This window comes from Kitasatospora sp. NPDC036934 (genome assembly GCF_055608425.1).
Genome location: NZ_JBVJQR010000007.1, coordinates 102,194 through 213,951, shown reverse-complemented (window position 1 = coordinate 213,951; position 111,758 = coordinate 102,194). Strand labels below are relative to the sequence as shown.

Sequence of the window (111,758 nt, the reverse complement as noted above, 5' to 3'; positions counted from 1 at the left end):
GCAGGAAGCGCCAGCCGCGGCCGTTCTCCACCCCGCGGGCCACCTCCAGGGTGGAGGAGTCGGCGGTCACCATCAGCTGCTGCAGGCTGCCGCGCCACCAGCGCAGCAGCAGGACCAACAGCGCGGCGGCCGCGGCCAGCTGGAGCAGTGCCACCGCGTACTCGCCCTCGCCGACGCTGCGGGGGGCGTCCGCCGCGCTGACCGGCGGGATCCAGCGCAGCACCGCGGCGATCGGCTTGAGCGGGCTGAGGTCGAGGTCCTGGCCGTGCCGGCGGCCGAAGATGCTCTGCGAGCCGATGTTGGCGGCCTGGACGAGCAGCGCGAAGGCCAGTCCGCCGAAGATCGCGAAGTCCTTGCCGCGTCGGCTGGAGAGCATCCGGGCGTTCCCGGCCGCGACCGCCCGGGACAGCGTGACCAGGCAGAGCAGCGCGAGCGGCACGGCGACCACCGCGGTGGCGGCCGCGCCGCCCCCGGCCGTGCCGGACAGCACCGCGCCGGTCACCAGCACCAGGCTGATCAGCGGACCGGGCCCGATCAGCGCGGCCAGCAGTGAGCCGCGCAACAGCGGGCCGGGCCGCAGCGGCAGCATGGTGAGCCTGGTCGGGTCGGCGCTCTCGTCGCTGGAGAACAGGAACAGCGGCAGCGCGGCCCAGCCCAGGGTGAGCACGCCGAGCAGCATCACCCCGGTGTCCCCGGAGCCGGCGTAGCGCCCGTTCAGCATCGCCATGCCGAAGGCCATGCCGCCGGCCACGACCAGGCCGAGGACGCCGCCGATGACGTACACGGCGGTCCGGCCGGGGCTGCGCCGCAGCCCGTTGCGCAGCAGCCGCAGCTTGAGGGACACCAGGCCGCGGACCACCGTCCGCCCGTCGGGCACCACCGCGGCGGCGCTCATGCCCCCACCTCGCTCGTTCACCGGGCACCGCCGGAGTGTCCGCCGCCGAGCCAGCCGAGAGACTGGCCGTCGTCCTCGCGGACGCCGACCAGCTCCAGGAAGGCCTCGTGCAGGCTGCGCGCGCCGCGGACGGAGTCCAGCGGGCCCTGGGCGATCACCCGGCCCGCGTTGACCACGGCCACCCAGTCGCAGAGCTGCTCGACCAGTTCCATCACGTGGCTGGAGAAGACCACGGTGGAGCCGGCCGCCGCGTACCGCTTGAGCACGCCGCGGATGGTCTGGGCGGAGACCGGGTCGACGCCCTCGAAGGGCTCGTCCAGGAACAGCACGTCGGGGTTGTGCAGCAGCGCGGCGGCAAGGCCGATCTTCTTGCGCATGCCGGTGGAGTAGTCGGCGACCAGCTTGTCGGCGTCCCGGCCGAGGTCCAGGACGGCCAGCAGCTCCTCGGCGCGGCGGTCCACCTCGGCGGCGGGCAGACCGCGCAGCCGGCCGGTGTACTGGAGCAGCTCGCGCCCGCTGAGCCGCTCGAACATCCGCAGGCCCTCGGGCAGGATGCCGATCCGGGCCTTGACCGTGACCGGGTCGGCCCACACGTCGGTGCCGTGCACCAGCACGGTGCCCTGGTCGGGCCGGAGCAGTCCGGTGACCATGGACAGCGTGGTGGTCTTGCCCGCGCCGTTCGGCCCGACCAGGCCGAAGAACGCCCCGGTGGGCAGCTCCAGGCTGAGTCCGGCCACGGCGGCCTGGTCACCGAAGTGCTTCCACAGTCCTCGGATGCTGACGGCGGACGGGGTGTCCGGTCCGCCGGGGCCGACGGGGGTCGATTCGGAGGGCGACGCTGACGCCATGGCGGCCTTCTGTCTGTGGTGGTGGGTGGACGCACGGATGAACGTGAGGATGGTCGGGCGATGGCTGGGGAGCCCAGCGTGGCACCGCCCGTACGGGCTGTCGCCCGCTTTGAGCATCCTCTGAGGCTGTCCGCCGAACGAGTGAGGCGCGCCGCCCGGCGGCCGGCTTCCGGGAGCCGCCGGTCCGGTTCGGCAACTACTCAGTTCCCTTGTTCGTCCTGCACTATGAGGAGCAGTGAGCGCGCGGGGGTGCCGCGGGGCCGGGAGGTGGCGGATGTCCGTTCAACCGTGGGGCCAGCCCGGTCCCGCCGATCGGTACGGCCGCGGGCCGGCGGCCGGCGGCTGGCAGCCCGCGCCGCCCCCGCAGGCGGCGATGCGGGCGAGCCACGCGGACCGGGACCGGACGGTGGACGTGCTGAAGGCCGGGTTCGCCGAGGGCCGGCTGTCCGCCGAGGAGTACGGGCAGCGCCACGAGGCCGCGGCCCGGGCGGTCACCTACGGCGAGCTGGCCGCCCTGGTGGCCGACCTGCCGTCCGGGCCGATGCCGGCGCCGCTGCAGGCCGCGCAGCCGGTCCCGGCGACCTTCCTGGTCCCGCCGCCGGTGCCGCAGGCCCGCCCCACCAGCGTGCTGGCGGTGGTCTCCCTGGTGTGCAGCCTGACCTTCGTCCTCGCGGTGCCCGCGGTGGTGACCGGCCACATCGCCCGCGCGCAGATCCGGGACCGCAACATGGACGGGGACTGGGCGGCCGTCCTCGGGCTGGTGCTCGGCTACCTGGGAAGCTCCTTCTGGTTCCTGATGATCCTGCTGGCCGTCGCTTAGGGCGTGTCTGACAGTTCGCGCCGGATCAGCACGCGGCGTCGCGCGCCCGGCGGGATTTGTGAGACACGCCCTGGGGCCCGCGCCCCCGCTGGCGGCCGTCCGCCGACTGTGGTAGAGCGGGTGGAGGGCGGCCCGACACCGGCCGGTCGCGTACGGGACACCGGGGCGACATCCGGCCGAAGGCCACGACCTGCGGCGTTGCATTTGTTTTGACCGAGCCCCATGCGCTAGGTACGCTCTGACCTTGTGCCTGGGGTGTCCCCGGGTCCTTGTGCGTGCATGCACACCGGTCGCCGCGCCGAGCCGGAGCGCTTCCCAGCGCGCCGCGCGTAGAGCGCCGTCGCTGTACAGCAGCCATGGGATTCCGTGACGGAAAAGCCCAACACACCCGACCGCGTGGGTCGACCACGGGGTCGTGTGCGAGGGAACACCGCAGGTTAGTTCCACCAAGCCTTGGCACACAGAAAACGGAGAAACGGTGCCTACGATCCAGCAGCTGGTCCGAAAGGGCCGGCAGGACAAGGTCGAGAAGAACAAGACTCCCGCGCTGAAGGGCTCCCCGCAGCGCCGTGGGGTCTGCACGCGTGTGTACACGACCACCCCGAAGAAGCCGAACTCGGCTCTCCGCAAGGTCGCCCGTGTGCGCCTCACCAGCGGGATCGAGGTCACCGCTTACATCCCGGGCGAGGGCCACAACCTGCAGGAGCACTCCATCGTGCTGGTTCGCGGTGGTCGTGTGAAGGACCTTCCTGGTGTCCGCTACAAGATCATCCGCGGTTCGCTCGACACCCAGGGTGTCAAGAACCGCAAGCAGGCTCGCAGCCGCTACGGCGCCAAGAAGGAGAAGTAAGAATGCCTCGTAAGGGCCCCGCCCCGAAGCGCCCGGTCATCATCGACCCGGTCTACGGCTCCCCGGTCGTCACCCAGCTGGTCAACAAGATCCTGCTGCACGGCAAGCGCTCCACCGCCGAGCGGATCGTCTACGGCGCCCTCGAGGGCGTCCGTGAGAAGACCGGCTCGGACCCGGTCGTCACGCTGAAGCGTGCGCTGGAGAACGTCAAGCCGGCCCTCGAGGTCAAGTCCCGCCGTGTCGGTGGCGCGACCTACCAGGTTCCGGTCGAGGTCCGTCCGGGCCGCGCCAGCACCCTGGCGCTGCGCTGGATGGTCGGTTACTCCCGCGCCCGTCGCGAGAAGACCATGACCGAGCGCCTGATGAACGAGATCCTCGACGCCAGCAACGGCCTGGGCGCTTCCGTGAAGCGTCGCGAGGACACCCACAAGATGGCCGAGTCCAACAAGGCCTTCGCGCACTACCGCTGGTAGTCCGTACCCCGTCACTAGACAGAGAGAGAACGAGCCACAATGGCTGCAACCTCCCTTGACCTCGCCAGGGTCCGCAACATCGGGATCATGGCGCACATCGACGCGGGCAAGACCACCACCACCGAGCGGATCCTGTTCTACACCGGTGTGTCGTACAAGATCGGTGAGGTCCACGATGGCGCTGCCACCATGGACTGGATGGAGCAGGAGCAGGAGCGCGGCATCACGATCACGTCGGCCGCGACGACCTGTCACTGGACGGTCGACGACGTCGACAACACCATCAACATCATCGACACCCCGGGTCACGTCGACTTCACCGTCGAGGTGGAGCGCTCGCTGCGCGTCCTCGACGGCGCCGTGACGGTGTTCGACGGTGTCGCCGGTGTCGAGCCCCAGTCCGAGACCGTGTGGCGGCAGGCTGACCGCTACGGCGTCCCGCGCATCTGCTTCATCAACAAGCTGGACCGCACGGGCGCGAACTTCTTCTTCTGCGTCGACACCATCGTGGAGCGCCTCGGCGCCACCCCGCTGGTGATGCAGCTGCCGATCGGTGCCGAGGCGGACTTCAAGGGCGTTGTCGACCTTGTCCGCATGAAGGCGCTGGTCTGGTCCGCCGAGGCCGCCAAGGGCGAGATGTACGACATCGTCGACATCCCGGCCGACCTCCAGGACCAGGCGGCCGAGTACCGCGAGACGCTGATCGACACCGTCTCGAACGTCAGCGACGAGATCATGGAGCTCGCCCTGGAGGGCGAGGAGATCCCGGTCGAGCTGCTGCAGGACGCGATCCGCAAGGGCACCCTGAACTCGGACTTCACCCCGATCTTCTGCGGTACCGCCTTCAAGAACAAGGGCGTTCAGCCCCTGCTCGACGCGGTCGTCAAGTACCTGCCGTCGCCGCTGGACATCGAGTCCGTCGAGGGCACGAAGCCGAACGACCCGGAGACCAAGATCTCCCGCAAGGCTTCGGACGACGAGCCGCTGGCCGCGCTGGCGTTCAAGATCATGTCCGACCCGCACCTGGGCAAGCTCACCTTCGTCCGGATCTACTCCGGCCGCCTGGAGTCCGGCACCTCGGTGCTGAACGCCGTCAAGGGCAAGAAGGAGCGCATCGGCAAGATCTACCGCATGCACGCGAACAAGCGTGAGGAGATCGAGTCGGTGGGCGCCGGCGACATCGTCGCCGTCATGGGCCTGAAGCAGACCACCACCGGTGAGACGCTGTCCGACGAGAAGAACCCGGTCATCCTGGAGTCCATGGACTTCCCGGCCCCGGTCATCCGCGTCGCGATCGAGCCCAAGTCCAAGGGTGACCAGGAGAAGCTGGGTGTCGCCATCCAGCGTCTCGCCGAGGAGGACCCGTCCTTCCAGGTCAACACGGACGAGGAGACCGGCCAGACCATCATCGCGGGTATGGGCGAGCTGCACCTCGAGGTGCTGGTCGACCGTATGAAGCGTGAGTTCAAGGTCGAGGCCAACGTCGGCAAGCCGCAGGTCGCGTACCGCGAGACGATCCGTCAGGCCGTCGAGCGCATCGACTACACCCACAAGAAGCAGACCGGTGGTTCCGGTCAGTTCGCCAAGGTGCAGATCGCGATCGAGCCGCTCGAGCAGGCCGAGGGCTACGAGTTCGTCAACAAGGTCACCGGTGGCCGCGTCCCGCGCGAGTACATCCCGTCGGTCGACGCCGGTTGCCAGGAGGCCATGGAGTTCGGTGTCCTCGCCGGCTACCCGCTCCAGGGCGTTCGCGTGAGCCTGCTGGACGGTCAGTCGCACGACGTCGACTCGTCCGAGCTCGCGTTCAAGATCGCCGGTTCGATGGCCTTCAAGGAAGGCGCGCGGAAGGCCAAGCCGGTCCTCCTCGAGCCGATGATGGCCGTCGAGGTCACCACGCCCGAGGACTACATGGGCGACGTGATCGGCGACATCAACTCTCGCCGTGGCCAGATCCGGTCCATGGACGAGCGTCACGGTGCCCGCGTCGTCACGGCGCTGGTGCCCCTCTCCGAGATGTTCGGCTACGTCGGTGACCTGCGCAGCAAGACCTCTGGTCGCGCGAGCTACTCGATGCAGTTCGACTCGTACGCCGAGGTCCCCAAGGCCGTGGCTGAGGAGATCATCGCCAAGTCCAAGGGCGAGTGACGTCCCGATATTCGGGATGATTCACACCCCTTAGGCTGTTAGGAGGCGACCCGGGAGGATCCGTCCGGATCCTCCCGGGCCCTCCGGCCCCCCACCCACGGGAGGGTGCGAAGTGCCTCGGGCACCCGTACCGGGCCCGTAACCAAAGACCAACTGACGTCAGCACGGCGTACAGGAACTGTCCTCAGGAGGACTCAGTGGCCAAGGCGAAGTTCGAGCGGACGAAGCCCCACGTCAACATCGGCACCATCGGTCACATCGACCACGGCAAGACCACGCTGACCGCGGCCATCACCAAGGTGCTGCACGACGCGTACCCGGAGATCAACCCCTTCACGCCGTTCGACCAGATCGACAAGGCCCCGGAGGAGCGTCAGCGCGGTATCACCATCTCGATCGCGCACGTCGAGTACCAGACCGAGGCGCGTCACTACGCCCACGTCGACTGCCCGGGTCACGCTGACTACATCAAGAACATGATCACCGGTGCGGCCCAGATGGACGGTGCGATCCTCGTCGTCGCCGCCACCGACGGCCCGATGCCGCAGACCAAGGAGCACGTCCTCCTGGCCCGCCAGGTCGGCGTCCCCTACATCGTCGTCGCCCTGAACAAGGCCGACATGGTGGACGACGAGGAGATCCTGGAGCTCGTCGAGCTCGAGGTCCGTGAGCTCCTCTCCGAGTACGAGTTCCCGGGCGACGACCTGCCGGTCGTCCGCGTCTCCGCGCTGAAGGCGCTGGAGGGCGACAAGGAGTGGGGCGAGAAGCTCCTCGGCCTGATGCACGCGGTCGACGAGGCCATCCCGACCCCGGCCCGCGCCGTGGACCAGCCGTTCCTGATGCCGATCGAGGACGTCTTCACGATCACCGGTCGTGGCACCGTCGTCACCGGCCGCATCGAGCGTGGCATCCTCAAGGTCAACGAGACTGTCGACATCATCGGCATCAAGGAGACCAAGACCACCACCACGGTCACCGGCATCGAGATGTTCCGCAAGCTGCTCGACGAGGGCCAGGCCGGTGAGAACGTCGGTCTGCTGCTCCGTGGCATCAAGCGCGAGGACGTCGAGCGCGGCCAGGTCATCATCAAGCCGGGTTCGGTCACCCCGCACACCGACTTCGAGGCCCAGGCCTACATCCTGTCGAAGGACGAGGGTGGCCGCCACACCCCGTTCTTCAACAACTACCGCCCGCAGTTCTACTTCCGTACCACGGACGTGACCGGCGTCGTGACCCTCCCCGAGGGCACCGAGATGGTCATGCCGGGCGACAACACCGGCATGACGGTCGCGCTGATCCAGCCGATCGCCATGGAGGAGGGCCTGAAGTTCGCCATCCGTGAGGGTGGCCGCACCGTCGGCGCCGGCCAGGTCACCAAGATCATCAAGTAATTGATGTTCTGACCTGCCTGCCTCGTCAGGCTTGTCCGAAGGGCCCCACGCACCCTCGCGGTGCGTGGGGCCCTTCGGCGTCTCACCCGGCGCTCACCTGGGCGCCCTTCTCTCACGGGCGGCTCATCGCCGGCTGTTATGGTCGGCTCACCAGCCAGCCCCGCCGTCGCGGAAAGTGGGACCAACGCATGTCTACGGCACCGCTGTTGTCGGTCGTGATGCCGATCTACAACGAGCAGGAGGCGCTCCCGCTGACGGTCGAGCGGCTGCGTCCGATCCTGGACGGGCTGGGAGTCGACTACGAGGTCGTCGGCGTCGACGACGGCAGCCGGGACGCCACACCCGTGCTCATGCAGAAGATCCGGCAGGACTGGCCGGAGTTCCGCATCGTCCGCTTCGCCCGCAACTCCGGGCACCAGGCCGCGCTCACCGCCGGCATCCACCGCGCGGTCGGCGACTACGTGGTGAGCATCGACGCCGACCTCCAGGACCCGCCGGAGAAGATCCCGGAGATGCTCGCCCTGGCCCGCGAGCAGAGCCTCGACGTGGTCTACGGCGTACGCGGCGACCGCGGCACCGACACCGCCTTCAAGCGGCGCACCGCCGGCGCCTACTACTGGCTGATGCGCCGGCTGGTCGGCAAGCGGATGCCCAACCAGGCCGGTGACTTCCGGCTGCTCAGCCGCGCCGCCGTGGACGCCCTCAAGCAGCTGCCCGAGCACCAGCCGGTGTACCGGCTGCTGGTGCCCTGGCTCGGCTTCCCCAGCGGCGAGGTGGTGTACGTCCGCGAGGAGCGGGTGGCCGGCGGCACCCACTACCCGCTGTCCAAGATGGTGCGGCTCGCGCTGGACAGCATCACCAACTTCTCCGCCGCCCCGCTGCGACTGGCCACCTACCTCGGCCTGGTCAGCTTCGTGGTCTGCATCGGGCTCGCGATCCACGCCACCGTCTCGTACGCGCTCGGTTCGACGGTGCCCGGCTGGTCCTCGCTGTTCATCGGGATGCTCTTCCTCGGCGGCGTGCAGCTGATCTGCGTCGGACTGCTGGGGGAGTACGTCGGCCGGATCTACTCCGCGGTGCAGAACCGCCCGACCTACTTCGTCGGCTACGACTCGGCCGAGGACGACGAGCGGGGCCGGGGCCGGTGACGCTCACCGAGGAGCCCGCCGGGCCCGCCCGGGGGACCCGCCGCCAGCTGCCGTCCTTCCTGGTCATCGGCGTCCTCAGCACCGTCTTCTACCTCGGGCTGTTCGTCCTCGCCCGCTGGTTCACCGACCCGCAGGCGGCGAACCTGATCGCGCTGGCCGTCAGCGCGGTGGCCAACACGGCGGCCAACCGCCGCTTCACCTTCGGGGTGGTCGGCTCGCGGGGGATGGTCCGCGACCAGCTGCAGGGCGCGGTGGCCTTCCTGATCGGGCTCGGCCTCAGCTCCGGGGCGCTCGCCCTGCTGGACCGGGTGGTGCCGCACGCCTCCCGGCCGGTGGAGGTGGGCGGGCTGGTCGTCGCCAACGGCCTGGCCACGGTGGCGCGGTTCGTGCTGCTGAAGGTCTGGGTCTTCCGCGGCCGGGAGTCCGGGGCCACGGACGCGTGATCCCGGGCGGCCACCCGGTCGGTTCGCGGACGGCCCGGCCGCCCCTGGGCCGACCGGCGTAGCGGCGCCCTCGGTATGCTGGGCCCTCGTAGCCTGCCCGCAGACGGTAGATGAAGTCCGGACCCGGTAGGGGAGACGGGCGGCAGGGACTTGACCGGAGGGGCACGGCACCGTGTCGACCGTACACAGCTCGCCCGACAGCGGGCTCCAGAGTCCGACCGCGCCGCCGGGGCCGCCGGGCTCGCCCGCTGACGGACGGCCGCGGCGCAACCCGTTGGTGCTGGCCGGCGGACTCGCCCTGTCCTGGCTGGTGCCGGCCGGGCTGGTCGCGGTGCACCTCGGGGTGGTGCTGCTGCCGCTGCTGCTGCTCGCGATAGCCGCAGTGATCCGGGTCGGCGGTGTGCTGCTCGACCGGCTCTTCGTCGCCGGGCTGATCCTGGCCGGGTCGGTGCTGACCTTCGGTCTGGCCTTCTCGCTCTGGCCGTGGGGCCTGTCGCCGGTCGCCACCAGCGGCCTGATGTTCACCGTGCTGACGGCGGCCGCCTGGGCCGCCCGGCGCTCCCCCCGGCTGCCGCTGCGCTTCCGCTGGTCCGACCTGCTGGTGGTGGGCACCTTCGGCGGGTTCTGGCACTACCTGTACCACCCGATCGCCGGGGCGTCGGCGGCCGAGCGGGTCGCCTACCTGGCCACGGCCGAGGACCGGCTCTCGCACTTCTCGTTCTTCTCCGGCATCGAGGGCGTCGGCGGCTTCAACTTCCTCCACCAGGGGGCGGCCAAGGCGTACCTGATCCCGCCGTCCGAGGTGACCTACCCGCAGGGCTCGCACTTCCTGCTGGCCTGGACCGACACGCTGGTGCACTCCGCCGCCAACCCCGGCGACATGCTCCAGACCATGAACCGGTACCTGCTGTACCTGCTGGTCGCGTACGCGCTGTTCTGCACGGCCCTGGTCTGGGCCGCCCGCTGGATCGGCGGGCCGCGGCTGCGCGGCTGGCAGGCCGCCGCGGTGTGCGCGAGCGTCGCGTCGATCATGTTCGCCAGCAACTACCTGGACCTCCTGGTCCACGGCTTCGACTCGACCTTCATCGGCCTGCTGCTGATCGCGCTCGCGCTGGCGGTGCTTGTCCGGCCGGCGATGGGGCGCACCGAGTTCGTGCTGGCCGCCTCGGCCGGGCTGATCACCGTCACCTACACCTACAACATCTACGGCGCGTTCGTCGGCGTGGCCCTGCTGGGCGCCCTGGTGGTGCACCGGCGCAGGTTCGCCGGGCGCTGGTGGTGGACGCTCGGCGCGCTGGCGTGCGCGCTGGGCGTGGCCGCGCTGCCGAGCGTCCTGTCGGTGTTCGGCAACCTGAACGTCGCCGACGCCTCGAACATGAGCGGCCCGAGCGTCGCCGCGGACCGCTCGGTCCTGATCGGCGGCGGGCTGCTCGGCCTGCTGGCGGCGGCCATGCCGCGCAACCGCCGGACCGCCACCGGCCAGGCCCACCTCGCGGTGCTGCTCGGCACCGGCGGCCTGCTCACCGCCTTCGCCGCGTACCAGCTGCACAGCATCGGGCGGTACTCGTACTACTTCCACAAGATGACGGCCGTGGGCGTCGTGGTCGCCCTGATCTCGCTCGGCGCCGTCGGGACCTTCCTGCGGACGGCGTCCCGGGGGAGCGGCCGCACGCTGACCCGGCGCCTGAACGAGCTGGTGCTCTCCGGGCTGGCCGTCGCCGCCGCGCTGAGCCTCTTCGCCAACGTGCAGTGGGGCTTCCTGGCCACCAAGGACAACCCGTCCGCCTGGTCCGGCAACCCGCTGGTGGCCTGGGGCCGCGGCGAGTACGAGAGCGACATGGGTCCCAAGGGCATCGAGGCGCTGGCCCCGCTGCGCGGCACCGGCGGCCCGGTGATCGCCCTCGTCTCCAACGACGACTACAAGAACCTGAAGGCCACCTGGCTCGCCTCGCTGCTGAACCGGCGCGGCGGCGACATGAAGGCGCTGTACGACATCCACTGGGTGGACATCGGCGGGCCGCAGGTGAAGGAGGAGGACTACCAGCGGTCCTTCGGCCGACTGAAGGGAGCCATCGAGCAGCTCCCCGCGCCGCACCCGCCGGTGACCATCCTGACCGCCGACCAGTCGGTGGGCGACCGGATCAAGCGGGACCTGGCCAAGCAGGGCCTGGCGGTCAAGGTGCAGAGCGATCCGGGCCTGCTCTGGACCCAGCCGTGGGGCCGCACCTTCCCCGGCGTCTGAGTCGTCGTCGGGGAAGGGGTCCGTGCGCACCGAGCGTTCACGGCCACCCGCTACTATTCACAGCAATCGCACGGCCTGGCCGGCCTCGTGCGGAGACGTGTGGCAAGGCCGGCCGGTGAATTCGGTGGTCATGTGATGAAGAACCCGATCGCCAGGCTGCTGGGGGTGCTCCCCCCGGGGGCGCGGCTCGTGGTCGGTGGCACGGTCGTGCTCGGAGCCTCGGCGTACGTCTACATGGCGCTCGTGGGCTACAGCCTGAGCACTGTGGGCGCGGCCAGGGTGACGATGCTCTGGACCATCGTGATGTCCGTGGGGTGGGGACTCTTCCAGCCCGTCGAGCTGGAGCTGACCCGGCTGGTGGCCGCCCGGAAGGTGGCCGGGCACGGATCCCTGCCCGCGGTGCGCCGGATGCTGCTGCTCGCGATGGCGATCCTGGTCGCGGTGTGCGCGGTGCTGGCGGTCGCCGCCCGCCCGATCGCCGACCAGCTGTTCAGCGGCGACCGGACCCTGGTGGTCGCGCTGGCCGGCGGCCTGGCCGGCCTCGCGGTGAGCTCGGTCGCCCGCGGCGCGCTGGCCGGCCTCGGGCTGTTCGGCCCGTACGGCACCCAGCTGGCGGTCGACGGCGGGCTGCGGATCGGGCTGGCCGCGCTGGCCGCGGCGGTCGGCCTGCACTCGGCGATGGCCTTCGGCCTGATCCTCTTCGTCTCCCCGCTGGTCGCCTCGCTGATCGGCCTGCGCGACACCCTCGCCGACCGCACCCCGGGCCCGGAGGTGTCCTGGAAGCAGCTGACCAGCGGCCTCGGCCTGCTGATCGCCTCGGTGATGCTCAGCCAGCTGGTGGTCAACGCGACCGTGGTCTGTGTGCGCCTGCTCTCGCCGAAGCACTCCGAGGCCTCCGACGCGCTGGTCTTCGCGGTCGGCCAGGCCGTGGTGATGGCCCGGGCGCCGCTGTTCGCCTACAGCGCCCTGCAGGCCTCGATGGTCTCCGCGCTCTCCGGTGCCGCCGCGGCCGGCGACCACGCCGAGTTCCGCAAGGTGCTGACCCGCACCACCGCGATCGTGGCCGCGATGTGCATCGGCGGCGGCCTGCCGGTGATCGTGCTCGGCTCCAAGCTCAACCCGCTGCTCTTCAACGCCAAGGACGTGCTCGGCCCGCTGGACTTCACCTGGCTGGTGTTCGGGACGCTCTGCTACGTCCTCGCGACGGTCTTCGGCCAGGCCCTGATGTCGAGCGCGCAGCACCGCCGCCAATTGGTGGGCTGGACGGCCGGTTCCGTAGCATTGGTGGCTGTCGCGCTCGCTCCGGGTGCCGTCGGCCTCCGCGCGGAGCTCGCGTACCTGGCCGGCTCGCTGGTCAGTGCCGTACTGATGCTGTGGTCGCTGTACCGCGCGTTCCCCTCCCGCCCCGTCGCCGACCCGGCCGACCGGACCGCAGCAGAGCCGCTGCGGACCTCCTGAGGTACGGGGGCCCGATGCGATCCATCACCGATAGACAGACCCGAGGCACGGGCTGCCGTGCCGTTCGCCAAGCATGGAGCACCTGTGTCCGAGTATGACAACGTCTGGCTGGTGATCCCGGCCTACAACGAAGGCCAGGTGATCGCCGAGGTCGTGGAGGGGGCTCGCAAGACCTTCCCGAACATCGTGGTGATCGACGACGGCTGCACCGACGACACGGCCCAGCACGTCATGACGACCGGCGCCCACCTGGTGCGGCACCCGGTCAACCTGGGGCAGGGTGCCGCGCTCCAGACCGGTCTGAAGTACGCGTTGTCACAGGAGGGCGCCGAGTACTTCGCGACCTTCGACGCGGACGGCCAGCACCAGACGGCCGACGTCGAGAAGATGGTGGCGCTGCTCCGCGAGGGCGAGGCCGACATCGTGCTCGGCTCCCGCTTCATCGAGCAGACCGGCCAGGTGCCGTGGATCAAGCGGGTGGTGCTGCGCACTGCCGCCGCGGTCAGCCCGACCGCCCGCAAGCTCAAGCTCACCGACGCGCACAACGGTCTGCGGGTGATGAACCGCGAGGCCGCCAGCCGGATCAAGATCACCATGAACGGCATGGCGCACGCCTCGGAGATCGTCTCCTTCCTCGCCGGCTCGGACCTGCGGGTCGCCGAACTCCCGGTCGACATCCTCTACACCGACTACTCGCGCGCCAAGGGCCAGTCCCTGATCAACGGCGTGAACATCCTCTTCGACATCTCGCTGCGGGAGCGTAACGGCCGATGAACCACCTCTGGATCCAGCTCATCCTCGTCGTGGCGGCCGTCGTCATGGCGCTCGTGTTCGTCTGGCGCTGGGACAAGGCGAACACCCGGGCGTGGAAGCGCATCGCCTTCACGCTCTTCGTGATCGTCAACGTCGTCGCGATCCTCTGGCCGACCGGCGTGACCAAGCTGGCCACCGCGCTGGGCGTCGGCCGCGGCACCGACCTGGTGCTCTACCTGATGGTCATCGCCATGGGCTTCCTGACCCTCAACACCTACCTGCGCTTCCGCTCGCTGGAGAAGAAGCTCACCGACCTGGCCCGCACCGTGGCCATCACCGAGGGCGTCCGCCACAACAACGACCGGCTCAACGTCCCGGTCAGCTCCGACCACTGAGACGGACCTCGCGAACGGCTGAGGGCCGGCACCCCCGACGGGGGTGCCGGCCCTCAGCCGTTCGACGGCGGGATCAGCCCTGCGGCCGGCCGACCGGCGGCTTCGGGGCCCGCGGGTAGGGGTTGTCCTTCTGGCAGCTCAGCACCTGGTACTCGGGCTTCTGCTGGTTCTCCTGGTCCTTCCGGACCTTCGCGGCCTGGTCGTAGACGGCCGGGACGCCGGGGTCGATGCAGTCCTGGGCGGAGACATAGGGCGAGCAGCTGCCGTTCTGGCCGCGCAGGACCTGGGCGGAGTACGCGAAGTTGCCGGTGGCGTCGATGCGCGCGCTGGACTCGGGCATGTACCGGCTGCCGGTGGACGAGCCGGCCATGCCGAACAGCAGGCCGAGCGCGCAGAGCGTGGCGAGGGCGTACCGGCGGGGCGCGCGGGCGGTCGGGGTGGACCGGTCGTCGGCGGTGGTCCGCTGGCGCCGCTCCAGGAAGCGCTCGGTGCCGAGGAACAGTGCCAGGCCGGTGAGCACGATGAAGCAGTACAGCAGTTGCTGGTTGGTGCGCGGGTAGAGCATCACCGCCTGGTTCTTGTACATGTGGGCGGCGTACCAGTAGCGCATCAGGAAGGCGCTGGCAGCAGCCGCGGCGGTGGCCAGCACGACCGAGTTGCGCGGGCCGACCACGATGGCGGCGGCGCCCCCGATCAGCAGCACGACGGCGAACAGGCCGACGCCGCCGATCTCGCCCGGCGGCGGCCAGGCACCCAGTCCGAGGCCGCCGGGCACGTCGCTGCCCCACATCATGAAGTAGCTGGGTTCGGTGTAGACGTCGAAGTAGCAGTACCGGTCGACGGCCCCGCCGGCCGAGGAGAGGAACTTGGTGAGGTAGAAGCCGGAGACCGCGACGAAGGTGACGACGGTCGCGCCGATCAGCAGCAGGGCGGTGACGAAGGCGCCGGTGCCGTGGGTGCGCCACTGGCGGACGAGCAGGACGACGCCCATCAGCATCAGGCCGGCCGCGGACCAGACGAACCAGCCCGAGTACAGCAGGAACAGCAGGCCGAGCACGGCCCCGACGACGGCCCCCAGGCCGACGGCGCGGGCGCGGCTGAGCAGCTGCGAGCGCTGGATCAGCTGGAGCAGCTTCGCCAGCACCGGCAGCAGCCCGACCAGGACGATCGTGGTGTAGGGCTTGTACGGGTCCGCCAGCGGCAGCGAGGCGGTGACGCCGATGCCCAGGGCCCACAGCGGGGGAAGGATCAGTCGCCAGGCGACGTAGGCCGTCGGCCCGAGCAGCGCGATGAACACCAGGCTGACCATCTTCAGCGCGTGGCCGGGGTCGCTGTCGGTGAAGTGCTGGGTGTACCAGCCGAGCAGGTGCGGGAAGAGCGGCGGGTAGGTGTCGTCGATCGGCTGGCCGTGGATGAGGTTGAAGGCCCAGCCCTGGAGCACGCCGGAGTCGCCGCCCTGGCCGCCGAGCGGCCACGGGGTGCCGCGCAGCGCGAGCGCGACGGCGCCGGCGAGCACACCGCTGGAGAGGCCGGCGAATATCGCGGCGCCGAATTGCACCGGCAGTATCGACCACCGGCGCATGATGACCATCAGTACTCCGACGGTTACGCCCATCGAGATCAGCAGAATGAGCTGCAGCCCGGCGAGGCCGCTGACCTGACCGACACGAACCATCGGATCGATGTCGATGAATCGGGTCACCCAGGTCATGAGCATGGCAGCCGTGATCCCGATGACGCCCTCGGCCACCAGCCACCACGCTGAACTCTCGCGCCGGTACATCCGTTGGGGCAGAGGGGGGAGCAACGGCTGTTCGGGCGACCGCTGAGGCCTGTCGGCACGGTGCGGAACGCTGATGGTCATCCTGGGAGGCCCTTCAGAACCCGGCTGTACGGGAGTTGGCATGTCGCACCGAAGATATCCTAGGGACCCCGGCCGGGCGCGCTCCGGTGGCGCATATTTAAATCGGCGAAAATCCGGACATTGCCAACTCCAATTCATTGCGCGGCCGTTCGGCGGATGTAATTCCGTTGCCCGGACTTTCCGGTCGGTGCCGTACGCGAACCCTGCGGAAGGCTCGACCGGTGGTTTCACGGACGGACCGGCCGACGCACCGGGGCGGCGGAACTGGTTGACTGGGCCCGTCCGGCGGCCGCAGCCGGGGCACCGAAGCATGATCCAGGACCAGGAGGTGCGGCGCCGTCATGAGCGTCGATTTCGTCATCCCGTACTACGGCGACCCGGAGTACCTGTTCGCCACCATCGACAGCATCCGGGCGCAGAACCAGCAGGACTGGCGGCTGACCGTGGTGGACGACCAGTACCCGGGCAACCGGGCGCTGGAGTACATCGAGAGCCTGGACGACGACCGGATCCGCTACGTGCGCAACGAGGAGCGGCTGGGCCCCAACGGCAACACCTACAAGGCGTCCACGCTGGCCGAGCGCGAGTTCGTCTCGATGATGGGTGCCGACGACCTGCTGGAGCCGAACTACCTGGACGTCGTGCTGGAGCGGCTGAAGGCCGACCCGGACGCGATCGCCTGCCAGCCCGGCGTGAAGGTGATGGACAGCGACGGGAACCTGGTGCCGTCGCTCGGCATCGGCGACAAGGTCAAGCGCCGGATCGCCGCCCCGGCCCGCAAGGCCGGCGTCATCAGCGGCGAGGCCGCGGTGAAGAGCCTGCTGTCCGGCAACTGGCTGTACACGCCGTCGCTCACCTACCGGCAGTCCGCGCTGTCGAAGATCCCGTACCGCCCCGACATCGACGCCGTGCACGACCTGGCGTTCATGGTCGACATGCTGATGGAGGGCGGCAACCTGCTGGTCGACGAGCGCGAGGTGTTCCGCTACCGCCGCCACCAGGCCAGTGACTCCTCGAACCGTGTCAAGGACGGCAAGCGCTTCGACGAGGAGCTGAAGTACTACACGCTGATCTCCAAGGAGCTGCGCGCCAAGGGCTGGAACGCCGCCGCCCGCTCGGCCGACCTCCACCTCTCCTCCCGGCTGCACGCCCTGATGGTGGCCGCCGGACGCCTCGGCGCGGGTGACTTCGCCCACGCCGGCGCCATGGTCGGCCGCGCCGTCCGCAGTAGCTGACCAGGCCCGGAACGGGCCGCAGCGGAATTCCGCCGGGGCCGGGGACCCCAGCGGAGTCCCTATCATGTCGGCTGATCCGTTCGCCGACCCCAACCCGCCACTCCACGCCGCTCACCGGACGTGGCGACGTACGGAAGTGACTGACATGACTGATCTGGCCACCAGCCCGGTCGGCGGCTCCGAGGCGGAGCCCCGGCAACCGGAGGGCGCGCTCGCCGCCCGCCTCGGGCGGATGGACGGCCTGCTGGCACGCCCCTGGGCGGTCCGTTCGGCCGAGGCCGTGGTCTCGGTCGTGGCGGCGTTCGCCTTCACGCTGCTCTGCACCCGCATCAACGTCAACCCGCTCAACCGGGTCGGCCAGGTCAGCGGCCTGGCCATGGTGCAGAAGTACGCCGCGGTGGTGGGCCTGCCCGTCCTGGCGGTGCTGCTGTACGCCGCCTACCGGGGAAGCCTGGCCCGCTACCAGCTGCTCCAGCGGCTGGTCTGCGCGGCCGTCGCCGGTCTGGCGACCGGCGCGGTCGCCGGCGGCATCGCGGTGGCACTGCACGGCACGAACTGGGGCCTCGGCGGCCAGGAGGGCGACCCGGGCAACCTCATCGGCATGGCCAACGACATGCTGCGCGGCGAGGGCCTGCCCGGTGTCTACCCGCCCGGCTTCCCGGCGCTGCTGGCGGTCTGGGCGAAGCTCTTCCACGGCGGGATCGGTGGCGTGGGCTACGCCATGAAGGACGTCCAGCTGATCTGCAGCGCGCTGGTCGGCCCGATGGCGTACCTGTCCTGGCGGCTGCTGCTGCGCCCGTTCTGGGCGCTGCTGATCGCGGTCCCGTCCGCGATCCTGTTCCTGGACCCGATCCGGCCGTACAGCCACGTCACCATGCTGGTGATGGTGCCGATGCTGGCCGGGGCGCTGCGCGAGCTGCGCCGGGCGCACCGGCTGACCACCCGCTCCACGGTGCTGCGCGGGGTCGGCTTCGGCGTCTCGTTCGGCCTGATGTTCCTCTGGTACTCGGGCTGGTTCGTCTGGGCCGCGCCGGGAGTCCTCGTCCTGACGCTGTTCCTGGTGCCGTGGCGCAAGGGCGCCGCCCGGATCAAGCCGGTGCTGCTGTTCCTGGCCGTCACCCTGGTGAGCGCCGGCGTGGTCGGCGCGCCGCTGCTGTACGAGCTGGTGCGGCTGGGCGCCCAGGCCAAGGACCGGTACGCCTACCTCTCGGTGTACATCGACCCGGCGTACATCATGGGCTGGGCCTCGGACCGCACCGGCGACCTCACGTACCACAACTTCCCGTGGCGCGGTGAGCTCGCCGGGCAGAGCGCCTACACCCTGCTGCTGCTGGCCGGCGTCGCGCTGGCGCTCGGCCTCGGGCTGCGCAGCATCGCCGTCCGGACCACCGCGGTCACCCTGGTGAGCGCCTGGCTGCTGCGCTACTGGTTCGCCTCGCACCTGGCCCAGGCCAAGGCCGTCCAGCTGTACCCGCGCACCACCTGGATCATCCTGTACGCGCTGATGATCCTGGCCGTGCTCGGCCTGATGTTCGCCGTCCAGCGCGGCACGGGCTGGCTGCGGACGGTGCAGCGGGTCGGCGCCGACGGCGGGCCGGTGCCGCTGACCCTGCGCCCGGCGGTCACCGGCCGGCTGGTCGCGGGCGCGGTCTGCGCGGTGGCGCTGTTCGCCACCATGTCGGCCTCCTGGTCGGTGGACCGCTACATGCCGACCACGGACCCGAAGCTCCTCCCGAGCAGCGGCACCCAGAACGTCGACATGGGCATCGACGCCTGGCGCGCGCACATCCTGGTGAACGAGAACGGCAAGTGCCCCAAGTACGACCCGGCCGGCCCGCACGACTGCGCGCCGGTGAACAAGGGCCTCCACGAGTACAACAACGACCCGGACAAGGGTCAGTTGTGGTGCGCCAACGTGAGCGGCGACGAGTGGGCGACGGTCTGCGGCACCAAGCGTCCCTGGTGATCCGGGCCGCCGGCGGAGGCCGCCGGCGCTGACGGTCACCCGATCGGGGCCGGTGAGGTACGCCTCACCGGCCCCGATTGGCATCCGGGCTGCTCCATGTGGCAGTATGTCCAAGTTGCTCGGTTGAGTGCCGATGCTGCGCGCCTCCCGCCGGGAGGACTGGAAGCGAGTCCCATGTACTCGTCGTTCCCGTGATGGCCGTCAAGCGTGACTTCTACGCCACGGCAGCTGCGGGGCGAAAGTACGGGAATCTTCCGGGAAGCGTGTGCGGGGCCTCGACCCGGCGCCTCCCACCCCGAAAGTTGAAACCGACGAGCTTCTTCGCCGGTTTTTTGCAAGCGCCAGTGCGACACGCCCGAGCGCGGGGGTCGGAGGGTGGCCGTGAAGTGACTGAAGACAAAGGACTACTGAGTAGCCATGGCGGGACAGAAGATCCGCATCCGGCTCAAGGCCTACGACCACGAGGTCATCGACTCCTCGGCGAAGAAGATCGTCGAGACGGTGATTCGTACTGGTGCGCAGGTCGCGGGCCCGGTGCCGCTGCCCACTGAGAAGAACGTGTACTGCGTCATCCGCTCGCCGCACAAGTACAAGGACTCGCGCGAGCACTTCGAGATGCGTACTCACAAGCGTCTGATCGACATCCTCGACCCCACGCCGAAGACGGTTGACTCGCTCATGCGTCTCGACCTGCCGGCTGGCGTCGACATCGAGATCAAGCTCTGAGAGGCGCACCGAAGATGGCTAAGCAGATTAAGGGCATCCTGGGCGAGAAGCTCGGCATGACCCAGGTCTGGGACGAGAACAACCGGGTCGTCCCGGTGACCGTCGTCAAGGCTGGGCCCAATGTCGTGACCCAGGTCCACACCGCAGACAGCCCGGCCGGCTACGACGCCGTCCAGATCGGCTTCGGCGAGATCGACCCCCGCAAGGTGAACAAGCCCCTCGCGGGCCACTTCGCCAAGGCCGGTGTCACCCCGCGTCGTCACCTGGTCGAGCTCCGTACCTCGGACGCGTCCGAGTACACCCTCGGCCAGGAGATCACCGCCGAGCTGTTCGAGGCGGGTGTCAAGGTCGATGTGACCGGCACCTCCAAGGGCAAGGGCTTCGCCGGTGTCATGAAGCGCCACAACTTCCGGGGCCTCGGCGCCGGTCACGGTGTGCAGCGCAAGCACCGCTCGCCCGGCTCGATCGGTGGCTGCGCCACCCCGGGCCGCGTGTTCAAGGGCGTGAGGATGGCCGGCCGGATGGGCCACGAGCGTGTGACCACCCAGAACCTGACCATCCATGCCGTTGACGCGGAGAAGGGGCTGCTCCTGATCAAGGGCGCAATCCCGGGCCCGAACGGCGGCCTCATCCTCGTCCGCACTGCGGCGAAGGGGCTGTGAGGATATGAGCACCATTGACATCCTGTCGCCCTCGGGCGACAAGACCGGCAGCCTCGAGCTGCCGGCCGAGATCTTCGACGCGAAGGTCAGCGTTCCGCTGATGCACCAGGTCGTCGTGGCGCAGCTCGCTGCGGCCCGTCAGGGCACCCACAAGACCAAGTCTCGCGGCGAGGTCCGCGGTGGCGGCAAGAAGCCGTACCGCCAGAAGGGCACCGGCCGCGCCCGTCAGGGCTCGACCCGTGCGCCGCAGTTCGCCGGCGGTGGCGTCGTGCACGGTCCCGTGCCGCGCGACTACTCGCAGCGGACCCCGAAGAAGATGATCGCCGCCGCCCTGCGCGGTGCGCTCACCGACCGGGCCCGCCACAACCGCATTCACGTCGTCACCGGCGTGACCGCGACCGAGGTGCCGTCGACCAAGGCCGCCAAGGGCCTGTTCGGCAAGATCACCGAGCGCAAGAACGTCCTGCTGGTCGTCGAGCGCGAGGACGAGCTGGGCCTGAAGTCCGCTCGCAACCTGCCGCACGTGCACATCCTGGACGCCGGTCAGCTGAACACCTACGACGTGCTCGTCTCCGACGATGTGGTCTTCACCCAGGCCGCCTTCGAGCGTTTCGTGGCGGGTCCCGCCGCGTCCGCCAAGGCCGTGGCTGCTGAGGGCGAGCTCGAAGGGAGCGCCGCCTGATGGCTGCAGAGATCACGAGCAAGACGTTCACGGACCCCCGTGACGTCCTGGTGAAGCCGGTCATCTCCGAGAAGAGCTACAGCCTTCTCGACGAGAACAAGTACACGTTCATCGTGTCGCCGGGCGCCAACAAGACCCAGATCAAGCAGGCCGTCGAGGCGGTCTTCTCGGTCAAGGTCGAGGCTGTCAACACGATCAACCGTCAGGGCAAGCGCAAGCGCTCCAAGACGGGCTTTGGCAAGCGCAAGGACACCAAGCGCGCCATCGTGACGCTGGCCGAGGGCAACCGCATCGACATCTTCGGTGGTCCGGTCTCCTAACGGAGATCGTGATCGTCGATAAGGACGAGGACGAGAGAGCCAAATGGGCATCCGCAAGTACAAGCCGACTACGCCGGGCCGTCGTGGCTCCAGCGTGGCCGACTTCGTAGAGATCACGCGGTCCACGCCGGAGAAGTCGCTGGTTCGCCCCCTGCACAGCAAGGGCGGCCGTAACAACGCCGGTCGGATCACCGTTCGCCACCAGGGTGGCGGTCACAAGCGCGCCTACCGCGTGATCGACTTCCGTCGTCACGACAAGGACGGCGTGCCGGCCAAGGTCGCGCACATCGAGTACGACCCCAACCGCACCGCGCGCATCGCGCTCCTGCACTACGCGGACGGCGAGAAGCGCTACATCATCGCGCCGCGCGGCATCACGCAGGGCGACCGGATCGAGAACGGCGCTGGCGCCGACATCAAGCCGGGCAACAACCTGCCGCTGCGCAACATCCCGGTCGGTACCACCATCCACGCGGTGGAGCTGCGTCCCGGCGGCGGTGCCAAGCTGGCCCGCTCGGCCGGCTCCGGCATCCAGCTGCTGGCGCGTGAGGGCAAGATGGCGCACCTGCGCATGCCCTCCGGCGAGATCCGCCTGGTGGACGCGCGCTGCCGCGCGACCGTCGGCGAGGTCGGCAACGCCGAGCAGTCGAACATCAACTGGGGCAAGGCCGGCCGTATGCGCTGGAAGGGCGTTCGCCCGACCGTGCGTGGTGTCGCCATGAACCCGATCGACCACCCGCACGGTGGTGGTGAGGGTAAGACCTCTGGTGGTCGCCACCCGGTCTCGCCGTGGGGCCAGAAGGAGGGTCGCACCCGTCGCCCGAAGAAGGCGTCGGACGCTCTCATCGTGCGCCGCCGCAAGACCAACAAGAAGCGCTAGGAGCAGGTCAGATGCCGCGCAGTCTCAAGAAGGGCCCCTTCATCGACGGCCACCTTCTCAAGAAGGTGGACGCGCAGAACGAGGCGGGTACCCAGAACGTCATCAAGACCTGGTCCCGTCGCTCCGTGATCTTCCCGGCCATGCTTGGCCACACGATCGCGGTTCACGATGGTCGCAAGCACGTCCCGGTGTTCGTCACCGAGTCGATGGTCGGCCACAAGCTGGGCGAGTTCGCTCCGACCCGCACCTTCCGCGGCCACGTCAAGGACGACCGCAAGTCGAAGCGTCGCTAGTCGCCTGAGCTTCAGCGCCAGAACGACTCAATGACTTACTCCATTAAGGGGACAACCATGGAAGCCAGGGCCCAGGCGCGGTACATCCGCGTCACGCCCATGAAGGCCCGCCGCGTGGTGGACCTCATCCGTGGCCTTCAGGCCACGGAGGCCCAGGCCGTCCTGCGTTTCGCTCCGCAGGCCGCCACCGTGCCGGTGGGCAAGGTGCTCGACAGCGCCATTGCCAACGCCGCGCACAACTACAACCACTCCAACGTGGACGACCTCTACATCTCCGAGGCGTACGTTGACGAGGGCCCGACCCTGAAGCGGTTCCGTCCGCGTGCTCAGGGCCGCGCCTACCGGATCCGCAAGCGGACCAGCCACATCACCGTGGTCGTCAGCAGCAAGGAAGGGACCCGGTAATGGGCCAGAAGGTTAACCCGCACGGGTTCCGCCTCGGCATCAGCACGGACTTCAAGTCCCGTTGGTACGCCGACAAGCTGTACAAGGACTACGTCAAGGAAGACGTTGCCATTCGTCGCATGATGACGAAGGGCATGGAGCGCGCCGGCATCTCCAAGGTCGAGATCGAGCGCACCCGCGACCGCGTCCGCGTCGACATCCACACCGCTCGCCCCGGCATCGTCATCGGCCGCCGTGGCACCGAGGCCGACCGCATCCGCGGCGACCTCGAGAAGCTGACCGGCAAGCAGGTCCAGCTGAACATCCTCGAGGTCAAGAACCCCGAGCTGGACGCCCAGCTCGTGGCTCAGGGCGTCGCGGAGCAGCTGTCCTCCCGCGTCTCCTTCCGTCGTGCCATGCGCAAGTCGATGCAGGGCACCATGAAGTCCGGCGCCAAGGGCATCAAGGTCCAGTGCTCCGGTCGTCTCGGCGGCGCCGAGATGAGCCGCTCGGAGTTCTACCGCGAGGGCCGTGTGCCGCTGCACACCCTGCGCGCCAACGTCGACTACGGCTTCTTCGAGGCCAAGACGACCTTCGGCCGCATCGGTGTGAAGGTCTGGATCTACAAGGGCGACGTCAAGAACATCGCCGAGGTCCGCGCTGAGAACGCCGCTGCCCGCTCGGGCAACCGCCCGGCCCGTCCCGAGGGTGGTCGTCCCGCCCGCGGTGGCGAGCGCCGTGGTGGCGAGCGCGGTGGCCGTGGCCGTCGCCCCGCCGCTGCCGAGGCCCCCGCGGCCCCGGTCGCCGAGGCTCCGGCTGCCGAGAACACCGGAACGGAGGCCTGACTCCAATGCTGATCCCCCGTCGGGTCAAGCACCGCAAGCAGCACCACCCCAAGCGCCGCGGCGCTGCCAAGGGTGGCACCGAGCTCGCCTTCGGCGAGTACGGCATCCAGGCCGTCACCCCGGCCTACGTGACGAACCGGCAGATCGAGTCCGCTCGTATCGCCGTCACCCGTCACATCAAGCGTGGCGGCAAGGTCTGGATCAACATCTACCCGGACCGTCCGCTCACCAAGAAGCCGGCCGAGACCCGCATGGGTTCCGGTAAGGGTTCGCCCGAGTGGTGGATCGCGAACGTGCACCCGGGTCGGGTCATGTTCGAGCTGTCGTACCCCAACGAGAAGGTGGCTCGTGAGGCGCTGACCCGCGCAGCTCACAAGCTCCCGATGAAGTGCCGGATCATCCGGCGCGAGGCAGGTGAGAGCTGATGTCGGCCGGCACCAAGGCTGCTGACCTCCGCGAGCTGGACAACGAGGGTCTCGTTGCCAAGCTCCGTGAGGCCAAGGAGGAGCTGTTCAACCTCCGCTTCCAGGCGGCGACCGGGCAGCTCGACAACCACGGACGGCTCAAGCTCGTCCGTAAGGACATCGCGCGGATCTACACCCTGATGCGCGAGCGCGAGCTGGGCATCGAGACGGTGGAGAGCGCCTGATGACTGAGAACACCAACGAGACGCGCGGTTTCCGCAAGACCCGTGAGGGTCTCGTCGTCAGCGACAAGATGGACAAGACCGTCGTCGTCGCCGTCGAGGACCGCGTCAAGCACGCTCTGTACGGCAAGGTCATCCGCCGTACGAACAAGCTGAAGGCGCACGACGAGCAGAACGCCTGCGGCATCGGCGACCGGGTCCTCCTCGCGGAGACCCGCCCGCTGTCCGCGACGAAGCGCTGGCGCGTCGTCGAGATCCTCGAGAAGGCCAAGTAACGAAGTTGATGCGGTACGGCCGTATGTGCACCAGGTCCCTCGCGGGCGCTGGTGTGAGCAGCGGCCGGCCCGTCAGCTCTCGTTGACGATCAGGAGAAAGCTGTGATCCAGCAGGAGTCGCGACTGCGTGTCGCCGACAACACGGGCGCGAAGGAAATCCTTTGCATCCGCGTTCTCGGTGGTTCCGGTCGCCGCTACGCCGGCATCGGGGACGTCATCGTCGCGACCGTCAAGGACGCGATCCCCGGCGGTTCGGTCAAGAAGGGTGACGTCGTCAAGTGCGTCGTCGTCCGTACCGTGAAGTCGCGCCGTCGCCCCGACGGTTCGTACATCCGGTTCGACGAGAACGCCGCCGTCGTCCTCAAGAACACCGATGGCGACCCCCGTGGTACCCGCATCTTCGGCCCGGTGGGCCGCGAGCTGCGTGACAAGAAGTTCATGAAGATCATCTCGCTTGCGCCGGAGGTGCTCTAACCCATGGCGAACAGCATGAAGATCAAGAAGGGTGACCTGGTTCAGGTCATCACCGGCAAGGACCGCGGCAAGCAGGGCAAGGTCATCCAGGCCATGCCCGCCGAGAACAAGGTCCTGGTCGAGGGTGTGAACCGGGTCAAGAAGCACACCAAGCCGGGCCCGGGCACTCAGGGTGGCATCGTCACCGTCGAGGCCCCGGTGCACGTCTCCAACGTCCAGCTGGTCGTGGAGAAGGACGGCAAGAAGGTCGTCACCCGCGTTGGCTACCGCTTCGATGACGAGGGCAACAAGATCCGCGTTGCCAAGCGAACCGGTGAGGACATCTGATGTCTGAGACGTCTGTTGAGAAGGTGACCCCCCGTCTCAAGGAGCGTTACAACTCCGAGATCAAGGGTCAGCTGCAGGAGCAGTTCTCGTACGAGAACGTCATGCTGACGCCCGGCCTGGTCAAGGTCGTCGTCAACATGGGTGTCGGCGAGGCCGCTCGTGACAGCAAGCTGATCGAGGGTGCGATCCGCGACCTGACCGCGATCACCGGTCAGAAGCCGGCCGTGACCAAGGCTCGCAAGTCCATCGCGCAGTTCAAGCTGCGTGAGGGCCAGCCGATCGGCACCCACGTCACCCTCCGTGGTGACCGCATGTGGGAGTTCCTGGACCGTCTGGTGTCGCTGGCCCTGCCGCGTATCCGTGACTTCCGTGGCCTCTCCCCGAAGCAGTTCGACGGCCGTGGCAACTACACCTTCGGTCTGACCGAGCAGGTTATGTTCCACGAGATCGACCAGGACAAGGTCGACCGTCAGCGCGGTATGGACATCACCGTCGTGACCACCGCTCAGACCGACGACGAGGGCCGGGCGCTCCTGCGTGCTCTGGGCTTCCCGTTCAAGGAGGCGTGAGCCAATGGCGAAGAAGTCCCTCATCGCGAAGTCCGAGCGCAAGCCGAAGTTCGGCGTCCGGGCCTACACCCGGTGCCAGCGCTGCGGCCGTCCGCACTCGGTGTACCGCAAGTTCGGCCTGTGCCGTGTCTGCCTCCGTGAGATGGCGCACCGCGGCGAGCTGCCGGGCGTGACCAAGAGCTCCTGGTAGTCCTCTCTCCGTAGAGGGCCAGAGCTTTTAGGTACCGCCAGCGAAGCAGAGGTGCCCGATCCCACACCGGCCCGTTTTGGGCCTGCCGTACGGATTCCCGTAAGGTAGTGGGGTCGGGCCCCCCGCCACGGCATTCCCATGGATGTCCGTGGTCCTCTTCTGAGAGGGCTCGCACCCAGTCTTACTACGTCGTAGGTCCCCTGCGCTTGTGCCCCTGACGAACTCGGAAGAGTCCGGCAGGGGGACCTGGTGCGGAGAAACCACGGCGAGAGAGGCCTGAGGCCATCATGACCATGACCGACCCCATCGCAGACATGCTCACGCGTCTGCGTAACGCGAACTCGGCGTACCACGACACCGTGGCGATGCCGGCCAGCAAGATCAAGGCGCACGTCGCCCAGATCCTGCAGCAGGAGGGGTACATCTCCTCCTACAAGGTTGAGGAGCCCACTGAGGGCGAGGTCGGCAAGAAGCTGACCATCGAGCTCAAGTTCGGCCCCAACCGTGAGCGCTCCATCGCCGGCATCAAGCGCATCAGCAAGCCGGGTCTGCGCGTTTACGCAAAGTCCACCAACCTGCCGAAGGTGCTCGGCGGCCTGGGCGTGGCGATCATCTCCACGTCCTCCGGTCTCCTCACCGACAAGCAGGCTGCCAAGAAGGGCGTAGGCGGAGAAGTTCTCGCCTACGTCTGGTAATTCGGGAAACGGAGGTACAGCAATGTCGCGCATTGGACGGCTGCCCATCCCGGTTCCCGCCGGCGTGGACGTCACCATCGATGGCCAGGCGGTCTCGGTGAAGGGCCCGAAGGGCTCCCTCACCCACGTTGTCGCCGCGCCGATCGAGATCGGCAAGGGCGAGGACGGCACTCTGCTCGTCACCCGCCCCAACGACGAGCGTCTGTCGAAGGCCCTGCACGGCCTTTCCCGCACGCTGGTGGCGAACATGATCACCGGCGTGACCGCGGGCTACCGCAAGTCGCTGGAGATCAGCGGTGTCGGCTACCGAGTTCTGGCGAAGGGCTCCGACATGGAGTTCCAGCTGGGCTACAGCCACCCGATTCTGGTCGAGGCCCCCGAGGGCATCACCTTCGTCGTCGAGTCGGCCACCAAGTTCCACGTGGACGGCATCGACAAGCAGAAGGTCGGCGAGGTCGCCGCGAAGATCCGCAAGCTGCGCAAGCCCGACCCGTACAAGGCCAAGGGTGTCAAGTACGCGGGCGAGGTCATCCGCCGCAAGGTCGGAAAGAGTGGTAAGTAAGCGATGAGCGTCTCTGTCAAGATCGGCAAGGGCAACGCCTACAAGAGCGCCGCTCGCAAGCGCCGCGCGATCCGCGTTCGCAAGCGCGTCGTCGGCACCGAGGTGCGTCCGCGCCTCGTTGTGACGCGCTCGAACCGTCACATGGTCGCCCAGGTCATCGACGACGCCAAGGGTCACACCCTGGCGTCGGCGTCCACCCTCGACGTGTCCATCAAGGGCGCCGAGGGCGACAAGACCGAGCTGGCCAAGAAGGTCGGGAGCCTGGTCGCCGAGCGCGCCAAGGCTGCCGGCATCGAGGCGGTCGTCTTCGACCGCGCGGGCAACCGGTACGCCGGCCGCATCGCCGCCCTGGCGGACGCGGCCCGTGAGGCCGGGCTCGACTTCTAAGCCGCTCGTCGACTCTGTCGACGGACGTAAACGAGAGAGGTAAATCCAATGGCTGGACCCCAGCGCCGCGGTAGCGGCGCCGGTGGCGGCACCGGTGGCGAGCGGCGCGACCGTAAGCGTGACGACCGGGGCAACGCCCCCGCCGTCGAGAAGACCGCTTACGTCGAGCGCGTCGTCGCGATCAACCGTGTCGCCAAGGTTGTCAAGGGTGGTCGTCGCTTCAGCTTCACCGCGCTGGTCGTGGTGGGCGATGGTGACGGCACCGTGGGTGTCGGTTACGGGAAGGCGAAGGAGGTTCCGGCCGCCATCGCGAAGGGTGTCGAGGAGGCCAAGAAGAACTTCTTCAAGGTTCCCCGTATCCAGGGCACCATCCCGCACCCGATCCAGGGTGAGAAGGCCGCCGGCGTCGTGCTGCTGAAGCCCGCCGCCCCCGGTACCGGTGTTATCGCCGGTGGTCCGGTGCGCGCCGTCCTGGAGTGCGCCGGCATCCACGACATCCTGTCGAAGTCGCTCGGCTCGGACAACGCGATCAACATCGTGCACGCCACGGTGGCCGCTCTGAAGGGCCTCGTGCGCCCCGAGGAGATCGCCGCCCGTCGTGGTCTGCCGCTGGAGGACGTGGCCCCCGCCGCTCTGCTGCGGGCGCGTGCTGCTGGGGTGAGCGCCTGATGGCTCGCCTGAAGATCACGCAGACCAAGTCGTACATCGGCAGCAAGCAGAACCACCGTGACACCCTGCGTTCGCTTGGTCTCAAGCGCATGCACGATGTGGTGGTCAAGGAGGACCGTCCCGAGATCCGCGGGATGGCCCACACGGTCCGTCACCTGGTGACGGTTGAGGAGGTGGACTGATCATGGGCGACAACCCGATCAAGATCCACAACCTGCGGCCCGCCCCGGGTGCCAAGACCGACAAGATCCGTGTGGGTCGTGGTGAGGGCTCCAAGGGTAAGACCGCCGGTCGTGGTACCAAGGGCACCAAGGCCCGCTACCAGGTTCCGCAGCGCTTCGAGGGTGGCCAGATGCCGCTCCACATGCGTCTGCCGAAGCTGAAGGGCTTCAAGAACCCGTTCAAGATCACGTTCCAGGTCGTCAACCTCGACAAGCTGGCCGAGCTCTACCCGCAGGGTGGCGAGGTCACGATCGAGGACCTGGTCGCCAAGGGCGCGGTTCGCAAGAACTCCCTCGTCAAGGTGCTCGGCACCGGCGAGGTCTCGGTTGCGCTGCAGGTGACGGTCGACGCCGTCTCCGGCTCGGCCGCCGAGAAGATCAAGGCCGCCGGCGGTACGGTCACCGAGCTCGTCTGAGCCCGCTGAACCCGCCGACCACCGGCTTCGAGCCCCGCACCTCCTCCGGGAGGTGCGGGGCTCGTGCTTTTACCGCGACTTTCACCCGGAGCCGAAATCCGGCGGTACCGGCGCTCGTTCTTTTGTGTGGCAAAACCGGGCATCCCGTACCCCCGTGAGTGGGGGAGGGACGGTACGCGCTTCTTTCGAGTGGCCGCGCACTGTTAGAGTCCGTGGAGTTCCCTTGTAGGCTGCGCGTAGGCTCGCCTGTGCCGTCTGTACGGGAGCCCGTACCGCAAACTCCCCATTCAGGACCGACCCTCCCGCCGACGACGCGCGGGAGGCGCAGGAGGCACCGTGCTCAGTGCGTTCGCGCGGGCGTTCCAGACGCCCGACCTGCGCAAGAAGCTGCTGTTCACGCTGGGCATCATGGTGCTGTTCCGCCTGGGCTCGCACATTCCGATCCCGGGCGTGAGCTTCACGGCCGTGAACGAGTGCGTGAAGGAGACCAAGAACAACGGCCTCTTCGGGCTCGTCAACCTGTTCAGCGGTGGCGCACTGCTCCAGTTGACGATCTTCGCGCTCGGCATCATGCCGTACATCACGGCGAGCATCATCCTCCAGCTCCTCACCGTCGTGATCCCGCGACTGGAGGCGCTGAAGAAGGAGGGCCAGGCCGGGCAGGCGAAGATCACCCAGTACACCCGCTACCTGACCATCGCGCTCGCCGTGCTCCAGGGCACCGGCATCGTCGCGACGGCCTCCAGCGGTGCGCTGTTCTCGGGCTGCGTGTACGCCAACCAGATCGTTCCGGACACCTCGGTGTTCCGGATCGCGGTCATGGTCATCACGATGACGGCCGGCACCACGGTCATCATGTGGCTCGGTGAGCTGATCACCGACCGCGGCATCGGCAACGGCATGTCGCTGCTGATCTTCACCTCGATCGCCGCGCAGTTCCCGTCCTCGATGTGGGCCATCAAGCAGTCCGGCACCATCGGCGGCGGCTGGGTCGAGTTCCTCTCCGTGGTGGCCGTCGGCGTCATCGTTGTGATGCTGGTCATCTTCGTGGAGCAGGCCCAGCGCCGGATCCCGGTCCAGTACGCAAAGCGCATGATCGGCCGCCGGGCGTTCGGCGGCACTTCGACCTACATCCCGCTCAAGGTGAACCAGGCCGGTGTCATCCCGGTCATCTTCGCCTCGTCGCTGCTGTACATCCCGGCCCTGGTGGTCCAGCTGACCAACAGCCAGGCGGGCTGGGCGGTCTGGATCAAGCAGAACTTCGTCAAGGGTGACCACCCGATCTACATGGCCACCTACTTCCTGCTGATCGTGTTCTTCGCCTTCTTCTACGTCGCCATCTCCTTCAACCCCGAAGAAGTTGCCGACAATATGAAGAAGTATGGTGGCTTCATCCCGGGCATCCGGGCCGGCCGACCGACGGCCGAGTACCTGAACTACGTGCTGACCCGTATCACGTGGCCGGGTTCGCTCTACCTGGGCCTGATCGCGTTGATCCCGATGATCGCCCTGGTCGCCTTCGGACAGCAGACCAACTTCCCGTTCGGCGGCACCAGCGTGCTCATCGTCGTCGGCGTCGGACTCGAAACTGTGAAGCAGATCGAGAGCCAGCTCCAGCAGCGCAATTACGAAGGGTTCCTCCGCTGATGCGTATCGTCCTCGTTGGTCCTCCCGGGGCCGGGAAGGGTACTCAGGCGCACCTGCTCGCCAAGACCCTGTCCATCCCCCACATCTCCACCGGCGACCTGTTCCGCGCCAACATCGGTCAGGGCACCCCGCTGGGGCTCGAGGCCAAGAGCTACATGGACGCGGGTCGCCTGGTGCCGGATGAGGTCACCATCGGGATGGCCAAGGACCGCATGCTGCAGGCCGACGCGGCCAACGGCTTCCTGCTCGACGGCTTCCCCCGCAACCTGGGGCAGGCCAAGGCGCTCGACGAGTTCCTCGCCGAGCAGGGCATCGAGCTGGACGGCGTGCTGGACCTGGAGGTCCCCGAGGACGAGGTCGTCCGCCGGATCGCCGGCCGCCGCCTGTGCCGCAACGACGGGGGCCACGTGTTCCACGTGGACTACAACCCGCCGAAGGTCGACGGCGTCTGCGACGAGTGCGGCGGCGAGCTGTACCAGCGCTCGGACGACACCGAGGAGAAGGTGCGCACGCGCCTGGAGGTCTACCACACGGAGACCGAGCCGATCATCGACTACTACGTCCAGCAGGGCCTGGTGGCGACCATCTCGGCCCTCGGCAAGGTGGACGAGGTCACCCAGCGCGCGATCGAGGCGCTGAAGCAGAACGGCTGAGTTCGCTCGGCGAGGTACGCGTGGAACGGCCGGGTCGCCCGTGGAGCGGGCGGCCCGGCCGTTTTCGACGTCGTACGGTGGTAGGCAGTGGTAATCCGGACTTGGAAGGCGTGACCTGATGGTGGAGATCAAGACCCCCGAGCAGATCGCGAAGATGCGGGCGGCCGGGCTGGTCGTCGCCGAGGCGCTCAAGGCCTGCCGCGAGGCGGTCGCTCCCGGGGTGACCACCCAGGAGCTCAACGACATCGCCGACAAGGTCATCACCGACCACGGCGCCACCTCGAACTTCCGCGCCCACCACGGCGGGTTGTGGTTCCCGGGCGTCATCTGCGCCTCGGTGAACAACGAGGTCGTGCACGGCATCCCCGGAGAGCGGGTGCTGCAGGAGGGCGACATCATCTCGATCGACTGCGGCGCCATCCTGGACGGCTGGCACGGCGACTCGGCGATCACCGTCGCGGTCGGCGAGGTCCGCCCCGAGGTCGAGATGCTCAGCCGGGTGACCGAGGGCTCGATGTGGGCCGGCATCGCCCAGATGAAGAAGAACAACCGCCTGGTGGACGTCTCCAAGGCGATCGAGGGCTTCATCCGCCGCCAGCCGCTGCCGCCCAAGGGCAAGTGGGGCATCACCGAGGGCTACGGCGGCCACGGCATCGGCACCGCGATGCACATGGAGCCGCACGTGCTGAACTACGTCGAGCGCGGCCGCGGCAAGGGCCCGAAGCTCGTCCCCGGCACCGTGCTGGCGATCGAGCCGATGGTCTCGCTGGGCACCCCGCACACCGCGGTGCTGGACGACGAGTGGACGGTCGTCACCAACGACGGCACCTGGGCCTCGCACTGGGAGCACTCGGTGGCCGTCACCGAGCAGGGTCCGCTGGTGCTGACCGCCTTCGACGGCGGCAAGGCCGAGCTCGCCAAGCTGGGCATCACCGCGGCTCCGGACCCGCTGGCGTAGTCGCCGCGGTGGCCGATCGCCGCCCCTGACAAGGGATCAGAGCCCTGGAGGTTTGGACCTCCAGGGCTTTTGTCCTATTTTTAACGGCTGGCAGTGGCAGTCGGCTTACGAGCGAGCAGGAGAGAGCACGTGCTCAAGGGATTCCGCGACTTCATGATGCGCGGCAACGTCATCGACATGGCGGTCGGTGTGGTCATCGGTGCCGCGTTCACCGCGGTGGTGACCGGCTTCGTCTCCGCCTTCCTCACCCCGCTGGTGGGCGTGGTGGTCGGTGCGGCCGGCGACTTCAGCTCGTACAAGGCCGAGATAGGCGGGGTGAAGTTCCCGTACGGCCAGTTCCTGAACGTGCTGATCGCCTTCTTCATGACCGCCGCGGTGCTGTACTTCTGCGTCGTGCTGCCGATCACCAAGGCCACCGAGCGGTACCTGCCGAAGAAGCCGAAGGCCCCCAAGCGCCCCTGCCCCGAGTGCCTGACCGAGATCCCGCAGGCCGCCCGCCGCTGCTCGGCCTGCACCGCCCACGTCGAGCCGCTGACCATCCCCACCGGGGTCTGACGCGACCGGTGTGACGGTGGACTCCTTCCGGTACCCCCGTTTTGGACCGTGGGACGCGCTGGCGTAGGATGGACCGTCGGCTCACTCGTAGCGTGCTTCAGCGCGCCCTCATCCCTCCGGGGACGGGGTGAACCCAGGTTCGCACGAGCGTTCCGCATACGGTAGCCGGTCCCGGAAGGTGGATCTCGCAGTTCATGGCTAAGAAGCAAGGCGCCATTGAGATCGAGGGCACCGTGATCGAGTCTCTTCCGAACGCGATGTTCAAGGTCGAGCTGCAGAACGGTCACAAGGTCCTCGCGCACATCAGTGGCAAGATGCGCATGCACTACATCCGCATCCTGCCGGACGACCGGGTGGTCGTGGAGCTCAGCCCCTACGACCTCACGCGCGGCCGGATCGTCTACCGCTACAAGTAAGAACGTCAGATCTAGACCCGGAGAACCTGAACCATGAAGGTCAAGCCGAGCGTCAAGAAGATCTGCGACAAGTGCAAGGTGATCCGCCGTCACGGCCGGGTCATGGTGATCTGCGACAACCTGCGCCACAAGCAGCGCCAGGGCTGATCTCCCTCCCGCATTTCTCGTAGTACTTCGCGCGACGCGAAAACGTCATACGCGGGTCACCCGATCCGTCCCGGAAGGGACGGACTGCCGCCCCCGGTCAGAGGCCGGGGCTCCCTCACCGTGAGGTGTCGGAGTAGGTGGCTCGTCAGACCTCTGAAGAACCACAGGAGCCTTGAATGGCACGCCTCGCCGGCGTTGATCTCCCCCGTGAGAAGCGGATCGAGATCGCCCTTACGTACGTGTACGGCATCGGCCGTACCCGCGCCCAGCAGACCCTCGCCGAGACCGGCGTCAACCCGGATGTCCGCGTTCGCGACATCACCGAGGACGACCTGGTCAAGCTGAGCCAGTACATCGACGCCAACTACACGGTCGAGGGTGACCTCCGCCGTGAGGTGGCCGCCGACATCCGCCGCAAGGTCGAGATCGGCTGCTACGAGGGTCTGCGTCACCGCCGTGGCCTGCCGGTCCGCGGCCAGCGCACCCACACCAACGCGCGTACCCGCAAGGGCCCGCGTCGCGCGATCGCCGGCAAGAAGAAGCCGGGCAAGAAGTAGTCCGTCCCGTAACCGGACATCCCTCCGGCCCGCGGGTCAGCGGACCGACCACCTCAGTAGGAGAACAGACTTATGCCCCCCAAGGGTCGTCAGGCTGCCGGCGCGAAGAAGATCCGCCGCAAGGAAAAGAAGAACGTCGCTCACGGCCACGCGCACATCAAGAGCACGTTCAACAACACCATCGTTTCGATCACCGACCCCGCGGGCAACGTGATCTCCTGGGCCTCCGCCGGCCACGTCGGCTTCAAGGGCTCGCGCAAGTCCACCCCGTTCGCCGCGCAGATGGCCGCCGAGGCCGCTGCCCGTCGCGCGCAGGAGCACGGCATGCGCAAGGTCGACGTCTTCGTGAAGGGTCCGGGCTCCGGCCGCGAGACCGCGATCCGTTCGCTCCAGGCCACCGGCCTGGAGGTCGGCTCGATCCAGGACGTCACCCCCACCCCGCACAACGGCTGCCGTCCGCCGAAGCGCCGCCGCGTCTGACGCAGCGCCTTCGGGCTCGCAGTCTGCTTTAAACCTCGTACGGGGTCCCGTTTTCCGCGGGACCCCGTACGCTTGGCATGAGGCCATCGCCTCATGGCCGTCCGTTCGGCGTCAAATAGTGGGCGCCGAAGACTGGAGGATCGAAACCCCATGCTTATCGCTCAGCGTCCCTCGCTGACCGAAGAGGTCGTCGACGAGTTCCGCTCCCGGTTCGTGATCGAGCCGCTGGAGCCGGGCTTCGGCTACACCCTCGGCAACTCCCTGCGCCGCACGCTCCTGTCGTCGATCCCGGGTGCCGCTGTCACCAGCATCCGCATCGACGGCGTCCTGCACGAGTTCACCACCGTGCCGGGCGTCAAGGAGGACGTGACCGACCTCATCCTCAACATCAAGCAGCTGGTCGTCTCCTCGGAGCACGACGAGCCGGTCGTGATGTACCTGCGCAAGCAGGGCCCGGGCGTCGTGACCGCCGCCGACATCGCCCCGCCGGCGGGTGTCGAGGTGCACAACCCCGAGCTGGTCCTCGCCACCCTGAACGGCAAGGGCAAGCTGGAGATGGAGCTGACCGTCGAGCGCGGTCGCGGCTACGTCTCCGCCGTCCAGAACAAGGCCTCCGGCCAGGAGATCGGCCGCATCCCGGTCGACTCGATCTACAGCCCCGTGCTGAAGGTCACCTACAAGGTCGAGGCCACCCGTGTCGAGCAGCGGACCGACTTCGACAAGCTGATCGTCGACGTCGAGACCAAGCCCGCCATGCGTCCGCGCGACGCCATGGCCTCGGCCGGCAAGACCCTGGTGGAGCTGTTCGGTCTCGCCCGCGAGCTGAACATCGACGCCGAGGGCATCGACATGGGCCCGTCCCCGACGGACGCCGCCCTGGCCGCCGACCTGGCGCTGCCGATCGAGGAGCTGGAGCTCACGGTCCGCTCCTACAACTGCCTCAAGCGCGAGGGCATCCACACGGTGGGTGAGCTCGTCGCCCGCTCGGAGGCCGACCTGCTCGACATCCGCAACTTCGGTGCGAAGTCGATCGACGAGGTCAAGGCGAAGCTGGCCGGCATGGGCCTGGCCCTCAAGGACAGCCCGCCCGGGTTCGACCCGACCGCCGCCGCCGACGCCTTCGGCGCCGACGACCTGGACGACGCGGGTTACGCGGAGACCGAGCAGTACTAAGAGATTTGGCCGCGGGGGCGGTTCTTCCGAGGACCGTCCCCGTCGTCATGAAAGCCGTGCGGGCACAGTGCCCGTACGCCCGCTGCGGTACCTGGTACGGCCGCAGTCGGAGATCCAAGGAGTAATTCCATGCCGCGTCCCACCAAGGGTGCCCGCCTCGGCGGCGGCCCGCACCACGAGCCGCTGCTGCTCGCCGGTCTGTGCCGGGAGCTGTTCCAGTACGGCCGCATCACCACGACCGAGGCCAAGGCCCGTCGGATGCGCCCGCTGGCGGAGAAGCTCATCACCAAGGCGAAGAAGGGCGACATCCACAACCGTCGCCTGGTGCGCAAGACCATCACGGACATCGCCGTGCTGCACACCCTCTTCACCGAGATCGCGCCGCGCTACGAGAACCGCCCGGGTGGTTACACCCGTATCACCAAGATCGGTCCCCGTCGTGGCGACAACGCCCCGATGGCCGTGATCGAGCTGGTCGAGGCGCTGACCGTCGCGCAGACCGCCGTCGGCGAGGCCGAGGCCGCCACCAAGCGGGCCGTCAAGGAGGCCGACGCCAAGGTCGAGGCCCCCAAGGCCGACGAGGCCGAGGTCGCCGAGCAGGCCTGACACCGCCAGGTGTGTTGCGGGCCCGCTTCCCCAGCGATGGGGGAGCGGGCCCGTTTTCTCGTCCCGGGAGAGGAACAGCAGTGGTCAACGATTGTGCCGAGCAGCCGCCGGTGAAGGACGGCCCGGCCGACGGGTACGTCCGGGTCCGGCTCGACCTCGCCTACCAGGGCGCCGAGTTCTCCGGCTGGGCCCGCCAGAAGGGCGGCCGCCGGACGGTCCAGGAGGAGATCGAGAGCGCGCTGCAGGTCGTCACCCGCAGCCGGGAGCTCTTCCCGCTGACCGTGGCCGGCCGCACCGACGCAGGCGTCCACGCCCGCGGCCAGGTCGCCCACGTCGACCTGCCGGCCGAGCTGTGGGAGGCGCACCGGGAGAAGCTGCTCCGCCGGCTGGCCGGGCGGCTGCCCGGGGACGTCCGGATCTACCGGGTCGGCGAGGCGCCGGCCGGGTTCGACGCCCGCTTCTCGGCGATCTGGCGCCGGTACGCGTACCGGGTCGCCGACCACCCCGGCGGGGTCGACCCGCTGCTGCGCGGACACGTGCTCTGGCACGACCGGCCGCTGGACGTGGACCGGATGAACGAGGCCGCGAAGCTGCTGCTCGGCGAGCACGACTTCGCCGCGTACTGCAAGAAGCGCGAGGGCGCCACCACCATCCGCACCTTGCTGGAGCTGCACTGGGACCGCGTCCCGGTGGACGCCTACGCGAGCCAGGAGGGCACCCTGGCGGTGGCCACCGTCCGGGCCGACGCCTTCTGCCACAACATGGTCAGGGCGCTGGTCGGCGCGATGCTGCTGGTCGGCGACGGGCACCGGCCGGTGGAGTTCCCCGGCGAGGTGCTGGCTGGCGGGGTCCGCAACTCGGCCGTCAACGTGATCCGCCCCTACGGGCTCACCCTGGAGGAGGTCGGCTACCCGCCGGACGACCAGCTCGCCGAGCGGAACCGGCAGGCCAGGCGGATGCGCACGCTGCCCGGGCAGCCCGTCGCCTCGTAATCGGTTTTGGTCCGGGGCGTCCGCTTGGGACAATCCCTGCTATGGGACACGTCGAGATTTCGCACCTGGAGTACTACCTGCCGGACGGGCGGGTGCTGTTCGACGACGCGTCCTTCCGGGTCGGTGAGGGCGCCGCGGTGGCCCTGGTGGGCGCCAACGGGGCCGGCAAGACCACTCTGCTGCGCATGATCGCGGGGGACATCCAGCCGCACGGCGGCACGGTGACGATCAGCGGCGGGCTCGGCGTGATGCGCCAGTTCGTCGGCACCACCGGCCGCGAGGACCAGAGCGCCACCCCGGGTGCCCTGCCCGCCGACGCGTCGGTGCGCGACCTGCTCGTCTCGGTCGCCCCGGAGCGGATCGCCAAGGCCGCCCGCGCGGTGGACGCCGCCGAGCTGGCGATGATCGCCCAGGACGACGAGAAGACGCAGATGGCTTACGCCCAGGCGCTCTCCGACTGGGCGGACGTCGGCGGCTACGACTACGAGACCGACTGGGACGTCTGCACCATGGCGGCCCTCGGGACGCCCTTCGACAAGGCCCAGTGGCGGGGCCTGAACACCCTCTCCGGCGGCGAGCAGAAGCGGCTGGTGCTGGAGGCGCTGCTGCGCGGCCCCGACGAGGTGCTGCTGCTCGACGAGCCGGACAACTACCTGGACGTCCCCGCCAAGCGCTGGCTGGAGGAGGCCATCAAGGCCACCTCGAAGACCGTCCTGTTCATCTCGCACGACCGCGAGCTGCTCTCCCGCACCGCGGACAAGATCATCAGCGTCGAGTCCGGCGGTGCCGGCAGCAGCGTCTGGGTGCACGGCGGCGGCTTCGACACCTTCCACGAGGCCCGCAAGGCCCGCTTCGAGCGGTTCGAGGAGCTGCGCCGCCGCTGGGACGAGGAGCACGCCAAGCTCAAGAAGCTGGTGGTCAACCTGCGTCAGGCCGCCGCCGTCAGCCACGAGATGGCCTCCCGCTACGCGGCCGCCCAGACCCGGCTGAAGAAGTTCGAGGACGCCGGCCCGCCGGAGGCGCCGCCGCGCGAGCAGAGCATCTCCATGCGGCTCAAGGGCGGGCGCACCGGGGTGCGGGCCTTCACCATGGAGCGGCTGGAGCTCACCGGCCTGATGCAGCCCTTCGACCTGGAGGTCTTCTACGGCGAGCGGGTCGCGGTGCTGGGCGCCAACGGGGCCGGCAAGTCGCACCTGCTGCGGCTGCTCGCGGGCGACGGCAGCGTGGCCCACACCGGCGACTGGAAGCTCGGCGCCCGGGTCGTCCCCGGCCACTTCCGGCAGACCCACGCCCACCCGGAGCTGTTCGGCCGTACCGTCCGCTCGATCATCGAGGAGGAGCACGCGCTCAGCCGCGGCGCCGCGATGGGCGCGCTGCGACGGTACGAGCTGGACCGCCAGGAGGAGCAGAAGTTCGAGTCGCTGTCCGGCGGGCAGCAGGCCCGGCTGATGATCCTCAAGCTCGAACTCTCCGGTGTGACGGCCCTGTTGCTGGACGAGCCGACCGACAACCTGGACCTGGAGAGCGCCGAGGCGCTGCAGGCGGGGCTGGAGGCCTTCGACGGCACGGTGCTGTGCGTGACCCACGACCGCTGGTTCGCCAAGACCTTCGACCGCTTCCTGGTGTTCGGGGCGGACGGCCGGGTCTTCGAATCGGCCGAACCGGTCTGGGACGTCACCCGGGTCGAGCGCGAACGCTGAGTGACGGCGGGGTGGGCGCCAGGGGTTTTTTGACCCCTTCCCGCCCGCCCGGTAACCTGGACGCTTGATGTGCGTATTGGCTCGCTCTATCTCACGTGAGAGGTCGGTACGCCGGAGACATCAGGTCGACGACCAGCGGTCCCCCTTGAATTGCGTCCAAGGGTGGCCAGGCTGCTCATCCCTCCGGGTGCTCCTGTCAGGACTCACTCACTGAAAAGCGAAGGCTACGACCGTGCGTACGTACAGCCCCAAGCCCGGCGACGTCCAGCGTCAGTGGCACGTCATCGACGCGACCGACGTCGTGCTCGGCCGCCTGGCCTCCCAGGCCGCCAACCTCCTCCGGGGCAAGCACAAGGCGATCTACGCGCCGCACGTTGACACTGGTGACTTCGTCATCATCATCAACGCCGACAAGGTGCACCTGTCCGGTAACAAGAAGACCCAGAAGCTGGCCTACCGCCACTCGGGCTTCCCGGGCGGTCTGCGCTCGGTGCGCTACGACGACCTGCTGGCGAACAACCCCGAGAAGGCCGTCGAGAAGGCCATCAAGGGCATGATCCCCAAGAACAGCCTGGGCCGCCAGATGCTCTCCAAGCTGAAGGTCTACTCGGGCGACCAGCACCCCCACGCTGCCCAGCAGCCGGTGCCGTTCGAGATCACCCAGGTCGCGCAGTAATTCGGCCACCAAGCCCCCCAACACTGAAAAGAGCTGAGGATCATCGTGGCCGAGACCACTGAAACCCTTGAGGTCGACTTCGACGAGGCCGTTGAGGCCGTCGAGGGCGAGTACACCTCCGAGGAGAGCTACACCTCCGAGTCCCTGGCCGGCCGCTTCGGCGAGGCCACCCCGGGCGCCGGCCTCGGCCGTCGCAAGGAGGCGATCGCCCGCGTGCGCATCGTCCCCGGCACCGGCCAGTGGAAGATCAACGGTCGCACCCTCGAGGGTTACTTCCCGAACAAGGTGCACCAGCAGACCGTGAACGAGCCCTTCAAGCTCCTCGAGCTTGACGGCCGTTACGACGTCGTCGCCCGCATCAGCGGTGGCGGCGTCTCCGGCCAGGCCTACGCGCTGCGCCTCGGCGTCGCCCGTGCCCTGAACGAGGCCGACGTGGACAACAACCGCGCCGCCCTCAAGAAGGCCGGCTTCCTGATGCGTGACGCCCGCGCCGTCGAGCGCAAGAAGGCCGGTCTGAAGAAGGCCCGCAAGGCGCCGCAGTACAGCAAGCGCTAATCGCGTCCCCGGGGGTGCGGCCCGCCCTGGCGGTGCACCCCCTGGTTGCGCAAACCGTCGCCCCGGAGTACCTCGTGTACTCCGGGGCGACGTGTTCCCCGGCTAACGTGCGGCGGCCGGGATCATCGGTGGGTTCCGAGCATGGTGATGGAGGACGGGACAGTGGGACGACTCTTCGGTACGGACGGCGTACGCGGTGTGGCCAACGAGGGCCTGACGGCGGAGCTGGCGCTCGGCCTGTCGGTCGCGGCGTCCCACGTGCTCGGCGAGGCCGGCGCCTTCGAGGGGCACCGGCCGGTCGCGGTCGTCGGCCGTGACCCCCGCGCCTCGGGCGAGTTCCTGGAGGCCGCGGTCATCGCGGGCCTGGCGAGCTCCGGCGTCGACGTGCTCCGGGTCGGTGTCCTCCCCACCCCCGCCGTGGCGTACCTCACCGGCGCGCTCGGCGCCGACTTCGGCGTGATGCTGTCCGCCAGCCACAACGCCATGCCGGACAACGGCATCAAGTTCCTCGCCCGCGGCGGCCACAAGCTGGACGACCGGATCGAGGACGCGATCGAGTCCCACTACCGCAAGCACACCGTCGACGGCGAGGACTGGAACCGCCCGACCGGCGCGGCGGTCGGCCGGGTCCGCGAGTACACCGAGGGCTTCGACAAGTACGTCGCCCACCTGATCGGCGTGCTGCCCAACCGCCTGGACGGGATCAAGGTCGTCATCGACGGTGCCCACGGCGCGGCCGCGTACGTCGCCCCCGAGGCCTTCGCCCGGGCCGGCGCCGAGGTCGTCCACACCCTGGGCGCCGAACCCACCGGCCTCAACATCAACGACGGCGTCGGCTCCACCCACCTGGACCGGCTGCGCGACGCGATGAAGGAGTACCGGGCCGACCTCGGCATCGCCCTGGACGGCGACGCCGACCGCTGCCTGGCCGCCGACGCCGAGGGCAACGAGGTGGACGGCGACCAGATCATCGCCATCCTCGCCGTCGCCATGAAGGAGGCCGGCACCCTGCGCCGCAACACCGCGGTCGCCACCGTGATGTCCAACCTCGGCTTCAAGCTGGCGATGGAGCGCGAGGGCATCGACCTGGTGGAGACCGCCGTCGGCGACCGCTACGTGCTGGAGGCGATGAAGGAGCACGGCTTCGCGCTGGGCGGCGAGCAGTCCGGCCACGTCATCCTGCTGGACCACGCCACCACCGGCGACGGCACCCTGACCGGCCTGATGCTGGGCGCCCGACTGGCCGCCACCAAGCAGCCGCTGGCCGACCTGGCCGCCGTGATGACCCGTCTGCCGCAGGTGCTGATCAACGTCAAGGGCGTCGACAAGAGCCGGGTGCGGACCAGCACCGAGCTGGCCGCCGCCGTCACCGAGGCCGAGACCGCGCTGGGCGCCACCGGCCGGGTGCTGCTGCGCCCCTCCGGTACCGAGCCGCTGGTCCGGGTCATGGTCGAGGCCGCCGACCCGGCACAGGCCGAGGCGGTCGCGCAGCGGCTGGCCGAGGCTGTGCGCACCCACCTGGGCTGAGGCCCCGTACGGCGAAGGGCCCCCGCCCGGTGCGGGGGCCCTTCGTGGTGTGTCCTTCGCCGGATGCGTTCGCCGTGCGTCCTTCGCCCGGTCAGAGCTTGCGCAGCAGTGCCCGGCGGACCTTGTGGTCCGGGCCCTTCTGCAGGACCAGGGTGGCCCGGCCACGGGTGGGCAGCACGTTCTCCAGCAGGTTGGGCTTGTTGATGGTGCGCCAGACCTGCCGGCCGTACTCCATCGCCTCCTCCTCCGGCACCTCGGTGAAGCGGCGGAAGTACGAGTTCGGGTCCTGGAAGGCCGTCTGCCGCAGCTTGCGGAAGCGGTCCAGGTACCAGTGCTCGATGTCGTCGGTGCGGGCGTCGACGTAGATCGAGAAGTCGAAGTAGTCGGCCACCGCGAGGCGGGTGCGGCCGTCGGTGCCGGGCAGGGCCGGCTGGAGCACGTTCAGCCCCTCGACGATCAGGATGTCCGGGCGCTCCACCGTCAGCCGCACGTCCGGCACGATGTCGTACACCAGGTGGGAGTACACCGGTGCGGTGACCCGGTCCTTGCCCGCCTTCACGTCCGCCACGAAGCGCATCAGCGCCCGGCGGTCGTACGACTCCGGGAAGCCCTTGCGGGCCATCAGGCCCCGGCGGCGCAGCTCGGCGTTGGGCAGCAGGAAGCCGTCGGTGGTGACCAGCTCGACCCGGGGGTGCTCGGGCCAGCGGGCCAGCAGGGCCTGGAGCAGGCGGGCGGTGGTGGACTTGCCGACGGCCACCGAGCCGGCCACGCCGATGATGAACGGCGTGCGGGTGCGCTCGGTGTCCGGGGTGTCCAGGAAGGTGCCCAGCGCGCCGCGCAGGTCGTGCGTGGCGTGGATGTACAGGTTCAGCAGTCGGGACAGGGGCAGGTAGACGTCACGCACCTCGTCGAGGTCGAGGGCTGTGCCGAGGCCGCGCAGCTGCTCCACCTCCTCGGCGGTCAGCGGCAGTGGCGTACGCTCGCGCAGCGCACTCCACTCGGCCCGGCTGAGGTCCACATAGGGGGACGGGGACGAGCCGGGCGAGGCAGCTCCCCGCGTACAGAGTTCGGTCAGCACGTGCTCCATTGTGAGCCGTAGCGCCGTTCACCGTGGTTGTGGTGTCGGTCACGCAGCGTTCGCGCGGGGCGGGAAAAGGGCCACAGAACGGCCCTTATGCTGGCACGCATGTGCGGAATTGTTGGATACGTGGGCGCGCAGTCCGCCCTCGACGTAGTAATCGCGGGCCTGCAGCGACTGGAGTACCGGGGCTATGACTCGGCCGGTGTCGCGGTGCAGGCGCAGGACTCCCAGGGGCAGTGGAGTCTCGTCACGGACAAGCGGGCCGGCAAGCTCGGCAACCTGGAGAAGTCGCTCGCCGAGTCCCCCCTGCCCGGCGGCACCACCGGCATCGGCCACACCCGCTGGGCCACCCACGGCGGCCCGACGGACGCCAACGCCCACCCCCACCTGGACGACGACGGCCGGGTGGCCGTCGTCCACAACGGCATCATCGAGAACTTCGCCCAGCTGCGCGCCGAGATCGCCGAGCGCGGCCACACCCTCCGGTCCGAGACCGACACCGAGGTCGTCGCCCACCTGCTCGGTGAGGCGTACCAGGGTGACCTGGCCGAGGCCATGCGAGTGGTCTGCGGCCGACTGGACGGCGCCTTCACCCTGGTCGCCGTCCACGCGGACGCGCCGGACGTGGTGGTCGGCGCCCGCCGCAACTCGCCGCTCGTGGTGGGCCGCGGCGAGGGCGAGAACTTCCTCGCCTCGGACGTCGCCGCGTTCATCGCGCACACCCGCGAGGCGATCGAGCTGGGCCAGGACCAGGTCGTCGAGCTGCGCCGGGAGGGCGTGACCGTCACCAACTTCGACGGCACCCCGGCCGACGTGCGCGAGTACCACGTCGATTGGGACGCCTCCGCCGCCGAGAAGGGCGGCTACGACTACTTCATGCTCAAGGAGATCGCCGAGCAGCCGAAGGCCGTCGCCGACACCCTCCTCGGCCGGATCGGCACCGACGGCCGGCTGACCCTCGACGAGCTGCGCATCTCCGACGCGGACCTGCGCTCGGTCGACAAGGTCGTCATCGTCGCCTGTGGCACCGCGTTCCACGCGGGCATGATCGCCAAGTACGCGATCGAGCACTGGACCCGCATCCCCTGCGAGGTCGAGGTCGCCTCGGAGTTCCGCTACCGCGACCCGATCATGGGCCCCGGCACGCTGGTCATCGCCATCTCGCAGTCCGGCGAGACCATGGACACCCTGATGGCGCTGCGGCACGCCCGTGAGCAGGGCGCCAAGGTGCTGGCGATCTGCAACACCAACGGCTCGACCATCCCGCGCGAGTCGGACGCGGTGCTGTACACCCACGCCGGGCCGGAGGTCGCCGTCGCGTCCACCAAGGCGTTCCTCACCCAGCTGGTCGCCTGCTACCTGGTCGCCCTCTACCTGGGCCAGGTGCGCGGCACCAAGTGGGGCGACGAGATCTTCACCATCATCCGCGAGCTCGGCGACGCGCCGAAGCAGGTCGAGCAGGTGCTGGAGACCATGGAGCCGGTGCGCGAGCTGGCCCGCTCGCTGGCCGACGCCCGCTCGGTGCTGTTCCTCGGCCGCCACGTCGGCTTCCCGGTGGCCCTGGAGGGCGCGCTCAAGCTCAAGGAGCTCGCCTACATGCACGCCGAGGGCTTCGCGGCGGGCGAGCTCAAGCACGGCCCGATCGCGCTGATCGAGGAGGGGCTGCCGGTCGTGGTGGTCGTGCCCTCGCCGCGCGGGCGGTCGATCCTGCACGACAAGATCGTCTCCAACATCCAGGAGATCCGGGCCCGCGGCGCCCGCACCATCGTGATCGCGGAGGAGGGCGACGAGGCCGTCGTGCCGTACGCGGACCACCTGATCCGCATCCCGGTCACCCCGACCCTGCTCCAGCCGTTGGTCTCCACCGTCCCGCTCCAGGTCTTCGCCTGCGAGCTGGCCACGGCCAAGGGCCACGAGGTCGACCAGCCGCGCAACCTGGCGAAGTCGGTCACCGTCGAGTAGTCCCGCGCTCGTCGGTGACGGCGCCCCCGCGGTGGCTGCGTCCTACCGCGGGGGCGCCGTGTCGTGCGTGGACGGGAACGGCGCGGGCAGGTCGGTCGACGTGCCGGACCCGACCCGGGTGCGGGTGGTGCGGTCCTCGCCCTCGGACTCGGAAGTGTGCCGCGGGCCCGCTCCCCCGGGGCGGGGAAGCGGGCTAGCGTCGGCGGTAGCCGACTGCTGAAGGAGTTCTCCCCATGCGTCATGCACACCCCGTGGAAACCGTCCGGGCCGCCGAGGCCGAGCTGATGGCGCGGCTGCCGGAGGGCACGCTGATGCAGCGGGCGGCCGCCGGGCTGGCGGCGACCTGTGCGCGGTTGCTGGGCCGGCGTCGGGGGCGGGTGTACGGCAGCCGGGTGACGGTGCTGGCGGGCAGCGGGGACAACGGGGGTGACGCGCTGTACGCCGGGGCGGCGTTGGCGCGGCGCGGGGCGCGGGTGACGGCGGTGCTGCTCGCGCCGGAGAAGGCGCACCAGGGCGGGCTGGCCGCGCTGCGGGCGGCCGGCGGGCGGGTGACGGCGGAGGAGGAAGTCGGTCTGGCCGACTTCTCGTGCGCGGACCTGGTGCTGGACGGCATCGTCGGCCTCGGCGGCCGGGGCGGGCTGCGCCCCGAGGCCGTGCCGTACGCCCGGGCCGGGCGGCGCGGGGTGGTGGTGGCGGTGGACCTGCCCAGCGGGGTGGAGGCGGACAGCGGCGAGGTGCCCGGCGAGGCGCTACGCGCGGACGTCACGGTCTGCTTCGGCACGTACAAGCCCGGGCTGCTGATCGACCCGGGGGCCTCCTACGCGGGCGCCGTGCAACTGGTGGACATCGGGCTGGAGCCGCCGCGGCCGGAGGTGACGGCCCTGCAGCACGCGGACGTGGCGGCGCTGCTGCCGCTGCCGGGCGCGGAGAGCGACAAGTACCGGCGCGGCGTGGTCGGAGTGGCGGCCGGTTCGGCCACCTACCCGGGGGCAGCGCTGCTGGCGGTCGCCGGGGCGCTGCGGGGCGGTGCGGGCGCCGTCCGGTACGTCGGCACGGCGGCCGAGGAGGTGGTGCGGCGCTTCCCCGAGGCGCTGGTCACCGAGGGCGGCCCGGCCGGGGCCGGCCGGGTGCAGGCCTGGGTGGTCGGCCCGGGCGGTGGCGAGGGGGCGCGGCAGACGCTGGCCGAGGCGCTGGCGAGCGACGTCCCGGTGCTGGTGGACGCGGACGGGCTGACCGAGCTGGGCCGACTCGGCCCGGAGGCGCTGGCCGGCCGGACCGCGCCCACCCTGCTCACCCCGCACACCGGCGAGGCCGCCCGGCTGCTGGCCGGCGCCGAGGGCACCGCCCCGCCCGCCGCCGACGGGCTGGCCGCCGCCCGGCTGGCCACCGCCCGTCGGCTGGCCGCCGCCTACCGGGCCACGGTGCTGCTGAAGGGTTCCACCACCGTGGTCGCCGACCCGGGCGGGGCCGTCCGGGTGAACCCCACCGGCACCTCCTGGCTCGCCACCGCGGGCAGCGGGGACGTGCTGGCCGGGCTGGCCGGTTCGCTGCTGGCGGCCGGCCTGTCCCCGCTGGACGCCGCCTCGGTGGCCGCCTACCTGCACGGCCTGGCGGGCCGGGAGGCGGCCGGCGACCCGGGCGCGCCGGTGACGGCGCTCGCGGTGGCCGGGGCGTTGCCGGCGGTCTGGCGGGCGGTCCGGGAGCCGTAGCCGGCACCGGCCGGCGGCCCGGCCGCCCCGCCCCGGGGCGGAACCGAAACGTCCGTTCACGGCGTCCTCAGCTGGGCGGACGGGCCGTTCGCCGCAGGTCGGCGGGGTGCGGGGGGCCGCGGCACCGACCGTCGCGCCAATGGGCCGTTCGGCGAGGACTCCGGGACGTCTGGGAGACTGACCCTGATGACAACTGCGAACACGACCGGCACGGCCACCCTCACCGACGGCGTACGGGCCGAGGCGACCATCGATCTCGCCGCCCTGCGCGGCAACCTCGCGTCCCTGCGGGAGCGCGTCGGGAGCGCGGCGGTGATGCTCGCGGTCAAGGCGGACGCCTATGGCCACGGCGCGGTCGAGTGCGCCCGCGAGGCGGTCGCGAACGGAGTCGGCTGGCTGGGCTGCGCGACGCCGGACGAGGCGTTGGCGCTGCGGGCCGCAGGCATCCGCCCCGAGCAGGCCCGCATCCTGTGCTGGCTGTGGACGCCCGGCGGGCCGTGGCGCGAGGCGCTGCGCGCGGACCTGGACATCTCGATCAGCGGCCGGTGGGCGCTGGACGAGCTGCTGACGGCCGTTCGGGAGACCGGCATCCCGGCGCGCGTGCACCTGAAGGCCGACACCGGCCTCGGCCGCAACGGCTGCCAGCCGCACGACTGGCCGCAGCTGGTGGCCGAGGTGCGGCGCGCCGAGACGGAGGGGCTGCTGCGGGCGGTCGGCGTCTGGTCGCACTTCGCCGCCGCCGACGAGCCCGGCCACCCGTCGATCCAGGCCCAGTTGGACTCCTACCGCGCCGCACTGGCGCACGCCGAGGCCGCCGGTCTGCGGCCCGAGGTGCGGCACCTCGCGAACTCCCCGGCCACCCTGCTGCTGCCGGAGGCGCACTTCGACCTGGTCCGCACCGGCCTGGCCGCGTACGGGCTGTCGCCGGTGCCCGAGGTGGGTTCGCCGGCCGACTTCGGGCTGCGCCCGGTGATGTCGCTGTCGGCCCGGTTGGCGCTGGTCAAGCACGTCCCCGGCGGACACGGGGTCAGCTACGGCCACCACTACGTGACGCCCGGTCCGACCACCCTGGGCCTGGTCCCGGTCGGCTACGGCGACGGCGTCCCGCGCCACGCCAGCGGCACCGGCCCGGTGCAGATCGGCGGCAAGTGGCGCACGGTGGCCGGCCGGGTGGCGATGGACCAGTTCGTGGTGGACCTGGGCGGCGACACCCCCGAGACCGGCGACGAGGTGCTGCTGTTCGGCCCCGGCGAGCGCGGCGAGCCCACCGCCGAGGACTGGGCCCGCGCCTGCGGCACCATCTCGTACGAGATCATCACCCGGATCGGCGCCCGGGTGCCCCGCCGCTACCTGGGCGGCAGCCGCGACGGGGGCCACGCGGCATGACCGACACGCCGGCCGACAGCAACCCGGTCGCGGCGGTGGCCAAGGCGGCCGACGTGGCCACCGGGGTGAGCCGGGCCGGCGTGATCGGGATCTCGGTCGGTGTGCTGGCGGCCGGCGCGGCCGCGGGCGTCGCGATCGAGCGGCTGACGGTCGGACGGGCGATGCGCCGCCGGGCCCGGGCCGAGCTGGAGGCGACCGCCCCGTACGGGTCGCTGCGCGGGCGCCCGCTGACGGTGGCCGCGCCGGACGGCACCGGGCTGTACGTCGAGCTGGACGGCACCGGCTGGGACGAGCCGGACGGCGACCGTGACGGGGACCGCCCCGAGCCGAAGGGACGTGCCGGTGCCGAAAGGGAGGAGCGAGGAGGCCTGAGGAACGCGGGCGTCGGAGCGACGACCGTCGGCACCGGGTCAGAGCGTTCCGGAGGCGAGCGGGCGAGTACCAGCCCCGAGCCGCTGACCGTGGTGTTCAGCCACGGTTACTGCCTCAACCAGGACAGCTGGCACTTCCAGCGGGCGGCGCTGCGCGAGGGCGTGCGGCTGGTCTTCTGGGACCAGCGCAGTCACGGCCGCTCCGAGCGCTCCCGCTCGTACCTGGCGGGCGAGCCGGCCGGCATCGACCAGCTCGGCGGCGACCTCAAGGCGGTGATCGACGCCGTCGCGCCGACCGGGCCGCTGGTGCTGGTGGGCCATTCGATGGGCGGCATGACGGTGATGGCGCTGGCCGACCAGCACCCGGAGCTGTTCCGGGAGCGGGTCGCCGGGGTCGCGCTGGTCGGCACCCTGGCCGGCGACTGGAACGATGTGAGCCTCGGTCTGCCGAGGGCCGGGGCCAAGCTGTTCAAGAGGGTCGCGCCGGGCGTGGTGAAGCTGCTCGGCCGTCAGGTCGAGCTGGTGGAGGCGAGCCGGCGGATCGGCTCGGACGTCGCCGCCGTGTTCTACCGGCGGTTCTCCTTCGGGAGCCGGGACGTCGACCCCGGTGTGGTGCGGTTCGCCGAACAGCTGCTGGACGCCACCCCGATCGACGTGGTCGCCGAGTTCTACCCGGTGTTCGGCGCGCACGAGAAGTACGAGGCGCTGGCCGCCCTGCGCGGCCTGCCGGCCCTGGTGCTGGCCGGGACGAAGGACCTGCTGACGCCGTCGGCGCACAGCGAGACGATGGCGGAGCGGCTGCCGGGCGCCGAGCTGGTCCTGGTCGAGGGGGCGGGGCACCTGGTGCTGCTGGAGCGCCCGGAGCTGGTCGACCACGAGCTGGCGCTGCTGCTGCGCCGGGCCGCGGACTTCGCCGGGGCGGCGCCGCTGCCGCCGGCCGTCCTCGAGCTCGCCGCCGAGTCCGTCGATCCGACCGAGCCGGCCGAACCCGCAGAGCCGACCGAGTCCGCCGGCCCGTCCGGGGCAACCGGGGCGTCCGGGGAAGCGGCCGTCGACCCGGCCTGAGCCCCGTCGAGCCAGGACCGCGCGCCACGACGGGTGCGGCGATGTGGCACGGTAGCGGTGGCGGCCGGTGGTCGGTGCGCCGCTACGGACCGAAGGGCAAGACACGCGCATGGGCTCGCACGCCACTCTGACCGTCCCCACTCCGGAGCGGATGGGCCGGCTCGGCCGGGAGCTGGCCGCGCTGCTGCGGCCGGGGGACCTGGTGCTGCTCTCCGGCGAGCTGGGGGCGGGGAAGACCACGCTGACCCGGGGTCTGGGGGAGGGGCTGCAGGTCCGCGGGGCGGTGACCTCTCCGACCTTCGTGATCGCCCGGGTGCACCCCTCGCTGGTCGGCGGCCCGGCGCTGGTGCACGTGGACGCGTACCGGCTGGGCGGTGACCTCGACGAGATGGAGGACCTCGACCTGGACGTCTCGCTGCCGGAGTCGGTGGTGGTGGTCGAGTGGGGCGAGGGCAAGGTCGAGCGGCTGTCCGAGGACCGGCTGGAGGTGCGGATCGAGCGGGCGATCGGTGACACCGCCGGTGAGGACCACGACCCGCGCCGGGTGCTGCTGACCGGCATCGGCGGGCGCTGGGCGGGCGTGGAGCTGGCCGCACTGGCCTGAGCCGTGCTCCCGCACCGGTCGATCGGGTTCCACCGTCTTGCCGACAGGCTGTCGGCAAGGTGTTGCGGGCGGGGCGCCGGGCGTGGTGGGATGGGTGCTGCGGTTAGGTCTGCCTAACTAGGGAGGCGCCATGTCGAGCACCACCCCCGCCCCGGAGCGCGCCGCGCGCACCGCCGGGGCCGGAGAGTCCGCCCACCGCGCTCCGGGCGAGCCGATGCGGGCGTTGCTGGCCGCCTGCGCGGCCGCCGAGGCGGTGTCCACCCCGCCCGAGCCGCGGCCCCGACAGGCCGAGGAGCCCGAGGAGCCCGAGGCCGGTACTCCCCGGGCCGCTTAGGGCCTGTCGGGCCCGCCCCGGAGGGCGCCCGGATCAGGGGATCACGACCACCTTGGCGCCGTTCGGCGCGAAGTCCCAGAGCAGCTGTCCCTCGGCGCGGCCGCTGCGGATGCCGCCGGTCTTGGTCTTCGGGTCGGCGGTCGGGGTCGCGCCGTCCAGTGCCGCGCTGAAGCCGAACACCACGCCGTTCTGCTGTGCGAAGCGCACCACGTGCTCGATCTGCCGGCCGTCCGTTCCGGTGGCGCTCGGGTTGCGGCTGTACACCGAGTAGCTGCCCGGGGTGGGCTCGACCGAGCCCGGGGTGACCGGGAAGGCGGCTGTGACCTGCGGGTTCTTCTTCGGGTCGACCAGCCAGACGAAGTGGCTGCCGGCCGAGTAGACCACCCGGGTGCCGCTGCCCGAGGACGCCGGCAGCGGCGGGACGGTCGGGGTGGCGGAGGCGCTCGGCGTCGCGGAGGCGGCCGGGCCGGTGGACGTCGAGGCGACGGTCGGCCGGGCTCCGCCCGCGCGGTCCTGCGCGCCGTTGGCCTGGAAGGCCAGCAGGCTCACCACCGCCAGGGCCCCCAGGGTCAACCCCGTGACCACCACTCCAGGACCCATCTTCGCCACGTGCCCGCTCCCGCCGCCGTCCGCTGTTCGTACGGCCCTAATCGTGCCAGGTCTCCAGGGCGGGTCGGCAGCGCCCAGTACGTGTGTTCCTGAGGGGGACACCAGCTCGATCAGCCGGTCGGCCCAACGTCGGTCTAACCTTGACCCCGTGCTGCTGCTCGCGTTCGACACCGCTACCCCCGCCGTCACCGCCGCCGTCCATGACGGCACGGGCGTCCTCGCCGAGACCCATCAGGTCGACGCCAGGCGCCACGGCGAACTGCTGCTGCCCGCGATCGACCAGGTCCTGCGGGCCGCCGGAGTGGACAAGAGCCGTCTCACCGGCATCGCGGTCGGTGTCGGCCCCGGCCCGTACACCGGCCTGCGGGTCGGTCTGGTGACCGCCGCCGCGCTCGGCCACGCGCTGGGCCTGCCGGTGCACGGCGTCTGCACCCTGGACGCGATCGCCTTCCAGGCCCGCGCCGAGGGCCTGGCCGGGGAGCCGTTCACGGTGGCCACCGACGCGCGCCGCAAGGAGGTCTACTGGGCCTCGTACGACGCCGACGGCAACCGCACCGAGGGCCCGGGGGTGGACCGCCCGGCCGAGCTGACGCCCGAGGCCCGCTCGGTGGGCGCCGGCGCGCTGCTCTACCCGGACGCCTTCCCGGGCGCCCACGGCCCCGCGCACGTCTCGGCCGGTGCCCTGGCCGGCTTCGCCGCGGCCGAGCTGGCCGGCGGGCGCGAGCTGCTGCCGAACGTGCCGCTGTACCTGCGCCGCCCGGACGCCCAGGTCCCGGCCGGCTACAAGACCGTCCTGGGGGGCAAGGCGGTGCTCCCGGCGTGAACCACGGCACCACCCTGCGCCCGATGCGCTGGTGGGACATCGGGCCGGTGATGGACCTGGAGCTCAGGCTGTTCCCCGAGGACGCCTGGTCCCACGGGATGTTCTGGTCCGAGCTCGCGGAGGCCCACCCCGGCGGCACCCGCCACTACTCGGTCGCCGCCGCCGCGGACGGCACGATCGTCGGCTACGCAGGTCTGATGACCGTCGCCGGCGAGGGCGACGTCCAGACCATCGCCGTCGACGACCGCCACCAGGGCGCCGGCCTCGGCACCGCCCTGCTCACCGACCTGATCCACGAGGCCGCCCGGCGCGGCTGCGCCGACCTGCTGCTGGAGGTCCGGGTGGACAACCAGCGCGCCCAACGGCTGTACGAGCGCCACGGCTTCGAACCGGTGGGCATCCGGCGCGGCTACTACCAGCCCGCCAACATCGACGCGCTGGTGATGCGCCTCGAACACCCGAGCACTGACCCGAAGGACCCTAAGGACACCCCCCATGGCTGACGAACCGCTCGTCCTCGGCATCGAGACCTCCTGCGACGAGACCGGCGTCGGCATCGTGCGCGGCACCACCCTGCTGGCCGACGCGGTCGCCTCCAGCGTCAACGACCACGCCCGCTTCGGCGGCGTCGTCCCGGAGATCGCCAGCCGCGCCCACCTGGAGGCGATGGTCCCGACGATCCAGCGCGCCCTGGACACCGCCGGGATCAAGGCCGGCGACCTGGACGGCATCGCCGTCACCGCCGGGCCCGGCCTGGCCGGCGCGCTGCTGGTCGGCGTCAGCGCGGCGAAGGCGTACGCCTGGGCGCTGGACAAGCCGCTGTACGGGGTCAACCACCTCGCCTCGCACATCTGCGTCGACCAGCTGGAGCACGGTCGGCTGCCCTCGCCGACGATGGCTCTGCTGGTCTCCGGCGGGCACTCCTCGCTGCTGCTCAGCGAGGACATCACCACGGACGTCCGCCCGCTCGGCGCGACCATCGACGACGCGGCCGGCGAGGCCTTCGACAAGGTCGCCCGGGTCCTGGGCCTGGGCTTCCCGGGCGGCCCGATCGTCGACCGGACGGCCCGCGAGGGCGACCCCAAGGCGATCAGCTTCCCGCGCGGCCTGAGCGGCAGGAACGACCCCGAGTACGACTTCTCCTTCTCCGGCCTGAAGACCGCCGTCGCCCGCTGGGTGGAGGCCAAGCGCCGGGCCGGCGAGGAGGTGCCGATCGCCGACGTCGCGGCCTCCTTCCAGGAGGCGGTCACCGACGTGCTCACCCGCAAGGCGGTCAAGGCGTGCAAGGACAACGGCGTCGACCACCTGATGATCGGCGGCGGCGTCGCGGCCAACTCCCGGCTGCGCGAGATGGCCCAGCAGCGCTGCGACCGGGCGGGAATCCGGCTGCGGGTGCCCCGCCCGGGCCTGTGCACCGACAACGGCGCGATGGTGGCGGCGCTGGGCTCCGAGATGGTGTGGCGCGACCGCGCCCCCTCCGCCTTCGACCTGTCCGCCGACTCCTCGCTGCCGGTGACGGACGTCCACGTCCCCGCGGTGACCGGGCACGGCGACGTCCACGGCCAGGCCTACCAGGCCCTCGGCGGCGGCGCCGCGTGACCGTCGCCGCGATGTGGGAGGCCCGGGCGGCGGACGGCCGAGGGGCCGAACTCGCCGCCTGGGTGCGGGAGTTCGCGCTGGCCGGACTGCGCGGAACGGCCGGGCTGGAACGCCTCGAACTGCTCTCCGCGCCCGGCGAGCGGGTGCTGCTGATCACCTGGTGGAGCGGCGAGCCGCCCCGGTCCGACATGTTCGCGGCCGTCGCCGACCCGCCGGCCGAGCTGCTCGGCCGCCCGGTGCACCGCTGGTCCTTCATCAGCGAGCACGTCGAGTAGGGCGTGGACGGGAACCGCCGCCGCGGCCGCTACCGTGCATAGCTGAGAGAAGGCTGGACGGGACCGGGAGCGCGCTGCGGTGAACAGGGACGGGCTGAGCAGGACCAGGACGTACGCGGCGGGAGCGCTGGCCCTGCTGGCCTTCGCCACCGCGTGCGGCGACAACGGGGGCGGCGGTGCCGCCGCACCGGCCGCGAGCACGGCGGCGTCGTCGGCGGCCGGGCCCGCCGGGGGCGGCACGCCGACCGCCGCGGCCACCACGCCCGGCGCGGTCCCGGCCCAGGGCGACGCCGCGGCCTGGGCGAAGTGGAACCTCAAGCCGCTGGCCCCGGCCCCCGCGCCGCCCGCCGACAAGCCCATCAAGCTCGAACGCACCGGCACCGTACCGGTGTTCAGCGATGTGAAGACCAACGACAAGGTCGTCTTCATCACCATCGACGACGGCGCCGAGAAGGACCCGAAGTTCGTCGAGATGCTGACCGACCTCAAGGTGCCGATCTCGATGTTCCTGACCAAGGACATCGTCAAGAACGACTACGGCTACTTCAAGCCGCTCCAGGCGCTGGGCAACCACATCCAGAACCACACCGTCACCCACCCGGTGATGAGCAAGCTGTCGGCGGACAAGCAGAAGTCCGAGGTCTGCGAGGACCAGGCCGCGCTCACCCAGCAGTACGGCACCGCCCCGCTGCTGTTCCGCCCGCCGTTCGGCGACGGCGCCAACACCCCGACGCTCAACTCCTCGGTGCAGCAGTGCGGGCCGCGGGCGATCGTGCTCTGGCGCGAGTCGATGCAGATCCACGACATGCAGTACCAGGCGGGGGACAAGAAGCTGAAGTCCGGCGACATCATCCTGGCGCACTTCCGCGGCCCCAAGGAGCTCAAGGGCGCCACGATGACCCAGATGTTCGCGGACCTGCTGGCCCGGATCCAGGAGCAGGGCTTCTCGGTGGCCCGGCTGGAGGACTACGTCCAGGCGCCGGCCTCGTAGGTCAGCCGACCGGCTGCCCCAGCATCATCAGCGGCCCGTTGTCGGTACGGCTGAGGATCACCGTGACGGTGTCCGGGCCGGAGGGCTTGAGCTGGCGGCGCAGCTCCTCCGGGGTGATCGCCATCCCGCGCTTCTTGATCACCACCGTGCCGACCCCGCGCTCGCGCAGCAGCGCCTTGAGCTTCTTGACGTTGTACGGCAGCACGTCGGTGAGCTCGAAGGCGTGCGCGTAGGGGGTGGCGACCAGCCGGTCCGAGGTCACGTAGGCGATCTTCGGGTCGATCAGCCGGCCGTCGACCTGCCCGGCCACCTCGGCCACCAGGTGCGCCCGGATCACCGCGCCGTCCGGCTCGTACAGGTACCGCCCGACCGGGCCGGCCGGCGGGTCGGGCAGGTCGCCGCCGGTCAGGGTGGCGCCGTGCGGCAGCAGGGTGGCGCGGTGCGGGCGGGTCGCCCCGGTGCCGAACCAGAGCACCGCCTCCTTGACGTCCCCGTGGTCGGAGACCCACTCGGCCTCGGCGTCCGCCGGGACGGCCTCGTGCGGGATGCCCGGGGCGACCTTCAGGGCGCCGATCGGGGTCCGCCGGCCGGCCTCGATCGCCCAGGACAGCGGCGGGGCGTACGCCTCAGGGTCGAACACCCGGCCGCGCGCGGTGCGCCGGGCCGGGTCGGTGAACACCGCGTCGTAGCCGGTGACGTCCACCTCGGCGACGTCCGCGCAGCGCACCTCGACCAGCGCGGACAGGCCCAGCGCGGCGGCGTTGGCCGCGGTGGCGGCGCAGGCCGCCGGGTCCTTGTCGACGGCCAGCACGTGGATCCCGGCGCGGGCCAGCGCCAGCACGTCCCCGCCGATGCCGCAGCAGAGGTCCGCGAGGCGCCGTACGCCCAGCTCGGCGAAGCGGCGGGCCCGCCACTCGGCCACGCTGCGCCGGGTGGACTGCTCGACCCCGTTGGGGGTGAAGTACATCAGGTCGGCGTCCGCCCCGAACTTCGCCCGGGCCCGCTGCCGCAGCCGCGCCTGCCCGAACGCCGCCGACACCAGCTCCGCCGGGTGCTCCCGCCGCAGTCGGGTGGCCAGCGCCAGCTCCTCCTCGGGGGCGAACTCGCGCAGCTCGGCGAGCAGGGCCTGACCCTCGGGGGTCAGCAGGGGCTGGAGGTTCTCGGTGTCCACCGGGCCATTCTGACCGGTCGGCGGCGGTGCGGGCGGTTCACCGCCACAGGACGCCCGAGGAGAGGACGGCGGGCACCAGGAACGGGGAGAGCGCGGCGGCGACCGACAGGATCCGGTAGTCGGAGCGCCAGCCGCGCACGGCCACGACGACGCCCGCCACCAGGGCGGCCGCCGGACCGGCGATCATCCCGTAGGCCAGGAACGCCCACCCGCGCCCGTCCCCGTCGTCCCCGGCGCCGGGCCCGTTGCCGAGGCAGGCGACGAAGTAGAAGACGACGAACGGGAGCACGCCCCCGAGCAGGGGCAGTGCCAGCAGGGCGAGTGCCGCGTCCTTGAGCCGGGACGGGCCGACGCGCATCGGGATCGAGGTCATGGCAGGAGTCTGGCCGCCGGTCCGGGCGCCGCACATGAGTACGGCTACTCATCCGCAGCCCGAGCCCCGGGGGCGCGTCGTTGGCACTCTGGTTGACTGAGTGCTAACGGCGGCCTATGGTCGTCCTTGGCACTCCCCACTGGGGGAGTGCTAATGCGAAGACGTGTGTCTGACCCCCGCGACGGCAGACCCGCAGGTTCGCCACTACCCGTTAGACAACCCCGTAATCTCCGAAGGGGAGCTCGGACGTGACCACCAGCAGCAAGGTTGCCATCAAGCCGCTCGAGGACCGCATCGTGGTCCAGCCGCTCGACGCCGAGACCACCACGGCCTCCGGCCTGGTTATCCCGGACACCGCCAAGGAGAAGCCCCAGGAGGGCGTCGTCCTGGCCGTCGGCCCGGGCCGCTTCGAGGACGGCCAGCGTCTGCCGCTCGACGTCGCCGTCGGTGACATCGTCCTGTACTCGAAGTACGGCGGCACCGAGGTGAAGTACCAGGGCGAGGAGTACCTCGTCCTCTCCGCCCGCGACGTTCTCGCCATCATCGAGAAGTAAGTCGTTCCGACCCGCCCCGGATCCGTGTCCCTAGTGACAGGGGCCCGGGGCGTGGTCGTTGGTTCACGTAGTTCGGCGGCCGGTCGGCCGCAGCCCCGAGGGAATAGGGAACATGGCGAAGATCCTGCAGTTCGACGAGGACGCCCGCCGCTCGCTGGAGCGCGGTGTCAACAAGCTGGCCGACACCGTCAAGGTGACCATCGGCCCCAAGGGCCGCAACGTCGTCATCGACAAGAAGTTCGGTGCTCCGACCATCACCAACGACGGTGTCACCATCGCCCGTGAGGTCGAGCTGGACGACCCGTACGAGAACCTTGGCGCGCAGCTCGTCAAGGAGGTCGCCACCAAGACCAACGACGTAGCGGGTGACGGCACCACCACCGCGACCGTGCTGGCCCAGGCCCTGGTCAACGAGGGTCTGCGCAACGTCGCCGCCGGCGCCGGCCCGGCCGCCCTGAAGAAGGGCATCGACAAGGCCGTCGCCGCCGTCTCCGAGCACCTGCTGTCCGTCGCCCGCGAGATCGAGGGCAAGGACGACGTCGCCGCCGTCGCGTCCCTCTCCGCGCAGGACACCCAGGTCGGCGAGCTGATCGCCGAGGCGATCGACAAGGTCGGCAAGGACGGTGTCATCACCGTCGAGGAGTCGAACACCTTCGGCGTGGAGCTGGACTTCACCGAGGGCATGCAGTTCGACAAGGGCTACCTGTCGCCGTACTTCGTCACCGACGCGGAGCGCCAGGAGGCGGTCCTCGAGGACCCGTACATCCTGATCCACCAGGGCAAGATCTCCTCCATCCAGGAGCTGCTGCCGCTGCTGGAGAAGATCCTGCAGTCCGGCACCTCCAAGCCGCTGCTGATCATCGCCGAGGACGTCGACGGCGAGGCGCTGTCGACCCTGGTCCTGAACAAGATCCGCGGCATCTTCAACGCCGTCGCCGTCAAGGCCCCGGGCTTCGGCGACCGCCGCAAGGCGATCCTCGGCGACCTGGCCGCCCTCACCGGCGGCACGGTCATCTCCGAGGAGGTCGGCCTCAAGATCGACCAGGCCGGTCTGGACGTGCTGGGCAGCGCCCGCCGCGTGACCATCACCAAGGACGAGACCACGATCGTCGAGGGCGCCGGCGACGCCGACGCCGTGGCCGGCCGCGTCGCCCAGATCAAGGGCGAGATCGCCGGCACCGACTCCGACTGGGACCGCGAGAAGCTGCAGGAGCGCCTGGCCAAGCTGGCCGGCGGGGTCTGCGTCATCAAGGTCGGCGCCGCCACCGAGGTGGAGCTGAAGGAGCGCAAGCACCGCCTGGAGGACGCCATCTCGGCGACCCGTGCCGCGGTCGAGGAGGGCATCGTCGCCGGCGGTGGCGCCTCCCTGGTGCACGCCGCCAAGGTGCTGGACGGTGGCCTGGGCCTGTCGGGTGACGAGGCCACCGGTGTCGCCGTGGTCCGCAAGGCGCTGCACGAGCCGCTGCGCTGGATCGCCCAGAACGCCGGCCTGGAGGGCTACGTCATCACCTCCAAGGTCGCCGACCTGGAGGCCGGCCAGGGCTACAACGCCGCCACCGGCGAGTACGGCGACCTGGTGAAGGCCGGCGTCATCGACCCGGTCAAGGTCACCCGCTCCGCCCTGGAGAACGCCGCCTCGATCGCCTCCCTGCTGCTCACCACCGAGACCCTCGTGGTGGAGAAGAAGGAGACGGAGCCGGAGGCCGGCCACTCGCACGGCGGCCACGGCCACTCGCACTGAGGCCGAACGGCTGACCGGAGGCCCGGTCCGCACCCCGCACGGGGTGGCGGGCCGGGCCTCCGGCTGTGTTGCTCGCCCGCTCGCCTCCGGGGCGCTCTTGGCCCGGTGTCGACGGTCGGCGCTCCTCTTCGGCTCAGGGGGGGACTCGCTCGCTCGGGGTGGTGCTCCAGGCTTCAACTATCAGTAGGATTTTGCGGAATACAAAGATTGCCTTATAACTAAGGCATGATCGAGGCCCGCCACCTGCGCGTCCTGCGTGCCGTCGCCCGCACCGGCTCCTTCTCCGCCGCCGCCCGCGAGCTGGGGTGCACCCAGCCTGCCATCAGTCAGCAGATGAAGGCCCTGGAGAAGTCGGTGGACACCCCGCTGGTGGTCCGCTCGGGCCGCGGGATGCAGCTCAGCGAGGCCGGGCGGGTCCTGCTCAAGCATGCCACCGGAATTCTGGCCGGGCTCTCCGCCGCCGAGGAGGAGGTGGCCGCGATCGCCGGGCTGCGGGCCGGGCGGGTGCGGCTGGTCTCCTTCCCGACCGCGAGCTCCACCCTGGTGCCGCCGGCGGTCGCCCGCCTGCGGGACAGCCATCCGGGGGTGCGCGTGTCGCTGGTCGAGGCCGAGCCGCCGGAGTCGCTGGCGATGCTGCGCGGCGGCGAGTGCGAGATCGCGCTGGCCTTCCGCTACCCGCAGTCCGACGGTGCGACCGCGGTGCCGGCGCCCGCGCACGGTTCGCCGCGCGAGGCGCGGGCCGAGGCCAATCTGGAGGCGCAGCAGCTGTCGGCCGGCACCGACTGGTCCGACCTGGTGGTCACCCCGCTGCTGGACGATCCGCTGGTGGGCCTGCTGCCGGCCGCCCACCCGCTGGCCGGGCGGGGTGGTCCGGTGGGGCTGGCCGAGCTGGCGGGGGAGCAGTGGATCGCCGGTTGCCCGCAGTGCCGGGGTCACCTGGTGGAGCTGTGCGCGGGGGCGGGCTTCGAGCCCCGGATCGACTTCGCGACCGATGACTACCCGGCGGTGGTCGGCCTGGTGGCGGCCGGGCTCGGGGTGGCGGTGCTGCCCCGGCTGGCCTTGCAGTCGGTGCGTCCTGACGGCGTGTCGACGGTTCCGGTGCGGACGGCCTCCGGGGTGCCGGCGGTGCGCCAGGTGGTGGCGCTGACCCTGCCGGACCTGGCCGAGGTGCCGGCCGTCGCGCTGATGCGGGAGCGGCTGGCGGGGGCGGCTGCCGATCGCTGACGGTCGGTGACCGAGGTGCCCCTGTACGGGACCGGGGCGGCCTGAGGCGCCGCGAAGAAACGTTTCTTCACGGCGCACCGCGGAGGCGGGTCTAACGCTGCGCGACCGCCGGCGGGGTCAGCGGGACCTCCACCAGCCGGTGCCGAGAGCGGCCCAGCATCTCCTCGCGCTCGTCCTCCGTCATCCCGCCCCAGACGCCGTACGGCTCACGGACCGCCAGGGCGTGCGCGGCGCACTCGGCGATCACCGGGCAGCGCATGCAGACCTCCTTGGCGCTCGCCTCGCGCGAACTGCGGGCTGCTCCGCGCTCGCCTTCGGGGTGGAAGAAGAGCGAGCTGTCCACGCCGCGGCAGGCTGCCGAGAGCTGCCAGTCCCAGAGGTCCGCGTTGGGACCGGGGAGGCGGGAGAAATCTGCCATGGCTCATTCCCTTCAGAGGCGGTTCGGCGGCGGCCGGGCATTTCGGCGGGGCTGCCGCCGGGCGGTGCCCGGCGGGGCGTCCCGCGCTGGTGTGGACACCTGGAAATATGACTTAAGGCAACTCCATGGACAAGTCACCCACACACTGGCACAACAGTCAATGACCATGCGAAAGCTATAAAAACGGGCAAAGTGGGCAAAGGGTTTGGCGGGCGCGGGCGTGGCAATCGGGTGGCCGACGGGCGCGCGACGGGCCGCACCGGTGTGCGGGTCGTGCGCCCACCCGCGCGCGAGCTGCGGAAAAGTGCGGCGTGTGCACCGCGATGCGGCTGATCGGTAATGGGTTGGCCACGTACAGTGGTGGAGATGGCCTGAAGGCCGTAACTCATTCGAGTGACGGTCGTTGGAAGTGCGGAGGCGGTTAGCGGGCGCCGGACGTCGGGAACGATCGCGGGCAAGTCGGGGCGATCAGTACGAAGTCCGTCGCCGATCGGCCGTGTCGGAGAGGTTCGTACCAGCCAGGAGGCTCAACGTGACGCGGATCAGCTGCGGAGGACGACGGTCATGACTTCCGTTCTCGTTTGCGACGATTCCCCGCTCGCCCGCGAGGCGCTTCGCCGCGCCGTCGCGACCGTACCCGGTGTGGACCGGGTCACCACCGCGACGAACGGGGAGGAGGTCCTCCGCCGCTGGGTGGCCGACCGCTCCGATCTCGTCCTGATGGACGTCCGGATGCCCGGCCTCGGCGGGGTCGAGACGGTCCGGCGGCTGCTGTCCGCCGATCCGGGCGCCCGGATCATCATGCTCACCGTCGCCGAGGACCTCGACGGAGTGGCGCTCGCGGTGGCCGCGGGTGCCCGCGGGTACCTGCACAAGGACGCCTCGCGCGCCGAGCTGCGGGCCACCGTCACCCAGGCCCTCGCCGACCCGACCTGGCGACTCGCCCCGCGTCGGCTGCGCAGCCCCGACATGGGTGCGGCACCGACCTTGACGGCGCGTGAGATCCAGGTCCTGGAGGGCATGAGCCACGGGCGCAGCAACGCCGAGATCGGGCGCGAGCTGTTCCTGTCCGAGGACACCGTCAAGACCCATGCCCGACGGCTGTTCAAGAAGCTCGGGGCCTCCGACCGCGCGCACGCGGTGGCGCTGGGTTTCCGCTGGGGCCTGGTCCGCTGACCGTCGCCGGCGCCGCCGGTTGCGGCGCGCCGCCGTCGAATTCCGGAACGGACGCCGCACGGGCGTGTGACGTTACGGTCCCAAGGTTGCACCATGGAGGAGTGGAGCACCTCGGGGACCAGCGGACAGGCACTGCGGCGAACCGCGCAGCCGCAGGACACTCGGCGGACGGCGCGACGGACGGGACCACCCACGGCGGCGGGGCGGAAGGCGGCACGGTGCAGGAGGGGCCGGTGGTGCGCGGCACGCCGTACGGTGCCGCAGCGCATAACGTTCCGGTGCACAACTCCGGACGCGGTGCCGCGTTTTCTCGATCGACCAGGCACCATGGACCGATGCGCGACGATGTCGCCGGTGCGGCCGGCCAGGCGGACCCGGGTGAGGCCGAGCCCTCCGACCCGGGCCACGATCCGGCGTACGCGGACTCCGGCGATTCCGGCGCGGAGGCCGGTCCGGGCCGCCCGGGGCTCGGCACCGGCGGCTCGCCCCTGGTGGGCCAACTGGTCGCGGCCGCCGTGCGCGGCGAGGGCCCGGCCATCGACGCGCTGCTCGCCTACGTCCACCCGCTCGCGCTGCGGTACTGCCGCGCCAAGCTGGTCCGGCTGCCGGGCGGGGCCCGGCACCACGTGGACGACGTGGCCCAGGAGGTCTGTGTCGCCGTGCTGTGCGCGCTGCCCCGGTACAAGGACCAGGGGCGGCCGTTCGAGGCCTTCGTCTACGGCATCGCGGCGCACAAGATCGCCGATCTGCAGCGGGCCGCGATGCGCGGGCCCGGCTCGACCGTGGTGCCGCAGGACGACCTGCCGGAGGTGCCGGACGAGGCGCTCGGTCCCGAGGAGCAGGCGCTGCTGAGCAGCGACGCGGCCTGGGCCAAGGAACTGCTCTCCAACCTGCCGGCCCGTCAGCGCGAACTGGTGCTGCTGCGGGTGGCCGCCGGGCTGTCGGCGGAGGAGACCGGCGAGGTGCTCGGGATGTCGCCGGGGGCCGTCCGGGTGGCCCAGCACCGGGCGCTCAGCCGGCTGCGGGCGCTCGCGGAGGAGTCCTCCTGAGACGGAGGGGCTGGTCCGGGGCCCGTGTGCGGCGGAATGAGCCGCTGGGGGCGCTTGTTGTCAAGGGCACACGAGGGCACATTCGCGGTGCCAGTACCATGGGGTATCGGCGCCTGGGCAGGTTGCCAAAGTTTCGCGGGTGCGCACGGAGTTTCCTTGGAGGTTCGTCCAAGTCCGGCTCACCCGGCTTTCGGCGGTCTGCGCGAGTGAGCGATCAACGCGCCCCCTCCCTCTGGGCGCGAGCGGATTAGGCCGGCCACGGAAGGTACCCCCAAATGTCTTACAACGCCGCAGGCGTACCCGAGAAGTTCGCCATGCTCGGGCTCACGTTCGATGACGTCCTGCTGCTGCCCGGGGCCTCCGCGGTGCTGCCGAACGAGGTCGACACCTCCTCGCGGATCTCCCGGAACGTGCGCGTCAACATCCCGCTGCTGTCCGCGGCGATGGACAAGGTCACCGAGGCGCGGATGGCCATCGCGATGGCTCGCCAGGGCGGCGTGGGCGTGCTGCACCGCAACCTGTCGGTCGAGGACCAGGCCAACCAGGTCGACCTGGTGAAGCGCTCCGAGTCCGGCATGGTCACCGACCCGATCACGGTCGGCCCGGACACCACGCTGGCCGAGGCCGACGCGCTGTGCGCCAAGTTCCGCATCTCCGGCGTGCCGATCGCCGACGAGGCCGGCAAGCTGCTGGGCATCGTCACCAACCGTGACATGGCCTTCGAGTCGGACCGCAGCCGCCAGGTCCGCGAGATCATGACCCCGATGCCGCTGATCACCGGCAAGGTCGGCATCTCCGGTGAGGACGCGATGGCGCTGCTGCGCCGTCACAAGATCGAGAAGCTGCCGCTGGTCGACGACGAGGGCCGGATCAAGGGCCTGATCACCGTCAAGGACTTCGTCAAGGCCGAGAAGTACCCGCACGCCGCCAAGGACGCCGAGGGCCGTCTGCTGGTCGGTGCCGCGGTCGGCGCCAGCGCCGAAGCCTTCGACCGGGCCCAGGCCCTGGTCGAGGCCGGCGCGGACTTCCTGGTCGTCGACACCTCGCACGGTCACAGCCACAACGCGCTGGCCTGGATCTCGAAGATCAAGTCGGCCGTCGGGATCGACGTGGTCGGCGGCAACGTCGCCACCCGGGACGGCGCCCAGGCGCTGATCGACGCCGGCGTGGACGGCGTCAAGGTCGGCGTCGGCCCCGGCTCCATCTGCACCACCCGTGTCGTCGCCGGCATCGGCGTCCCGCAGATCACCGCCATCTACGAGGCCGCCCAGGCCTGCCAGGCGGCCGGCGTGCCGGTCATCGGCGACGGCGGCCTGCAGTACTCCGGCGACATCGGCAAGGCGCTGGCCGCCGGTGCCGACACCGTCATGCTGGGCTCGCTGCTGGCCGGCTGCGAGGAGTCCCCGGGCGAGCTGATGTTCATCAACGGCAAGCAGTTCAAGTCCTACCGCGGCATGGGGTCGCTGGGTGCCATGCAGTCGCGCGGCCAGGGCCGCTCGTACTCCAAGGACCGCTACTTCCAGGCCGAGGTCGCCTCGGACGACAAGCTCGTGCCCGAGGGCATCGAGGGTCAGGTGCCCTACCGCGGCCCGCTGTCCGCGGTGCTGCACCAGTTGGTCGGCGGCCTGCGGCAGACCATGGGCTACGTCGGCGCCGCGACCATCTCCGAGATGGAGAGCAAGGGGCGGTTCGTCCGGATCACCTCGGCGGGGCTCAAGGAGAGCCACCCGCACGACATCCAGATGACCGTCGAGGCGCCGAACTACTCGACCCGCTGAGCGTTCTGATCGGCCTGATCGTCCGAGGGGCCCGTCGCTGCACCGCAGCGGCGGGCCCCTCGGCCGGTTCCGGGGCGTGGGTCGTCGGGGCGGCCCGGGGCGCGCCGAAGGGGCGCGCCGACCGTCGGCAGCGGGTCGGAGCGCACCGGAGGCGAGCGCGCGAGTCATCGGCAGTACGGGATACTGGGGGCGGCCGGGGTGACCCGGCGGGTATGAGCAACAAACCAGAAGGGCTCGAAGTGACTGAGATCGAGATCGGGCGAGGCAAGCGCGGCCGCCGGGCGTATGCCTTCGACGACATCGCCGTCGTCCCCAGTCGCCGTACGCGTGACCCGAAGGAGGTCTCGATCGCCTGGCAGATCGACGCCTACCGCTTCGAGCTGCCGTTCCTGGCCGCCCCGATGGACAGTGTGGTCTCGCCGGAGCAGGCCATCAAGATCGGCCGTCTGGGCGGTCTGGGCGTGCTGAACCTCGAAGGCCTCTGGACCCGCTACGAGGACCCGCAGCCGCTGCTGGACGAGATCGCCTCGATCACCGACGCCTCCACCGCGACCCACCGGCTGCAGGAGATCTACTCCGCGCCGATCCGTGCCGAGCTGATCAAGCAGCGGATCCAGGAGGTCCGTGACTCCGGCGTGGTCACCGCCGCCGCGCTCTCGCCGCAGCGCACCGCCGAGTTCTCCAAGGCCGTCGTGGACGCCGGGGTCGACGTCTTCGTCATCCGCGGCACCACCGTCTCGGCCGAGCACGTCTCCGGCGCCGCCGAGCCGCTCAACCTCAAGCAGTTCATCTACGAGCTGGACGTTCCGGTGATCGTCGGCGGCTGCGCCACCTACACCGCCGCGCTGCACCTGATGCGGACCGGCGCCGCCGGCGTGCTCGTCGGGTTCGGCGGGGGCGCCGCCCACACCACCCGCAACGTGCTCGGCATCCAGGTGCCGATGGCGACCGCGGTGGCGGACGTCGCGGCGGCCCGCCGTGACTACATGGACGAGTCCGGCGGCCGCTACGTGCACGTGATCGCGGACGGTGGCGTCGGCTACAGCGGCGACATCCCGAAGGCCGTGGCCTGCGGCGCCGACGCCGTGATGATCGGTGCGGCGCTGGCCCGGGCGACGGACGCGCCGGGCAAGGGGTTCCACTGGGGCATGGAGGCCGTCCACGAGGAGCTGCCGCGCGGCAAGCGGATGGACCTCGGGACCGTCGGCACCACCGAGGAGATCCTGACCGGCCCCTCGCACACGCCGGACGGGACCATGAACCTCTTCGGCGCGCTGCGCCGGGCGATGGCCACCACCGGGTACACGGAGCTGAAGGAGTTCCAGCGGGTCGAGGTCACGGTGAACCCGGCGCTGGACCACCACTGAGCGGTGCGCTGACGAAGGCCCCTGCCGGCTCTGCCGGTGGGGGCCTCCGGGTTTTCCGGGGGCGTTCGCGGTCAGCCGCGGTCGGCGGCGCGGCGGGTGAGGAGGAAGCCGCCGATCAGGGCGATGGCGTAGAAGGCCAGGTCGAGCGGGCGCAGGTCGGCGCGCCAGGTGGTGAGGGTGCCGGTGAGGAGGTCGTGGGGGGCGGGGTCCTCGGCCCGGAGCAGGCGGAGGTGCTCGGTGAGCTGGCCGGTGAGGAGGGCGCCGGCGGCGAGGAGGGCGCCGAGCGGGGGGAGCAGGCGGTTCCGGCCACCGAGGCGGCCCAGGGGGAGGGCGACCAGGCCGGCCTGGGCGATGGTGAGCCAGCCGAGGGAGTCGGCGGCGCGCAGCGGGGCGCAGCCGTAGGCGAGGCCGCTCAGGAGGGCGGCGAGGAGGGCCAGGGCGATCGCGAGGGCGGTGCGGCGGCGGGGGGCGTTCCGGGCGGTGGTGGGGGCGCTGGGCTGGTAGCCGGTGACGGGGACGCCGGGCATTCCGGGGGCGACGTACCCGTCCGGGGTGTCCAGGACGGGTGCGACCGAATAGTGCTGAGCGGTGTGCGGGCGGGGCGACGGGGCGTCAGCGCCCGGTGTGGGTGCGGTCATGGGCGTCGAGTCCCCCCGGAAAAGACGATGAGCTGCCGAACGGTAGCAGCGCTTCGGGCAGATCTTGGCGAGTTTTCGATCACAGATCGGGCACAGAGCGTCGCACCCGTTCCGGTTCGTCCCGGGTTGGAACGGGGGGTGGGTGGTCGTCGCCCCTCCGGACAGGGGATGATGGAGGCTTGGGCGTTCGGGCCCTGGCCGGGCCGACGCGCCGTCACCACGACCGCCAGCAGCACATGGGGGAACGTTCCGAATGACCCAGGCGCAGGGTTCCACCGGCCGCCTCCTGGCCGGCCGCTACCGGCTGAACGGCGTGCTCGGACGCGGTGGCATGGGCACCGTCTGGCGCGCCGAGGACGAGATGCTGGGCCGGACCGTCGCGGTCAAGGAACTGCGGATGAACGCCAGCGTCGAGGAGGAGGAGAAGCACCGGCTGATCGTCCGGACGCTGCGCGAGGCGAAGGCGACCGCGCGGATCCGCCACAACTCGGCGGTGACCGTCTTCGACGTGGTCGACGAGGACGACCGACCGTGGATCGTCATGGAGCTGGTCGAGTCCCGCTCGCTGGCCGACGTCGTCCGGGAGGACGGGCCGCTGGCGCCCGCCCGGGCGGCGGAGATCGCGCTGGACGTGCTGGGCGTGCTGAGCGCGGCGCACGCGCTGGGCATCCTGCACCGGGACGTCAAGCCGTCCAACGTGCTGATCGGCGACGACGGCCGGGTCGTGCTCACCGACTTCGGCATCGCCAGTGTTGAGGGCGACGCCTCGGTCACCTCCACCGGGATGCTGGTCGGCGCGCCCTCGTACATATCCCCGGAGCGGGCGCGCGGGCAGAAGCCCGGGCCGCCGGCCGACCTGTGGTCGCTGGGCGGCACGTTGTACGCCATGGTCGAGGGGCGGCCCCCGTACGACCGCGGCTCGGCGCTGGCCACCCTGACCGCGGTGATGACCGAGGACCTGACCGCGCCCGCGAACGCCGGGCCGCTGCTGCCCGTCATCGAGGGGCTGCTGGAGAAGGACCCGGCGAAGCGGCTGGACGCCTCGCAGACCCGGTCGATGCTCAAGCGGGTGGTCGCGGAGGCGACCGCGAAGTCCGAGTCGACGACCGAGCACGCGATGCCGGTCGAGTCGGTGGCGGTGGCGGACGGCAAGGCCGAGGGGGCCGGGGGAGCGGCGGCGGCCAAGGCGGCCGAGGAGGCCACGGGGACCGAGGGGTCCAAGGAGGCCGAGAAGGCCAAGGAGACTCCGAAGCGGACCGTGGGCGGGCTGCTGGGGACGGTCCGGGTGGGGAGCCGGGCCCGGGACGAGAAGCCCGCGGCGGAGCCCGCTGCCGTGGCGCCTGCGGATCCCGTGCCGGCGACCGAGCCGATCCGGCCGGTGACCAGTGAGTGGACGATGGGCGCGACCCAGGCGGCCGGGGCCGATCCGCGCAAGGGCCGGCGGCGGCTGGCCATCGCGACCGTGGTGGTCGTGCTGCTGCTGATCGCCGGGATCGTCGCCGTCGTCCAGGCCGTCGGCAGCGGGGACGGCGGCGCGAAGGGGGAGGGCACGCACAGCGCGGGCGCCACCGCGCCGGTCGCGGCGACCACCGGGACCGCGCCGAGCCGGCCGCCGGCCACCGAGCCGGCTCCGACCGGGACGCAGGCGGAGCCGTCGGCCGCGGCCGGGTCCCCGGCGGAGTCCTCGGCCGCCGCACCGCCGCCGGCCACCAGCACGGCGGCCCAGCCGCCGGCCTCCGACCCGGCTGCGGCGCAGACCACGCCGCCGGCCGCGCCCGGTGGTCCGGTACCGGCCGGGTTCCACGCGTACCAGGACCCGAGCGGCTTCTCGGTCGTCCTGCCTGACTGGCTGCAGCCGGCCGGGTCGGACGCCAACCGGCGGATCTTCAAGAACTCCGCCGACGGCAGCCAGCTGCGGATCGAGTGGACCACCTCGCCCGGTGCCAGCGCCCTCGCCGACTGGCAGGAGTCCGAGCCCAACGTGCGCGGCCAGGTGACCAACTACCAGCGGCTGAACCTGGCGGCGATCACCTACCGGCAGTGGACCAACGCGGCGGACTGGGAGTGGACCAACGGCACGCCCAAGACCCACTCGCTCAACCGGGGCTTCGTGACCGGGAGCCCGGCCAAGTACGGCTACTCGATCTACTGGATCGTCCCGGACGCGCAGTGGGCCGCGCAGGCCCCGGTCCGGGACGTCGTGTTCAACAGTTTCCAGCCGGCGCCGTAGGACAGGGCCGTAGAACGGCGCGGTAGGACGGGGCCGTGGGGCGGGTGTCAGCCGAGCAGGCGCTGCTTGGCTCGGGCGAATTCGTCCTCGGTGAGCGCGCCGGAGGCCCGCAGGGCGGCCAAGCGCTCAAGCTGGTCGAGGAGTTGCCCGCCGGACGTGGCGTCGGCGGGGGTGGTGTCGGGGCCGGTGGTGTCGGCCGGGGTCGGCGGCCGGGTGGTGCGGGCGGCCCGGGCGGCCTCGCGGATCCGTTCGGCGAAGACGTCGGCCTCGGCCACGTCCTCGAAGCGGTGGGAGCCGGTCAGGGCGACGACGGTCAGGACGTCGCCGTTGAGTTTGGTGCGGGCCACGGTGGCGTCGGTGACGGCGGTGAGCGGAACCGGTACCGGGGGCTTCCCGTCCTTCAGGAAGAGCAGCCGGTGGGTGGTGAGCACGATCACCCCTCTGCGGAAGTGGTCGGGATGGCGCCCGGCCGTGGAGGCGACGGGCTGCTCGCCATCGATGACGGCCGCTTCCACCGAGCGGACGGCCTCGGCCTGCTTGGCTTGGTTGCTGTTGCCCGCCACCCTGAAGGCGGTGTCGATCAGATCGGTCCAGTCCATGGGGCCGAGCGTAAAGGAGCCGCTCAGTAGGCTGCTCGGTGAGCGAGAGGAACTGGCATGCGAGGCAGCCCGGGCCAGTTGTTGGCGGGGCGGTACCGGCTGACGGACCGTCCCGAACTGCTGCGCGCCTCCGCGGTGGACGAGCGGACCGGTGAAACGGTCCTGCTGCGCGCCGTGGAGTTGCCCGCGCTACTGACCGGGGGTCAGGACCCGGACGAGCCCAACCCCGGGCACGGGGACCGGCTGGTGCGGCGGGTCGCGACGGTCGGCTCGGCCGCGCCGTCCTGGCACCCGCGGCTGCTGCGCGGGGTCGGGGCCTTCGTCGAGGGCGAGCTGCTGTGGACGGTGGAGGAGCGGCCGGCCGGCTGGACGCTGGCCGAGCTGCTCGCCGCCGGGCCGCTCCCGCCGTACCGGGCCGCCGAGTTGGCGGCGGACCTGGCCGGGGCGCTGCGGGCGCTGCACGAGGCCGGGCTCTCCCACGGCAATGTGACCGCCGAGTCGGTGCTGGTCTGCGAGGACGGCGCGGCGATGCTCGGCGGGCTGCTCGACGGGGTCGCGCAGGAGGGGCTGGCGGAGGATCTCGGCGGACCGGGCGGGCGGCGCCGGTACGAGGTGCGGGCCACCCTGGTCGGCCCGGTCGCCGAGCGCTGGCCGCTGGACGGCGGCCCCGCCGGGGACTGCTGGGCGCTCGGGGTGCTGCTGCAGCGGATGGTCACCGGTCGCGCGCCGTTCCCGGAGCACGGCGTGCCGGAGCTGGTGACGGCCGTACGCGACGGGCGGCGCGAGCCCTCGGTGGTCTGCGGGCCGGTAGCGCCGCTGGTCGAACGGCTGGTGCAGCCGGACCCCGGGCTGCGGCCCACCGCGGAGGCGGTGCGGGCGGAGCTGGCGGCGCTGCTGGCGGGCGCCCCGGAGCCGGCCGACGAGGAGCGGGCGGCGCGGGAGCTGGAGCTGAAGCCGGAGGCGCCGCTGGTGCCCCTGCGGCTGCGGCGGCGCGGGCGGGGCGACCGGTCGGCGGAGGTCGCGCCGGAGGGCGGGCCGGCGCGGGCCGGCGGGGGGAGGGCGCCCCGGATACCCCCGGCCCTGCTGGGGCCGCTGCTGGTCGGGGGCGTGCTCGTGCTGCTGGTGCTGGGAGTGGTCGCCGTGGTGCTGTTCGCAGGCTGACGGCCCTGGCGGCCGCCGCTGCGCCGGTCCGGCGGGTGGGCGAGATTACCGGGCGTGGCAGGGTGCGCCTAATGTGTCCGTGGGATTTGTTCGAACAGCGGTCTGCGGCGGGCTTTCCGCCGCGACGGCGGCAGATGGAATCGAGAGGGGGAGCGGTCGCCGATGGGCTCGCAGGACCGGCCGGAGGCGGCCGAAGCGGAGCGGCTGCTGGCCGGGCGGTACGAGCTCGGTGAGCGACTCGGCCGGGGCGGGATGGGTACGGTCTGGCGGGCCTGGGACCGAATGCTGGACCGCGAGGTCGCGGTCAAGGAGCTGACCGTCAACCACCTGCCGGAGGAGGACCTGCAGATCCTGCACACCCGGATGAAGCGGGAGGCCAGCGCCGCCGCCCGGATCAAGCACCCCGGTGTGATCACCGTGCACGACGTGCTGGAGCAGGACGGCCGGCCCTGGATCGTGATGGAGCTGGTCGACGGCCGCTCGCTGGCCGACGTGATCAGCCAGGACGGCACCCTGCCGCCGCGCGCCGCCGCCGAGGTCGGCAGCCAGGTGCTCGCCGCGCTGCACCGCGGCCACCAGCTCGGCGTGCTGCACCGGGACGTCAAGCCGGCCAACGTGCTGCTGGAGCGCGGCACCGGGCGGGTGGTGCTGCTGGACTTCGGCATCGCGAAGTACGAGGGCTCGACCGAGCTGACCAGGCCCGGCGACCTGGTCGGCTCGCCGGACTACCTGGCACCCGAGCGCGCCCAGGGCCAGCGGCCCGGGCCGGCCTCCGACCTGTGGGGCCTCGGGGCGACGCTGTACGCGGCCGTCGAGGGCCAGTCGCCGTTCCGCCGGGACTCGCCGATCACCACGCTGGCCGCGGTGGTCGACGAGCCGCTGCCGGAGTCGCGCCGGGCCGGCCCGCTGGGGCCGGTGCTGGCCGCACTGATGGCCAAGGACCCGGCCGACCGGCCGAGCGCGGACGAGGCGGCCCGGATGCTGGCCGAGGTGCAGTCCGGGCACACCATGGGGCTGAAGACCCTCGGGGAACCGGCCGCGCCGGTGCGCACGCCCACCCAGTCGGTGCCGGTGGTGGACCGCAGCGCGGGGCAGGACGGGACCGTCGCGGTGACGACGGACGGTTCGGACGGCGCGGCGGGCGCGGAGGATCCGACGGATCCGCGTCCGGCCGGGACCGCCCCGACCGCGGTGGCGGCCGTGCCGTCCGCCCAGCCCGTTCCGGTCGTGCCGGTGGTTCCGGTCGGTGCGGTCGGTGTCGGCGGTCCGGTCGGTGCTTTCGGTGCGGTCATCGGGGACACCGCCGGGGGCGTGGCCGCCGCCGGACAGGCGCACGCTCCCACCGGTGCGCCGGTCGCGCACTCCAGCGCGCCCGCGCGCGGTCCGGCCAAACGCCGCAACCGGATGAAGCTGGTCGCCATCGCCGTGGCGGTCGGCGTGCTGGCGGCCGCGGCGACCTTCCTCGCCACCCGGCACCTGTCCGGCTCCCCCGGCGCGGACCCGGCGCCCACCGGGCAGCCGGACACGCCCGAGCCCACCGAAACGGATCCGACCGGCACCCCCACCCCGGGAGCGTCCGCGCCGCCCGGCTACCGCTGGGTCGACGACCCGGCCGGCTTCCGCTTCCCGCTGCCGACCGGCAGCCCGACCTGGCAGCGCAGCACCGCGCCGGACGCCAACCAGATCTTCTACAGTCCCGACAACCGGGTGCACTACCTGCAGTTCGCGGTCACCGTCGGCCAGTCGGTCAAACCGCTGGACCACATGCGGCAGATGGAGGTCAACGTCTCCAAGTCGCTGAAGGACTACAAGCAGCACCGGATGGCCGGCGCCGTGGTGAACGGCCACGAGGCGGCCACCTGGGAGTTCAGCTACGCGGCCAAGGAGGGCGGCCGCCGCCGGGCGATCGAGACCGAGTTCATCGACGACGACGGCACCGCCTACGCGATCTACGCGTCCAGCCCGGACAAGGGCGACGAATGGCAGCAGGCCGAGCAGCGGTTCACCACGGTGCTCAACCACTTCACCCCCGACCGCTGAGCGGTCCGGGCCGTACGGGCGGAGCGCCCCGCTTTCGCCCGACTGCGACAGATTCTTGTTACCGACGGGTACCGGACCGGCCGCCAAAGGCCTAGGCTGCGCCGTATGTCGGACCTCACAGCAGACGCAGTGGCCACCGAACACCCCGACGCCGCCCCCGCGGACGGCAACCCGGCCGCCCCCGGCGGCGGCCGGACCGTAGCGACCGCCGTCCCGCGCTCCCTGGTCGAGCGGCTGGCCGCCGGGGTCACCGCCACCGGCGAGCCCAGCGTGGTGGAGACCGTCGCCCCGCTGACCGGTGAGCGGCTGGCCGGCCTGCCGCAGTCCACCCCGGCCGACGTCGAGGTCGCGTTCCAGCTGGCCCGCCGCGCCCAGGCCGCCTGGGCCGCGCTGCCGGTGCGCCGCCGGGCCGCCGTGCTGCTGCGCTTCCACGACCTGCTGCTCAAGCGGCAGGACGAGGTGCTGGACCTGGTCCAGGCCGAGACCGGCAAGGCCCGGCTGCACGCCTTCGAGGAGGTGCTGGCCGTCGCCATGGCCGCCCGGCACTACGGGCGCGCCGCGCACGGCTACCTGAAGGACCGGCGCCGCGGTGGTGCGCTGCCGGTGCTCACCCACACCGTGGAGGCCCGCCGCCCCAAGGGCGTGATCGGCCACATCTCGCCGTGGAACTACCCGCTGGAGCTGTGCATCGGTGACCTGCTGCCCGCCTTCGTGGCCGGCAACGCGGTGGTCAACAAGCCCGACACCCAGACCGCGCTGACCGGGCTGTGGGCCCGTGAGCTGCTGATCGAGGCCGGGCTGCCGGCCGACCTGTGGCAGGTCGTGATCGGCGACGGCCCGGTGATCGGCCCCGCCGTGGTGGAGCACGCCGACTACGTCTCCTTCACCGGCTCCACCCGCACCGGCCGCGAGGTCGCCCAGCGGGCCGCCGCCCGGCTGGTCGGCGCCTCGCTCGAACTCGGCGGCAAGAACGCCATGCTGGTGCTCTCCGACGCCGACCTGGAGGCCGCCGCCGCCGGTGCCGTCCGGGCCTGCTTCTCCACGGCCGGCCAGCTGTGCATCTCGATCGAGCGGCTGCTGGTGCACCGCTCGGTGGCCGACCGCTTCCTGGAGCTCTTCGTCGCCCGCACCCGGGCGCTGCGCCTGGGCGGCGGCCTGGCCTACGGCGCCGACATGGGCTCGCTGGTCTCCGCCCGGCAGCTGGACACCACCACCCGGCACGTGGCGGAGGCGGTCAAGTCCGGCGCCACCGTGCTCACCGGCGGACGGGCCCGGCCCGACCTCGGCCCGTACTTCTACGAGCCGACCGTCCTGGACGGGGTGACCCCGGAGATGGCGGTCTGCGCCGAGGAGACCTTCGGCCCGGTCGTCTCGGTCTACCGCTTCGACACCGAGGACGAGGCGGTGGCCGCCGCCAACTCCACGCCGTACGGCCTGAACTCCAGCGTCTGGACCAGGAACCCGCGGCGCGGCCGGGCGGTCGCGGCCCGGCTGCGCACCGGCACGGTCAACGTCAACGAGGCCTACGCGGCCGCGTACGGCTCGGTCGCCGCGCCGATGGGCGGCATGGGCGACTCGGGGCTGGGCCGGCGGCACGGCGCCGAGGGCATCCTGCGCTTCACCGAGGCGCAGACCATCGCGACCCAGCGGTTGATGCCGATCGCCCCGTCGTTCGGGCTGGACGACAAGCAGTTCGCCGCCGTGATGACCGGCGGGCTGCGGGCGCTCAAGGCCCTGCGCTTCAAGTAGCGCCGAACCGCCCGCCCGACCGGCGGGGTCGACCAGCTCTTTCAACCCCTTTTGGGCCCCTTTTCATTTCCTAGGAGCAGTGGCAGATGGTGGAGTCCGGCGGTGCGGCGGAGTTCGACTACGACGTGGTCGTGGTCGGCTCCGGCTTCGGCGGTTCGGTCGCGGCGCTGCGGCTGACCGAGAAGGGTTACCGGGTCGCCGTCCTGGAGGCCGGGCGGCGCTTCGAGCGGGACGAACTGCCCCGCAACTCCTGGGACCTGTCGAACTACCTGTGGGCGCCGCGGCTCGGGCTGTACGGCATCCAGCGGATCCACCTGCTGGCCAATGTGCTGATCCTGGCCGGCGCCGGGGTCGGCGGCGGCTCGCTGAACTACGCCAACACCCTGTACGTGCCGCCGAAGGCCTTCTTCGAGGACCGCCAGTGGCGCCACATCACCGACTGGCAGGCGGAGTTGGCGCCGTTCTACGACCAGGCGCAGCGGATGCTCGGGGTCCGGCTGAACCCGACCGTCACGCCGTCCGACGTCCACCTCAAGGCGGCGGCCGAGCGGATGGGCGTCGGGGACACCTTCCACATGGCGCCGGTCGGGGTCTTCTTCGGGGACGGCAAGGACACCGACGGCGCCGCCAAGGCCGCGCCCGGCGAGGAGGTCGCCGATCCGTACTTCGGCGGCGCCGGTCCGGCCCGCAAGGCCTGCGTGGAGTGCGGCGAGTGCATGACCGGCTGCCGGCACGGCGCCAAGAACATGCTCACCGAGAACTACCTGTACCTGGCCGAGCGGGGTGGCGCGGAGATCCACCCGCTCACCACCGTGGCCCGGATCCGGGAGCACGGCGAAGGTTTCGCGGTGGACGTGCGGCGCACCGACTCCCGGTCGAGGACCGACCGGGTCAAGGCCGGCGCCCGGACCATCACCGCCGCCCGGGTGGTGGTCGCGGCCGGCACCTACGGCACCCAGTCGCTGCTGCACCGGATGCGCGACGCCGGGCACCTGCCCCGGATCTCCGCGCGGCTCGGAGAGCTGACCCGCACCAACTCCGAGGCGCTGGTGGGCGCGCAGACCACCGACCGGCGCTACGGTGCCAAGGCGGACTTCACCAAGGGCGTCGCGATCACCTCGTCGATCCACCCGGACGCGAACACCCACATCGAGCCGGTCCGCTACGGCAAGGGCTCCAACGCGATGGGCGCGCTGTCGATCGCCCAGGTCAAGGGCGGTGGGAAGGGCCCGCGCTGGCTGCGCTACCTGGGCAACTCGGTGCTCCACCCGGTGACCTTCGGCCGCTCGATGAACCAGCGCGGCTGGTCCGAGAAGACGATCATCGGCCTGGTGATGCAGTCGTTGGACAACTCGATCACCGTCTCGCTCAAGAAGGGCCCGCTCGGAAAGCCCCGGCTCACCTCCGGCCAGGGCCACGGCGAGCCCAACCCGACCTGGATCCCGGCCGCCGAGCAGGGCGCCCAGGCACTGGCCGACGAGATCAACGGCTTCCCCGGCAGCACCGTCGGCGAGATCTTCGACATCCCGATGACGGCGCACTTCCTCGGCGGCTGCCCGATCGGCGACGCCCCCGAGACCGGCGTGGTCGACCCGTACCACCGGCTCTACGGCCACCCCGGGATCAGCGTGGTGGACGGCGCGGCCGTCTCCGCCAACCTCGGCGTCAACCCCTCGCTCACCATCACCGCGCAGGCCGAGCGCGCGATGTCGATGTGGCCCAACAAGGGCGAGCCGGACCGCCGCCCGGAGCAGGGCGGGGAGTACCACCGGGTCGGCGCGGTCGCGCCGGTGCGCCCGGCCGTGCCGGAGGGCGCGTTCGGCGCGCTGCGACTGCCGCTGCTGCCCGTCCCGGAGGTCCCGAAGAAGCGCGACTGACCCGGCTCGAACGGCCAACCGGCCCGGCCCGTATCGCGGTTGACATCCGTTCGGATCCGATGGGATAAACGGGCTCCCTGGGGGACCAGGCACTCGTCGAGCGGGGGGAATGCGTTTCATGGCCAACTGCGCATCGTGCGGGGCGACTTCGGTGGAGGGGGCGTCCGTCTGCGGCTCGTGCGGACGGCCGCCGACACCCCCGCCGCCCCCGCCCCCGCCCCCGCCCCCGGCCGTCGCGCCGCCCGCCGCGCCCGTGCCGCCCGGGTACCACCCGCCGCCGCCCGTCCCGCCGACCGGGCCCTACCCGCCGCCGCCCGGCGTCGGCTACCCGCCGCCCGGGTACCCGCCGGTCGGCGGTCCGCCCGCGGTGGGCAGTTGGGGCGCCGGCCGGCCGTACCAGCCGTCCTCGGCCGCCCGGCGGCTGCTGGCCGGCCCCGACTGGCGCCCCGCGCTGCGGGCGGCCCTCGCCCCGACCGCGGTGCTGCTGCTGGCGGCGCTGTTCGCGGCGATCCCCAGCGACTACACCTACGACCGGGCCTTCCCCACGCCCGACTTCGGCGACCGCTTCCTCTCCACCCTGGCGATGGCGCTGAACGCGCTCGGCGCGCCGTTCCGGCTCGGCTACCAGAGCCCGATCAGCAGGAGCCGCTCGGAGGGCGTGGACGTCACCTTCTGGCTGGTGCCGATGACGGTCACCGTCCTTTGGGGCGTCGCGCTCTGGCTCGGCCTGCGGGCCGGGCTGCGCCGGCGCAGGGCCGACGGATCCCAGCTGACCCGGGCCCAGGCGGCCGGCGAGGCGCTGCGCACGGCGGTGGTGCTCGGCCTGGTCACCGTGGTGCTCGGGCTGGTCGCCGGCACCAGCTGGAACCCGCAGGGCTCCGACGGCGAGTCCGACTACTACGGCTCCGGCCTGAGCCTCGGGAAGCCGACCTTCAGCACGGACTCCGGCTGGCTGTGGGCGGTCGGCTGGACCGTCCTGCTCGGCGGGCTGCTGGCGTTCGCCGTCCACGGCACCGACGCGCTGCGCTGGGCCGCCTGGCGCAGCCGCTCGGTCCGCGGCTGGGCGGTGGCGGCGCTGACCGCAGGCCAGGCGCTGGCGCTGACCGTGGGCCTGGCCTCGGTGACGGCCTTCGTGCTGGTCGCGGCCGAGAGCGACCAGGGCTGGCAGACGGCGCTCTCGCTGGCCTTCCTGCCCAACCTGGGACTGGTGCTGCTGGGCGTGGGCTCGGGCGCGACCTTCCGGGCGGGCCGCGACCTGGGCGGGGACGTTCCCGGTTGGAGCCCGAACCGCGGTGACCGGAGCGAGTTCTCCTTCTTCGACCTGCACGACCAGACCGCCGACTGGCGCTGGGCCGGCCTGCTGGCGATCGCCGCGGCGGGCCTGCTCGGCTGGACCGCCTACCGGCGGCGGCTGGACGGGCCCGACCGGCTCCGGCTGGCGGTGGTGTACGCCGCGCTGCTGACCGGGCTGACGGCGGCGTCCGGCGGACTGAGCAGCTCCGCGATGTCCTTCCTGGCGCCGGACTCCGGCAGCTGGGGCGGCTCGAACCGGACGGTCACCACCCAGGACACCTCGGCGGGCCTGGTGTTCCTCAGCGTGCTGGTGGCCGCGGTTGTCTGGGCGGCGGTCGGGGCGCTGCTGGTGCCCGCGATGCTGGCGGCGCTCGGCGGCCGGGGCGCGACGGTGCCGTACCCGCCGGCTCCGGGGTACGGGGTGCCGGGCCTGCCCGGGCAGGGCGTCCCCGGGCAGGGCGTGCCGGGCTACGGGACGCCGGGCTACGGGGCTGCGGGGTACGGGACGCCGGGGTACGGGGTGCCGCCGCAGGACGCCGGGCCGCCCGGGGTGCCCGCGCAGACCCCGCCGCCCGGGGCGCCGTACCCGGCGGCGCCGCCGGTGGCCGACGCGGCGCCGGTGGCCGGGGTGAGCGAGGTGCTCGGTTCACACGAGGCGCCGCCGACCCGGGCCGCTGGGACGCCGCTGCCCGCGGACCCGGCGGGGCGGCCGGAGGAGCCGGTCGACCCGACCGTCTGGCGCGACCACCCGTAGGGCCTCCGGGCCCGCGCCCTTCGGAACCGGACGGGAAGGGCAAAGGGCCCCGCGGGGGAACGGGGCCCTTTGCCGCACAGCACTCGGCGTCAGGGCTGCGCCGGGTGCTGGAGGTGACGGCGCCGGGGGAGGAGCGCCGTCGTGTCGGTTGGCTCGAATCGTGCCCCTTCGGCGCCGGCGTGGGTGGCCGGTGGAGCGGGGCGCGCTTCCGTGCGGCGGCGGGTCGGCGGGCAGGTCTGCGCCGGGCCCCTGCTCACGGAGCGTGAAGTGAAATCGCTGTCGACTTTCGGTACGACGACTGCGGAGACATCCATCCAGGACCCCGCGACGCGCCTGCCGGCCGCCGGGGGAACCGTTCACACCGAGCATCGTGGTGGACGGAGGGGTTTCTCTGCAACCGGTTCGGCACGTTCGGCACAGCTCATTTGCGGACGGTGTTGCGTCGAATGATCACGGTGCGTAGTGGTCTGGCGGGTTGCGGCGCACGGGGACGCGCGTAGCGGCGCGGGACGGTGCGGAGAAGTGCGCCCGGGGCGTGCCCCGGATCGAAGGGGCGGTCGAAGGCGCGGTCGAAGGGACGGGTCGGAAGGTGGGTCGAAGCGCGGTGCGACGGCCGGCTCCCCGGGCGTCCCCGGGGAGCCGGCCGTCCCACCTCTCGGCCCAGTCGCGGCCGGGGTCGCTGTCCCCTGCTGGCCGGCCGCGGCACCCGCGCACGGTCCCACGGCGCCGCGCTCCCGGCGGGCCGGGGCGGCGGCGCCACATGCGCCGGTGGACTGGGGTGAAGCTCCACGCGTGGTCCTGCAGTCCGTACGGCAGTGCCCCCGGTCGGGGGCGGCGGCGGCGCGTCTGGCGGACGCGGCGCGGCCGTCCGGTCGTCAGAAGCAACGAACCGCGGCCCCGACCGGTCACGGTCCTTTGGACGTGCAGACGAGTGAAACCGGACAGCCCGGTAGAATCGGTGTCCAGACACCCCACACCCGTCGCCGCCGTCGCAGCCCCCGCCGGGACGCGGCTGCGCGTGGCACCTCGATACCGCTGCCGGAAGGCCGTCTGTGTCCTCTGCAATTCCCGTCCAGTCCGCGCCGGACAACGACACCGTCCTGGTGGTCGACTTCGGCGCCCAGTACGCCCAGCTCATCGCCCGTCGGGTGCGTGAGGCGCGGGTCTACAGCGAGATCGTGCCGAGCAGCATGCCGGTCGCCGAGATGCTCGCCAAGAACCCCAAGGCGATCATCCTCTCCGGCGGTCCGTCGTCGGTCTACGAAGAGGGCGCGCCCCAGCTCGACCGCGCGATCTTCGAGGCCGGTGTCCCGGTCTTCGGCATGTGCTACGGCTTCCAGCTGATGGCCAAGACGCTGGGCGGCACCGTCGACAACAACGGCGCCCGCGAGTACGGCCGCACCCCGCTGACCGTGTCCCGCACCGGCTCCACCCTGTTCGAGGGCGTCCCGGCGCAGCACTCGGTGTGGATGTCGCACGGCGACGCCTGTTCCGCCGCTCCGGAGGGCTTCACCGTCACCGCCTCCACCGAGCTGGTCCCGGTCGCGGCCTTCGAGAACGACGAGGCCCGGCTGTACGGCGTCCAGTACCACCCCGAGGTGCTGCACTCCGACCACGGCCAGCAGATCCTGGAGCACTTCCTCTACCGCGGCGCCGGCATCGCCCCGACCTGGACCACCGGCAGCGTGGTCGAGGAGCAGATCGCCCTGATCCGCGAGCAGGTCGGCGACAAGCGCGCGATCTGCGGCCTGTCCGGCGGCGTGGACTCCGCGGTCGCCGCGGCCCTGGTCAACAAGGCCATCGGTGACCGGCTGACCTGCGTCTACGTCGACCACGGTCTGATGCGCAAGGGCGAGACCGAGCAGGTCGAGAAGGACTTCGTGGCCGCCACCGGCGTCCAGCTGAAGGTCGTCGACGCCTCCGAGCGCTTCCTGAACGCGCTGAAGGGGGTCACCGACCCCGAGGAGAAGCGCAAGATCATCGGCCGCGAGTTCATCCGGGTCTTCGAGCAGGCCCAGGCCGAGATCGTCGCCGAGGCCGGCGCCCACGGCGAGTCGGTCGACTTCCTGGTCCAGGGCACCCTGTACCCGGACGTGGTGGAGTCCGGCGGCGGCACCGGCACCGCCAACATCAAGTCCCACCACAACGTCGGCGGCCTGCCCGAGGACCTGCAGTTCCAGCTGGTCGAGCCGCTGCGCAAGCTGTTCAAGGACGAGGTCCGGATGGTCGGCCAGGAGCTGGGCCTGCCGGAGGAGATCGTCCAGCGCCAGCCGTTCCCGGGCCCCGGCCTGGGCATCCGGATCGTCGGCGAGGTCACCGAGGAGCGCCTGGACCTGCTCCGCGACGCCGACGCGATCGCCCGCGAGGAGCTCACCGCGGCCGGTCTGGACCGCGAGATCTGGCAGTGCCCGGTCGTGCTGCTCGCCGATGTGCGCAGCGTGGGCGTGCAGGGCGACGGCCGCACCTACGGTCACCCGATCGTGCTGCGCCCGGTCTCGTCCGAGGACGCCATGACCGCCGACTGGTCCCGCCTGCCGTACGACGTGCTGGCGAAGATCTCCACCCGGATCACCAACGAGGTCCGCGACGTCAACCGCGTCGTCGTCGACGTCACCAGCAAGCCGCCGGGCACCATCGAGTGGGAGTGAGCACTCCCCGCGAAGCCTGAACAGTCGCGCCGTCGTTCCCGTACTGGAGGGAACGACGGCGCGGCCGTTCGCGGCCCCGGCCCCGACACGTCCCACCGAAAGCGTGCAGGAGCAGGCAGAATGCGGACCGGACCTGTCAGGAAGTGGCAGGCCGAGAGGGAAGGTGAGACGGATGCCGGAGGTCAGCAACTCCGAGGCGGTCGACGGAGGAGCGTCCGACCGGGCGGCGCAGCGGCGGGCCTCGGCGTCCGGGTACGCGCTGCTGCCGCTGCGGCTGTTCCTCGGCGTCACCTTCGTCTACGCCGCCCTGGACAAGCTCTCCGACGCGCACTTCCTGGCCGGCGCGGGTGACCCGGCCTCCTTCGTCTCGCAGACCCAGGCCGCCAAGGCCGGCGGCAGCCCGATCGCCTTCCTGCTCGGCCCCGCCCTGGACATGCCCACCCTGTTCGCGCTGGCCGTCGCCTTCGGCGAGCTGGCCGTCGGCCTGGGCACCCTGCTCGGCCTCTGGGGCCGGGTCGCGGCCCTCGGTGGCGCGCTGATCAACCTGAGCCTGTGGCTGACCGTCAGCTGGAACGTCTCGCCGTACTACCTCGGCAACGACCTCGGCTACCTGATGGCCTGGACCCCGCTGCTGCTGGCCGGCACGCCGTACCTGTCGGTGGACGGCTACCTGGCCCGCCGGGCCGGGCGGGACCGTGAACGGGGGCTGACCGAGGAGCACGTCAGGCGCCGGGCGCTGATGGACGGCGGGATCGCGGCGGTCGCCATCGGCGGCGCCGGACTGCTGACCGGCTCGCTCACCCGCACCTTCGGCCGGGGCCGGTCGGCCGCCGCCAAGCAGTCCGCGGCCCCGGCGCCCGGCACCGCCGCACCGGCCGCCGCGCCCGCCCCCACCGTCGCCGCGGCGAGCGTGCCGGTCGGCGGCTCGGCCCAGGTCAAGGACCCGGCCACCGGGGACGCCGTCTACATCGTGCAGCCCAAGTCCGGCCAGTACTGCGCCTTCTCCGCGGTGTGCACCCACTCCGGCTGCGCGGTGGACGCCCCGAAGAACGGCCAGCTGTACTGCCCCTGCCACGGCTCCCGGTTCGACGCCGCGACCGGCGCGGTGGTCAACGGGCCGGCGGTCAAGCCGCTGCCCCGGTACGGAGTCAGCAAGGACGGCGACAAGCTGACCCTGGGCCCGCAGCAGAGCTGACCGTACGGGCGCTACTCCTCGGTCCGGCCCGGCCGCTCCGGCCGGTTGCGCCGGGCCACCGCGGCGACCGCGCCGGCCAGGCCGCCGACGCCCAGCACGATGAAGGTGACCGGGACGACGATCCGGCCGTTCACCGTCTCGTCGTTGAGCGCCGCCACCAGGTAGCTGACGGCGATCACGGTGAACAGGCTGCCCGCGATCAGCGAGAACAGGTCGAGCCGGTGCTTCCTCACTGCTGGACCACCTTGATGTCGCCGATGCCGATGCCGAGTTGGAGATCGAGGGTGCCCTTGGACGGCTGACCGCCCACCGGGCCGAGCTGGTAGACGTGCCGGCCGGTGCCGTCGTTGTGGTCGCCCGGCACGGTGACGTTGCCCAGGCCGACCCGGGCCACGACGTCCACCGAGACGTCCGCCGGCACGGTGACGACCAGCTCGCCGGCGCCGAGGTCGACCTTGGTGGCGAGGGTGTCCCCGGCCGGGTCGAGGTGGGAGAGGTCCAGCCGGACGTTGCCGGCGCCCAGGTTGTAACGGTCCTTCAGTTCGGCGGCCGCGGTGACCGTCCAGGAGCGGTCGCCGATGGCGTCCTGCACGGTGTGCGGCGAGTGGCCGGCGAAGGCCAGCGCCAGGGTGGTCAGCAGGCCCAGCACCGCGAGCTTGCGGGCCTTGCCGAACTTCGCGGCCAGCAGCAGGGTCAGGCCGATCATCAGCAGTCCGGTGGCCAGCACCACGGTGCTCAGCTTGGTGACGTCGGTGTGGCCCGCCGAGGCGGACCAGACCGCGGTGGCCGCGCCGACCGCCAGCAGGAAGCCGAAGAAGCCGAGCGGGGAGCGCTCCCGGGGGTGCCGTACGGCGGCCGGCTCGCGGTAGCGCTCCGGGCGCTCCTTGCGCAGCGGGTCGCCCACCGGCAGGTCGGTGCGCTGCCACCAGGCCGGCGCCGGGCCGCCGGGCGGCGGCACCTTGGTGCCCGGGCCGCTGTCGCCGGCGCCGTACGGGTTGCGCTCGGGGTGGCGGGGGTCCCAGAGGTAGCCGCTCGGGCCGGGGACGGGGGAGTCGGCGGGGACGGTTCCGGCGGCCTGGCCGGCGGCGTGCCGGGCCTTGGCAGCCTCGTCCTGCGCCCAGCCGGGGCCCTCGGCCTCGGGGAAGTGACGGTCGTACGGGCCGCCGCGCCGGCGCTCGCGACCCCGGCGGCGGCCACCGTGGCGGCGCTCCGGGTCGTAGCGCACCGCGAGGAAGACCAGGCCGCCGAGCAGCAGCAGCGGGAACAGCTGGTCGCCGTCGCCCATCGAGGAGAAGAACACCCCGGTGCCGATCACGGTCAGCAGCACCGCGCCGATCGACTGGCCGTCGACCCGGCCGGTGAGCACCCGCTGGAGCTCGGTGCGCCCGCCGCGGCGGCCGTCGGCGCCGGCCTCGGTCGGGACGATCAGCCAGGCCAGGCCGTACAGGAAGAGGCCCAGGCCGCCGGAGAGGCAGAGCACCACGGTGACCACCCGGAAGACCACCGGGTCGATGTCCAGATGCCGCCCGAGGCCACCGCAGACGCCGGCCACCACGCGGTGGTGCTCGGCCCTGGTCAGCGGGGGGCGTTCCGGTTCCGGCGGGGCGGTGGGCCCGGCCTCCTGGATGCGGTGGTCCTCGGTCATGGGCACCATCCTCCGGCAGGGGGCGGGCCGGCCCAACCGGGTAAGGCCCTGCCCGGACCCTGACTTGTCCCTGATAAGGGTGGGGGCCACACCCTGATGCGCCGGAAGGCGCCCGCGTGGAACCATCGGTGGCGTGGCAGCACCCGGTACCGATCCCCGTCCTCTCGCCCCCGACGCCGCGGCGTCGGCCGGCGCCGACCCGACCGCGCCCGACGGCGGGCGGCCGCCCTACCGGCGGCTGTACCGCAGCCCGCAGGGCCGGATGCTCGGCGGCGTCGCGCACGGCCTGGCGGTGCACCTCGGGCTGCCGGTCCGCTGGGTCCGGCTGGCCTTCGTGCTCCTGTTCTTCGCGCAGGGGATCGGCGCGCTGCTGTACGCGGCCTTCTGGTTCGTGGTGCCGATCGGCATCGGCGAGCCCTCGCAGCGCTCCGCCACCCACTGGGTGAACGTCAACGGCGTCTACGTCCCGACCTCGCCCTGGCTGCGGCCGGGCACCCCGCTGACCAAGTCGGGCGGGGGCGGCTGGATCGGGCGGCTGCGCGAACTGCTCCAGCACGCGCTCCAGGGCGAGCCGGTCGCGGTGACCGCCGCCGCCGAGGGCGGGGCCGAGGCAGACGTCCGACCCGCCGGCAAGGGCGGGCAGGGCGGCATCGGCCAGCTCGCCGCCCTGGTGATGGTCGTGATCGGCCTGATCGCCCTGCTGAACGTGCTCGGCTGGCAGACCGCGAAGCCGTACACCTGGCCGCTGCTGGCGATCGGCGTCGGTGTCGCGCTGGTCTGGCGGCAGGCCGACGACTCGCGCTGGCAGCGCTGGTTCGGCATCGAGGAGGGCGAGAAGCGGCGCAGCGCCTACACCCGGGTCGGCGCCGGCGTGCTGCTCGCGGTGGCCGGCACCATCGCGCTGCTCGCCATGCAGGGCAGCGGCTCCACCCTCGGCTCGGTCATCGAGGCCTCGCTCGCGGTGCTCGCCGGGGTGCTGGTGCTGCTCGGCCCGTACGGCCTGCGGCTGTGGCAGGACCTCGGCGCCGAGCGCACCGCCCGCATCCGCGCCCAGGAGCGGGCCGAGATCGCCGCGCACATCCACGACTCGGTGCTGCACACCCTCACCCTGATCCAGCGCCGGGCCGAGGACCCCAAGGAGGTGCTGCGGCTGGCCCGTTCCCAGGAGCGCGAGCTGCGGTTGTGGCTGTACCGCCCGGAGGCCGCCGCCGAGGCCGCGCCGGACACCATGGCGGAGACCCTGCGCGCCGCCGTCGCCGAGGTCGAGGACCGGCACGGCGTCCCGGTCGAGCTGGTGATCGTCGGCGACTGCCCGATGGACGACCGGATCGCGGCACAGATGCAGGCCGCGAGGGAGGCGACCGTCAACGCGGCCAAGTACGGTGGCGGGGGACCGGTCCAGGTCTACGCCGAGGTGGAGGGGAGGACGGTGTCGGTGTTCGTCCGCGACCACGGACCCGGCTTCGACCCCGACACGGTGCCCGAGGACCGGATGGGCGTACGGGAGTCGATCATCGGCCGGATGAAGCGCAACGGCGGCACCGCTCGGGTGCGGCCGGCGGCGGGCGGCGGTACCGAGGTCGAGCTGGAGATGGAGAGAACGAATGACTGAGGCAGCGCCGGAGCGCACGGCCAGGGTCGTCCTGGTGGACGACCACCGGATGTTCCGCACCGGGGTCCGGGCCGAGATCGGCCGTACCGACGTGACCGGCATCGACGTGGTGGGGGAGGCCGACGACGTGGACTCGGCGGTCCGCGTGGTCGCCGAGACCCGGCCCGACGTGGTGCTGCTCGACGTCCACCTGCCCGGCGGCGGCGGCGTCGAGGTGCTGCGCCGCTCGGTCGGCGTGATGGGCGAGCAGGGAGGGGTGAAGTTCCTGGCGCTGTCCGTCTCGGACGCCGCCGAGGACGTCATCGGCGTGATCCGCGGCGGCGCGCGCGGCTACGTCACCAAGACCATCACCGGGACCGACCTGGTCGACGCGATCTTCCGGATCGCCGACGGCGACGCGGTCTTCTCGCCCCGGCTGGCCGGCTTCGTGCTGGACGCCTTCGCCGCCACCGACACCCCGCCGGTGGACGAGGACCTGGACCGCCTCACCCAGCGCGAGCGCGAGGTGTTGCGGCTGATCGCCCGCGGCTACGCGTACAAGGAGATCGCCAAGCAGCTCTTCATCTCGGTGAAGACCGTGGAGAGCCACGTCTCCGCCGTCCTGCGCAAGCTCCAGCTCAGCAACCGGCACGAGCTCACCCGCTGGGCCACCGCCCGTCGCCTGGTCTGAGCCGCTGGTCTGAGCCGCTGGTCTGAGCTGCGGAAGTCGGGTCCGAGCCCGTCCGGCCCCGGGTTTCCCGGGCCGGGCGGGCTTGTCGGTGGGTGGCCATAGACTCGGAGTGCCATGAGTAGCCTCTTTGACGACCTCCCGCTCCCCGGTTTCGAGGCACCCGCCGCCGGGTCGAAGCAGCCCGCCGCGCCCGCCGCGCCCGCCGACGCGATCGACGAGGAGCCCCCGCCGTACGAGGACGAAACCCCGTACGACGCGTACGAGGAGGCGATCCCGGACGGACTGTTCCACACCGACCACGCCGCCGAGGCCGAGCGGGACGCCTGGTACCGCAACGGCGCCGCCCGGACGGTGGTGGACCCGGCGCAGCTGCTGGAGGGGATGAACGACCCGCAGCGCGAGGCGGTGCTGCACGCCGGCTCGCCGCTGCTGATCGTGGCCGGTGCGGGCTCCGGCAAGACCCGGGTGCTGACCCACCGGATCGCCCACCTGCTGGGCGCCCGCGGGGTGCAGCCCGGCGAGATCCTGGCGATCACCTTCACCAACAAGGCGGCCGGCGAGATGCGCGAGCGCGTCGAGGCGCTGGTCGGCCCGCGCGCCCGGGCCATGTGGGTGTCCACCTTCCACAGCGCCTGCGTGCGGATCCTGCGCCGCGAGTCCAAGCAGCTGGGCTTCACCTCCAGCTTCTCGATCTACGACTCGGCCGACTCCCAGCGGCTGATGTCGCTGGTCTGCCGCGACCTCGACCTGGACCCGAAGCAGTTCCCGCCGAAGTCCTTCACGGCGAAGGTCAGCAACCTGAAGAACGAGCTGATCGACGAGGAGACCTTCGCCGACCAGGCCGCCAACCCGATGGAGAAGAAGCTCGCCGAGGCGTACGCGCTCTACCAGCGGCGGCTGCGCGAGGCCAACGCGCTCGACTTCGACGACATCATCATGACGACGGTGAACCTGCTGCAGGCCTTCCCGGACGTCGCCGAGCACTACCGCCGCCGGTTCCGGCACATCCTGGTCGACGAGTACCAGGACACCAACCACGCCCAGTACACCCTGGTCCGCGAGCTGACCGGCGGCTCGGTGGCGGACGCCCCCAAGCGCACCGTGGACGGCGAGTTGGTGAACCCGGCGGCCGGGCGGCTGGCCGAGCTGCCGCCGGCCGAGCTGTGCGTGGTCGGTGACGCGGACCAGTCGATCTACGCCTTCCGCGGCGCGACCATCCGCAACATCCTCCAGTTCGAGGAGGACTACCCGAACGCCACCACGATCCTGCTGGAGCAGAACTACCGCTCCACCCAGACGATCCTGAGCGCCGCCAACGCCGTCATCGAGCGCAACGCCAACCGGCGCGAGAAGAAGCTCTGGACGGCCGGAGACCACGGCGAGAAAGTGGTCGGCTACGTCGCGGACGACGAGCACGGCGAGGCCCAGTTCATCGCCGACGAGATCGACCGGCTCACCGACAAGGGCGAGGCCAAGCCCGGCGACGTCGCGATCTTCTACCGCACCAACGCCCAGTCCCGGGTGTTCGAGGAGGTGTTCATCCGGGTCGGCCTGCCGTACAAGGTGGTCGGTGGGGTGCGCTTCTACGAGCGCAAGGAGGTCCGGGACGTCCTGGCGTACCTGCGGGTGCTCTCCAACCCCGAGGACACCGTGCCGCTGCGCCGGATCCTCAACGTGCCCAAGCGCGGCATCGGCGAGCGGGCCGAGGCGATGATCGACGCGCTGTCCGCGCGGGAGCGGATCTCCTTCGCCCAGGCACTCGTCCGGGTCGACGAGGCGTACGGGATGGCCGCGCGCTCGGCCAACGCGGTCAAGAAGTTCAACACCCTGATGGCCGGGCTGCGCCAGGTCGTCGAGTCGGGCGCGGGCCCGGCCGCAGTGCTGGAGGCCGTCCTGGAGGAGACCGGCTACCTGGCCGAACTCCAGGCCTCCACCGACCCGCAGGACGAGACCCGGGTGGAGAACCTGCAGGAACTCGCGTCGGTGGCGCTGGAGTACGAGCAGGACCCGGGCGAGCGGCCGGACGCCGGGGAGGACGGCGCGCCGCCGGTCGGCTCGCTGGCCGACTTCCTGGAGCGGGTCGCGCTGGTCGCCGACTCCGACCAGCTCCCGGACGAGGACGAGGACGAGGACGGGCAGGGCGTCATCACGATGATGACCCTGCACACCGCCAAGGGCCTGGAGTTCCCGGTGGTCTTCCTGACCGGCATGGAGGACGGGATCTTCCCGCACATGCGGGCGCTCAACCAGGTCAAGGAACTGGAGGAGGAGCGCCGGCTCGCGTACGTGGGCCTCACCCGGGCCCGCGAGCGGCTCTACCTGACCCGCTCGGTGCTGCGCAGCGCCTGGGGGCAGCCGGCCTACAACCCGGCCTCGCGGTTCCTGGAGGAGATCCCGGAGACGCTGGTCGAGTGGAAGCGGAAGGGGGCGGCCCAGGCGCCGGTCCAGCGCGGCTTCTCCTCGGGCTCGCCGGGCTCGTCGGGTTCGTCCTGGGGCAAGTCCTCTTCCGCGGGCGGGAGTTCCCGCTCCTCCTCGTCCGGGTCGGCCTCGCCGAAGGCCGGCTGGGGGCAGACGGTGCGGCGCGGCGGCAAGGTCGTGGAGCGCGAGGTCGTCTCGCTGGCCGTCGGCGACCGGGTCACCCACGACACCTTCGGACTGGGCACGGTGGTCGGCGTGACGGGCGTCGGCGACAACGCCCAGGCCGAGGTGGACTTCGGCTCCACCGGCCGCAAGCGGCTGGTGCTGCGCTACGCGCCGGTCGAGAAGCTGTAGCCGTCCGTCACCGAACTCCCGCCGCGCAGGCGGGAGTTCGGTGACGGACCGGAGGGCCTGCCCGGCGGATCTCGCCGGACGGGTCTCAGCGCGGGTCCAGCCCGTTCGAGAGGAACCAGGGCAGGGGGTCGACCGGACCGCTGCCCTGGGGCCTGATCTCGAAGTGCAGGTGCGGTCCGGTGCTGTTGCCGCTGCTGCCGACGAAGGCGATCACGTCGCCCTGCTTCACCGGCCCCTTGCGGACCTTGTACGCCCGCAGGTGGCAGTACCAGGCCTCGGTGCCGTCCGGCATCTTCAGTATCGACATGTAGCCGTAGAACGGGTTCCACTGCGTCCGGAGCGTCCCGTCGGTGACGGCGTACACCTCGGAACCGCCGTCCACCGGGAAGTCGATGCCGGTGTGGCGCCTGGCCCAGTGGGTGCCGGCCGCGCCGAACAGTTCGCCGAGGCCGTGCTGGGCCACCGGCATGACCACCTTGGGCTTGGCCGGTTCGGGCGTCGGGGTGGCGGTCGGGGTGGCGGTCGGCTGGCCGTCGCCGGGCTGGGCGGCGGTCAGCGGCTGCCGGGCGTCGCCGCGCGAGGCCTGGGCCTGGTCGGTGTTCGCGACCGCCTGCCGGGCCGCCTGCTCCGCGGCCGTCCGGTCGGGGGTGCCGGCCGCCGAGGCCTGCGGCGCCGTCTGGTCGGCCTGCTCCTGGACCACCACGGCGCCCGCCGCCCCGGCGACTCCGAGCGCGGCCACCGACGGGAGCGCGACCCGGAACAGTGCGGCCCGGGTGGCCGCCCTGGCGGCGCCGCGGCGCTGGGCGCGGGACTGCTCGCGGGCGGCGAGGCGCAGCTCCGCACGGGTCGGGCGGGCGGCTGCTTCGGGAGCCATCGGGGGCTGCCTCCTCGGTGGGCCTCGGGCACGTCATCGGGCGAGGTGAACAGCCGTGACTGTAGCCCTACGCTCCGTGCGCCGGAAAAACCGCCGGTTGTCAAGGGGTCGCACGGGGGTCTGCGCCGCGTCGGCACGGATGGTCCGCCGAGGGGCGTACTCGCTGGTAGCAAGGCCTGGAGCTGTGACTTTGCCCTCCTCTTGGGAGGCGGCTCGGCCAACCGGGCCGGGTGGCGCTAATCTCCCCTCAGGTCGGTTGGTTATCGACCGTTAACCGCACCCGTGGGCCCACGAGGTCCGGTCGGATGATGGACGACGAGGTCCAGGAGGCAGTCATGAGTGTGTCGGGGCCGATCCGTGTGGTGGTCGCCAAGCCGGGGCTCGACGGTCACGACCGTGGCGCCAAGGTCATCGCGCGCGCCCTGCGCGACGCCGGTATGGAGGTCATCTACACCGGGCTGCACCAGACGCCCGAGCAGGTGGTCGACACCGCGATCCAGGAGGACGCCGACGGCATCGGGCTGTCGATCCTCTCCGGCGCCCACATGACGCTCTGCGCGCGGGTGCTGGAGCTGCTGAAGGAACGCGACGCGGCGGACATCAAGGTCTTCTGCGGCGGGATCATCCCGCCCGAGGACATCGTCGAGCTCAAGGCGATGGGCGTCGCGGACATCTTCACCCCGGGCACGCCGACCCGGGACGTGGTGGCCTGGGTCGAGGCCAACCTGCGGGCGGCCGGCTGAGGTTCCGCCTGGCTCCGGGCCGGGTTCCGCCTGGGTTCGGGCCGGGTTCCGCCTGGATTCTCGGGCTGGAGCCGGGCGTCGAGCGGGCCGGTCCACCGTATGGACCGGCCCGCTCGGGCGTTCCCGGCTCCCAGCTCCCGGCCCTTGGCTCCCGGCCCCGGGTGCCGTCGGCTCGTCGGCGGGCTCAGTTCGCCGGCGCCGTCAGCTCGTTCAGCATCGCGGCCCGGAAGCGCAGAGTCCCGGCCAGCCGGGCGAAGGTCTCCGACCAGGCGGAGTCGGGGGCGGCCTCGGCGGCCAGCTCCTCCACCGCGGCGGCCGTCCCGGGGGAGAGCGCGCGTTCCGTCATCCCCAGCACCCCGCTGTGGCTCCACGGGTACGCGCCGGAGGTGGCGGCCCGGGCCAGCGCCGCCACCACGGCGGTGGACAGCGGCGGCGTCCACGGGGTGGCGCAGGCACCGAGCAGTTGGAAGGCCTCGCCCAGGCCGTGCACCTCGATGAAGGCGGCCGTCCAGGCGGCCCGCTCCTCGGCCGGGAGGACGGCCAGCAGCTTCGCCGGGGCACCGGTGACCCGCGCGCCGCGGGTCCGGCCGGCACCCCGGGTCGACGGGACGGGGGCCGGGCCGAGCAGCGCCCTGGCCCAGTCGGCGTCGTGCTGGCGCACGGCGGCGCGGGCCCAGCCCTCGCGCAGGTCGTCGGCCCAGCTGCTGCTGGTCTCGTCCACGCTGTCGCCGACCCGCAGTACGAGCAGCTGCTCGGGCGTCAGTCCGGTGCTCTCGGACCAGTCCGCCAGCGGCGTGGCGGCCACCACCTCGCCGAACCACCAGGCCCGTTCGCCGCGCCCGGTGGGGGACTTGGGGGCGATGCCGTCCCGCTGCATCCGTTCGTCGCACTCGGCGGGCGGGGTGACCAGCAGGTGGGTGCCGCTCCCGGCGAGCCGGACGGCGGCCCGGGCCCGCTCGGCCATCCGCCGGGCGAGCGCCGAGCCGGGCAGGGTGGAGAGCAGTTCGGCGGCGGTGGCGCGGACGTTCTTGCTGCGGTCGCCGAGGGCGGCCTCCAGGAAGGGTTCGTCGGCGAGGGAGAGACCGTCCTGGAGGGCGTCCAGGAAGAGCAGCCGGTCCTCGGCGCGCTCGGTCGGCCAGGTGGTGCGCAGCAGCTCCAGACCGGCGGCCGGGTCGCGGCGGCGCAGCAGGGTGAGATGGGTGACCCGCTCGGCGAACAGGCCCTCGTGCCACGGCCGGTGGTCGGGCGAGTCGGCCTGGCCGGCCGTGCCGGCGGCGTCGGCCGGGGCGGCCGGCTCGGGCGTGCCGGTGCGCAGTACGAACCGCCAGTCGGGGTTCTGCGCGGCCAGCCAGCGGCCCAGCGGACCGGCCAACGCGACGGCGTCGGGCCGCAGTTCGCTGCGGGCGCGGGCTGCGTCGAGCAGCCCGGGTATCAGCGCGGCGGGCGGCCGCAGGCCCTTGGCCCGGGCGGTGGCGAGCCACTGCGGCAGCAGCTCGGCCAGGTTGGCCAGGGTGCCGCCGCCGCTGCCCCCGGAGCGCCCGGCCAGCAGGACGGCCAGCCGGCGGGCGGCGGCCTCGGGCAGCTCCGGGCGCCGGTCCTCGGGCGCGGGCGGCCCGGGCGGCTCGGTGGCCGGTACGGGCAGGGCGCCGGCCCGGCGGCGGACGGTGGCCAGCGCGGCCAGCTCCAGCAGCGCGGTGGCCGGGTCGGAGGGGTCCACGGCGTCGGCGAGCGGCAGCCCGGTGGCGGGCAGCGGGCGCCGGTCGGTGCCGAGCAGGGCGCTGGTCCGTAGCGGCTCCCACGGGTCCTGGGTGATCGTCATCGTCGGTGCTCCTGAACGGAAGTGAGGCCGACCGGTCGGTGTTCGGCGGTCCAGGCGGTGACCGGGGCGAAGCCCTGGTGGCCGTACTCGCCGAAGACCGTCAGCGGGCGGCCGGTGGAGACCGCGGCCAGCCGCCACAGTGCCGCCTCCGGGACGGCCGAGGGGCGGACCGGGGCGGTGTGGTGGCCGTCCGTCAGGTGCCAGCCGTCCGGTGTGCGGACCGGGACGACCCCGGCGAGCACGGTCGGCCAGCTGTCCAGCCACGGGTCGTCGGCCACCGCGGTGCCGTACCCGGCGACCGCCTCGGCCACGGTGAGCCCGGCGGGCGGGGCGGCCGGGCCGGCCTCGGGGGGGCCGTAGCGGGTGCCGAGCACGGCGCGCAGCGGGCGGGCGCCGGGGTGGTAGCCGAGTTCGGCCTCCAGCAGGTGGCCGGTGGGCAGGGTGAGGTCGGGGGCCTGGCCGGGGCGGCCGAAGGCCAGCAGCAGGGCGTGGCGGCCGGTCTTGGCTCCGCGCAGCCAGACCCGGCGAGTGGTGAGCCGTTCGTCGGCGCCCCCCTCCATCGGCACTGTGCGGCTGCCGAGCACCAGCCAGCGGTCCCGGACGGTCGGCCCGGAGAGCACCTCGGCGGCGTCCAGGGTGTAGCCGACCCGGGCGCGGACGGTGGCGGCCAGGTCGGGCGGCAGCTCGTCGAGCCGGGTGGCGGCGGTGGCGAGCAGGTGCAGCATCGCGTACTCCGCCAGCAGCCGGTCCTCCGGCAGGGTGTCCAACTCCCTTACCCGGGCGGCCAGCCCGGAGGCCTGGGCGTCGACCATCCGGGCCGCGACCTCCTCCCAGGGGCCGGCCGTGGACTGGTCGGCCAGGCCGTGCCGGATCCGGTCGGCCAGCCGCAGCCGCAGCTCGGCCGCGCCGGCCGCGACCCGGGCCCCGCGCTTCTCGGCCCGGCGGCGGGCGGCCTCCGGGTCGACCGGGGTGGCGGCGCGCTTCTCGGCGCGCTCCCGCCGGGCCCGGAGCCACTCGTCGGCCCAGTCGGCGGGCTCGCCGGACGGCACGGCCTCGGGGGCGCCGCTCCACAGCAGGAGGAGCCCGAGCGCGTGCTTGCACGGGAACTTCCGGCTGGGGCAGCTGCACTGGTAGGCGGGCGTGGCGAGTTCGATCACGGTGCGGTAGGGCGTGCGGCCGCTGCCCCGGCACTCGCCCCAGAGCGCGGCGCCGTCGGTGCCCGTCCCGGACCAGGGTGCGGGCGAGGACAGCTTGCCCGCGGCCTTCTGCGACGCGCCGTCAGGGGCCAGGGACAGGACGTGTTCGGTGCTCCAGCGTTCCTCCATGCGACCGACGGTAGGCGGGGGCACTGACAGTGGCTGACTGCCCGTCGCGCGGCCGCCCGTCGGACTGTCAGTGCCGCGTTGCAAGGTGGTTCCCACAGGCCGGGACGCCGACCTGGCTCCCCTGGAGCGTGTCCTGCCGAGCTTCGCCGAGCCCGTGGCGACCCGGCCGGACGCGGCCCCGATCACCCTGCCGCCCGGGCACCCGTACACCCGGCGGCCGACCTCAAGGAGTCTCAATGGCCGACGTTCTGCGGCAGCACGCCGAGGACGCCTTCGCCGGCGAACTGGCCGCGCTGGCCGCGCAGGACGACCGTCCGCGCCCCGAGCGCTGGAAGCTGTCGCCGTGGGCCGTGGCGACGTACCTGCTCGGCGGCGAGCTGCCCGACGGCACCCGGATCACCCCCAAGTACATCGGCCCGCGCCGGATCGTCGAGGTCGCCGTCACCACCCTGGCGACGGATCGCGCGCTGCTGTTGCTCGGCGTGCCCGGCACCGCGAAGACCTGGGTGTCCGAGCACCTGGCGGCCGCGATCAGCGGCGACTCCACGCTGCTGGTGCAGGGCACCGCCGGCACCCCCGAGGAGGCCGTCCGGTACGGCTGGAACTACGCCCAGCTGCTCACCCACGGCCCCAGCCGGGACGCCCTGGTGCCCTCGCCGCTGATGCGGGCGATGGCGGACGGCAAGATCGCCCGGATCGAGGAGCTCACCCGCATCCCGGCCGACGTGCAGGACAGTCTGATCACCGTCCTGTCCGAGAAGACCCTGCCGGTACCGGAGTTGGGTGGCGAGACCCAGGCCGTGCGCGGCTTCAACGTGATCGCCACCGCCAACGACCGCGACCGCGGCGTCAACGAGCTGTCCAGCGCGCTGCGCCGCCGCTTCAACACGGTGGTGCTGCCGCTGCCCGGCTCGCTGGACGAGGAGGTCGACATCGTCACCCGCCGGGTCGGCCAGCTCGGCCGATCCCTCGACCTGCCCGAACTTCCGGGCGGTGCCGAGGAGATCAGGCGGGTGGTGACGGTCTTCCGCGAGCTGCGGGCCGGCCTCACCGTGGACGGCCGGACGAAGGTCAAGACCCCGAGCGGCACCCTCTCCACCGCCGAGGCGATCTCGGTGGTGACCAACGGCCTCGCCCTGGCCACCCACTTCGGCGACGGCGTGCTGCGCGCCGGGGACGTGGCGGCCGGCATCCTCGGCGCCGTCGTCCGCGACCCGGTGGCCGACCGGGCGGTGTGGCGCGAGTACGTCGAAGGGGTGGTGCGCGAGCGCGACGGCTGGAAGGACTTCTACCGCGCGGCCCGCGAGGTGACGGCGTGACCTCGGAGGTCGCCCTGCTGGGCATCCGGCACCACGGGCCCGGCTCGGCCCGGGCGGTCGCGGCGGCGCTGGCGCAGTGGCAGCCGGACGCGGTGCTGATCGAGGGCCCGCCGGAGGCCGATGCCGTCGTGCACCTCGCCGCCGAGAAGGACCTGGTGCCGCCGGTCGCCCTGCTCGCCCACGCGGTGGACGACCCGGCGCGGGCCGCGTTCTGGCCGTACGCCGAGTTCTCCCCGGAGTGGGTGGCGATCCGGTACGCCGTGGACCGCGACCTGCCGGTCCACTTCATCGATCTGCCCGCCGCCCACGGCTTCGCGCCCGCCCCCCGGGAGGACGCCGAGGAGGCCGCCGACGACCTGCCCGCCGACGACGTGCCCGCCGACCCGCTGGCCCTGCTCGCCGAGGCCGCCGGCCACGACGACGCGGAGCGCTGGTGGGAGGACGTGGTCGAGCACCGCGCCCCCGGCGCGGACGCGTTGGCCCCGTTCGCCGCCGTCGCCGAGGCGATGGCCGCACTGCGCGCCGAGGGCCTCGGCGAGTCCCGCCGGGACGAGCTGCGCGAGGCCCACATGCGCCAGCGGATCCGGGCCGCCCGGCGCGCCGGGTACGGCCGGATCGCCGTGGTCTGCGGCGCCTTCCACGTGCCCGCGCTGGCGGCGATGCCCACCGTCGCCCACGACAGGGCGCTGCTCGCCGGCCTGCCGAAGAAGGTGCGGACGGACATCACCTGGATCCCGTGGACGCACCGCCGGCTCTCCCAGGCGGCCGGTTACGGCGCGGGCATCCAGTCACCCGGCTGGTACCACCACCTGTTCACCGCCGTGGGCGACCCGGTGCCGCGTTGGCTGACCCGGGCCGCCGACCTGCTGCGCGCCGAGGACCACCCGGTCTCCTCCGCCCATGTCATCGAGGCGGTCCGGCTCGCCGAGACCCTCGCCGTCCTGCGCGGCCGCCCGCTGGCCGGGCTGACCGAGACCCTGGACGCCGTCCGCGCGGTGCTCTGCGACGGCTCGGACGTCGCCCTGGAGCTCGTCCGGGACCGCCTGGTGGTCGGCGACGCGCTCGGCGAGGTGCCGGACGCCGCCCCGGCGGTGCCGCTGCAGCGCGACCTCGCCCGGCTGCAGCGCTCGCTGCGGCTCAAGCCGGAGGCGGCGCCCCGGGACCTCGACCTCGACCTGCGCAAGGACACCGACGCGGCCCGCTCCCGGCTGCTGCACCGGCTGCGGCTGCTGGGCGTCGAGTGGGGCGTGCCGGCCCGTTCCGCGGTCAACTCCACCGGCACCTTCCGGGAGGGCTGGCGGCTGTGCTGGCAGCCCGAGTTCGCGGTCCGGATCGCCGAGGCCGCCCAGTGGGGCACCACGGTGGCGGAGGCCGCCGTCAACAAGGCGGTCGGCACCGCCCGTGCCGCCGTCGAACTCGCCGAGCTGACCGGCCTGGTGGAGACCTGCCTGCTGGCCGGCCTCTCCGGTGCGCTGCCCGCCGTGATGCGGGTGCTCGCCGACTGCGCGGCCCTGGACACCGATGTCGCGCACCTGGCCGGCGCACTGCCCGCGCTGGTCCGCGCGCTGCGCTACGGCGACGTGCGCGGCACCGACCACGGCGCGCTCGCCGAAGCCGCAGCGGGCCTGGCCGAGCGGGTCTGCGTCGGACTGCCGCCCGCCTGCGTCGGGTTGGACGCCGAGAGCGCGGCGGCGATGCGGGCCCGGATCGACGAGGTGCACGGCGCGATCGCCCTGCTCGCCCCGGACACCGCCACCGCCGAGGCCGCCGCCGGGCCTGACGAGGGCCTGCCCGCCCGCTGGGCCGCCGCCCTGGGCTCGCTGGCCCGCCGCGAGCCCGCCGGGGGGCCCGCCACCGGCGCCCCCGGTCTGCTGCGCGGCCGCGCCGTGCGGCTGCTGCTGGACGACGGCCGGCTGGACTCAGAGGAGGCCGGCCGGAGGCTGCGCCTGGTGCTGTCGACGGCCAACGCCCCGGCGGACGCGGCCGGTTGGGTCGAGGGCTTCCTCACCGGCGGCGGCGCCCTGCTGCTGCACGACCCCCGGCTGCTCGCCCTGCTGGACGAGTGGCTCAGTGGGGTCGGCGGCGAGGTCTTCACCGATGTCCTGCCCCTGCTGCGGCGCACCTTCGCCGGCCTGGAGGCGGGCGTGCGCACCACCATCGGTGGCCGGGTCGCGGCCGGCCCGCTGGGCGCGGCCCCGGCGGAGCCCGAGGCGACCGGCGAGCTCGACCGGGAGCGCGCCGACGCCGCCGTCCCGGTGCTGGCCCTGCTGTTCGGCGTCCGGCCGTTGATCCCGCGCCAGGCCACCGGCCGCAACACCTGACCCCCGCCGTCCGAGGAGGACCCGATGGCAGCGACCCCGACCGACGAACGCCCGGCCGACGAACGGCTGCGCCGCTGGCGCCTGGTACTGGGCGGCGAGGCCGACGGCACCGGCCGCACCCTGCGCGGCCGTGACGCCGCGATGGACGGCGCCCTCGCCGCGCTCTACCGGGGCACCCCCGAGGAGGGCGCCCGCGCGCCCCGCGGCGGTCGCCGCAGTGCCGGGCTGGGCGGCTCGGCCCCGCAGGTGGCCCGCTGGCTGGGCGACATCCGCGAGTACTTCCCGTCCACCGTGGTCCAGCTGATGCAGCATGACGCGATCACCCGGCTCGGCCTGGACCGGCTGCTGCTGGAGCCGGAGATGCTGGAGGCCGTCGAGCCGGACGTGCACCTGGTCGGCACCCTGCTGTCGCTCAAGCACGCGTTGCCCGAGACCACCCGGGAGTCCGCCCGGGCCGTGGTCGGCAAGGTGGTCGCCGACCTGGAGCGCCGGCTCGCCGACCGGACCAGGGCCACCCTGGGCGGCGCCCTGGACCGCAGCGCCCGGGTGCACCGGCCGCGCCACCGGGACATCGACTGGGACCGGACGATCCGGGCCAACCTGAAGAACTACCTGCCCGAGCACGGCACCGTCGTGCCCGAGCGGCTGGTCGGCTACGCCCGCGCCCAGCGTGCGGTGAAGAAGGACGTCATCCTCTGCGTCGACCAGTCCGGCTCGATGGCGCCCTCGGTCGTCCACTCGGCGGTGTTCGGCGCGGTGCTGTCCTCGATGCGCACCCTGGACACCCGGCTGGTGGTCTTCGACACCTCGGTGGTCGACCTCACCGAGCAGCTGACCGACCCGGTCGACGTCCTGTTCGCCACCCAGCTCGGCGGCGGCACCGACATCAACCGGGCGCTCGCCTACTGCCAGTCGAAGATCACCCGGCCCTCCGAGACCATCGTGGTGCTGATCAGCGACCTCTACGAGGGCGGCATCCGGGACGGCATGCTGCGGCGGGTCGCCGCGATGAAGGCGGCCGGGGTCCAGTTCATCGCGCTGCTCGCGCTCTCCGACGAAGGGGCGCCGGCCTACGACCACGCCCATGCCGCCGCCCTGGCCGCACTGGGCGCCCCGGCCTTCGCCTGCACCCCGGACGCTTTCCCCGAGATCATGGCGGCGGCGATCGAGAAGCGTCCTATCCCCGGGCACCTGATCAAGGGGGCTGACCAGGGAGTGTGACGAGTTCACCCGGGCGGGTGAAGTCGCCCGATCGGCGGACGGGCCGTCCGGGCCGATCTGTGACGGTTCTCACCCAAGCCGGACAGGGCCCCGGGCGGAACGGGCCCGTCCCACGGGGATAACCTGCCAGACGGACGTGACGCGCGTGTTGATTGACGTGTGCGCCCGGGGCTGTGCGGGCCGCAAGGCCGTACCTCTGCGTACCCGCACCGCTTCGACGACCCGCAGCGAAGATCCTGCCGTGGCACGCTCGTAGAGACACAATCCGCGACCACGAACAAGGACAAACACGTGGACCTGTTCGAGTACCAGGCGAGGGACCTCTTCGCCAAGCACGGCGTGCCCGTGCTTGACGGCGATGTCATCGAGACCGCCGCAGACGCTGCCGCCATCGCGGAGCGCTTCGGCGGCCGTGCCGTCGTCAAGGCTCAGGTGAAGGTGGGTGGCCGAGGCAAGGCCGGTGGCGTCAAGCTCGCCGCCGACCCGGCGGACGCCGTCGCCAAGGCCGAGCAGATCCTCGGCATGGACATCAAGGGCCACACCGTTCACAAGGTGATGCTGGCCCAGACCGCGGACATCAAGGACGAGTACTACGTCTCGTTCCTGCTGGACCGCACCAACCGCACCTTCCTGGCCATGGCCAGCGTCGAGGGCGGCGTGGAGATCGAGGTCGTCGCCGAGGAGAACCCCGACGCGCTCGCCAAGATCCCGGTCGACGCCAACGAGGGCTGCACCCCGGAGAAGGCCGCCGAGATCGTCGCCGCGGCGAAGTTCCCGGCCGAGGTCGCCGACCAGGTCGCCGAGGTCCTGCAGAAGCTGTGGAAGGTCTTCATCGCCGAGGACGCCCTCCTCGTCGAGGTCAACCCGCTGATCAAGTCCGGCGAGGGCAAGATCATCGCGCTCGACGGCAAGGTCTCCCTGGACGAGAACGCGGACTTCCGCCAGCCCGAGCACGAGGCCCTGGAGGACAAGGCCGCGGCCAACCCGCTGGAGGCCGCCGCCAAGGCCAAGGGCCTGAACTACGTCAAGCTCGACGGCCAGGTCGGCATCATCGGCAACGGCGCGGGCCTCGTCATGAGCACCCTCGACGTGGTCGCCTACGCCGGTGAGAAGCACGGCGGCGTCAAGCCGGCCAACTTCCTCGACATCGGTGGCGGCGCCTCGGCCGAGGTCATGGCGAACGGCCTGGAGATCATCCTGGGCGACCCCGACGTCAAGTCGGTCTTCGTCAACGTCTTCGGTGGCATCACCGCCTGTGACGCGGTCGCCAACGGCATCGTGCAGGCCCTCGCGCTCCTGGAGAGCAAGGGCGAGAACGTCAGCAAGCCGCTGGTCGTCCGCCTGGACGGCAACAACGCGGAGCTGGGTCGCAAGATCCTCGACGACGCCAACCACCCGCTGGTCCAGCGCGTGGACACCATGGACGGTGCGGCCGACCGCGCCGCCGAGCTGGCCAACAAGTAAGGAAGGGGACTTAACACCATGGCTATCTTCCTTACCAAGGACAGCAAGGTCATCGTCCAGGGCATGACCGGCGCCGAGGGCATGAAGCACACCCGCCGCATGCTCGCCTCCGGCACCCAGATCGTCGGCGGTGTCAACCCGCGCAAGGCCGGCACCACGGTCGACGTCGACGGCACCGAGATCCCGGTCTTCGGCTCCGTCGCCGAGGCCATGAAGGAGACCGGCGCCGACGTCTCCGTCCTCTTCGTGCCGCCGGCCTTCACCAAGGCCGCCGTCGTCGAGGCCATCGACGCCGAGATCCCGCTGGCCGTCGTCATCACCGAGGGCGTTCCGGTGCACGACACCGCCGCCTTCTGGGCGTACGCCGGTTCGAAGGGCAACAAGACCCGGATCATCGGCCCGAACTGCCCCGGCCTGATCAGCCCCGGACAGTCGAACGCCGGCATCATCCCGGCCGACATCACCACCTCCGGCAAGATCGGTCTGGTCTCGAAGTCGGGCACCCTGACCTACCAGCTCATGTACGAGCTGCGCGACATCGGCTTCTCCTCGGCCGTGGGCATCGGCGGTGACCCGGTCATCGGGACCACCCACATCGACGCCCTCAAGGCCTTCCAGGAGGACCCGGAGACCGAGATCATCGTCATGATCGGTGAGATCGGTGGCGACGCCGAGGAGCGTGCCGCGGCCTACATCGCCGAGCACGTCACCAAGCCGGTCGTCGGCTACGTCGCGGGCTTCACCGCCCCCGAGGGCAAGACCATGGGCCACGCCGGCGCCATCGTCTCCGGCTCCTCGGGCACCGCCCAGGCGAAGAAGGAGGCCCTCGAGGCCGCCGGTGTCAAGGTCGGCAAGACGCCGTCCGAGACCGCCCGCCTGGCTCGCGAGATCATCGCCGGCTGACCCAGGTCACCCGCGCGGTGAGCGCCCCCGCCCTCCTCGGGCGGGGGCGCTCCCTGTTTCCGGAGCCGGGGCGTGCCTCAGCGCGTGGGCCCGGTGCCGCAGGGCAGCGGGGACCAGCTCGGGCACGCCGCCGGGTCCTGCTGCGGGGGCGGGGCGGCGCCCCGGGCCGCGACCGGCAACTCCCAGCGGGCGACCGCCTGCGCCTGCGGCTCCGCCACCACCGCCGCCAGCCCGGGCGCCGGACTGCACCACAGGCTGCTGATGCCGTTCGGCGCCCCGCCCGGCAGCAGCGGCACACCCGGTTCGGCCACCTCCGCGGTCGGGGCCGGCACGCACAGCGCGGGGACCGGCGGCTCCGGCCGGTGGAACAGCGCCGCCGGGCGCAGCCCCGCGAGCGTCGCCACGGTGGCCCCGCCCACCGCCACGGTCAGCAGCACCGCCGCGCCCGTCCGGCTCGCCGTCCCCAGCCGGTGCTTGGCCCGCAGCACCGGCACCGGCGCCCGCGGCGGCTCCGGGCAGCCCCGGATCGCCGCCCGGTGCAGCAGCCTGCTCAGCCCGTCCGCGAACCCCGGCGCCGCCGGGTCCGGCCCCACCAGCTCGGGCACCCACTGGGCCAGCGCCGCCCGGGCCGCCCACACCCGCCCCTCGGCCGCCGCCTGCGTGGACTCCACCTCCACCGCGATCGCCGCCGCCGGCAGCCCCAGCCCGTCGTGCAGCAGCAGCGCCCGGCGCTGCGGCCGGGACAGTCGGCGCAGGGCCTTCAGTAGTGCCTTGTCCCGGTCGGTCAGCCGGTCGTGGTCCGGCAGCACCGACTGCGCCTCGTCGGCCGGCCGCACCCGGATCCGCCGGTGCGGCAGCGTCCACGCGTGCACCCGCCGGGGACCACCCCGCCGCCACGGCGACAGCGCCAGCTCGCAGGCCCGCACCCGCACCCAGCCCTCCGGGTCCCCCGAGCCGACCACCCCGCCCCAGTCCTGCCGGGCCTCCCCGAAGGCCCGGCGCACACAGTGCACCGCCCGGTGCCGACACGCCGTCAGCAGGAACACCTGCTGCACCAGCCGGGTGTGCGCGCCCTCGTACAACTCCTCGAAGCTCTCGGTCAGGTCCCGCCCGTGGCCCGCCTCGGTGAGCGCCTGGCTGATCCGCTCCCGGGCGTCGGCGGTGTCGCGCTCGGCGGTGTCGCGCTCGGCCGGGGCGACGACCGGGGTCGGGACCGGGCCCGCCGGAGTCGTGCGCCCGGCCCCGGCCGGGCCGCGTACCGCGTCGGGCGACGGTACGGCCGGCGTGGGCTTGGCCTCGGCCTTGATCTGGGCCTGGGCCTGGGCCTCGGCGGGGGCCGGGGCTGCGGTCCGCCTCCCGGCCCGATCGGCGGCCGTGTCGTGGCCGTCGCGCCCGGCGGCCTTGTCCGTGCCGCGTCCGGCGGGGCGCTGCTCCTTCCGCGCGTCCTTCCGCGCGGTGACGGCGGGGGGCGCCTTCGGCCCGGGGCGGGCCTTGGACGGCGGGCGGGTGCCCCCGTCCGGCGGCCGTACGGCCGCTGAGGTGGCCGGGGCGCCGGGTTCGCCGTCGGCCGTCGGCCGGCCGGTGCCGGGCTCTCCTGTGGTCGGGGTGGTCTGTGTCATGCCGCTGCGTTCTCCCGGGGCTGTGGGGGTCACTCGCGTGCGGTCGGGGTCGGCGGGGGCGGCCGGGGGGCGCCGGCCCGGGCCGGTGGGGGGTGCGGTTGCGAGCAGGGCGATGGCGGCGGCCTCGGTGGGGCAGCCGAGTTTGCGCATGGCCCGGTGGAGATAACTGCGGGCGGTCGTGGGGGTGACGCCGAGTGCGGCGGCGGTTTGGTCGAGGCCGTGGCCCGCGGCCAGGTGGGCGAGGGTCTCGGCCTCACGGGGGGTCAGCTTCCGCAGCGGGTCGGCGGCTCGGGTGGGGGGCGTGGTCATCAGACGCTCCTGGCCGGGGCGGCGGCGGCTTGGGGGCAGGGTCTGAAAAGGCGCATAAGACAATAATCTGGGACACGGCGGCGGTTTGCCGGTTCACGGAGCATGGCGAGTCGCCTTGGCACCATGAGGCGCATGACGCAGCTGATGGGCCGTCCGTTCCTGGAAGTGCCGGGCGAATTGGGTGGACGCCCGGTGCTGGCCGACCTGTTGGCGGGGGTGCGGACGGCGCTGGTCGGCCTGGCGGTGGTCGGGGTGCCGGTGCTGGGGCTCTGGGTGGCGACGCCGTACGCGGACTCGGACGCGGCCGGAGCCACCCGGTTGGCGGGTGCCCTCTGGCTGCTCGGGCACGGCGCGCCCGTCCTGCGCGGGGGAGCGGACGCCCCGCTGACGGTCACTCCGCTGCTGCTCGGCGTCCTGGCGGTGGTGCGGCTGTACCGGGCGGGGGCCGGGGTGGCGGCGCGGCGCGGGCTGCGCTCGCGCTGGGGCGGCCCGGTGGCGCTGTGGGCGGGGTACTGCGCGGTGGCGGCGGCGGTGGCGCTGCACTGTACGGGGACCGGGCTGTTCCGCAGCCGGGTGCTGCCGGACCTCCTGGTGGTGGCCCTGCTGGCCGGGTTGGCGACGGCGGCCGGCGTACGGTCCGTCGAGCCGGGGGGTCCGGGCGCCGAGCCGCTGTTCGACCGGCTCCCGCCGGGCTGGCGGCCGACCGGCGGCACCGCCGTGGTGGTCCGGGCGGCGGGTGCGGCCGGTGCGGGCCTGGTCGCGGCGGGCGGGCTGCTGGTGGCGGTGGCGGCGGTGCTGGACGCGGTGTTCGGCGGGGGGCGGGGGATGGCGCTGCTCGGCGGCGGGCCCGCCGCGCTGGCCGGGCTGCTGCTGCTCACCGTGGTGCTGCTGCCGAACGCGGTGCTGTGGGGCGCGGCGTACGCGCTGGGCGCCGGCTTCGAGGTCGGCGCCGGCTCGCTGGTGTCGCCGGTCGGTGCGCGGCTCGGCCCGGTGCCGGACTTCCCGCTGTTCGCCCTGCTGCCCCAGGAGGGCCCGGGCGGCTGGCGGCTGGCGGCGCTCCTGCTTCCGCTGCTGGCGGGGCTGGTGCCGGCCGTCCTGCTGGGCCGGGCGGCGGCGGGGGGCCGGACCTCTGCCGAGCCGTGGCCGCCCGCCGCGACGGTGACGGCGGCGCTGGCCGCCGCGGCGCTGCTGGGCGCCGGGGCGACGGTGCTGGGCTGGTTGGCGGGCGGGGCGCTGGCGGCGGAGCGGATGGCCCGGCTGGGGCCGGTGCCGTGGTGGACGGGCCTGGCGGCGGCCGGCTGGCTGGCCCTGGTGGCGGTGCCGGGCGCCCTGCTGGTCCGCCACCGCGTGCTCGGCCCGGTGGGGCCCGGGCGCGCGGCGGACGGCACGGGCGCGGACGACGCCGAGTCCGACCTCAACGCGCCGGCGTTCGTGCCGGGCGCCTACGCCCGGCTCACGCTCCGGGCCCGCCGGAGCGTGCTGGAGCTGCGCGCCGGTGCTTACGCCCTGGTGCTGCGGCTGGGCGGCCGGCCCCCCACCGACTGACCGGGCCGGTCGGACCTCACCGATTGACCGGGCCGGTCGGCCCCTACTCGGCGTTCCCGGCGAAGTCCACGTACCACTGGGGCGCGTACCGGTCGCAGTTCTCGGCGCCGACGTTGGTCAGCGAGTCCTGCACGCAGGTGACGTAGTCCTTGTAGTAGACGCCGAGCCCGATCACCGAGGTGGCGACCACCACGGTCATCGCGCCGGTGAGGATCCCGGCGAGCGCGGCCGGGGTGAGCGGGTTGGGCGCCGGGATCCCGGCGGGGCCGACGCCGCCGGCCGGGGCCGGGGCGGGGGCCGCGGGCCGCTTGGCCCGCAGCGCGCCGACGCCCCAGGCGATGCCGAGCAGTCCGACCAGCAGGGCGATCCAGTGGAAGCCCGCGAACAGGCAGACCAGGGCGAAGGGCCCGGCCAGTGCGGCGTTGCGGGCCTTGCGGTGGACCGGGTCGGTCGGGTCGAGGCGGGGTGGCTGCGGGGCCTGGGGGCGCCGGCCGGGGCCGCCGTCGCCGGAGCCTTGCCCCCACGGGGGCGGGAGCGGGGGGCGGTCGCCGGACTGGTCGCCGCCCTGGCCGGCCGGGTGCCCGCGGTCGCCGTCCGGGCCCTGGCCGGGCCAGGGGTTGCGGGGACGCCACGGCTGGTCCGGGGCGTCCGCGGGCGGCGGCGCGAAGGGGTTGCGCTCGTCGGTGTCGTCGCCGCTGCTCATGGGTTCAGCCGTTCCTTCTCGGTCGGGGCTCGTTCGGGGGCCGCCCGGGAGCGGTCTTCCCCGCCCCAATGATCCCGCAAGCGTTCGAGAGCCCGGTGGGGGCCTGCCCGTACCCGCGCGGGCCGCGGGCAACTCCGGTGCGGCGGGCAGAGGAGATCCCCGTCTCAACTACGCGCGTAGCGCCGCAGGGAGGGTGCCGGGGCTCTCCGACCAGCCGTTATCGTGGTGACGGTCAGCAGCTCACCCAGGTTCCCGGGGCCCGCGTCGCGGCGGGTTCTCCTGGTGTTCCCCCTCGCTCGACCTGCCGTTCGTAGTGGCCCCACCGCCGGTGGACGTACCAGCGGGCGGCGCCCGACCTACGGAGAATCGCGCAGTGGCCGCCGCCCCCGCCCAGCTCTTCCCGCCCCGTACGCCCGGACCGGCCCGCCTGGTGGTGCTGGTCTCCGGCTCCGGTACCAACCTGCAGGCGCTGATCGACGCCGTCGCCGACCCGGCCTACGGCGCCGAGATCCTGGCCGTGGGCGCGGACCGGGACGGGATCGTCGGGCTGGAGCGCGCCGAGCGGGCGGGCCTGCCGACCTTCGTCCACCGGGTGAAGGACTTCGCGGACCGCGCCGACTGGGACCGCGCGCTGACCGCCTCCGTCGCCGCCCACCAGCCCGACCTGGTGGTCACGGCCGGCTTCATGAAGATCCTCGGCCCCGAGTTCATCGCGGCCTTCGCCGGACGGATCGTCAACACCCACCCCGCACTGCTGCCCGCCTTCCCCGGCGCCCACGGCGTCACCGACGCGCTCGCGCACGGGGTGAAGGTCACCGGCTGCACCGTCCACCTGGTCGACGCCGGCGTGGACACCGGGCCGATCATCGCGCAGGGCGTCGTCGAGGTCGTCGACGCCGACCACGCCGATGGCGGCGACGCGCTGCACGAGCGCATCAAGACTGTCGAGCGCAAGCTGCTCGTCGACGTCGTGGGCCGGCTGGCCCGCGAAGGTCACCGCATCGAGGACCGAAAGGTATGGATCCCGGCATGAGTGCCAGCTCCACCACCCCCCCTGTCTCCGAGAACATCCGTCCGATCCGTCGCGCGCTGATCAGCGTGTACGACAAGACCGGTCTGGAGGAGCTGGCCCAGGGCCTGCACGCCGCCGGGGTCGCCATCGTCTCCACGGGCTCCACGGCCGGCCGGATCGCCGCCGCCGGCGTCCCGGTGACCGAGGTCTCCGAGCTGACCGGCTTCCCGGAGTGCCTGGACGGCCGAGTGAAGACGCTGCACCCCCGGGTGCACGCCGGCGTGCTCGCCGACCTGCGCCTGGAGTCGCACCGCGCCCAGCTGGCCGAGCTCGGCGTCGAGCCCTTCGACCTGGTCGTGGTGAACCTCTACCCGTTCAAGGCCACCGTCGCCTCGGGCGCCACCCCGGACGAGTGCGTCGAGCAGATCGACATCGGCGGCCCGAGCATGGTCCGCGCCGCCGCCAAGAACCACCCCTCGGTGGCCGTCGTGGTCGACCCGGCCCGCTACGCCGACGTGCTGACGGCCGTCCGCGAGGGCGGTTTCGACCTGGCCACCCGCAAGCGCCTGGCCGGTGCCGCGTTCGCCCACACCGCCGCCTACGACGTGGCCGTCGCCTCCTGGTTCGAGGCCGGCTACGCCCCCAGCGACGAGCGGTTCCCCGAGTTCCTGGGCGCCACCTGGGAGCGGCAGAACGTGCTGCGCTACGGCGAGAACCCGCACCAGGGCGCCGCGCTGTACAGCGACGGCACCGGCGGCCTGGCCGGCGCGCAGCAGCTGCACGGCAAGGAGATGTCGTACAACAACTACGTCGACACCGACGCCGCCCGCCGCGCCGCGTACGACCACGCCGAGCCGACCGTCGCGATCATCAAGCACGCCAACCCGTGCGGCATCGGCACCGCCGCCGACGTGGTCGAGGCGCACCGCAAGGCGCACGAGTGCGACCCGGTCTCCGCGTACGGCGGCGTGATCGCGGTCAACCGCCCGGTCACCGTCGAGCTGGCCGAGCAGATCGCCCCGATCTTCACCGAGGTCGTCGTGGCCCCCGCCTACGAGGACGGCGCGGTCGAGGTGCTGGCCCGCAAGAAGAACCTGCGGGTGCTGGTCGCCCCCGGCGCCCCGGCCAACCGGCAGGAGGTCCGCCCGATCTCCGGCGGCGTGCTGCTCCAGGACGCCGACCGGGTGCACGCCGAGGGCGACGACCCGGCGAACTGGACGCTGGCCACCGGTGAGGCGCTCTCCGAGGCCGAGCTGGCCGAGCTGGCCTTCGCCTGGCGGGCCTGCCGGGCCGTCAAGTCCAACGCGATCCTGCTGGCCAAGGACGGCGCCTCGGTCGGCGTCGGCATGGGCCAGGTCAACCGGGTCGACTCCTGCAAGCTCGCGGTCGAGCGGGCCGGCGAGCGGGCCAAGGGCTCGTACGCGGCCTCGGACGCCTTCTTCCCGTTCCCGGACGGCCCGGAGATCCTGATCGCGGCCGGCGTGAAGGCGATCGTCCAGCCCGGCGGTTCGATCCGCGACGAGCAGGTCGTCGAGGCCGCCCAGAAGGCCGGCGTGACGATGTACTTCACCGGCGCGCGGCACTTCTTCCACTGATCTTCCAGTGATCTCCCGCTGAGTCGCACGAAGCGGCCCGGCCCCCTCCGAGGAGGGGGCCGGGCCGCTTCGCCGTGACCGTGCCGTCCGCTCAGTAGCGCGGCCGGTTGAACCAGTTGACGCCGTCCTGGGTGCACATCGCGACGATCCAGATGATCGAGATCGCGATCCACAGCCCGCCGACGACCACGCCGAAGCCGGCGCCCGGGCCGACCGTCTTGGCCCCGGTGATCCCGCTGATCAGCACCGCGATGCCGAGCAGCGTGGCGATCGAGCCGTACACGATGGTGGTGATCCGGGTGGCGTTGCCGCCCTTGCCGAACTTGGCCCCCAGCGTGATGGAGAGCACCGCGGCGAGCAGGTAGACCACCCCGAGGACCAGCAGGACTCCGGCCGCGGCGTTGCCGAAGACCGCCGTGTCACTGCTCGTGGTGTGCTCGTTGGCGACCTTCTTGGCGCCGGCGGCCGCGAGCAGCAGGATGCCGGTGAGGACGACCTGCACGCCGCCGATGACGAACAGCAGCACCCGGGCGGTCAGCACCAGGCCCGGCATGCGCTGCGGCACGGCCGGCGCGTAGCCGTACGGCGAGGGCGCCGGCTGCGGGTAGCCGTAGCCCGGCGCGGCCTGCGGGGCCGGCTGCGGGTAGCCGTAGGACGGCGCGGGCGGCTGCTGGCCGTACGGGTTGTTCGGGTCGGTCGGGTAACTCATGGGTGCCTCCGGGCGGTTACGGGGATGCGGGGCCGGAACGCGGCATCAGTAACGCGGCCGGTTGAACCAGTTGACGCCGTCCTGGACGCACATGGCGGTGATCCAGATGATGCTGATCGCCAGCCACAGACCGGCCATCACGAAGCCGATCGCGGTGCCGGCGGTGATGGCGCCCAGCAGGATCAGCAGGCCGACCAGGCCGCCGAGCGAGCCGTACACGATGGTGGTGATCCGGACGTTGTTGCCGCCCTTGCCGAACTTGGCGCCGAGCGTGATCGAGAGCGCGGCGAACAGCGCGAACACGATCGCGATGACGATCAGGACACCGGCGGCGGCGTCGCCCATCGCGGTGAACGGGTTGTCGCTGGTGGAGGCCCGGGCCGTGTTGGTGACGTCCTTGGCGGCGGCCCCGATGAGCAGGTAGACGATCGCCAGGATCGCCTGCACACCGCCCACGATGAACAGCAGCACCCGGGCGGTGGTCACCAGGCCCGGCATGGACTGCGGCACGGCCGGCGCGTAGCCGTAGCCCGGCACGGGCGGGGCCTGCGGGTAGCCGTAGCCGGGCACCGTCGGCGGGGCCTGCTGCGGGTAGCCGTAGGACGGCGCGGGCGGCTGCTGGCCGTACGGGTTGTTCGGGTCGGGCGGGTAACTCATGGATGCCTCCGGGCGGTTACGGGACGCGGGGACGGGACGGCGGAGGACCCGGTTGCGGCCGGCGAGTCGGATCGTCGACGGAACGGGACGCTGGCGGAGCGCGGTGACAGCCCGGCGGCGGTGACGGGCGCGGCCGGCTCAGTGCTGGGAGGAGCGGGTGATCGGACGCCGGGACGGACACGGGCGGGTGAGGGCGCCGTGCCGGTCGGGCTGGTCGGTGTGCTGTGGTCGGATCACTGGCTCTTTCCCCCGGGTACGCCCCGCCGCGGGATCCGTCGGCCCGTCACCGGGCCGGGTCGCGGCAGGGAATGCCCGCATATCGTCAACCGGACGGCAGCGCGCTGTCCAGCCGGTTGCGGGGGCAAGGTCAAGACTGTGGCGGAACCGCAACGTGGTGCGGACCTTCCGTACCCGTCCGGTCGCCCGACCGGCCCCGTTACGAGGGGCGTTCGCGATCCGGGAGAATGGGGTCATGACTGCCCAGATTCTCGATGGCAAGGCCACCGCGTCCGCGATCAAGTCCGAACTCGCCGCCCGCGTGGCGGCCCTCAAGGCGAAGGGCGTCACGCCCGGCCTCGGCACCGTCCTGGTCGGCGACGACCCGGGCAGCCGCTGGTACGTCAACGGGAAGCACAAGGACTGCGCCGAGGTCGGCATCGCCTCGATCCAGCGCGAGCTGCCCGCGACCGCCACCCAGGAGGACGTCGAGAACGTCGTCCGCGAGCTCAACGCCGACCCGACCTGCACCGGCTACATCGTCCAGCTGCCGCTGCCCAAGGGCCTGGACCAGAACCCGGTCCTGGAGCTGATGGACCCGGACAAGGACGCCGACGGCCTGCACCCGACCTCGCTCGGCCGCCTCGCGCTGGGCATCGAGGGCCCGCTGCCGTGCACCCCGCTGGGCATCGTCGAGCTGCTGCGCCGGCACGACGTCGCGATCAACGGTGCCGAGGTGGTCGTGGTCGGCCGCGGCGTCACCGTCGGCCGTTCGATCGGCCTGCTGCTGACCCGCCGCAGCGAGAACGCCACCGTCACCCTGTGCCACACCGGCACCCGGGACCTCGCCGCGCACCTGCGCAAGGCCGACATCATCGTGGCCGCCGCGGGCGTTCCGCACCTGGTCAAGCCGGAGGACGTCAAGCCGGGTGCCGCGGTGCTGGACGTCGGCGTCAGCCGCAGCGAGGGCAAGATCGTCGGCGACGTCCACCCGGGCGTGGCCGAGGTGGCCGGCTGGATCTCCCCGAACCCCGGCGGCGTGGGCCCGATGACCCGCGCGATGCTGCTCAACAACATCGTCGAGGCGGCCGAGCGCCGCGCCGACGTCTGACCCCCGAGGGACGGCGAGCATGACTGAACCGCGACCGGCGCGGCCCCGGCAGAGGCCGGTCAAGACCACCGGCACCCTGCCGCCCGAGGGGGCCTCACCGGCCCTCGGGCGCGACCACGCCCTGCCGGTCCGGCAGTGGCCGATAACGCTGGTCCTGTCGGTGGTCGGCGCCGGCCTCGCGGTCACCTGGTTCGCCGACTTCAAGGACGGCTTCAAGTACGGGCTGCTGATCCTCGGCACCGGGGTGCTGCTCGGCGCCGTGCTGCGGCTGGTGCTGCCGGAGGTCGGGATGCTGGCGGTCCGCAGCCGCTTCACCGATGTGATCGTGCTGGCCTTCCTGGGCGCCTCGATCGTGCTGCTGACCCTGGTCGCCCAGCCGAACCCGTGGCTGGAGTTCCCGCTGCTGGACAACATCGGCCACCTGATCGGCCGCCCCAAGCGCTGAGCCGCCGCGCCGCGCACCGTGGCCCCGTCCGGGATTCCCGGGCGGGGCCACGGTGCGTCTGTGACGCATCAGCCACGTCCGCGCACGCGGCGTACGCTTCCCTTTGCGATAACCTGACGCCGGTCTCTCGATGTCGAGAGACCATCCTCGGCTCCAGTGCGCCGGTGTGCCTGGGGCACCTGGCGATTTGCTGGAGAAGGTAGAAATGACCCGCACCCCCGTCAACGTCACCATCACCGGAGCAGCCGGCCAGATCGGCTACGCGCTGCTCTTCCGCATCGCCTCGGGCCACCTGCTCGGTGCCGACGTGCCGGTGAACCTGCGCCTCCTGGAGATCCCGCAGGGCCTGAAGGCCGCCGAGGGCACCGCCATGGAGCTCGTCGACTGCGCCTTCCCGCTGCTGCGCGACATCAAGATCACCGACCAGCCGAACGAGGCCTTCGACGGCGCCAACGTCGCGCTGCTGGTCGGCGCCCGTCCGCGCACCGCCGGCATGGAGCGCGGCGACCTGCTCTCGGCCAACGGCGGCATCTTCGGCCCGCAGGGCAAGGCCATCAACGCCCACGCCGCGGACGACATCAAGGTCCTGGTCGTCGGCAACCCGGCCAACACCAACGCCCTGATCGCCCAGCGCAACGCCCCGGACGTCCCGGCCGAGCGCTTCACCGCGATGACCCGCCTGGACCACAACCGCGCGGTCGGCCAGCTGTCCGGCAAGACCGGCGCCCTGGTCTCCGACATCAAGCGCGTCACCATCTGGGGCAACCACTCCGCCACCCAGTACCCGGACATCTTCCAGGCCGAGATCGCCGGCAAGCCGGCCTTCGAGGCCGTCGGCAGCGACCAGGCCTGGCTGGAGAACGACTTCATCCCGACCGTCGCCAAGCGCGGTGCGGCCATCATCGACGCCCGCGGCGCTTCCTCGGCCGCGTCGGCCGCCAACGCCGCCATCGACCACGTCCACACCTGGGTCAACGGCACCGCCGAGGGCGACTGGACCTCCATGGGTGTCGTCTCCGACGGCTCCTACGGCGTCCCGGCCGGCCTGATCTCCTCCTTCCCGGTCACCACCAAGGACGGCAAGTTCGAGATCGTCCAGGGCCTGGAGATCTCCGACTTCTCCCGCGCCCGCATCGACGCCTCGGTCAAGGAGCTGACCGAGGAGCGCGACGCGGTCCAGGAGCTGGGCCTCATCTGAGCCCCGCCGCACGGCCCTTCCGACGGCCCGCCGCCTCCCGCTCCCGGGAGGCGGCGGGCCGTCGCCGTGATTCGCCCGCTCGCCTCCGGGCTGCTCTGACCCGGTGCCGACGGTCGGCGCTCCCTCGCTCGTTCCTCGCTCCCTCGCTTCTCCCTTTCGGTACCGGCGCGCCCCTTCGGCTCGGGGCGGGGGCCCGTGATTCGCCCGCTCGCCTCCGGGCCGCTCTGACCCGGTGCCGACGGTCGGCGCTCCCTCGCTCGTTCCTCGCTCCCTCGCTTCTCCCTTTCGGTACCGGCGCGCCCCTTCGGCTCGGGGC

109 protein-coding genes and 1 pseudogene (1 of these 110 cut by a window edge) are annotated in these 111,758 nt (G+C 72.2%); 91 read left to right on the top strand and 19 right to left on the bottom strand.

The window, feature by feature from the left end; all coding sequences use genetic code 11:
* Positions 1-895 carry the 5' portion of a transporter gene (locus ACZ7BZ_RS13105; RefSeq protein ID WP_470358390.1) on the bottom strand. The gene continues 725 nt to the left of window position 1, outside the view, so the window shows 895 of its 1,620 coding nt (coding positions 1-895); its start codon is at positions 893-895; its stop codon lies off the left edge, out of view.
* 17 nt (positions 896-912) lie between these two features.
* Positions 913-1,743, bottom strand: a complete 831-nt coding sequence (locus ACZ7BZ_RS13100; protein WP_470358389.1) for an ABC transporter ATP-binding protein — start codon at positions 1,741-1,743, stop codon at positions 913-915.
* Between the two features lie 274 nt (positions 1,744-2,017).
* On the opposite strand from ACZ7BZ_RS13100, the gene ACZ7BZ_RS13095 reads away from it, so the two are divergent.
* The 11 genes from ACZ7BZ_RS13095 (at position 2,018) to ACZ7BZ_RS13045 (ending at position 13,861) form a co-directional block, all read left to right on the top strand.
* Positions 2,018-2,563, top strand: coding sequence for a DUF1707 and DUF4190 domain-containing protein (locus tag ACZ7BZ_RS13095; protein WP_470358388.1), 546 nt, complete (start codon positions 2,018-2,020; stop codon positions 2,561-2,563).
* 478 nt (positions 2,564-3,041) lie between these two features.
* Entirely contained in the window at positions 3,042-3,413 is a 372-nt protein-coding gene (gene rpsL, locus ACZ7BZ_RS13090; RefSeq protein WP_014144289.1) for a 30S ribosomal protein S12, read from the top strand.
* A gap of 2 nt (positions 3,414-3,415) precedes the next feature.
* Positions 3,416-3,886: a 30S ribosomal protein S7 gene (gene rpsG / locus ACZ7BZ_RS13085; RefSeq protein WP_030055803.1), complete on the top strand. Its 471-nt coding sequence runs from the start codon at positions 3,416-3,418 to the stop codon at positions 3,884-3,886.
* A 39-nt stretch (positions 3,887-3,925) separates the two neighbouring features.
* Entirely contained in the window at positions 3,926-6,031 is a 2,106-nt protein-coding gene (gene fusA, locus ACZ7BZ_RS13080) for an elongation factor G (RefSeq protein ID WP_380459362.1), read from the top strand.
* Positions 6,032-6,228: 197 nt separating this feature from the next.
* Positions 6,229-7,422, top strand: coding sequence for an elongation factor Tu (tuf, locus tag ACZ7BZ_RS13075; RefSeq protein ID WP_326846505.1), 1,194 nt, complete (start codon positions 6,229-6,231; stop codon positions 7,420-7,422).
* Positions 7,423-7,610: 188 nt separating this feature from the next.
* Complete coding sequence (locus ACZ7BZ_RS13070; protein WP_380459359.1) at positions 7,611-8,570, top strand: glycosyltransferase family 2 protein; 960 nt, start codon at positions 7,611-7,613, stop codon at positions 8,568-8,570.
* Positions 8,567-9,013, top strand: a complete 447-nt coding sequence (locus ACZ7BZ_RS13065) for a GtrA family protein (RefSeq protein ID WP_380459357.1) — start codon at positions 8,567-8,569, stop codon at positions 9,011-9,013. The genes ACZ7BZ_RS13070 and ACZ7BZ_RS13065 overlap by 4 nt, the downstream gene beginning before the upstream one ends.
* 172 nt (positions 9,014-9,185) lie before the next feature.
* Complete coding sequence (locus tag ACZ7BZ_RS13060; protein WP_470358387.1) at positions 9,186-11,255, top strand: hypothetical protein; 2,070 nt, start codon at positions 9,186-9,188, stop codon at positions 11,253-11,255.
* A gap of 135 nt (positions 11,256-11,390) precedes the next feature.
* Positions 11,391-12,713: a hypothetical protein gene (locus ACZ7BZ_RS13055; RefSeq protein ID WP_380459351.1), complete on the top strand. Its 1,323-nt coding sequence runs from the start codon at positions 11,391-11,393 to the stop codon at positions 12,711-12,713.
* Positions 12,714-12,797: 84 nt separating this feature from the next.
* A complete protein-coding gene (locus ACZ7BZ_RS13050; protein ID WP_380459348.1) occupies positions 12,798-13,487 on the top strand; it encodes a glycosyltransferase family 2 protein in 690 nt (229 codons plus the stop codon).
* Positions 13,484-13,861 (top strand): DUF2304 domain-containing protein, encoded by a 378-nt coding sequence (locus ACZ7BZ_RS13045; protein ID WP_380459346.1) that lies wholly within the window; start codon positions 13,484-13,486, stop codon positions 13,859-13,861. The genes ACZ7BZ_RS13050 and ACZ7BZ_RS13045 overlap by 4 nt, the downstream gene beginning before the upstream one ends.
* 73 nt (positions 13,862-13,934) lie before the next feature.
* Here the strand turns inward: ACZ7BZ_RS13045 and ACZ7BZ_RS13040 are convergent, their stop codons facing one another.
* Entirely contained in the window at positions 13,935-15,563 is a 1,629-nt protein-coding gene (locus tag ACZ7BZ_RS13040; RefSeq protein ID WP_470358386.1) for a hypothetical protein, read from the bottom strand.
* A 503-nt stretch (positions 15,564-16,066) separates the two neighbouring features.
* Between ACZ7BZ_RS13040 and ACZ7BZ_RS13035 the strand changes: the two genes are divergently transcribed.
* From ACZ7BZ_RS13035 to glmM, 38 genes are all read left to right on the top strand, one after another.
* On the top strand, positions 16,067-16,960 hold the full coding sequence (locus tag ACZ7BZ_RS13035) for a glycosyltransferase (RefSeq protein ID WP_465739333.1): 894 nt from the start codon (positions 16,067-16,069) through the stop codon (positions 16,958-16,960).
* 145 nt (positions 16,961-17,105) lie between these two features.
* Positions 17,106-18,926 carry a hypothetical protein gene (locus ACZ7BZ_RS13030; protein WP_470358385.1) on the top strand — a complete coding sequence of 607 codons (1,821 nt, stop codon included), beginning with the start codon at positions 17,106-17,108 and terminating at the stop codon, positions 18,924-18,926.
* 417 nt (positions 18,927-19,343) lie between these two features.
* The gene (gene rpsJ, locus ACZ7BZ_RS13025; protein ID WP_012785157.1) at positions 19,344-19,652 is read left to right on the top strand and encodes a 30S ribosomal protein S10; all 309 of its coding nucleotides are present in this window, start codon (positions 19,344-19,346) and stop codon (positions 19,650-19,652) included.
* A gap of 14 nt (positions 19,653-19,666) precedes the next feature.
* On the top strand, positions 19,667-20,314 hold the full coding sequence (gene rplC, locus ACZ7BZ_RS13020; protein WP_350503569.1) for a 50S ribosomal protein L3: 648 nt from the start codon (positions 19,667-19,669) through the stop codon (positions 20,312-20,314).
* A 4-nt stretch (positions 20,315-20,318) separates the two neighbouring features.
* Positions 20,319-20,996 (top strand): 50S ribosomal protein L4, encoded by a 678-nt coding sequence (gene rplD / locus ACZ7BZ_RS13015; RefSeq protein ID WP_380460880.1) that lies wholly within the window; start codon positions 20,319-20,321, stop codon positions 20,994-20,996.
* Positions 20,996-21,316 (top strand): 50S ribosomal protein L23, encoded by a 321-nt coding sequence (gene rplW / locus ACZ7BZ_RS13010; RefSeq protein ID WP_030055819.1) that lies wholly within the window; start codon positions 20,996-20,998, stop codon positions 21,314-21,316. The genes rplD and rplW overlap by 1 nt, the downstream gene beginning before the upstream one ends.
* Before the next feature lie 43 nt (positions 21,317-21,359).
* The gene (rplB, locus tag ACZ7BZ_RS13005; RefSeq protein ID WP_030393297.1) at positions 21,360-22,196 is read left to right on the top strand and encodes a 50S ribosomal protein L2; all 837 of its coding nucleotides are present in this window, start codon (positions 21,360-21,362) and stop codon (positions 22,194-22,196) included.
* Between the two features lie 11 nt (positions 22,197-22,207).
* Positions 22,208-22,489, top strand: coding sequence for a 30S ribosomal protein S19 (gene rpsS / locus ACZ7BZ_RS13000; protein WP_030055821.1), 282 nt, complete (start codon positions 22,208-22,210; stop codon positions 22,487-22,489).
* 57 nt (positions 22,490-22,546) lie between these two features.
* Positions 22,547-22,894, top strand: a complete 348-nt coding sequence (gene rplV, locus ACZ7BZ_RS12995) for a 50S ribosomal protein L22 (protein ID WP_380460882.1) — start codon at positions 22,547-22,549, stop codon at positions 22,892-22,894.
* A complete protein-coding gene (gene rpsC, locus ACZ7BZ_RS12990) occupies positions 22,894-23,718 on the top strand; it encodes a 30S ribosomal protein S3 (protein WP_030055823.1) in 825 nt (274 codons plus the stop codon). Before rplV ends, rpsC begins: the two co-directional genes overlap by 1 nt.
* Positions 23,719-23,723: 5 nt before the next feature.
* Positions 23,724-24,143 carry a 50S ribosomal protein L16 gene (gene rplP / locus ACZ7BZ_RS12985; protein ID WP_030055824.1) on the top strand — a complete coding sequence of 140 codons (420 nt, stop codon included), beginning with the start codon at positions 23,724-23,726 and terminating at the stop codon, positions 24,141-24,143.
* The gene (gene rpmC / locus ACZ7BZ_RS12980; protein ID WP_049649042.1) at positions 24,143-24,367 is read left to right on the top strand and encodes a 50S ribosomal protein L29; all 225 of its coding nucleotides are present in this window, start codon (positions 24,143-24,145) and stop codon (positions 24,365-24,367) included. The genes rplP and rpmC overlap by 1 nt, the downstream gene beginning before the upstream one ends.
* Positions 24,367-24,639 (top strand): 30S ribosomal protein S17, encoded by a 273-nt coding sequence (rpsQ, locus tag ACZ7BZ_RS12975; RefSeq protein WP_110670527.1) that lies wholly within the window; start codon positions 24,367-24,369, stop codon positions 24,637-24,639. Before rpmC ends, rpsQ begins: the two co-directional genes overlap by 1 nt.
* A 102-nt stretch (positions 24,640-24,741) precedes the next feature.
* A complete protein-coding gene (rplN, locus tag ACZ7BZ_RS12970; RefSeq protein ID WP_030393301.1) occupies positions 24,742-25,113 on the top strand; it encodes a 50S ribosomal protein L14 in 372 nt (123 codons plus the stop codon).
* A 15-nt stretch (positions 25,114-25,128) separates the two neighbouring features.
* Complete coding sequence (gene rplX / locus ACZ7BZ_RS12965) at positions 25,129-25,440, top strand: 50S ribosomal protein L24 (protein ID WP_030055828.1); 312 nt, start codon at positions 25,129-25,131, stop codon at positions 25,438-25,440.
* On the top strand, positions 25,440-26,009 hold the full coding sequence (gene rplE, locus ACZ7BZ_RS12960; RefSeq protein ID WP_030300393.1) for a 50S ribosomal protein L5: 570 nt from the start codon (positions 25,440-25,442) through the stop codon (positions 26,007-26,009). Before rplX ends, rplE begins: the two co-directional genes overlap by 1 nt.
* A gap of 4 nt (positions 26,010-26,013) precedes the next feature.
* The gene (locus tag ACZ7BZ_RS12955) at positions 26,014-26,199 is read left to right on the top strand and encodes a type Z 30S ribosomal protein S14 (protein WP_030055830.1); all 186 of its coding nucleotides are present in this window, start codon (positions 26,014-26,016) and stop codon (positions 26,197-26,199) included.
* 287 nt (positions 26,200-26,486) lie between these two features.
* Positions 26,487-26,894, top strand: coding sequence for a 30S ribosomal protein S8 (gene rpsH / locus ACZ7BZ_RS12950; RefSeq protein ID WP_188301635.1), 408 nt, complete (start codon positions 26,487-26,489; stop codon positions 26,892-26,894).
* 22 nt (positions 26,895-26,916) lie between these two features.
* Positions 26,917-27,456: a 50S ribosomal protein L6 gene (rplF, locus tag ACZ7BZ_RS12945; RefSeq protein WP_380460884.1), complete on the top strand. Its 540-nt coding sequence runs from the start codon at positions 26,917-26,919 to the stop codon at positions 27,454-27,456.
* Between the two features lie 3 nt (positions 27,457-27,459).
* The gene (gene rplR / locus ACZ7BZ_RS12940; protein ID WP_030232494.1) at positions 27,460-27,843 is read left to right on the top strand and encodes a 50S ribosomal protein L18; all 384 of its coding nucleotides are present in this window, start codon (positions 27,460-27,462) and stop codon (positions 27,841-27,843) included.
* A 48-nt stretch (positions 27,844-27,891) separates the two neighbouring features.
* Positions 27,892-28,512 carry a 30S ribosomal protein S5 gene (gene rpsE / locus ACZ7BZ_RS12935; RefSeq protein ID WP_030393306.1) on the top strand — a complete coding sequence of 207 codons (621 nt, stop codon included), beginning with the start codon at positions 27,892-27,894 and terminating at the stop codon, positions 28,510-28,512.
* Positions 28,512-28,694, top strand: coding sequence for a 50S ribosomal protein L30 (gene rpmD / locus ACZ7BZ_RS12930; protein WP_030055835.1), 183 nt, complete (start codon positions 28,512-28,514; stop codon positions 28,692-28,694). The genes rpsE and rpmD overlap by 1 nt, the downstream gene beginning before the upstream one ends.
* Before the next feature lie 2 nt (positions 28,695-28,696).
* Complete coding sequence (gene rplO / locus ACZ7BZ_RS12925; RefSeq protein WP_380460886.1) at positions 28,697-29,149, top strand: 50S ribosomal protein L15; 453 nt, start codon at positions 28,697-28,699, stop codon at positions 29,147-29,149.
* 336 nt (positions 29,150-29,485) lie between these two features.
* Positions 29,486-30,796 (top strand): preprotein translocase subunit SecY, encoded by a 1,311-nt coding sequence (gene secY / locus ACZ7BZ_RS12920; RefSeq protein WP_380460888.1) that lies wholly within the window; start codon positions 29,486-29,488, stop codon positions 30,794-30,796.
* On the top strand, positions 30,796-31,449 hold the full coding sequence (locus ACZ7BZ_RS12915; protein ID WP_380460890.1) for an adenylate kinase: 654 nt from the start codon (positions 30,796-30,798) through the stop codon (positions 31,447-31,449). Before secY ends, ACZ7BZ_RS12915 begins: the two co-directional genes overlap by 1 nt.
* Positions 31,450-31,567: 118 nt before the next feature.
* Positions 31,568-32,407, top strand: coding sequence for a type I methionyl aminopeptidase (gene map / locus ACZ7BZ_RS12910; protein WP_380460892.1), 840 nt, complete (start codon positions 31,568-31,570; stop codon positions 32,405-32,407).
* 129 nt (positions 32,408-32,536) lie between these two features.
* A complete protein-coding gene (gene mscL / locus ACZ7BZ_RS12905) occupies positions 32,537-32,962 on the top strand; it encodes a large conductance mechanosensitive channel protein MscL (RefSeq protein ID WP_470358384.1) in 426 nt (141 codons plus the stop codon).
* A gap of 194 nt (positions 32,963-33,156) precedes the next feature.
* The gene (infA, locus tag ACZ7BZ_RS12900; RefSeq protein WP_003956442.1) at positions 33,157-33,378 is read left to right on the top strand and encodes a translation initiation factor IF-1; all 222 of its coding nucleotides are present in this window, start codon (positions 33,157-33,159) and stop codon (positions 33,376-33,378) included.
* A gap of 33 nt (positions 33,379-33,411) precedes the next feature.
* Positions 33,412-33,525 (top strand): 50S ribosomal protein L36, encoded by a 114-nt coding sequence (gene rpmJ, locus ACZ7BZ_RS12895; protein ID WP_003956441.1) that lies wholly within the window; start codon positions 33,412-33,414, stop codon positions 33,523-33,525.
* 176 nt (positions 33,526-33,701) lie between these two features.
* A complete protein-coding gene (gene rpsM, locus ACZ7BZ_RS12890; RefSeq protein WP_316523629.1) occupies positions 33,702-34,082 on the top strand; it encodes a 30S ribosomal protein S13 in 381 nt (126 codons plus the stop codon).
* Between the two features lie 72 nt (positions 34,083-34,154).
* Positions 34,155-34,562: a 30S ribosomal protein S11 gene (gene rpsK, locus ACZ7BZ_RS12885; RefSeq protein WP_030232513.1), complete on the top strand. Its 408-nt coding sequence runs from the start codon at positions 34,155-34,157 to the stop codon at positions 34,560-34,562.
* Positions 34,563-34,712: 150 nt separating this feature from the next.
* Positions 34,713-35,735, top strand: coding sequence for a DNA-directed RNA polymerase subunit alpha (locus tag ACZ7BZ_RS12880; protein ID WP_030055844.1), 1,023 nt, complete (start codon positions 34,713-34,715; stop codon positions 35,733-35,735).
* Between the two features lie 129 nt (positions 35,736-35,864).
* A complete protein-coding gene (rplQ, locus tag ACZ7BZ_RS12875) occupies positions 35,865-36,341 on the top strand; it encodes a 50S ribosomal protein L17 (protein WP_470358383.1) in 477 nt (158 codons plus the stop codon).
* 80 nt (positions 36,342-36,421) lie between these two features.
* A complete protein-coding gene (gene truA, locus ACZ7BZ_RS12870; protein ID WP_470358382.1) occupies positions 36,422-37,333 on the top strand; it encodes a tRNA pseudouridine(38-40) synthase TruA in 912 nt (303 codons plus the stop codon).
* Positions 37,334-37,374: 41 nt separating this feature from the next.
* Positions 37,375-39,033 carry an ABC-F family ATP-binding cassette domain-containing protein gene (locus tag ACZ7BZ_RS12865; RefSeq protein ID WP_470358381.1) on the top strand — a complete coding sequence of 553 codons (1,659 nt, stop codon included), beginning with the start codon at positions 37,375-37,377 and terminating at the stop codon, positions 39,031-39,033.
* A gap of 232 nt (positions 39,034-39,265) precedes the next feature.
* The gene (gene rplM, locus ACZ7BZ_RS12860) at positions 39,266-39,709 is read left to right on the top strand and encodes a 50S ribosomal protein L13 (RefSeq protein ID WP_030055846.1); all 444 of its coding nucleotides are present in this window, start codon (positions 39,266-39,268) and stop codon (positions 39,707-39,709) included.
* 45 nt (positions 39,710-39,754) lie between these two features.
* Complete coding sequence (rpsI, locus tag ACZ7BZ_RS12855; protein WP_350503556.1) at positions 39,755-40,264, top strand: 30S ribosomal protein S9; 510 nt, start codon at positions 39,755-39,757, stop codon at positions 40,262-40,264.
* Positions 40,265-40,426: 162 nt separating this feature from the next.
* On the top strand, positions 40,427-41,791 hold the full coding sequence (gene glmM, locus ACZ7BZ_RS12850) for a phosphoglucosamine mutase (protein WP_470358380.1): 1,365 nt from the start codon (positions 40,427-40,429) through the stop codon (positions 41,789-41,791).
* Between the two features lie 91 nt (positions 41,792-41,882).
* On the opposite strand, the gene coaA is transcribed toward glmM, so the two are convergent.
* Positions 41,883-42,878: a type I pantothenate kinase gene (coaA, locus tag ACZ7BZ_RS12845; RefSeq protein WP_380460904.1), complete on the bottom strand. Its 996-nt coding sequence runs from the start codon at positions 42,876-42,878 to the stop codon at positions 41,883-41,885.
* Positions 42,879-42,977: 99 nt separating this feature from the next.
* Here coaA and glmS point away from each other — a divergent pair, with 99 nt between their 5' ends.
* The 6 genes from glmS to ACZ7BZ_RS12815 all read left to right on the top strand — a co-directional run bounded on the left by glmS (position 42,978) and on the right by ACZ7BZ_RS12815 (position 50,303).
* A complete protein-coding gene (gene glmS, locus ACZ7BZ_RS12840; RefSeq protein ID WP_380460906.1) occupies positions 42,978-44,834 on the top strand; it encodes a glutamine--fructose-6-phosphate transaminase (isomerizing) in 1,857 nt (618 codons plus the stop codon).
* Between the two features lie 233 nt (positions 44,835-45,067).
* Positions 45,068-46,543, top strand: a complete 1,476-nt coding sequence (locus tag ACZ7BZ_RS12835) for an NAD(P)H-hydrate dehydratase (protein WP_470358379.1) — start codon at positions 45,068-45,070, stop codon at positions 46,541-46,543.
* A 186-nt stretch (positions 46,544-46,729) separates the two neighbouring features.
* Positions 46,730-47,929 (top strand): alanine racemase, encoded by a 1,200-nt coding sequence (alr, locus tag ACZ7BZ_RS12830; protein ID WP_470358378.1) that lies wholly within the window; start codon positions 46,730-46,732, stop codon positions 47,927-47,929.
* Positions 47,926-49,365 carry an alpha/beta fold hydrolase gene (locus ACZ7BZ_RS12825; RefSeq protein WP_470358377.1) on the top strand — a complete coding sequence of 480 codons (1,440 nt, stop codon included), beginning with the start codon at positions 47,926-47,928 and terminating at the stop codon, positions 49,363-49,365. The genes alr and ACZ7BZ_RS12825 overlap by 4 nt, the downstream gene beginning before the upstream one ends.
* 109 nt (positions 49,366-49,474) lie before the next feature.
* Positions 49,475-49,969 carry a tRNA (adenosine(37)-N6)-threonylcarbamoyltransferase complex ATPase subunit type 1 TsaE gene (gene tsaE, locus ACZ7BZ_RS12820; protein ID WP_380460914.1) on the top strand — a complete coding sequence of 165 codons (495 nt, stop codon included), beginning with the start codon at positions 49,475-49,477 and terminating at the stop codon, positions 49,967-49,969.
* A 130-nt stretch (positions 49,970-50,099) separates the two neighbouring features.
* Positions 50,100-50,303: a hypothetical protein gene (locus ACZ7BZ_RS12815; protein ID WP_470358376.1), complete on the top strand. Its 204-nt coding sequence runs from the start codon at positions 50,100-50,102 to the stop codon at positions 50,301-50,303.
* Positions 50,304-50,336: 33 nt separating this feature from the next.
* On the opposite strand, the gene ACZ7BZ_RS12810 is transcribed toward ACZ7BZ_RS12815, so the two are convergent.
* Positions 50,337-50,903, bottom strand: coding sequence for a hypothetical protein (locus tag ACZ7BZ_RS12810; RefSeq protein WP_380460924.1), 567 nt, complete (start codon positions 50,901-50,903; stop codon positions 50,337-50,339).
* Between the two features lie 157 nt (positions 50,904-51,060).
* Between ACZ7BZ_RS12810 and tsaB the strand changes: the two genes are divergently transcribed.
* The 5 genes from tsaB to ACZ7BZ_RS12785 all read left to right on the top strand — a co-directional run bounded on the left by tsaB (position 51,061) and on the right by ACZ7BZ_RS12785 (position 54,600).
* Complete coding sequence (tsaB, locus tag ACZ7BZ_RS12805; RefSeq protein ID WP_470358374.1) at positions 51,061-51,735, top strand: tRNA (adenosine(37)-N6)-threonylcarbamoyltransferase complex dimerization subunit type 1 TsaB; 675 nt, start codon at positions 51,061-51,063, stop codon at positions 51,733-51,735.
* A gap of 23 nt (positions 51,736-51,758) precedes the next feature.
* Complete coding sequence (rimI, locus tag ACZ7BZ_RS12800) at positions 51,759-52,238, top strand: ribosomal protein S18-alanine N-acetyltransferase (protein WP_380460926.1); 480 nt, start codon at positions 51,759-51,761, stop codon at positions 52,236-52,238.
* Positions 52,231-53,334, top strand: coding sequence for a tRNA (adenosine(37)-N6)-threonylcarbamoyltransferase complex transferase subunit TsaD (gene tsaD / locus ACZ7BZ_RS12795; protein ID WP_470358373.1), 1,104 nt, complete (start codon positions 52,231-52,233; stop codon positions 53,332-53,334). The genes rimI and tsaD overlap by 8 nt, the downstream gene beginning before the upstream one ends.
* Positions 53,331-53,609, top strand: coding sequence for a hypothetical protein (locus ACZ7BZ_RS12790; protein WP_470358372.1), 279 nt, complete (start codon positions 53,331-53,333; stop codon positions 53,607-53,609). Before tsaD ends, ACZ7BZ_RS12790 begins: the two co-directional genes overlap by 4 nt.
* 79 nt (positions 53,610-53,688) lie before the next feature.
* Positions 53,689-54,600 carry a polysaccharide deacetylase family protein gene (locus ACZ7BZ_RS12785; RefSeq protein ID WP_470358371.1) on the top strand — a complete coding sequence of 304 codons (912 nt, stop codon included), beginning with the start codon at positions 53,689-53,691 and terminating at the stop codon, positions 54,598-54,600.
* Between the two features lies 1 nt (position 54,601).
* Here ACZ7BZ_RS12785 and ACZ7BZ_RS12780 read toward each other — a convergent pair whose 3' ends face one another.
* Together ACZ7BZ_RS12780 and ACZ7BZ_RS12775 are read right to left on the bottom strand one after the other, a co-directional pair.
* On the bottom strand, positions 54,602-55,771 hold the full coding sequence (locus ACZ7BZ_RS12780) for a THUMP-like domain-containing protein (protein ID WP_470358370.1): 1,170 nt from the start codon (positions 55,769-55,771) through the stop codon (positions 54,602-54,604).
* Positions 55,772-55,808: 37 nt separating this feature from the next.
* Positions 55,809-56,144 (bottom strand): hypothetical protein, encoded by a 336-nt coding sequence (locus tag ACZ7BZ_RS12775; protein ID WP_470358369.1) that lies wholly within the window; start codon positions 56,142-56,144, stop codon positions 55,809-55,811.
* Between the two features lie 248 nt (positions 56,145-56,392).
* On the opposite strand from ACZ7BZ_RS12775, the gene groES reads away from it, so the two are divergent.
* From groES to ACZ7BZ_RS12760, 3 genes are all read left to right on the top strand, one after another.
* Positions 56,393-56,698: a co-chaperone GroES gene (groES, locus tag ACZ7BZ_RS12770; RefSeq protein WP_014136232.1), complete on the top strand. Its 306-nt coding sequence runs from the start codon at positions 56,393-56,395 to the stop codon at positions 56,696-56,698.
* Positions 56,699-56,810: 112 nt separating this feature from the next.
* Positions 56,811-58,439, top strand: coding sequence for a chaperonin GroEL (groL, locus tag ACZ7BZ_RS12765; RefSeq protein WP_380463608.1), 1,629 nt, complete (start codon positions 56,811-56,813; stop codon positions 58,437-58,439).
* A gap of 225 nt (positions 58,440-58,664) precedes the next feature.
* Entirely contained in the window at positions 58,665-59,663 is a 999-nt protein-coding gene (locus tag ACZ7BZ_RS12760) for a LysR family transcriptional regulator (RefSeq protein WP_470358368.1), read from the top strand.
* Between the two features lie 91 nt (positions 59,664-59,754).
* Here the strand turns inward: ACZ7BZ_RS12760 and ACZ7BZ_RS12755 are convergent, their stop codons facing one another.
* Positions 59,755-60,081 carry a WhiB family transcriptional regulator gene (locus ACZ7BZ_RS12755; protein WP_350519940.1) on the bottom strand — a complete coding sequence of 109 codons (327 nt, stop codon included), beginning with the start codon at positions 60,079-60,081 and terminating at the stop codon, positions 59,755-59,757.
* Between the two features lie 564 nt (positions 60,082-60,645).
* Between ACZ7BZ_RS12755 and ACZ7BZ_RS12750 the strand changes: the two genes are divergently transcribed.
* From ACZ7BZ_RS12750 to ACZ7BZ_RS12735, 4 genes are all read left to right on the top strand, one after another.
* A complete protein-coding gene (locus ACZ7BZ_RS12750) occupies positions 60,646-61,257 on the top strand; it encodes a response regulator transcription factor (RefSeq protein ID WP_014136228.1) in 612 nt (203 codons plus the stop codon).
* A gap of 335 nt (positions 61,258-61,592) precedes the next feature.
* Positions 61,593-62,306 (top strand): sigma-70 family RNA polymerase sigma factor, encoded by a 714-nt coding sequence (locus ACZ7BZ_RS12745; RefSeq protein WP_470358367.1) that lies wholly within the window; start codon positions 61,593-61,595, stop codon positions 62,304-62,306.
* Between the two features lie 275 nt (positions 62,307-62,581).
* Positions 62,582-64,084: an IMP dehydrogenase gene (guaB, locus tag ACZ7BZ_RS12740; RefSeq protein ID WP_465739307.1), complete on the top strand. Its 1,503-nt coding sequence runs from the start codon at positions 62,582-62,584 to the stop codon at positions 64,082-64,084.
* A 239-nt stretch (positions 64,085-64,323) separates the two neighbouring features.
* A complete protein-coding gene (locus ACZ7BZ_RS12735) occupies positions 64,324-65,451 on the top strand; it encodes a GuaB3 family IMP dehydrogenase-related protein (RefSeq protein ID WP_465739306.1) in 1,128 nt (375 codons plus the stop codon).
* Positions 65,452-65,522: 71 nt separating this feature from the next.
* Here the strand turns inward: ACZ7BZ_RS12735 and ACZ7BZ_RS12730 are convergent, their stop codons facing one another.
* Complete coding sequence (locus ACZ7BZ_RS12730; RefSeq protein ID WP_470358366.1) at positions 65,523-66,089, bottom strand: hypothetical protein; 567 nt, start codon at positions 66,087-66,089, stop codon at positions 65,523-65,525.
* 253 nt (positions 66,090-66,342) lie between these two features.
* Here ACZ7BZ_RS12730 and ACZ7BZ_RS12725 point away from each other — a divergent pair, with 253 nt between their 5' ends.
* A complete protein-coding gene (locus ACZ7BZ_RS12725; protein WP_470358365.1) occupies positions 66,343-68,319 on the top strand; it encodes a serine/threonine-protein kinase in 1,977 nt (658 codons plus the stop codon).
* Between the two features lie 47 nt (positions 68,320-68,366).
* Here ACZ7BZ_RS12725 and ACZ7BZ_RS12720 read toward each other — a convergent pair whose 3' ends face one another.
* Entirely contained in the window at positions 68,367-68,918 is a 552-nt protein-coding gene (locus tag ACZ7BZ_RS12720; protein WP_470358364.1) for an SHOCT domain-containing protein, read from the bottom strand.
* A gap of 57 nt (positions 68,919-68,975) precedes the next feature.
* On the opposite strand from ACZ7BZ_RS12720, the gene ACZ7BZ_RS12715 reads away from it, so the two are divergent.
* From ACZ7BZ_RS12715 to ACZ7BZ_RS12680, 8 genes and pseudogenes are all read left to right on the top strand, one after another.
* Positions 68,976-70,079, top strand: a complete 1,104-nt coding sequence (locus ACZ7BZ_RS12715) for a protein kinase domain-containing protein (protein WP_470358363.1) — start codon at positions 68,976-68,978, stop codon at positions 70,077-70,079.
* A gap of 162 nt (positions 70,080-70,241) precedes the next feature.
* Positions 70,242-72,119 carry a serine/threonine-protein kinase gene (locus tag ACZ7BZ_RS12710; protein WP_470358362.1) on the top strand — a complete coding sequence of 626 codons (1,878 nt, stop codon included), beginning with the start codon at positions 70,242-70,244 and terminating at the stop codon, positions 72,117-72,119.
* 105 nt (positions 72,120-72,224) lie between these two features.
* Positions 72,225-73,868, top strand: coding sequence for a succinic semialdehyde dehydrogenase (locus ACZ7BZ_RS12705; RefSeq protein ID WP_380462208.1), 1,644 nt, complete (start codon positions 72,225-72,227; stop codon positions 73,866-73,868).
* A gap of 86 nt (positions 73,869-73,954) precedes the next feature.
* Complete coding sequence (locus ACZ7BZ_RS12700; protein ID WP_470358361.1) at positions 73,955-75,745, top strand: GMC oxidoreductase; 1,791 nt, start codon at positions 73,955-73,957, stop codon at positions 75,743-75,745.
* A gap of 253 nt (positions 75,746-75,998) precedes the next feature.
* On the top strand, positions 75,999-77,792 hold the full coding sequence (locus ACZ7BZ_RS12695; RefSeq protein ID WP_470358360.1) for a hypothetical protein: 1,794 nt from the start codon (positions 75,999-76,001) through the stop codon (positions 77,790-77,792).
* A 1,052-nt stretch (positions 77,793-78,844) separates the two neighbouring features.
* A complete protein-coding gene (gene guaA / locus ACZ7BZ_RS12690; RefSeq protein WP_380462211.1) occupies positions 78,845-80,440 on the top strand; it encodes a glutamine-hydrolyzing GMP synthase in 1,596 nt (531 codons plus the stop codon).
* Positions 80,441-80,612: 172 nt separating this feature from the next.
* Positions 80,613-81,131 (top strand): annotated as a pseudogene (locus ACZ7BZ_RS12685) (DoxX family membrane protein); the annotation flags it as partial.
* 48 nt (positions 81,132-81,179) lie between these two features.
* Complete coding sequence (locus ACZ7BZ_RS12680; protein WP_465740007.1) at positions 81,180-81,635, top strand: QcrA and Rieske domain-containing protein; 456 nt, start codon at positions 81,180-81,182, stop codon at positions 81,633-81,635.
* Between the two features lie 11 nt (positions 81,636-81,646).
* Here the strand turns inward: ACZ7BZ_RS12680 and ACZ7BZ_RS12675 are convergent, their stop codons facing one another.
* Positions 81,647-81,868: a hypothetical protein gene (locus ACZ7BZ_RS12675; protein WP_465739296.1), complete on the bottom strand. Its 222-nt coding sequence runs from the start codon at positions 81,866-81,868 to the stop codon at positions 81,647-81,649.
* Positions 81,865-83,280: a PspC domain-containing protein gene (locus ACZ7BZ_RS12670; RefSeq protein WP_470358359.1), complete on the bottom strand. Its 1,416-nt coding sequence runs from the start codon at positions 83,278-83,280 to the stop codon at positions 81,865-81,867. Before ACZ7BZ_RS12670 ends, ACZ7BZ_RS12675 begins: the two co-directional genes overlap by 4 nt.
* A 238-nt stretch (positions 83,281-83,518) precedes the next feature.
* On the opposite strand from ACZ7BZ_RS12670, the gene ACZ7BZ_RS12665 reads away from it, so the two are divergent.
* The 3 genes from ACZ7BZ_RS12665 (at position 83,519) to pcrA (ending at position 88,334) form a co-directional block, all read left to right on the top strand.
* The gene (locus tag ACZ7BZ_RS12665; protein ID WP_470358465.1) at positions 83,519-84,892 is read left to right on the top strand and encodes an ATP-binding protein; all 1,374 of its coding nucleotides are present in this window, start codon (positions 83,519-83,521) and stop codon (positions 84,890-84,892) included.
* Positions 84,885-85,562, top strand: coding sequence for a LuxR C-terminal-related transcriptional regulator (locus ACZ7BZ_RS12660; RefSeq protein WP_188306707.1), 678 nt, complete (start codon positions 84,885-84,887; stop codon positions 85,560-85,562). Before ACZ7BZ_RS12665 ends, ACZ7BZ_RS12660 begins: the two co-directional genes overlap by 8 nt.
* A 114-nt stretch (positions 85,563-85,676) precedes the next feature.
* Complete coding sequence (gene pcrA, locus ACZ7BZ_RS12655; protein ID WP_470358358.1) at positions 85,677-88,334, top strand: DNA helicase PcrA; 2,658 nt, start codon at positions 85,677-85,679, stop codon at positions 88,332-88,334.
* Between the two features lie 85 nt (positions 88,335-88,419).
* Here pcrA and ACZ7BZ_RS12650 read toward each other — a convergent pair whose 3' ends face one another.
* Positions 88,420-89,208: a M23 family metallopeptidase gene (locus ACZ7BZ_RS12650; protein ID WP_470358357.1), complete on the bottom strand. Its 789-nt coding sequence runs from the start codon at positions 89,206-89,208 to the stop codon at positions 88,420-88,422.
* Between the two features lie 335 nt (positions 89,209-89,543).
* Between ACZ7BZ_RS12650 and ACZ7BZ_RS12645 the strand changes: the two genes are divergently transcribed.
* Positions 89,544-89,951 (top strand): cobalamin B12-binding domain-containing protein, encoded by a 408-nt coding sequence (locus tag ACZ7BZ_RS12645; protein ID WP_380462519.1) that lies wholly within the window; start codon positions 89,544-89,546, stop codon positions 89,949-89,951.
* Between the two features lie 184 nt (positions 89,952-90,135).
* On the opposite strand, the gene ACZ7BZ_RS12640 is transcribed toward ACZ7BZ_RS12645, so the two are convergent.
* Both ACZ7BZ_RS12640 and ACZ7BZ_RS12635 read right to left on the bottom strand, forming a co-directional pair.
* Positions 90,136-91,770, bottom strand: coding sequence for a DUF5691 domain-containing protein (locus tag ACZ7BZ_RS12640; protein ID WP_470358356.1), 1,635 nt, complete (start codon positions 91,768-91,770; stop codon positions 90,136-90,138).
* The gene (locus ACZ7BZ_RS12635) at positions 91,767-93,095 is read right to left on the bottom strand and encodes an SWIM zinc finger family protein (protein ID WP_470358355.1); all 1,329 of its coding nucleotides are present in this window, start codon (positions 93,093-93,095) and stop codon (positions 91,767-91,769) included. The genes ACZ7BZ_RS12640 and ACZ7BZ_RS12635 overlap by 4 nt, the downstream gene beginning before the upstream one ends.
* 236 nt (positions 93,096-93,331) lie before the next feature.
* Between ACZ7BZ_RS12635 and ACZ7BZ_RS12630 the strand changes: the two genes are divergently transcribed.
* From ACZ7BZ_RS12630 to sucD, 5 genes are all read left to right on the top strand, one after another.
* Positions 93,332-94,414, top strand: coding sequence for an ATP-binding protein (locus tag ACZ7BZ_RS12630; RefSeq protein ID WP_470358354.1), 1,083 nt, complete (start codon positions 93,332-93,334; stop codon positions 94,412-94,414).
* Positions 94,372-96,735 carry a DUF5682 family protein gene (locus ACZ7BZ_RS12625; RefSeq protein WP_470358464.1) on the top strand — a complete coding sequence of 788 codons (2,364 nt, stop codon included), beginning with the start codon at positions 94,372-94,374 and terminating at the stop codon, positions 96,733-96,735. The genes ACZ7BZ_RS12630 and ACZ7BZ_RS12625 overlap by 43 nt, the downstream gene beginning before the upstream one ends.
* 24 nt (positions 96,736-96,759) lie before the next feature.
* A complete protein-coding gene (locus ACZ7BZ_RS12620; RefSeq protein WP_470358353.1) occupies positions 96,760-97,956 on the top strand; it encodes a VWA domain-containing protein in 1,197 nt (398 codons plus the stop codon).
* Between the two features lie 291 nt (positions 97,957-98,247).
* The gene (sucC, locus tag ACZ7BZ_RS12615; RefSeq protein WP_380462513.1) at positions 98,248-99,420 is read left to right on the top strand and encodes an ADP-forming succinate--CoA ligase subunit beta; all 1,173 of its coding nucleotides are present in this window, start codon (positions 98,248-98,250) and stop codon (positions 99,418-99,420) included.
* An 18-nt stretch (positions 99,421-99,438) separates the two neighbouring features.
* A complete protein-coding gene (gene sucD, locus ACZ7BZ_RS12610; protein WP_380462512.1) occupies positions 99,439-100,323 on the top strand; it encodes a succinate--CoA ligase subunit alpha in 885 nt (294 codons plus the stop codon).
* A 77-nt stretch (positions 100,324-100,400) separates the two neighbouring features.
* Here the strand turns inward: sucD and ACZ7BZ_RS12605 are convergent, their stop codons facing one another.
* Positions 100,401-102,251 carry a LuxR C-terminal-related transcriptional regulator gene (locus ACZ7BZ_RS12605; protein WP_470358352.1) on the bottom strand — a complete coding sequence of 617 codons (1,851 nt, stop codon included), beginning with the start codon at positions 102,249-102,251 and terminating at the stop codon, positions 100,401-100,403.
* 132 nt (positions 102,252-102,383) lie between these two features.
* Between ACZ7BZ_RS12605 and ACZ7BZ_RS12600 the strand changes: the two genes are divergently transcribed.
* On the top strand, positions 102,384-103,796 hold the full coding sequence (locus ACZ7BZ_RS12600; RefSeq protein ID WP_470358351.1) for a cell division protein PerM: 1,413 nt from the start codon (positions 102,384-102,386) through the stop codon (positions 103,794-103,796).
* 43 nt (positions 103,797-103,839) lie between these two features.
* Here the strand turns inward: ACZ7BZ_RS12600 and ACZ7BZ_RS12595 are convergent, their stop codons facing one another.
* The gene (locus ACZ7BZ_RS12595) at positions 103,840-104,499 is read right to left on the bottom strand and encodes a hypothetical protein (protein ID WP_470358350.1); all 660 of its coding nucleotides are present in this window, start codon (positions 104,497-104,499) and stop codon (positions 103,840-103,842) included.
* A 373-nt stretch (positions 104,500-104,872) separates the two neighbouring features.
* Between ACZ7BZ_RS12595 and purN the strand changes: the two genes are divergently transcribed.
* Together purN and purH are read left to right on the top strand one after the other, a co-directional pair.
* A complete protein-coding gene (purN, locus tag ACZ7BZ_RS12590; RefSeq protein ID WP_470358349.1) occupies positions 104,873-105,532 on the top strand; it encodes a phosphoribosylglycinamide formyltransferase in 660 nt (219 codons plus the stop codon).
* The gene (purH, locus tag ACZ7BZ_RS12585) at positions 105,529-107,106 is read left to right on the top strand and encodes a bifunctional phosphoribosylaminoimidazolecarboxamide formyltransferase/IMP cyclohydrolase (protein WP_470358348.1); all 1,578 of its coding nucleotides are present in this window, start codon (positions 105,529-105,531) and stop codon (positions 107,104-107,106) included. Before purN ends, purH begins: the two co-directional genes overlap by 4 nt.
* Positions 107,107-107,197: 91 nt before the next feature.
* Here purH and ACZ7BZ_RS12580 read toward each other — a convergent pair whose 3' ends face one another.
* Together ACZ7BZ_RS12580 and ACZ7BZ_RS12575 are read right to left on the bottom strand one after the other, a co-directional pair.
* Positions 107,198-107,815 carry a hypothetical protein gene (locus ACZ7BZ_RS12580; RefSeq protein ID WP_470358347.1) on the bottom strand — a complete coding sequence of 206 codons (618 nt, stop codon included), beginning with the start codon at positions 107,813-107,815 and terminating at the stop codon, positions 107,198-107,200.
* 45 nt (positions 107,816-107,860) lie between these two features.
* Complete coding sequence (locus tag ACZ7BZ_RS12575) at positions 107,861-108,472, bottom strand: hypothetical protein (RefSeq protein ID WP_380464004.1); 612 nt, start codon at positions 108,470-108,472, stop codon at positions 107,861-107,863.
* A gap of 472 nt (positions 108,473-108,944) precedes the next feature.
* Between ACZ7BZ_RS12575 and ACZ7BZ_RS12570 the strand changes: the two genes are divergently transcribed.
* From ACZ7BZ_RS12570 to ACZ7BZ_RS12560, 3 genes are all read left to right on the top strand, one after another.
* Positions 108,945-109,799 carry a bifunctional methylenetetrahydrofolate dehydrogenase/methenyltetrahydrofolate cyclohydrolase gene (locus tag ACZ7BZ_RS12570; RefSeq protein ID WP_470358346.1) on the top strand — a complete coding sequence of 285 codons (855 nt, stop codon included), beginning with the start codon at positions 108,945-108,947 and terminating at the stop codon, positions 109,797-109,799.
* Between the two features lie 19 nt (positions 109,800-109,818).
* The gene (locus ACZ7BZ_RS12565; RefSeq protein WP_470358345.1) at positions 109,819-110,244 is read left to right on the top strand and encodes a DUF3017 domain-containing protein; all 426 of its coding nucleotides are present in this window, start codon (positions 109,819-109,821) and stop codon (positions 110,242-110,244) included.
* 205 nt (positions 110,245-110,449) lie between these two features.
* The gene (locus tag ACZ7BZ_RS12560) at positions 110,450-111,442 is read left to right on the top strand and encodes a malate dehydrogenase (RefSeq protein WP_380464010.1); all 993 of its coding nucleotides are present in this window, start codon (positions 110,450-110,452) and stop codon (positions 111,440-111,442) included.
* Positions 111,443-111,758: the final 316 nt, after the last annotated feature.

Excerpts from the sequence above, each read along its gene's own strand:
- ACZ7BZ_RS13100 (WP_470358389.1), bottom strand. The coding sequence starts at position 1,743 with ATGGCGTCAGCGTCGCCCTCCGAATCGACCCCCGTCGGCCCCGGCGGA.
- ACZ7BZ_RS13095 (WP_470358388.1), top strand. The coding sequence starts at position 2,018 with ATGTCCGTTCAACCGTGGGGCCAGCCCGGTCCCGCCGATCGGTACGGC.
- rpsG (WP_030055803.1), top strand. The coding sequence starts at position 3,416 with ATGCCTCGTAAGGGCCCCGCCCCGAAGCGCCCGGTCATCATCGACCCG.
- fusA (WP_380459362.1), top strand. The coding sequence starts at position 3,926 with ATGGCTGCAACCTCCCTTGACCTCGCCAGGGTCCGCAACATCGGGATC.
- ACZ7BZ_RS13070 (WP_380459359.1), top strand. The coding sequence starts at position 7,611 with ATGTCTACGGCACCGCTGTTGTCGGTCGTGATGCCGATCTACAACGAG.
- ACZ7BZ_RS13055 (WP_380459351.1), top strand. The coding sequence starts at position 11,391 with ATGAAGAACCCGATCGCCAGGCTGCTGGGGGTGCTCCCCCCGGGGGCG.
- ACZ7BZ_RS13045 (WP_380459346.1), top strand. The coding sequence starts at position 13,484 with ATGAACCACCTCTGGATCCAGCTCATCCTCGTCGTGGCGGCCGTCGTC.
- ACZ7BZ_RS13035 (WP_465739333.1), top strand. The coding sequence starts at position 16,067 with ATGAGCGTCGATTTCGTCATCCCGTACTACGGCGACCCGGAGTACCTG.
- ACZ7BZ_RS13030 (WP_470358385.1), top strand. The coding sequence starts at position 17,106 with ATGACTGATCTGGCCACCAGCCCGGTCGGCGGCTCCGAGGCGGAGCCC.
- rpsJ (WP_012785157.1), top strand. The coding sequence starts at position 19,344 with ATGGCGGGACAGAAGATCCGCATCCGGCTCAAGGCCTACGACCACGAG.
- rplC (WP_350503569.1), top strand. The coding sequence starts at position 19,667 with ATGGCTAAGCAGATTAAGGGCATCCTGGGCGAGAAGCTCGGCATGACC.
- rplD (WP_380460880.1), top strand. The coding sequence starts at position 20,319 with ATGAGCACCATTGACATCCTGTCGCCCTCGGGCGACAAGACCGGCAGC.
- rplW (WP_030055819.1), top strand. The coding sequence starts at position 20,996 with ATGGCTGCAGAGATCACGAGCAAGACGTTCACGGACCCCCGTGACGTC.
- rplB (WP_030393297.1), top strand. The coding sequence starts at position 21,360 with ATGGGCATCCGCAAGTACAAGCCGACTACGCCGGGCCGTCGTGGCTCC.
- rpsS (WP_030055821.1), top strand. The coding sequence starts at position 22,208 with ATGCCGCGCAGTCTCAAGAAGGGCCCCTTCATCGACGGCCACCTTCTC.
- rplV (WP_380460882.1), top strand. The coding sequence starts at position 22,547 with ATGGAAGCCAGGGCCCAGGCGCGGTACATCCGCGTCACGCCCATGAAG.
- rpsC (WP_030055823.1), top strand. The coding sequence starts at position 22,894 with ATGGGCCAGAAGGTTAACCCGCACGGGTTCCGCCTCGGCATCAGCACG.
- rplP (WP_030055824.1), top strand. The coding sequence starts at position 23,724 with ATGCTGATCCCCCGTCGGGTCAAGCACCGCAAGCAGCACCACCCCAAG.
- rpmC (WP_049649042.1), top strand. The coding sequence starts at position 24,143 with ATGTCGGCCGGCACCAAGGCTGCTGACCTCCGCGAGCTGGACAACGAG.
- rpsQ (WP_110670527.1), top strand. The coding sequence starts at position 24,367 with ATGACTGAGAACACCAACGAGACGCGCGGTTTCCGCAAGACCCGTGAG.
- rplX (WP_030055828.1), top strand. The coding sequence starts at position 25,129 with ATGAAGATCAAGAAGGGTGACCTGGTTCAGGTCATCACCGGCAAGGAC.
- rplE (WP_030300393.1), top strand. The coding sequence starts at position 25,440 with ATGTCTGAGACGTCTGTTGAGAAGGTGACCCCCCGTCTCAAGGAGCGT.
- ACZ7BZ_RS12955 (WP_030055830.1), top strand. The coding sequence starts at position 26,014 with ATGGCGAAGAAGTCCCTCATCGCGAAGTCCGAGCGCAAGCCGAAGTTC.
- rpsH (WP_188301635.1), top strand. The coding sequence starts at position 26,487 with ATGACCATGACCGACCCCATCGCAGACATGCTCACGCGTCTGCGTAAC.
- rplF (WP_380460884.1), top strand. The coding sequence starts at position 26,917 with ATGTCGCGCATTGGACGGCTGCCCATCCCGGTTCCCGCCGGCGTGGAC.
- rplR (WP_030232494.1), top strand. The coding sequence starts at position 27,460 with ATGAGCGTCTCTGTCAAGATCGGCAAGGGCAACGCCTACAAGAGCGCC.
- rpsE (WP_030393306.1), top strand. The coding sequence starts at position 27,892 with ATGGCTGGACCCCAGCGCCGCGGTAGCGGCGCCGGTGGCGGCACCGGT.
- rpmD (WP_030055835.1), top strand. The coding sequence starts at position 28,512 with ATGGCTCGCCTGAAGATCACGCAGACCAAGTCGTACATCGGCAGCAAG.
- rplO (WP_380460886.1), top strand. The coding sequence starts at position 28,697 with ATGGGCGACAACCCGATCAAGATCCACAACCTGCGGCCCGCCCCGGGT.
- ACZ7BZ_RS12915 (WP_380460890.1), top strand. The coding sequence starts at position 30,796 with ATGCGTATCGTCCTCGTTGGTCCTCCCGGGGCCGGGAAGGGTACTCAG.
- map (WP_380460892.1), top strand. The coding sequence starts at position 31,568 with ATGGTGGAGATCAAGACCCCCGAGCAGATCGCGAAGATGCGGGCGGCC.
- infA (WP_003956442.1), top strand. The coding sequence starts at position 33,157 with ATGGCTAAGAAGCAAGGCGCCATTGAGATCGAGGGCACCGTGATCGAG.
- rpmJ (WP_003956441.1), top strand. The coding sequence starts at position 33,412 with ATGAAGGTCAAGCCGAGCGTCAAGAAGATCTGCGACAAGTGCAAGGTG.
- rpsM (WP_316523629.1), top strand. The coding sequence starts at position 33,702 with ATGGCACGCCTCGCCGGCGTTGATCTCCCCCGTGAGAAGCGGATCGAG.
- rpsK (WP_030232513.1), top strand. The coding sequence starts at position 34,155 with ATGCCCCCCAAGGGTCGTCAGGCTGCCGGCGCGAAGAAGATCCGCCGC.
- ACZ7BZ_RS12880 (WP_030055844.1), top strand. The coding sequence starts at position 34,713 with ATGCTTATCGCTCAGCGTCCCTCGCTGACCGAAGAGGTCGTCGACGAG.
- rplQ (WP_470358383.1), top strand. The coding sequence starts at position 35,865 with ATGCCGCGTCCCACCAAGGGTGCCCGCCTCGGCGGCGGCCCGCACCAC.
- ACZ7BZ_RS12865 (WP_470358381.1), top strand. The coding sequence starts at position 37,375 with ATGGGACACGTCGAGATTTCGCACCTGGAGTACTACCTGCCGGACGGG.
- coaA (WP_380460904.1), bottom strand. The coding sequence starts at position 42,878 with ATGGAGCACGTGCTGACCGAACTCTGTACGCGGGGAGCTGCCTCGCCC.
- glmS (WP_380460906.1), top strand. The coding sequence starts at position 42,978 with ATGTGCGGAATTGTTGGATACGTGGGCGCGCAGTCCGCCCTCGACGTA.
- ACZ7BZ_RS12835 (WP_470358379.1), top strand. The coding sequence starts at position 45,068 with ATGCGTCATGCACACCCCGTGGAAACCGTCCGGGCCGCCGAGGCCGAG.
- alr (WP_470358378.1), top strand. The coding sequence starts at position 46,730 with ATGACAACTGCGAACACGACCGGCACGGCCACCCTCACCGACGGCGTA.
- ACZ7BZ_RS12825 (WP_470358377.1), top strand. The coding sequence starts at position 47,926 with ATGACCGACACGCCGGCCGACAGCAACCCGGTCGCGGCGGTGGCCAAG.
- tsaE (WP_380460914.1), top strand. The coding sequence starts at position 49,475 with ATGGGCTCGCACGCCACTCTGACCGTCCCCACTCCGGAGCGGATGGGC.
- ACZ7BZ_RS12815 (WP_470358376.1), top strand. The coding sequence starts at position 50,100 with ATGTCGAGCACCACCCCCGCCCCGGAGCGCGCCGCGCGCACCGCCGGG.
- ACZ7BZ_RS12810 (WP_380460924.1), bottom strand. The coding sequence starts at position 50,903 with ATGGGTCCTGGAGTGGTGGTCACGGGGTTGACCCTGGGGGCCCTGGCG.
- rimI (WP_380460926.1), top strand. The coding sequence starts at position 51,759 with ATGCGCTGGTGGGACATCGGGCCGGTGATGGACCTGGAGCTCAGGCTG.
- tsaD (WP_470358373.1), top strand. The coding sequence starts at position 52,231 with ATGGCTGACGAACCGCTCGTCCTCGGCATCGAGACCTCCTGCGACGAG.
- ACZ7BZ_RS12775 (WP_470358369.1), bottom strand. The coding sequence starts at position 56,144 with ATGACCTCGATCCCGATGCGCGTCGGCCCGTCCCGGCTCAAGGACGCG.
- groL (WP_380463608.1), top strand. The coding sequence starts at position 56,811 with ATGGCGAAGATCCTGCAGTTCGACGAGGACGCCCGCCGCTCGCTGGAG.
- ACZ7BZ_RS12760 (WP_470358368.1), top strand. The coding sequence starts at position 58,665 with ATGATCGAGGCCCGCCACCTGCGCGTCCTGCGTGCCGTCGCCCGCACC.
- ACZ7BZ_RS12755 (WP_350519940.1), bottom strand. The coding sequence starts at position 60,081 with ATGGCAGATTTCTCCCGCCTCCCCGGTCCCAACGCGGACCTCTGGGAC.
- ACZ7BZ_RS12750 (WP_014136228.1), top strand. The coding sequence starts at position 60,646 with ATGACTTCCGTTCTCGTTTGCGACGATTCCCCGCTCGCCCGCGAGGCG.
- ACZ7BZ_RS12745 (WP_470358367.1), top strand. The coding sequence starts at position 61,593 with ATGCGCGACGATGTCGCCGGTGCGGCCGGCCAGGCGGACCCGGGTGAG.
- guaB (WP_465739307.1), top strand. The coding sequence starts at position 62,582 with ATGTCTTACAACGCCGCAGGCGTACCCGAGAAGTTCGCCATGCTCGGG.
- ACZ7BZ_RS12730 (WP_470358366.1), bottom strand. The coding sequence starts at position 66,089 with ATGACCGCACCCACACCGGGCGCTGACGCCCCGTCGCCCCGCCCGCAC.
- ACZ7BZ_RS12725 (WP_470358365.1), top strand. The coding sequence starts at position 66,343 with ATGACCCAGGCGCAGGGTTCCACCGGCCGCCTCCTGGCCGGCCGCTAC.
- ACZ7BZ_RS12720 (WP_470358364.1), bottom strand. The coding sequence starts at position 68,918 with ATGGACTGGACCGATCTGATCGACACCGCCTTCAGGGTGGCGGGCAAC.
- ACZ7BZ_RS12715 (WP_470358363.1), top strand. The coding sequence starts at position 68,976 with ATGCGAGGCAGCCCGGGCCAGTTGTTGGCGGGGCGGTACCGGCTGACG.
- ACZ7BZ_RS12710 (WP_470358362.1), top strand. The coding sequence starts at position 70,242 with ATGGGCTCGCAGGACCGGCCGGAGGCGGCCGAAGCGGAGCGGCTGCTG.
- ACZ7BZ_RS12705 (WP_380462208.1), top strand. The coding sequence starts at position 72,225 with ATGTCGGACCTCACAGCAGACGCAGTGGCCACCGAACACCCCGACGCC.
- ACZ7BZ_RS12700 (WP_470358361.1), top strand. The coding sequence starts at position 73,955 with ATGGTGGAGTCCGGCGGTGCGGCGGAGTTCGACTACGACGTGGTCGTG.
- ACZ7BZ_RS12680 (WP_465740007.1), top strand. The coding sequence starts at position 81,180 with ATGGACGGCGGGATCGCGGCGGTCGCCATCGGCGGCGCCGGACTGCTG.
- ACZ7BZ_RS12670 (WP_470358359.1), bottom strand. The coding sequence starts at position 83,280 with ATGACCGAGGACCACCGCATCCAGGAGGCCGGGCCCACCGCCCCGCCG.
- ACZ7BZ_RS12660 (WP_188306707.1), top strand. The coding sequence starts at position 84,885 with ATGACTGAGGCAGCGCCGGAGCGCACGGCCAGGGTCGTCCTGGTGGAC.
- pcrA (WP_470358358.1), top strand. The coding sequence starts at position 85,677 with ATGAGTAGCCTCTTTGACGACCTCCCGCTCCCCGGTTTCGAGGCACCC.
- ACZ7BZ_RS12650 (WP_470358357.1), bottom strand. The coding sequence starts at position 89,208 with ATGGCTCCCGAAGCAGCCGCCCGCCCGACCCGTGCGGAGCTGCGCCTC.
- ACZ7BZ_RS12645 (WP_380462519.1), top strand. The coding sequence starts at position 89,544 with ATGAGTGTGTCGGGGCCGATCCGTGTGGTGGTCGCCAAGCCGGGGCTC.
- ACZ7BZ_RS12640 (WP_470358356.1), bottom strand. The coding sequence starts at position 91,770 with ATGACGATCACCCAGGACCCGTGGGAGCCGCTACGGACCAGCGCCCTG.
- ACZ7BZ_RS12635 (WP_470358355.1), bottom strand. The coding sequence starts at position 93,095 with ATGGAGGAACGCTGGAGCACCGAACACGTCCTGTCCCTGGCCCCTGAC.
- ACZ7BZ_RS12630 (WP_470358354.1), top strand. The coding sequence starts at position 93,332 with ATGGCCGACGTTCTGCGGCAGCACGCCGAGGACGCCTTCGCCGGCGAA.
- ACZ7BZ_RS12620 (WP_470358353.1), top strand. The coding sequence starts at position 96,760 with ATGGCAGCGACCCCGACCGACGAACGCCCGGCCGACGAACGGCTGCGC.
- sucD (WP_380462512.1), top strand. The coding sequence starts at position 99,439 with ATGGCTATCTTCCTTACCAAGGACAGCAAGGTCATCGTCCAGGGCATG.
- ACZ7BZ_RS12605 (WP_470358352.1), bottom strand. The coding sequence starts at position 102,251 with ATGACCACGCCCCCCACCCGAGCCGCCGACCCGCTGCGGAAGCTGACC.
- ACZ7BZ_RS12600 (WP_470358351.1), top strand. The coding sequence starts at position 102,384 with ATGACGCAGCTGATGGGCCGTCCGTTCCTGGAAGTGCCGGGCGAATTG.
- ACZ7BZ_RS12595 (WP_470358350.1), bottom strand. The coding sequence starts at position 104,499 with ATGAGCAGCGGCGACGACACCGACGAGCGCAACCCCTTCGCGCCGCCG.
- purH (WP_470358348.1), top strand. The coding sequence starts at position 105,529 with ATGAGTGCCAGCTCCACCACCCCCCCTGTCTCCGAGAACATCCGTCCG.
- ACZ7BZ_RS12580 (WP_470358347.1), bottom strand. The coding sequence starts at position 107,815 with ATGAGTTACCCGACCGACCCGAACAACCCGTACGGCCAGCAGCCGCCC.
- ACZ7BZ_RS12575 (WP_380464004.1), bottom strand. The coding sequence starts at position 108,472 with ATGAGTTACCCGCCCGACCCGAACAACCCGTACGGCCAGCAGCCGCCC.
- ACZ7BZ_RS12570 (WP_470358346.1), top strand. The coding sequence starts at position 108,945 with ATGACTGCCCAGATTCTCGATGGCAAGGCCACCGCGTCCGCGATCAAG.
- ACZ7BZ_RS12565 (WP_470358345.1), top strand. The coding sequence starts at position 109,819 with ATGACTGAACCGCGACCGGCGCGGCCCCGGCAGAGGCCGGTCAAGACC.
- ACZ7BZ_RS12560 (WP_380464010.1), top strand. The coding sequence starts at position 110,450 with ATGACCCGCACCCCCGTCAACGTCACCATCACCGGAGCAGCCGGCCAG.